This window comes from Paenibacillus sp. F4 (assembly GCF_002894905.1).
Lineage (GTDB): Bacteria > Bacillota > Bacilli > Paenibacillales > Paenibacillaceae > Paenibacillus > Paenibacillus polymyxa_B.
In genome coordinates, this window is sequence record NZ_POVS01000003.1 from 1 (window position 1) to 115343 (window position 115343).

95 protein-coding genes, 1 rRNA gene, 1 pseudogene and 4 riboswitches (1 of these 101 running past the window's edge) are annotated in these 115343 nt (G+C 47.0%); of the genes and pseudogenes, 57 read left to right on the forward strand and 40 right to left on the reverse strand.

Annotated elements, in window-relative coordinates; genetic code table 11:
• Positions 1–160: 160 nt before the first annotated feature.
• Positions 161–277, forward strand: a 5S ribosomal RNA gene (rrf, locus tag C1T21_RS00035).
• 179 nt (positions 278–456) lie between these two features.
• Here the strand turns inward: rrf and C1T21_RS27130 are convergent.
• Entirely contained in the window at positions 457–615 is a 159-nt protein-coding gene (locus C1T21_RS27130) for a hypothetical protein (RefSeq protein WP_180984517.1), read from the reverse strand.
• Positions 616–909: 294 nt separating this feature from the next.
• Here C1T21_RS27130 and C1T21_RS00040 point away from each other — a divergent pair, with 294 nt between their 5' ends.
• The 5 genes from C1T21_RS00040 (at position 910) to C1T21_RS00060 (ending at position 7190) form a co-directional block, all read left to right on the forward strand.
• A complete protein-coding gene (locus C1T21_RS00040) occupies positions 910–2241 on the forward strand; it encodes an extracellular solute-binding protein (protein ID WP_103046699.1) in 1332 nt (443 codons plus the stop codon).
• Between the two features lie 227 nt (positions 2242–2468).
• Complete coding sequence (locus C1T21_RS00045; protein WP_103046700.1) at positions 2469–3359, forward strand: carbohydrate ABC transporter permease; 891 nt, start codon at positions 2469–2471, stop codon at positions 3357–3359.
• 5 nt (positions 3360–3364) lie between these two features.
• A complete protein-coding gene (locus C1T21_RS00050; protein ID WP_013308419.1) occupies positions 3365–4198 on the forward strand; it encodes a carbohydrate ABC transporter permease in 834 nt (277 codons plus the stop codon).
• A gap of 30 nt (positions 4199–4228) precedes the next feature.
• Entirely contained in the window at positions 4229–6025 is a 1797-nt protein-coding gene (locus tag C1T21_RS00055; RefSeq protein WP_103046701.1) for a sensor histidine kinase, read from the forward strand.
• Entirely contained in the window at positions 6006–7190 is a 1185-nt protein-coding gene (locus C1T21_RS00060; RefSeq protein ID WP_025723834.1) for a response regulator, read from the forward strand. Before C1T21_RS00055 ends, C1T21_RS00060 begins: the two co-directional genes overlap by 20 nt.
• Positions 7191–7262: 72 nt before the next feature.
• On the opposite strand, the gene C1T21_RS00065 is transcribed toward C1T21_RS00060, so the two are convergent.
• Positions 7263–8168: a LysR family transcriptional regulator gene (locus C1T21_RS00065; RefSeq protein ID WP_053324464.1), complete on the reverse strand. Its 906-nt coding sequence runs from the start codon at positions 8166–8168 to the stop codon at positions 7263–7265.
• 160 nt (positions 8169–8328) lie between these two features.
• Between C1T21_RS00065 and C1T21_RS00070 the strand changes: the two genes are divergently transcribed.
• The 6 genes from C1T21_RS00070 to C1T21_RS00095 all read left to right on the forward strand — a co-directional run bounded on the left by C1T21_RS00070 (position 8329) and on the right by C1T21_RS00095 (position 15044).
• Entirely contained in the window at positions 8329–8919 is a 591-nt protein-coding gene (locus tag C1T21_RS00070; RefSeq protein ID WP_103046702.1) for a flavin prenyltransferase UbiX, read from the forward strand.
• A gap of 28 nt (positions 8920–8947) precedes the next feature.
• Positions 8948–10366, forward strand: coding sequence for a non-oxidative hydroxyarylic acid decarboxylases subunit C (locus C1T21_RS00075; protein WP_103046703.1), 1419 nt, complete (start codon positions 8948–8950; stop codon positions 10364–10366).
• Between the two features lie 41 nt (positions 10367–10407).
• Complete coding sequence (locus tag C1T21_RS00080; protein WP_103046704.1) at positions 10408–10644, forward strand: non-oxidative hydroxyarylic acid decarboxylases subunit D; 237 nt, start codon at positions 10408–10410, stop codon at positions 10642–10644.
• 59 nt (positions 10645–10703) lie between these two features.
• Positions 10704–11165, forward strand: coding sequence for a pyridoxamine 5'-phosphate oxidase family protein (locus C1T21_RS00085; RefSeq protein ID WP_103046705.1), 462 nt, complete (start codon positions 10704–10706; stop codon positions 11163–11165).
• 166 nt (positions 11166–11331) lie between these two features.
• On the forward strand, positions 11332–12492 hold the full coding sequence (locus C1T21_RS00090) for a serine hydrolase domain-containing protein (protein ID WP_103046706.1): 1161 nt from the start codon (positions 11332–11334) through the stop codon (positions 12490–12492).
• 215 nt (positions 12493–12707) lie between these two features.
• Complete coding sequence (locus C1T21_RS00095; protein WP_103046707.1) at positions 12708–15044, forward strand: Ig-like domain-containing protein; 2337 nt, start codon at positions 12708–12710, stop codon at positions 15042–15044.
• Between the two features lie 71 nt (positions 15045–15115).
• Here the strand turns inward: C1T21_RS00095 and sdaAA are convergent, their stop codons facing one another.
• Positions 15116–16015 carry an L-serine ammonia-lyase, iron-sulfur-dependent, subunit alpha gene (gene sdaAA / locus C1T21_RS00100; RefSeq protein ID WP_103046708.1) on the reverse strand — a complete coding sequence of 300 codons (900 nt, stop codon included), beginning with the start codon at positions 16013–16015 and terminating at the stop codon, positions 15116–15118.
• Positions 16005–16694 carry an L-serine ammonia-lyase, iron-sulfur-dependent subunit beta gene (sdaAB, locus tag C1T21_RS00105; protein WP_103046709.1) on the reverse strand — a complete coding sequence of 230 codons (690 nt, stop codon included), beginning with the start codon at positions 16692–16694 and terminating at the stop codon, positions 16005–16007. The genes sdaAA and sdaAB overlap by 11 nt, the downstream gene beginning before the upstream one ends.
• Before the next feature lie 209 nt (positions 16695–16903).
• Positions 16904–17019, reverse strand: a riboswitch (glycine riboswitch).
• Between the two features lie 337 nt (positions 17020–17356).
• Here sdaAB and C1T21_RS00110 point away from each other — a divergent pair.
• The 8 genes and pseudogenes from C1T21_RS00110 to C1T21_RS00140 all read left to right on the forward strand — a co-directional run bounded on the left by C1T21_RS00110 (position 17357) and on the right by C1T21_RS00140 (position 25992).
• Positions 17357–18946, forward strand: a complete 1590-nt coding sequence (locus tag C1T21_RS00110) for a DUF6359 domain-containing protein (RefSeq protein WP_103046710.1) — start codon at positions 17357–17359, stop codon at positions 18944–18946.
• A 325-nt stretch (positions 18947–19271) separates the two neighbouring features.
• Complete coding sequence (locus tag C1T21_RS00115; protein WP_103046711.1) at positions 19272–20303, forward strand: ABC transporter ATP-binding protein; 1032 nt, start codon at positions 19272–19274, stop codon at positions 20301–20303.
• A complete protein-coding gene (locus tag C1T21_RS00120) occupies positions 20281–21207 on the forward strand; it encodes an ABC transporter ATP-binding protein (RefSeq protein WP_103046712.1) in 927 nt (308 codons plus the stop codon). The genes C1T21_RS00115 and C1T21_RS00120 overlap by 23 nt, the downstream gene beginning before the upstream one ends.
• 12 nt (positions 21208–21219) lie before the next feature.
• On the forward strand, positions 21220–22188 hold the full coding sequence (gene opp4B, locus C1T21_RS00125; RefSeq protein WP_103046713.1) for an oligopeptide ABC transporter permease: 969 nt from the start codon (positions 21220–21222) through the stop codon (positions 22186–22188).
• 28 nt (positions 22189–22216) lie between these two features.
• On the forward strand, positions 22217–23125 hold the full coding sequence (locus C1T21_RS00130) for an ABC transporter permease (RefSeq protein ID WP_103046714.1): 909 nt from the start codon (positions 22217–22219) through the stop codon (positions 23123–23125).
• Between the two features lie 42 nt (positions 23126–23167).
• Positions 23168–24988, forward strand: a complete 1821-nt coding sequence (opp4A, locus tag C1T21_RS00135; protein ID WP_103046715.1) for an oligopeptide ABC transporter substrate-binding protein — start codon at positions 23168–23170, stop codon at positions 24986–24988.
• Between the two features lie 65 nt (positions 24989–25053).
• Positions 25054–25230 (forward strand): annotated as a pseudogene (locus tag C1T21_RS27615) (LysR family transcriptional regulator); the annotation flags it as partial.
• A gap of 6 nt (positions 25231–25236) precedes the next feature.
• Positions 25237–25992 carry a LysR family transcriptional regulator substrate-binding protein gene (locus tag C1T21_RS00140; protein WP_258012320.1) on the forward strand — a complete coding sequence of 252 codons (756 nt, stop codon included), beginning with the start codon at positions 25237–25239 and terminating at the stop codon, positions 25990–25992.
• Between the two features lie 27 nt (positions 25993–26019).
• On the opposite strand, the gene C1T21_RS00145 is transcribed toward C1T21_RS00140, so the two are convergent.
• From C1T21_RS00145 to C1T21_RS00160, 4 genes are all read right to left on the reverse strand, one after another.
• Complete coding sequence (locus C1T21_RS00145) at positions 26020–26670, reverse strand: amino acid ABC transporter permease (RefSeq protein WP_029514671.1); 651 nt, start codon at positions 26668–26670, stop codon at positions 26020–26022.
• A gap of 14 nt (positions 26671–26684) precedes the next feature.
• The gene (locus tag C1T21_RS00150) at positions 26685–27344 is read right to left on the reverse strand and encodes an amino acid ABC transporter permease (RefSeq protein WP_103046716.1); all 660 of its coding nucleotides are present in this window, start codon (positions 27342–27344) and stop codon (positions 26685–26687) included.
• Positions 27345–27415: 71 nt separating this feature from the next.
• Entirely contained in the window at positions 27416–28246 is an 831-nt protein-coding gene (locus C1T21_RS00155; RefSeq protein WP_103046717.1) for a transporter substrate-binding domain-containing protein, read from the reverse strand.
• A 42-nt stretch (positions 28247–28288) separates the two neighbouring features.
• Positions 28289–29026: an amino acid ABC transporter ATP-binding protein gene (locus C1T21_RS00160; protein WP_103046797.1), complete on the reverse strand. Its 738-nt coding sequence runs from the start codon at positions 29024–29026 to the stop codon at positions 28289–28291.
• Positions 29027–29353: 327 nt separating this feature from the next.
• On the opposite strand from C1T21_RS00160, the gene C1T21_RS00165 reads away from it, so the two are divergent.
• Positions 29354–29818, forward strand: coding sequence for a cupin domain-containing protein (locus tag C1T21_RS00165; RefSeq protein WP_103046718.1), 465 nt, complete (start codon positions 29354–29356; stop codon positions 29816–29818).
• 79 nt (positions 29819–29897) lie between these two features.
• On the opposite strand, the gene C1T21_RS00170 is transcribed toward C1T21_RS00165, so the two are convergent.
• The 5 genes from C1T21_RS00170 to C1T21_RS00190 form a co-directional block, all read right to left on the reverse strand.
• Complete coding sequence (locus C1T21_RS00170; protein WP_258012313.1) at positions 29898–30500, reverse strand: GGDEF domain-containing protein; 603 nt, start codon at positions 30498–30500, stop codon at positions 29898–29900.
• Positions 30501–30650: 150 nt separating this feature from the next.
• Positions 30651–31310, reverse strand: a complete 660-nt coding sequence (locus tag C1T21_RS00175; RefSeq protein ID WP_223821995.1) for a class D sortase — start codon at positions 31308–31310, stop codon at positions 30651–30653.
• 113 nt (positions 31311–31423) lie between these two features.
• Positions 31424–34981, reverse strand: a complete 3558-nt coding sequence (locus tag C1T21_RS00180; protein ID WP_103046720.1) for a collagen binding domain-containing protein — start codon at positions 34979–34981, stop codon at positions 31424–31426.
• A gap of 371 nt (positions 34982–35352) precedes the next feature.
• Positions 35353–36168, reverse strand: coding sequence for a transglutaminase-like domain-containing protein (locus C1T21_RS00185; RefSeq protein WP_258012314.1), 816 nt, complete (start codon positions 36166–36168; stop codon positions 35353–35355).
• Positions 36169–36180: 12 nt separating this feature from the next.
• Positions 36181–36261, reverse strand: a riboswitch (cyclic di-GMP riboswitch).
• Positions 36262–36300: 39 nt separating this feature from the next.
• A riboswitch (cyclic di-GMP riboswitch) is annotated at positions 36301–36379 on the reverse strand.
• Between the two features lie 106 nt (positions 36380–36485).
• Positions 36486–37361: an AraC family transcriptional regulator gene (locus C1T21_RS00190; RefSeq protein WP_103046721.1), complete on the reverse strand. Its 876-nt coding sequence runs from the start codon at positions 37359–37361 to the stop codon at positions 36486–36488.
• A gap of 585 nt (positions 37362–37946) precedes the next feature.
• Between C1T21_RS00190 and C1T21_RS00195 the strand changes: the two genes are divergently transcribed.
• Complete coding sequence (locus tag C1T21_RS00195; RefSeq protein WP_103046722.1) at positions 37947–39203, forward strand: DUF445 domain-containing protein; 1257 nt, start codon at positions 37947–37949, stop codon at positions 39201–39203.
• Between the two features lie 147 nt (positions 39204–39350).
• Positions 39351–42422, forward strand: coding sequence for a hybrid sensor histidine kinase/response regulator (locus C1T21_RS00200; protein WP_103046723.1), 3072 nt, complete (start codon positions 39351–39353; stop codon positions 42420–42422).
• A 97-nt stretch (positions 42423–42519) separates the two neighbouring features.
• On the opposite strand, the gene C1T21_RS28270 is transcribed toward C1T21_RS00200, so the two are convergent.
• Both C1T21_RS28270 and C1T21_RS00210 read right to left on the reverse strand, forming a co-directional pair.
• Positions 42520–43671, reverse strand: coding sequence for a response regulator (locus C1T21_RS28270; RefSeq protein ID WP_103046724.1), 1152 nt, complete (start codon positions 43669–43671; stop codon positions 42520–42522).
• A gap of 199 nt (positions 43672–43870) precedes the next feature.
• A complete protein-coding gene (locus C1T21_RS00210) occupies positions 43871–44545 on the reverse strand; it encodes an NAD(P)H-dependent oxidoreductase (RefSeq protein WP_103046725.1) in 675 nt (224 codons plus the stop codon).
• A gap of 189 nt (positions 44546–44734) precedes the next feature.
• Between C1T21_RS00210 and C1T21_RS00215 the strand changes: the two genes are divergently transcribed.
• Positions 44735–45163 (forward strand): winged helix-turn-helix transcriptional regulator, encoded by a 429-nt coding sequence (locus C1T21_RS00215; protein WP_258012315.1) that lies wholly within the window; start codon positions 44735–44737, stop codon positions 45161–45163.
• 52 nt (positions 45164–45215) lie between these two features.
• Here the strand turns inward: C1T21_RS00215 and C1T21_RS00220 are convergent, their stop codons facing one another.
• From C1T21_RS00220 to C1T21_RS00245, 6 genes are all read right to left on the reverse strand, one after another.
• A complete protein-coding gene (locus C1T21_RS00220; protein ID WP_103046726.1) occupies positions 45216–46463 on the reverse strand; it encodes a stalk domain-containing protein in 1248 nt (415 codons plus the stop codon).
• Positions 46464–46702: 239 nt separating this feature from the next.
• A complete protein-coding gene (locus C1T21_RS00225) occupies positions 46703–50194 on the reverse strand; it encodes an S-layer homology domain-containing protein (protein ID WP_103046727.1) in 3492 nt (1163 codons plus the stop codon).
• 439 nt (positions 50195–50633) lie between these two features.
• The gene (locus tag C1T21_RS00230) at positions 50634–51383 is read right to left on the reverse strand and encodes a YcnI family copper-binding membrane protein (RefSeq protein ID WP_103046728.1); all 750 of its coding nucleotides are present in this window, start codon (positions 51381–51383) and stop codon (positions 50634–50636) included.
• Positions 51384–51414: 31 nt separating this feature from the next.
• On the reverse strand, positions 51415–53133 hold the full coding sequence (locus C1T21_RS00235) for a copper resistance CopC/CopD family protein (RefSeq protein ID WP_103046729.1): 1719 nt from the start codon (positions 53131–53133) through the stop codon (positions 51415–51417).
• A 254-nt stretch (positions 53134–53387) separates the two neighbouring features.
• Positions 53388–55238 (reverse strand): bifunctional diguanylate cyclase/phosphohydrolase, encoded by a 1851-nt coding sequence (locus tag C1T21_RS00240; protein WP_103046730.1) that lies wholly within the window; start codon positions 55236–55238, stop codon positions 53388–53390.
• A 282-nt stretch (positions 55239–55520) separates the two neighbouring features.
• Positions 55521–56114 carry a DUF5317 domain-containing protein gene (locus C1T21_RS00245; protein ID WP_103046731.1) on the reverse strand — a complete coding sequence of 198 codons (594 nt, stop codon included), beginning with the start codon at positions 56112–56114 and terminating at the stop codon, positions 55521–55523.
• 201 nt (positions 56115–56315) lie between these two features.
• Between C1T21_RS00245 and C1T21_RS00250 the strand changes: the two genes are divergently transcribed.
• From C1T21_RS00250 to nfsA, 5 genes are all read left to right on the forward strand, one after another.
• On the forward strand, positions 56316–57545 hold the full coding sequence (locus C1T21_RS00250) for a multidrug effflux MFS transporter (RefSeq protein WP_103046732.1): 1230 nt from the start codon (positions 56316–56318) through the stop codon (positions 57543–57545).
• Between the two features lie 116 nt (positions 57546–57661).
• Entirely contained in the window at positions 57662–58012 is a 351-nt protein-coding gene (locus C1T21_RS00255) for a metal-sensitive transcriptional regulator (protein WP_103046733.1), read from the forward strand.
• 55 nt (positions 58013–58067) lie between these two features.
• The gene (locus C1T21_RS00260) at positions 58068–58268 is read left to right on the forward strand and encodes a copper ion binding protein (protein ID WP_013308457.1); all 201 of its coding nucleotides are present in this window, start codon (positions 58068–58070) and stop codon (positions 58266–58268) included.
• Between the two features lie 115 nt (positions 58269–58383).
• On the forward strand, positions 58384–60840 hold the full coding sequence (locus tag C1T21_RS00265) for a heavy metal translocating P-type ATPase (protein WP_103046734.1): 2457 nt from the start codon (positions 58384–58386) through the stop codon (positions 60838–60840).
• Positions 60841–61127: 287 nt separating this feature from the next.
• Positions 61128–61871: an oxygen-insensitive NADPH nitroreductase gene (nfsA, locus tag C1T21_RS00270; RefSeq protein WP_103046735.1), complete on the forward strand. Its 744-nt coding sequence runs from the start codon at positions 61128–61130 to the stop codon at positions 61869–61871.
• Positions 61872–62014: 143 nt separating this feature from the next.
• Here nfsA and C1T21_RS00275 read toward each other — a convergent pair whose 3' ends face one another.
• The 4 genes from C1T21_RS00275 to C1T21_RS00290 are packed head-to-tail and all read right to left on the reverse strand — an operon-like array spanning position 62015 to position 64941.
• Positions 62015–62887: a TatD family hydrolase gene (locus C1T21_RS00275; RefSeq protein ID WP_103046736.1), complete on the reverse strand. Its 873-nt coding sequence runs from the start codon at positions 62885–62887 to the stop codon at positions 62015–62017.
• Positions 62880–63830 carry an ABC transporter ATP-binding protein gene (locus C1T21_RS00280; RefSeq protein WP_103046737.1) on the reverse strand — a complete coding sequence of 317 codons (951 nt, stop codon included), beginning with the start codon at positions 63828–63830 and terminating at the stop codon, positions 62880–62882. Before C1T21_RS00280 ends, C1T21_RS00275 begins: the two co-directional genes overlap by 8 nt.
• A 44-nt stretch (positions 63831–63874) precedes the next feature.
• Positions 63875–64651, reverse strand: coding sequence for an ABC transporter permease (locus tag C1T21_RS00285; protein WP_103046738.1), 777 nt, complete (start codon positions 64649–64651; stop codon positions 63875–63877).
• Positions 64648–64941, reverse strand: coding sequence for an MTH1187 family thiamine-binding protein (locus tag C1T21_RS00290; protein WP_016818835.1), 294 nt, complete (start codon positions 64939–64941; stop codon positions 64648–64650). Before C1T21_RS00290 ends, C1T21_RS00285 begins: the two co-directional genes overlap by 4 nt.
• Before the next feature lie 302 nt (positions 64942–65243).
• Here C1T21_RS00290 and C1T21_RS26975 point away from each other — a divergent pair, with 302 nt between their 5' ends.
• The gene (locus C1T21_RS26975; protein ID WP_146032458.1) at positions 65244–65426 is read left to right on the forward strand and encodes a hypothetical protein; all 183 of its coding nucleotides are present in this window, start codon (positions 65244–65246) and stop codon (positions 65424–65426) included.
• A 7-nt stretch (positions 65427–65433) separates the two neighbouring features.
• Here C1T21_RS26975 and C1T21_RS00295 read toward each other — a convergent pair whose 3' ends face one another.
• A complete protein-coding gene (locus C1T21_RS00295) occupies positions 65434–66477 on the reverse strand; it encodes an ABC transporter substrate-binding protein (protein WP_103046739.1) in 1044 nt (347 codons plus the stop codon).
• A gap of 192 nt (positions 66478–66669) precedes the next feature.
• Positions 66670–66779: riboswitch (TPP riboswitch) on the reverse strand.
• A 270-nt stretch (positions 66780–67049) separates the two neighbouring features.
• Between C1T21_RS00295 and C1T21_RS00300 the strand changes: the two genes are divergently transcribed.
• The 6 genes from C1T21_RS00300 (at position 67050) to C1T21_RS00325 (ending at position 74552) form a co-directional block, all read left to right on the forward strand.
• Positions 67050–67484, forward strand: coding sequence for a pyridoxamine 5'-phosphate oxidase family protein (locus C1T21_RS00300; RefSeq protein WP_061831133.1), 435 nt, complete (start codon positions 67050–67052; stop codon positions 67482–67484).
• Positions 67485–67704: 220 nt separating this feature from the next.
• Positions 67705–69807 (forward strand): bifunctional 2',3'-cyclic-nucleotide 2'-phosphodiesterase/3'-nucleotidase, encoded by a 2103-nt coding sequence (locus tag C1T21_RS00305; protein WP_103046740.1) that lies wholly within the window; start codon positions 67705–67707, stop codon positions 69805–69807.
• Between the two features lie 274 nt (positions 69808–70081).
• A complete protein-coding gene (locus C1T21_RS00310) occupies positions 70082–71143 on the forward strand; it encodes an EAL domain-containing protein (protein ID WP_103046741.1) in 1062 nt (353 codons plus the stop codon).
• Between the two features lie 399 nt (positions 71144–71542).
• Positions 71543–72556 carry a zinc-dependent alcohol dehydrogenase family protein gene (locus tag C1T21_RS00315; protein WP_103046742.1) on the forward strand — a complete coding sequence of 338 codons (1014 nt, stop codon included), beginning with the start codon at positions 71543–71545 and terminating at the stop codon, positions 72554–72556.
• Between the two features lie 31 nt (positions 72557–72587).
• Positions 72588–73745, forward strand: coding sequence for an SMP-30/gluconolactonase/LRE family protein (locus tag C1T21_RS00320; protein WP_103046743.1), 1158 nt, complete (start codon positions 72588–72590; stop codon positions 73743–73745).
• 18 nt (positions 73746–73763) lie between these two features.
• Positions 73764–74552, forward strand: coding sequence for an SDR family oxidoreductase (locus C1T21_RS00325; protein WP_103046744.1), 789 nt, complete (start codon positions 73764–73766; stop codon positions 74550–74552).
• Positions 74553–74859: 307 nt separating this feature from the next.
• Here the strand turns inward: C1T21_RS00325 and C1T21_RS00330 are convergent, their stop codons facing one another.
• Entirely contained in the window at positions 74860–75951 is a 1092-nt protein-coding gene (locus tag C1T21_RS00330) for a hypothetical protein (RefSeq protein ID WP_103046745.1), read from the reverse strand.
• 272 nt (positions 75952–76223) lie between these two features.
• Here C1T21_RS00330 and C1T21_RS00335 point away from each other — a divergent pair, with 272 nt between their 5' ends.
• The gene (locus C1T21_RS00335; RefSeq protein ID WP_103046746.1) at positions 76224–77921 is read left to right on the forward strand and encodes a glycoside hydrolase family 13 protein; all 1698 of its coding nucleotides are present in this window, start codon (positions 76224–76226) and stop codon (positions 77919–77921) included.
• 69 nt (positions 77922–77990) lie between these two features.
• Here C1T21_RS00335 and C1T21_RS00340 read toward each other — a convergent pair whose 3' ends face one another.
• Together C1T21_RS00340 and pdaA are read right to left on the reverse strand one after the other, a co-directional pair.
• A complete protein-coding gene (locus C1T21_RS00340) occupies positions 77991–78758 on the reverse strand; it encodes an HAD-IIB family hydrolase (protein ID WP_103046747.1) in 768 nt (255 codons plus the stop codon).
• Positions 78759–78919: 161 nt separating this feature from the next.
• Positions 78920–79717 carry a delta-lactam-biosynthetic de-N-acetylase gene (pdaA, locus tag C1T21_RS00345; protein WP_103046748.1) on the reverse strand — a complete coding sequence of 266 codons (798 nt, stop codon included), beginning with the start codon at positions 79715–79717 and terminating at the stop codon, positions 78920–78922.
• Positions 79718–79979: 262 nt separating this feature from the next.
• Between pdaA and C1T21_RS00350 the strand changes: the two genes are divergently transcribed.
• On the forward strand, positions 79980–81002 hold the full coding sequence (locus tag C1T21_RS00350) for a methionine ABC transporter ATP-binding protein (RefSeq protein ID WP_103046749.1): 1023 nt from the start codon (positions 79980–79982) through the stop codon (positions 81000–81002).
• Positions 80999–81664, forward strand: a complete 666-nt coding sequence (locus C1T21_RS00355) for a methionine ABC transporter permease (RefSeq protein ID WP_061831143.1) — start codon at positions 80999–81001, stop codon at positions 81662–81664. Before C1T21_RS00350 ends, C1T21_RS00355 begins: the two co-directional genes overlap by 4 nt.
• On the opposite strand, the gene C1T21_RS00360 is transcribed toward C1T21_RS00355, so the two are convergent.
• Together C1T21_RS00360 and C1T21_RS00365 are read right to left on the reverse strand one after the other, a co-directional pair.
• Positions 81661–82035, reverse strand: coding sequence for a MerR family transcriptional regulator (locus C1T21_RS00360; protein WP_103046750.1), 375 nt, complete (start codon positions 82033–82035; stop codon positions 81661–81663). The two genes, C1T21_RS00355 and C1T21_RS00360, sit on opposite strands and share 4 nt — an antisense overlap.
• A 98-nt stretch (positions 82036–82133) precedes the next feature.
• Positions 82134–83114 carry an aldo/keto reductase gene (locus C1T21_RS00365; protein ID WP_025722907.1) on the reverse strand — a complete coding sequence of 327 codons (981 nt, stop codon included), beginning with the start codon at positions 83112–83114 and terminating at the stop codon, positions 82134–82136.
• A gap of 275 nt (positions 83115–83389) precedes the next feature.
• Here C1T21_RS00365 and C1T21_RS00370 point away from each other — a divergent pair, with 275 nt between their 5' ends.
• The 4 genes from C1T21_RS00370 (at position 83390) to C1T21_RS27135 (ending at position 91762) form a co-directional block, all read left to right on the forward strand.
• Entirely contained in the window at positions 83390–86752 is a 3363-nt protein-coding gene (locus tag C1T21_RS00370; protein WP_103046751.1) for an S-layer homology domain-containing protein, read from the forward strand.
• Positions 86753–86914: 162 nt separating this feature from the next.
• A complete protein-coding gene (locus C1T21_RS00375; RefSeq protein WP_103046752.1) occupies positions 86915–90061 on the forward strand; it encodes an ATP-binding protein in 3147 nt (1048 codons plus the stop codon).
• Positions 90062–90217: 156 nt separating this feature from the next.
• The gene (locus C1T21_RS00380; RefSeq protein ID WP_103046753.1) at positions 90218–91369 is read left to right on the forward strand and encodes a response regulator; all 1152 of its coding nucleotides are present in this window, start codon (positions 90218–90220) and stop codon (positions 91367–91369) included.
• Positions 91370–91609: 240 nt separating this feature from the next.
• The gene (locus C1T21_RS27135) at positions 91610–91762 is read left to right on the forward strand and encodes a hypothetical protein (RefSeq protein WP_172828288.1); all 153 of its coding nucleotides are present in this window, start codon (positions 91610–91612) and stop codon (positions 91760–91762) included.
• 140 nt (positions 91763–91902) lie between these two features.
• Here C1T21_RS27135 and C1T21_RS00385 read toward each other — a convergent pair whose 3' ends face one another.
• A complete protein-coding gene (locus C1T21_RS00385; protein ID WP_103046754.1) occupies positions 91903–93657 on the reverse strand; it encodes an alpha-glycosidase in 1755 nt (584 codons plus the stop codon).
• A 151-nt stretch (positions 93658–93808) separates the two neighbouring features.
• Between C1T21_RS00385 and C1T21_RS00390 the strand changes: the two genes are divergently transcribed.
• The 5 genes from C1T21_RS00390 to C1T21_RS00410 are packed head-to-tail and all read left to right on the forward strand — an operon-like array spanning position 93809 to position 98331.
• Positions 93809–94483 (forward strand): response regulator transcription factor, encoded by a 675-nt coding sequence (locus tag C1T21_RS00390; protein WP_103046755.1) that lies wholly within the window; start codon positions 93809–93811, stop codon positions 94481–94483.
• Positions 94483–95913 (forward strand): sensor histidine kinase, encoded by a 1431-nt coding sequence (locus C1T21_RS00395; protein WP_103046756.1) that lies wholly within the window; start codon positions 94483–94485, stop codon positions 95911–95913. The genes C1T21_RS00390 and C1T21_RS00395 overlap by 1 nt, the downstream gene beginning before the upstream one ends.
• Before the next feature lie 59 nt (positions 95914–95972).
• On the forward strand, positions 95973–96890 hold the full coding sequence (locus C1T21_RS00400) for an ABC transporter ATP-binding protein (protein ID WP_103046757.1): 918 nt from the start codon (positions 95973–95975) through the stop codon (positions 96888–96890).
• Positions 96887–97603, forward strand: coding sequence for an ABC transporter permease (locus C1T21_RS00405; protein WP_103046758.1), 717 nt, complete (start codon positions 96887–96889; stop codon positions 97601–97603). The genes C1T21_RS00400 and C1T21_RS00405 overlap by 4 nt, the downstream gene beginning before the upstream one ends.
• Positions 97603–98331, forward strand: a complete 729-nt coding sequence (locus tag C1T21_RS00410) for an ABC transporter permease (protein ID WP_103046759.1) — start codon at positions 97603–97605, stop codon at positions 98329–98331. Before C1T21_RS00405 ends, C1T21_RS00410 begins: the two co-directional genes overlap by 1 nt.
• A 70-nt stretch (positions 98332–98401) precedes the next feature.
• On the opposite strand, the gene C1T21_RS00415 is transcribed toward C1T21_RS00410, so the two are convergent.
• Positions 98402–99358 (reverse strand): L-lactate dehydrogenase, encoded by a 957-nt coding sequence (locus C1T21_RS00415; protein WP_103046760.1) that lies wholly within the window; start codon positions 99356–99358, stop codon positions 98402–98404.
• 534 nt (positions 99359–99892) lie between these two features.
• Here C1T21_RS00415 and C1T21_RS00420 point away from each other — a divergent pair.
• The 3 genes from C1T21_RS00420 (at position 99893) to C1T21_RS27525 (ending at position 101909) form a co-directional block, all read left to right on the forward strand.
• Positions 99893–100714 (forward strand): MerR family transcriptional regulator, encoded by an 822-nt coding sequence (locus C1T21_RS00420; RefSeq protein ID WP_103046761.1) that lies wholly within the window; start codon positions 99893–99895, stop codon positions 100712–100714.
• 144 nt (positions 100715–100858) lie between these two features.
• Complete coding sequence (locus C1T21_RS00425) at positions 100859–101677, forward strand: serine/threonine protein kinase (protein WP_103046762.1); 819 nt, start codon at positions 100859–100861, stop codon at positions 101675–101677.
• 112 nt (positions 101678–101789) lie between these two features.
• Entirely contained in the window at positions 101790–101909 is a 120-nt protein-coding gene (locus C1T21_RS27525) for a hypothetical protein (RefSeq protein WP_013369112.1), read from the forward strand.
• 179 nt (positions 101910–102088) lie between these two features.
• Here C1T21_RS27525 and C1T21_RS00430 read toward each other — a convergent pair whose 3' ends face one another.
• The 4 genes from C1T21_RS00430 to C1T21_RS00445 all read right to left on the reverse strand — a co-directional run bounded on the left by C1T21_RS00430 (position 102089) and on the right by C1T21_RS00445 (position 106145).
• Entirely contained in the window at positions 102089–102274 is a 186-nt protein-coding gene (locus C1T21_RS00430; protein WP_080683015.1) for a hypothetical protein, read from the reverse strand.
• 92 nt (positions 102275–102366) lie between these two features.
• Complete coding sequence (gntK, locus tag C1T21_RS00435; RefSeq protein WP_103046763.1) at positions 102367–103914, reverse strand: gluconokinase; 1548 nt, start codon at positions 103912–103914, stop codon at positions 102367–102369.
• Positions 103915–103955: 41 nt separating this feature from the next.
• Positions 103956–105317, reverse strand: a complete 1362-nt coding sequence (locus tag C1T21_RS00440) for a GntP family permease (protein WP_103046764.1) — start codon at positions 105315–105317, stop codon at positions 103956–103958.
• Between the two features lie 132 nt (positions 105318–105449).
• Positions 105450–106145: a GntR family transcriptional regulator gene (locus tag C1T21_RS00445; protein ID WP_103046765.1), complete on the reverse strand. Its 696-nt coding sequence runs from the start codon at positions 106143–106145 to the stop codon at positions 105450–105452.
• A 193-nt stretch (positions 106146–106338) separates the two neighbouring features.
• On the opposite strand from C1T21_RS00445, the gene map reads away from it, so the two are divergent.
• Positions 106339–107085, forward strand: coding sequence for a type I methionyl aminopeptidase (map, locus tag C1T21_RS00450; protein ID WP_023986734.1), 747 nt, complete (start codon positions 106339–106341; stop codon positions 107083–107085).
• 829 nt (positions 107086–107914) lie between these two features.
• Positions 107915–108877, forward strand: coding sequence for a glycoside hydrolase family 26 protein (locus C1T21_RS00455; RefSeq protein ID WP_103046766.1), 963 nt, complete (start codon positions 107915–107917; stop codon positions 108875–108877).
• A gap of 152 nt (positions 108878–109029) precedes the next feature.
• Here C1T21_RS00455 and C1T21_RS00460 read toward each other — a convergent pair whose 3' ends face one another.
• Together C1T21_RS00460 and C1T21_RS00465 are read right to left on the reverse strand one after the other, a co-directional pair.
• Positions 109030–109527 (reverse strand): CcdC family protein, encoded by a 498-nt coding sequence (locus C1T21_RS00460; RefSeq protein ID WP_103046767.1) that lies wholly within the window; start codon positions 109525–109527, stop codon positions 109030–109032.
• Between the two features lie 165 nt (positions 109528–109692).
• Positions 109693–110169: a disulfide oxidoreductase gene (locus C1T21_RS00465; RefSeq protein ID WP_053324504.1), complete on the reverse strand. Its 477-nt coding sequence runs from the start codon at positions 110167–110169 to the stop codon at positions 109693–109695.
• A 234-nt stretch (positions 110170–110403) separates the two neighbouring features.
• On the opposite strand from C1T21_RS00465, the gene C1T21_RS00470 reads away from it, so the two are divergent.
• Positions 110404–111030, forward strand: coding sequence for a nitroreductase family protein (locus C1T21_RS00470; protein ID WP_103046768.1), 627 nt, complete (start codon positions 110404–110406; stop codon positions 111028–111030).
• A gap of 106 nt (positions 111031–111136) precedes the next feature.
• Here C1T21_RS00470 and mprF read toward each other — a convergent pair whose 3' ends face one another.
• A complete protein-coding gene (gene mprF / locus C1T21_RS00475; RefSeq protein WP_103046769.1) occupies positions 111137–113779 on the reverse strand; it encodes a bifunctional lysylphosphatidylglycerol flippase/synthetase MprF in 2643 nt (880 codons plus the stop codon).
• A 200-nt stretch (positions 113780–113979) separates the two neighbouring features.
• On the opposite strand from mprF, the gene C1T21_RS00480 reads away from it, so the two are divergent.
• The 3 genes from C1T21_RS00480 to C1T21_RS00490 form a co-directional block, all read left to right on the forward strand.
• Entirely contained in the window at positions 113980–114741 is a 762-nt protein-coding gene (locus tag C1T21_RS00480; protein WP_103046770.1) for an AAA family ATPase, read from the forward strand.
• Between the two features lie 72 nt (positions 114742–114813).
• Entirely contained in the window at positions 114814–115086 is a 273-nt protein-coding gene (locus C1T21_RS00485; RefSeq protein WP_258012316.1) for a GyrI-like domain-containing protein, read from the forward strand.
• A gap of 243 nt (positions 115087–115329) precedes the next feature.
• On the forward strand, positions 115330–115343 hold the 5' portion of the coding sequence (locus C1T21_RS00490; protein WP_103046771.1) for an MFS transporter. The gene runs 1189 nt beyond the window's last position; the window shows 14 of its 1203 coding nt (coding positions 1–14); the start codon lies at positions 115330–115332; the stop codon falls past the right edge of the window.

Sequence of the window (115343 nt, forward strand, 5' to 3'; positions counted from 1 at the left end):
CGAGGGCTTATCCTAAGATAAAACGCAAATGAGTTTCGGATCCAGTTTTCAGGGTGTAAGTTTAGTGTTATATAAGCTCGAGTGGCTTATATGAGACAAGCAAACACACAGCATTTGGCGATGCTGATTCCTGAAAAAGAATTTGCACAGCAAATTCATGTTTGGTGGCGATAGCGGAGGGGTTCCACACGTACCCATCCCGAACACGACCGTTAAGCCCTCCAGCGCCGATGGTACTTGGACCGCAGGGTCCTGGGAGAGTAGGACGTCGCCAAGCAAGATAAAAGAGCACAGCCTTAACGGGCTGTGCTCTTTTTCCTATAACCGATTCATTTATCATTCACATGAAAGATCTTTCTCATGGATTCGGTCAAAAGTTGTACGGTATCCTGGTTGTCCTTTGTATAGTGGTGCTTAGTCAGCATTTTTAACTGAGGACAGTATTAACTGGGGAAGTTAATCTATTTCAACCTGTTCTGTCTGAAGGACACTCAAGGCTTGAAGTTTACGGGTAATTTCTTTTTGCCACTTGGTATCTCCGACTTGTACGGCAAGATTGAGAAGATCCAAATAATCATCAATATGCAGGGAGGTTTTACTAAAAGCTTCTTTCACTGCGGTCCTGCCTCCTTTAAAGTCTATGTGTATTTATCATTTAATAATGATAATCATTATCAAACAATGATCTTATTCATATTATGCCTGTGTTCTAGATAAATTGCAAGTTATGATATGAATGAATTTTGAAGCACGCAAATGAGGGCTTGAAAAAACAAACCCTTCTCCTTAAGTTCACGCATTGTTCACGTCTTTTCTATGGAACATAATGAAAAGAACAAGCGGGCAATGAGTGTCCACCAATTAGGAGGGCAAATTGCGCAATGCTTCAACAAGAGGAGGAAAAGGATCATGAGCAAAATAAAAATGAAAGCGTTTGCCGTTGTGGTGGCGAGCGCCTTGGCATTGACGCTGGCAGCTTGTAATAACGGACAAAGCGCAAGTCCGGGAAATTCAGGAGAACCGAGCAGAAGCACCGAAACGAAAGATGTTACGATTACCTTTCAGAACATTAATCCTGATCCGAGCACCCCTTCGTACAAAATGATTAAGCAAATTGTAGGTCAATACGAGCAGGATCATCCTCATGTCAAAATTGAATTGGATTCGCTAAATACAGATCAACAAAAGCTTAAGCTGAAGACACAGGCAGCGGCGAAGGAAGTACCTGATATCACGATTGTAAACCCGGCTGCACAGATGAAGCCATTCGTAGATGCCGGGCTGCTGGCTCCATTAAACGATGTGGCTGATAAAGAGGGGTTAAAAGATACGTTTCAGAATGGACTTCTTAATTACTATAGTTTCGACGATAAGCTCTATGCTTTTCCGGACGGTAACAATATAGAAGTGGTGTTTTACAATAAGGAACTGTTCAAGCAGGCGGGAATCCAGAAGTTGCCGACCACCTTTGACGAGCTGATTACGACGGTCAAAATGCTGAAGGCGAAGGGGATTACTCCGATTGCCATTGGGGAAAAGGATTCATGGACGGGGTCCCTCCTTTTTATGAACATTTTGTTGCGTACGAATGAAGGGCCGAATTTTCTCAATGATGTACTGGACGGCAAAAAGACGTTTAACGACCCGGCTTTTGTGGAAGCGGTGGATGCATTTCAGGAATTGGTGCAGGCAGGAGCTTTCCCGGATGGAGCTACATCTATTGACTACAATGCAGGCGGTAATATTTTTAAAACAGGAAAAGCCGCGATGTATATTATGGGTACATGGGAAACGGGGTCAATTGATGCTTCTTCGGTAGCGGGTAAGGTAGGAGCGTTTCAATTCCCTACAGTGAATGGCAAGGGTGATGTGAATGAGTATGTAATTGCGCCGGGCAGCGCATTTGCGGTATCTGCGAACAGTGAACATTTACAGGAAACGAAGGATTTTCTGCACTATTTTATTAAGGAGATGCCCAAAATTCAGTTTGATCTGAAAAATGCGATTGGCAGCGGTCAGAAAATGAAAGGTGATCTGAAGGAAGCGGGCTACTCCGAGTTAGCGATTAGTCTTAATGAGCTGTTCAAGAATGTAAAAGGGGGCGATCTCGCTTTTGATAATACGATGAATCCGGCTATTGCGCAGGCGCATCTGAGTAGCATTCAAAATCTGTTCGTGCAAAAAGAAGACTCTGCACAAGTTGCCAAGGAACATCAGAACACTTTTGAAGCGAATAAATAAGTGAGGATTTTGCAAAAATCCAATATGCGACTTCCAATGAACAATATATAGATCGAAATGGTCTAGTTCGTCTAGATATTGCGCTTTGGAGCGACTGGAATCGAATTTTGCAAATCCTGAAGTAGCAGGCACTAGGGAGGGGGCAGAATGCTTCTTCCCTGATTCGAAATCATGTAGGTTGTGCATCCTCAGAAGATGTTCAGAATCAACACAAAGGAGATTAGAGCATGAATGTACTGAAGGTGCCAGCACGTACCATTGCCGTTTTCGTGCTACCCTGCCTGTTGTTGTATACCTGTATGGTATTTGTTCCGATTCTGGTGTCGGTGTATTGCGGATTGCTGGATTGGAACGGAATTGCCGAGGCAAAGTTCGTGGGGCTGGCTAATTTTGAGCGGATTTTTACAGCAGATTCAGTGTTCTGGCCGTCCGTGAAACGGACTATGATGTTTGCTGTGTTTTCCATGTTGGAAATTCCGTTCTGTCTGCTGCTGGCGATCTTGCTTAATCGTTATGTGCGTAAGGCCAATACGCTGGTAACGATGTATTTTCTGCCTGTTATTCTGTCGGTGGTCATTATCGGGCAGCTGTGGAAGACGATCTATAATCCAGCCTCGATGGGTGGAATGCTGAACGGTATTTTGCTGGCGATTGGGCTGGAAAGCTGGACACGCTCATGGCTGACGGAACCGCAGATAGCGATGTACGCCCTCTATTTTGTATCGTTGTGGCAGTATTTTGGCTATCATTTGCTTATCCAGTTTACCGGGGTACAAAATATACCGAATGATCTGTACGAAGCAGCCAAAATTGATGGAGCTGAAGGATTCAAAGCAGACCGCTATATTACGCTGCCGCTCATTGTACCTATTTTCAAGATATCAATTGTATTAGCATTTATCGGCTCCCTGCAATCGTTTGATTTGATCTGGGTGATGACGGGTGGAGGACCAGCTCATGCAACGGATACAGTATCTACGTATATGTACAATATGTCCTTTTTATCGATGAAATACGGATATGGCAGCGCATTGGCTTCAATTCTCGTAGTGATTTGCTTGTCATTTACAATTGTGATAAATTTTGTTTCCAAACGAATCGAAAATAAGGTAAGCTAAAGGAGATGGAACTGTTGAATGCCTTGAAAAAAACGGGAGTCTTTTCCTTATTGGCAATCTTAATTGTCACGCAGCTGTATCCACTCTTTTGGCTGCTGACCTATTCGTTGAAGACGAATGAAGAGATATTGAGCTCCAGCTTCTTTGCACTCCCTCAAGTGCCTCAGTGGCACAACTATCAGGAAGCCTATGAATCAGGGAGCTACTTGCGTTATTTAGGAAACAGTGTACTGGTGACCGGGGTTACGATGATCTTCGTCATTTTATTAAGCTCAATGACTGCTTATGCGATTACACGTTTTCGTTGGCGCTTCGGGGCTGTTGTGCTGACTTTGTTTCTGATCGGGATGATGATCCCGATGCAAGCTACACTGCTGCCGCTGATGGTGATGTTTAAAAACGTCCATATTCTGAATACGTATTTCTCACTGATTTTACCCTACATTGCTTTTCAGACACCGATTGCGGTCTTCATCCTATCCGGCTTTATGCGGTCCATTCCCCACGAAATTGAAGAATCCGCTTACATTGACGGAGCAAGCATTTATCGTATTTTCCGCAGTGTAATCTTACCCATCTCGATTCCGCCTATCATGACGGTATGTATTTTAACTTTCATTAACATCTGGAATGAATACATTATGGCTGCCACCTTTATCTCGTCCGAGAAGCTCAAAACTCTCCCTTTCGGCGTATATACGTTCGTCAGCCAGTATTCTGTGAACTACGGTAATATTGGTGCTTTTCTAGTCATGGGTGCCTTACCGGTCATTATTATTTATTTTGTTCTGTCCGAAAATATCACCAAGGGCATGGTTGCGGGAGCGGTTAAAGGATAGGCGGCCGATGCGAAAGGAGCGCACGGAGGTATGCTGCGCCGTTTTCAATCCATTCAATACCGCTTGTTTGTTCTGTTCCTATTGAGCATGTCCGGCATTGTGCTGGCGGTCAGTCTATTATTTTACAACCGTACTACGGTGCAGTTCCATGATAAGGTCAGCGAACTGGCGCGTAAAAATGTATCCCAGACGGCAGGCCTATTCGAATTGCTACTCGGCAGCTATAACAGTCTCTCCAAATCGATCAGCAACAATATGGATTTGGTTCGTCTGTTGACGACGGATAGTAGTGATTTACCTGCTGTCAATTACATCAACGAACGTACGATTACGAATATTCTGGGGGCTATCTATTATTCGCGTGAGGATCTGATTGGCATCCATGTCATCACAGACACAGGCAAGGTATATAACTATGGCAATTATATGAATGTCATTGATACTCATTACGAACATACGGAATGGTATAAGGAAATTCGAAAGTCGGCGGGCAAAATTGCATGGCTGGGCGTGTATCCTCACTCTGTCATTGATCAGGTGGAAACCAGACCTGTGTTTGCGTTTGGACGGCAGCTCTATGATCTGGATGAACACAAGCCGATTGGTATTGTCCTGTTTGAGGCTGAGCCGCGTTCTGTTTTGTCCGCTCTCCACAATTTGCGGCTAGGCACCAATAGTCAGGTATATCTGTTGGGTCATGAAAATCGAATTGTGTCGGCCACTTCCTCTGATCCGCCACCGGATTTGCGAAATCTAGAGCAGCAGGTACCGGAGGAGGATGTTATTGTAAATCGAAGTAATGAAAGAGTTGTAATCGCTTCCAAGTTGCCGTTTGCCGACTGGTCTGTGATTAGTGTGACACCTAGTGAGGATCTGAACGTGGAGCTGGTGCAAAATCAAAGGTACTTATTTATCGTGGCACCTATACTTATTATTGTGTCGGCGTTAATTGCATCTATCGTCTCCAGGGGCATTTCCCTTCCGCTCAAGCGAGTCATTCGGGAAATGAAGCGGGTAGAGACAGGAAATTTCCGTCATACGGTAAACACTAAATCTTATGAAGAAATCAATCAGCTAGCTACCTCTTTTAACCATATGGTAAGACGGATTGCAGAGCTGATTGAGCTGGTACGTATATCATCAGTCAGCGAAAAAAATGCGGAGCTGCACGCGCTACAGACGCAGGTCAATCCACATTTTCTATATAATACGCTGGATATGATCTATTGGATGCTGGACGAAAAGGGACAGGATCAGCTCGGAGAGGTGGTCCTCTCCTTATCCCATATGTTCCGTTACAGCAGCCATTGGGAAGAAGGGGCCGATGTTAGCCTTCGTGAAGAAGTGGAGCAGGTTGGCCACTATCTTACCATTATCCAAGCCCGGCTGGAGGGCAGGTTATCCGTAGACATCAATATTGAAGAACGATGGATGGATATCCGCTTGCCGAAAATGACCTTACAGCCATTGATTGAAAATGCGGTGAAGCACGGACTGGAGCCTCTTCATGCGGATACAGGTGGCAAGCTGCTCGTCAGAGCGGAGGAATATGGCGGTGTATTGAGCCTGCACATCATCGACAACGGTGCAGGGATGGAGTATGAACGATGGGAGGTGATCCAGGTCGCTTTGGCAGAACCCGGCAAACAGGCGGGCAGCGGGCAGGCGGGAGGCATCGGCCTGCAAAACCTAAATTTACGGCTACGGCACATGTTTGGAGAAGAGTACGGCCTACGGATCTCTAGCGTACCTGGGGCCGGAACAACAGTCACTGTAAGTGTGCCTTTGCCACAGAAGGAGGAGAAACATGAATATTCTGATAGCTGACGATGAAAATATGATTCGGCAGGGGATTCGGCGTACCATTGGCCAAGCTCTACCAACCTGCGGCATTCATCTCGCTGCTTCCACCGAGGAGGCAGCAGGCATTCTGGCGGAGCATCCTGTAGATATTGTATTAACTGATATCCTGATGCCCGGTATGGATGGCCTGGAATTCATGCGTATTTCTAAGCGAAAGCATCCTCATCTGCAGTGGGTTGTCATTTCGGCCCATTCCGACTTCCATTATGCACAAAGAGCAGTAAAGCTGGGTGCCAAAGACTACCTGTTAAAGCCGATTGGTAAAAGAAAGCTGCTGGAATGCATTGAAATACTGGCAGCCGAAGCGCTTGTGGCCTCGCAGCAGGCGAACGAGGGTAGGCTTCTCAAATCCAATATGGTTTATTTGCGTGAAGCCGTTTTCCAACGCTATGCCCTTGGACTGGACACGGGCAAGCTGGATATACAGCCTTTTGTCGAAAATTATCCGGAATTCCATCTCTTCATGGTTCGCATGGAACCTGATCACAAGCAGACGCATCTGGAGCATTTTATGATTGAAAATGTACTGTCCGAGCTCATTGAGGCAGGAGGCAGCGGCTTTGTCGTCAGTCTAGACCGCCATAGTCTGCTGGGCATTGCAAGGCTAAGGGATGAGGCAGAGGCCGCACGGCTAGAGACGTTGCTCGAATCCCATCTGAAGCGTTATGTGAAGGTGCCCCTACAAATTACACGTTCGGGTGTTCATCACAATTTTGCCTCCATACCTGAAGAGGTGGCGCGACTAAGACGTACGCCAGAGGAGATTGCAGCCGCAGCAGCGGATACAGGAGAATGTCTCCGCAAAGGCATGCATACGGTAGATGTGGCATTGCAATACATTCGGGCTCACTTTACAGAGGAGCTGTCGCTGGAGAAGGTGGCTTCAATCGTATTTTTGAATCCGGTGTATTTCAGCCAGTTATTCAAGCAAAAGACGGGACAAGGCTACAAGGATTACGTCATTTGCTTGCGTATGGAGGAGGCGAAGCGGCTGCTCAGTGATCCTCATCTGCGGCTGGCTGATATTTCAGAGCGGATCGGTTATCAGGATATGAGGCATTTTACACAGGTATTCCGGCGGAAATGTGGAATGACTCCAACCGAGTATAGACATCAGGGAGTCAAATAAGACGGTATCAACGACCGAATGAAGGAAGTTCTTCAAGCATCAGACTGTTTCAGGAGTAGAGCGGTAGAGCATCTACTCGGGAACAGTCTTTTTCGTGTCTCCAGCTTGTAGCAGTTCAACAAATTTGCGAGCTGCATTGGATAAATAACGATCCTTGCGCCATACGACGGCAGGCTGTGTGAAGGGGAATGGCTCCTTAATGGAGAGTGTGCGAAATCTGTCCCCGTATTCTTGTCCCAAGCCAGCGTCTGGAATAATGGTAATTCCCATGCCTGTGGAAACGAGCGAGAGAATGGTCGATATTTCTGGACAGTCCAGTACGACGTGCGGAATAAGATGGTGTTCCTGAAATTTGCGGATGACGGTTTCGTATAGTCCGTGTCCTTCTGTTCGGCGTCCCAACAAGAGGTCATAGCTGGCAGCTTCCTGTAATGTAATTTCCCCACTGGGATGGCGATCTGCCCATTCACACGGAAGAACCGCAACAAAAGAAACGCCCTCCAGTTCAATCGTATGGTACGATTTATCATCTACCGGAAGCAGCAGCAGGGCCAGATCAACTTTATTTTGGTGCAGCAGTTCTTCCAGATGATGTGTGTCTCCGTGTCCTATTTTAACGTATACCTCTGGAAAATCCTGATGAAAGCGGCTGAGTTGTTCAGTAATCAGAGACATACAGGCGGATGACGTGCCTATGGAAAGTGTGCCGGTTACTTTGTTTTCAAACTCCCCAATTTCTCTACAGGTGTCCTCCATTTCAGCCAATAATCGCTTGGCGCGTGTATACAGTGTATATCCGGCCTCGGTAACCTCCCACTTCTTTCCTTCACGGTAAATCAGCTTTACGCCAAGCTCGTCCTCCATATTTTTGAGTTGTTGACTCAGCGGAGGCTGGGCCATGTTGAGCGTTCTGGCGGCCTTGGTGATTTGCCCTTCCTCCACGATGACGCAAAAGTAATGCAGATGCTTCATGTCCATTGGGATTCCTCCTTATTTCTAAACAACGCTTCAATTTGGATACTTTTAAAGTATGTATTCCATATATTATATATATTTTTCATGTGAAAGGAACAGGCGTATAATTTTTGACAGTATTGCATGGGTGAACATAAAACGATGGGGTGGAAGGAGGGGACATATGAAGAAAATCATTGTAGGAATATCGGGAGCGACAGGATCGATCTTCGGTATACGTATATTGCAACAATTACGAGCGGCTGGAGTCCAAAGCCATCTGGTGCTATCCCCGTGGGCTATTGCGAACATTCCCTATGAGACAGGCTATACGGTGAAGGAAGTGGAGGCAATGGCGGATGCAGTCTACTCGTATAAGGATCAGGCTGCGCGTATTTCCAGCGGCTCCTTCCGGGTAGACGGCATGGTCGTCGCTCCTTGCAGCATGAAGACCCTTGCCTCTATTCGTATAGGTATGGCGGACAACCTGCTTACCCGATCAGCGGATGTGATGCTGAAGGAGCGAAAGAAGCTGCTGCTCATGACCAGGGAAACACCATTAAGTAGTATCCATCTGGAAAATATGCTGGAGCTGTCACGTATGGGTGTGATGATCCTGCCGCCGATGCCTGCCTTTTATAATCATCCTGCAAGTATCGAGGAATTAGTGGATCATATTGTTTTTCGCGCATTGGATCAGTTCGGTATCGTCACAACCGCTGCCAAACGTTGGGATGGAATGAAGCAGACTGACTCCAGACTGCACCAGAATTGAGAAATCGAAAGACGAAGGAGAATGAATGATGGCTTATAAAGACTTTCGCGATTTTCTACACACCTTGGAAAAGGAGAGACAATTACTCACGATCAGCGATGAGGTAAAGCCGGAGCCGGACCTCGCAGCAGCTAACAGAGCATTAAACAATCTTGGAGATAAGACGCCTGCTCTCTTTTTCAACAACATCTATGGATATACGGATGCTCGTATTGCAATGAATGTGATGGGCTCCTGGCCCAATCATGCCCTCATGATGGGAATGCCAAAAAACACGCCGCTCAAGGAGCAGTTTTTTGAATTTGCCAGACGCTATGAACAATTTCCGGTGCCCGTGAAGCGGGAAGAAACCGCTCCTTTTCATGAAGTCGAGATTACAGAGGATATTAATTTGTTTGATATTTTGCCGTTGTTTCGTTTGAATCAGGGGGACGGAGGGTTTTATCTGGATAAAGCAATTCTAGTTTCACGCGATCTGGATGACCCGGACACCTACGGTAAGCAAAATGTCGGCTTGTACCGGATGCAGGTGAAAGGCAAGAACCGTTTGGGCATTCAGCCTGTACCACAGCATGATATTGCGATCCATATCCGTCAGGCTGAGGAGCGCGGCGAAAATCTGAAGGTGGCTATTGCCCTCGGATGTGAGCCTGTTATAACAACGGCTGCTTCTACACCGCTGCTGTACGACCAATCCGAATATGAGATGGCGGGGGCCATTCAGGGTGAGCCTTATCGTGTGGTCAAAGCGAAGGATGCAGATCTGGATCTGCCTTGGGGAGCCGAGGTCATTCTGGAAGGCGAAGTGTTAGCAGGTGAACGTGAGTATGAAGGTCCATTCGGTGAATTCACAGGTCACTATTCCGGCGGCCGCGCAATGCCAGTCATTCAGATTAATCGTGTATATCACCGCAAACAGCCTATCTTTGAGCATTTGTACATAGGGATGCCTTGGACAGAAACGGATTATATGATCGGTGTGAATACAAGTGTACCGTTGTTTCAGCAGCTTAAGGATGCTTTTCCTAATGAAATCGTAGCTGTTAATGCCATGTATACGCATGGTCTGGTCGCTATTATTTCCACGAAAACCCGGTATGGCGGTTTTGCAAAGGCTGTGGGAATGCGTGCGTTAACGACTCCGCATGGATTGGGGTATTGCAAGCTCGTGATTGTGGTGGATGAGGAGGTCGATCCGTTCAATCTGCCGCAGGTCATGTGGGCTTTATCCACCAAGCTTCATCCAAAGCATGATGCTGTCATTGTTCCTGGCTTGTCTATTTTACCGCTTGACCCTGGCTCTGATCCGGCAGGTATGACGCACAAAATGATATTGGATGCGACGACACCTGTAGCACCGGATATTAGAGGACATTACTCGCAGTCGCTCGATTCCCCGCTGGGTGTAGCGGAATGGGAGAAAAAGTTGAGCCAAATGCTTCGCTGAATATTTTTAAAAATAAAGAAAGATTAAAGGAGTGCTGACAGATGCATATTTGTCCCCGTTGTGAGTCCAATCGTTCAGAAGTTGTTTCCCATTCGCCGGTTAAAGGTGCCTGGGAGGTTTTGTTGTGCCCTGTATGCCAGTTCACATGGCGAACCTCAGAACCGGATAGCATTACTGATCCAGCAAAGTATAAATCGGGGTTCAAGGTAAACCCCCAAGATATTCCGAATGCTGCTCATGTTCCTCCTATTCCAGAGCGGATACAGGGTCGTTCGTAAGTAGCCGTAAATTATGGTACTTTGAAGTTATAGGCCAAAAGTAAAGGGGATTATACTTCATGCAGACACCAAGGATCGGTAAGGAACTGTTTACGCTGTTGGACGGTAAGGAGCTGAAGGGCAAGCAGCATGAAGCAATGATGCTGCTGACGGTCACGGAAGATCAGTGGCCGCACATAGCGATGATTAGTGTGGGCGAGGTTGTAGCGCTGGACGAGGGGAATTTGCGTCTGGCACTATGGCCGGGTACGACCACGACGGGCAACATGATCCGTACTGGCAAGGCGACGCTTGCGGTGTTTACTGGGGGGAAGGCGCATTATGTGCGGTTGTCGCTGGAACATCTGCCTGCTTTGCCCGGAGCCAAGCATGTACGTGAGCGATTTGCGGCGCATGTTTTCTCAGCCAGAGAAGATTCGGCCCAATATGCGGATATCTTGACAGGTGTCACGGTTCGTCTCAAGGAACCGGAATCGGTGATCCATCGCTGGAAGGAAACGGTGGCTGAGCTGTTAATGTAAAACCATCCGATTATGACAAATAATCTATGTAATTACCAAGTTTACCGTTAAAATAAATGCGGGGGAATAAGCGCTTACAAGGGATCGGGTTGAGCTTGTTGGAACAGGAGATTAGAGCCGCGAGGGGAAGCTTGTTTCTTTTGAAGGGAAAATAGGAGGGATGAATATGTCTCGTTTTGACAAGGTAGATCAGCTATTGAAACATTTCGTAGCAAATGGGCCGGCAGGTTGCGGTTGTGCCATTGCCCAGAATGGTCGAGTGTTGTATGAAGGGTATCATGGATATGCTGATCTGGAAGCCCGAAAACCAATCACTGAGGATACAGTGTATCGCTTGTTTTCCATGACAAAGGTTGTTGTCTGTGCGGCCGCACTTATGCTGTACGAACGTGGGCAATTTTTGTTGAATGAACCTTTGTATGAATATTTTCCCGAATATCGTAATGCGCATGTATTCAAAACCGCTCCTAACGGATACACCTACGTGGATAAGGCGGAGAAACCCATTTTAATTAAGCATATATTCAATATGAGTGTGGGTCTTCCTTACGCTTCCGAGTCTTCAGAGACAGGACGGGCAATGCAAAAGGTCCTTACAACGTTAAAGGAAAAGCAGGGGAAATATGATCTGCGCACAGAAATTAAAGCGCTTTCTGAGATCCCGCTTTCTTTTGAGCCGGGAACACGCTGGTTATACGGATATGGACATGACCTTGTTGCAGGTCTTATTGAAGTGATTTCAGGTAAACCATTAGGGCAATTCCTAAAGGATGAAATATTTGATCCGCTTGGAATGAACAATACAGGTTACCGTTATCGTGCAGATATTGAATCGCGAATGGCCTCCTTTTATCAACGGACAGACGCCGGAGAGCTAGAGAAAATAGAGGGTTTCTTAGATGAATATCATCAGCCAGATGCTATATATGAAAGTGGAGGCGCAGGTCTATATTCGACAGTTAAGGAGTACCTTACATTTTCACAAATGCTGTCGAATGGAGGTATGGTAGATGGTGTGAGGCTATTAGGGAGAAAAACCATTGATTTAATGCGCACCAATCATCTGAATACAGATCAATTATTGGATTTTACTAATTCTTATCATACAGGTTATGGTTACGGACTGGGCGTGCGCACGTTAATTGATAAAGCGGCTGGGCATGCAAACAGTTCTATTGGAGAATTTGGCTGGACGGGAGCAGCGGGCACTTGGGTTTCTATAGATCCAAGTGAACAATTCTCCGTCGTTTATATGCACCAACTGGCTCCTAATATGGAAGAATACCATCATTTAAGAGTTCGCGCAGCAGCTTATAGCTGTTTGTAAATGCGAGGTTGTGGATCTGTTGAGAAAACTCTTCACTATGGCTCTGAAGCTACACAAATTGTAATGTCTAATCTTTATCAAAAACGATCTAGTTAATAAGGACCAAATTTCCTTCGAAGCCTAAACTATTCTTTTCCATATGACGACATAAAACGTAGGTGTAAGGATTTTGCGAAATCCTTAATTTAAGTTTTGAAATGGGAGGGAATTAGATTTTGAAGAATAGATGGTCCGGTTTTCTGGCGTTGGTCATCCTGATTTCAAGTTTTACATCATATGCAGGGTTTGCATCTGCAGCAGAAGCAGTGCTTTCCAAGATTGTCCTTTCGTCTAACGAGGTAACTTTGCAACAGGGGGATACAGCTGCATTGACGGCTACGGCCGTTTTTAGCGATGGGACAACCTCGAATGTAACCGTAAGCACGGATTGGAAAAGTGACAATACAGCTATTGCTACTGTGTATAATGGTACAGTTTCGGCCAAGGCTGAAGGGGAAGCCACCGTGGTTGCGACCTATAAAGAGAAGGTGCAATCGGTTCAGGTACATGTAACGAAAAAGGTTAAGGCGCTGACATCCAGTGTACAAAGCCTGAACTTGCGTTCAAGCGGTACAGGACAGGTTGATTTGACAGCGACATACAGTGATAATACAACAGCTCAGGTTTCGGGTGATGCTACTTGGACCTCCGATAATCAAAAGGTAGCCACAGTAGTTAACGGATTGGTTACCGCACAGGGAGCAGGTACAGCCAATATTAAGGCCGTATATGGTCAACAGACCGTAACCATTGCTGTGCAGGTAGAGCAGGTTAAACGTCTCGATGTCAGTTCATCAGAGGTTTCTCTTTTGTTGAAGGATACTGAGAAGGTTAAACTATCAGCGACGTTTCCGGATGGATCGGTACAGGACGTGACAGAGTCCGCTGAGTGGAGCTCCAGCAATGCAGCTGTGGCGGATGTACTGAAAGGCACCATTACCGGCTATAGCGCGGGAAAGGCGACAATTACAGGTAAATATGGCACGATGTCTGCTACGATTTCGGTAGATGTCGATCAAACGAATAAGCTGAAAGCCAGCGAATCCAATATTTTTCTGCGTCTGGATGAATCTAAAAAAATACAAGTTTCTGCCGTTTACCCGGATGGGACGGTAACGGATATCACAGATAAAGCTACTTGGACATCAAGCGATGAAAAAATTGCGACTGTGAATAAGGGAACGATTATGGCCATTGGAGCGGGTTCGGCTACGGTGACCGCTAAGTATGGAGATAAGACCGTTTCGATCAAGACAGATGTCGAAACCTCCAGATATCTGGATTTGAGTGAGGACAAGCTGAGCCTGAATGCCAAGGAATCCAAAAAGCTCAAGCTGACCGCAACGTATGTAACAGGTACGGAAGAAGATATCACAAGTAAGGCAGAGTGGAAGTCCAGCAATGAAGATATCGCTTTTGTCAGTGCGGGAGAAGTCACGGGTTATAAAACAGGTGAGGCTACGATCACCGCTTCTTATGGTGGCAAAACAGTTACAGCTACGGTATCCGTAAATGTACCCGGTGATCTGTCTCTGTCCTCCAAAACGGCAACGATTGATATTGATGAGGACTATACTGCAACTTTGACGGCTACTTATGCGGATGGGCGTAAGGAAGATGTAACACAGGATGCAGAATGGGCTTCAAGCGCGGAAGATATTGCCTCTGTGTCCAAAGGAACGATTACGGGTAAATCTGCTGGTAAAGCGGTTATTACAGCGACCTATAATGGCAAAAAACTGACGATTAATGTACAAGTAGGCCTTGTAGACCGTCTGGAAACAGACTCGCGTGTAATTGCGCTTGGTGCTCAGGAAACGAAGCAGCTGAAAGTAACAGGAGTTAAGAGTGGCGGTACAAAAACAGATGTAACCAAGGACGCCACCTGGACAACTAGCAATGTAAAAGTGGTTGAAGTTAGCGAAGGTTTGATCAAAGCGAATGGTAGCGGCAAGGCAACTGTGACTGCTTCATATGGCAAGCAAAACATTACGTTTACGGTAGAAGTGGACGTAGCGCAAAAGATTGAAGCGGATGCAATCGCGCTATCGCTCAAATCTGGAGATCAAAAAACCATTGCGATTGTGGTTAAATCAAGTGATGGTAAAGAAAAGGACGTTACGACCCAAGCTGAATGGAAAACGTCTAATTATAAGGTAGCCACTGTTAAAAAGGGTCAGGTTACCGCGGTCAGCTACGGTAAAGCTAACATTCAAGCGAAGTTTGGCGGGAAGGTAATCAGCGTACCCGTGGATGTTGATACGCTTAAATACCTGCAAACAGACGAAGTTGCTTTGAATTTGAAGGCAGGACAGCTGGCTAAGGTTACGGCTACAGCCACGTATAAGGATGAGTCGGAGAAGGATGTTTCCAAACCGGCTGTCTGGTCCTCGTCCAGAATTGTTGTTGCGACCGTCAAAGACGGTAACATTAAGGCACAGGGCAAGGGCAAAGCTGTAATTACTGTGAAATATGCAGGTAAAATGACGAAGGTACAGGTAACCGTTCAGTAAAACAAAAGAGCAAGCATACGTCCAAGGACGATATGCTTGCTCTTTTGTTTTAGGAGGCTACCGCTTATAAATTATGACTTATCCTTCTTGGTCGGTGTGTTGCGTGTAAGTGATTCGGTCAAACGCTTGCCAGTCGGCGTCTGGGCCAAGCCGCCTTTGGCGGTCTCGCGGTGCTTCGACGGCATCGCACTGCCGACTTCAAGCATCACGTCAATGACTTCGTCAGACGGAATAGCGCTGCGCACACCCGCCAAAGCCATGTCCGCTGCGGCAAGTGCAGTCACGGCTCCCAGCCCGTTGCGCACAATGCACGGAATCTCCACGAGTCCGGCGACGGGGTCGCAAATGAGGCCGAGCGTGTTCTTAAGAGCGAGACCCACGGCGTGAACAGCCTGTTCAGGCGTACCACCGCGCAACTCGACCATAGCACCAGCGGCCATCCCGATAGCTGAGCCAATCTCAGCCTGACAGCCTCCCTCCGCGCCAGAAATGAAGGAGTTGTTGGCGATCACGTAGCCAATGGCTCCAGCGGCGAATAGGCCGTGCACCATATGCTCATCATCCCAGCCGAACCGCTCCTGCGCACTGATGAATACACCAGGGATAACCCCACATGAACCTGCGGTGGGCGTGGCGACAATGCGACCCATGGACGCATTAACCTCCGACACGGAGAGGGCATAAGCCATAGCGAGCGCGGAGGCATCGCCGGAGCAGGTTTCCCCTGCCCGCAGATACTCGGCTAGGCGCTTGCCGTCACCGCCCGTCAATCCACTGCGGGATACGGTGTCTTGCGTCTGACCGCGATGAACGGCTTCCTTCATCACTTCATAATAATCAGACATTTGGCGGAAGATTTCTTCCTCAGGTGTATTCGTCTCTTGTACCTGCTCTTGAATCATCAGGCGGCCAATCGTGGTGGATTCTTCAGCGCATAAAGCGCTGATCTCATGCAGATGGCTAAACCGCATCGGATTCAGCTCCTTTTTTCAAATTAATCATTTTAATTTCGTACATATGAGGCAAGGACCGCAGCTTTGTGATCAATTCAGCCGTAGCAGGACTGTCCGTTTCGATGGCGGTGAGTGCTTCACCATCCCGGCCTTTGCGATCCACGTGCATATAGGCAATGTTAATGTCAGCCGCGCCGAGCGCTGAAGTCACCGCGCCCAATGTACCGGGCTTATCTGAGTGAAGAAGCACCAGCGTAGGCAGCTCCCCGGTCAGGTTGACTCGGAATTCGTTGAGTTGCTGGACATGGATGCTCCCGCCGCCGATGGAGGAGCCCAGCAGTGTGCGCTGATCCTCGCCCTTCCACAGCTCGAAACGGACGGTGTTCGGATGAGGAGCGGGTAGCCCGCTGACGGCGAATTCCACGGTCATCCCGGCTTGCTCTGCCCATTGCTCGGCATCCGGAATTCGGTGATCGTCTGTATCGTAATTGAGCAGCCCTGCGATGAGCGCTAGGTCTGTACCGTGTCCTTTGTACGTGTCGGCAAAGGAGCCGTACAGTGTCATGCGGGCACGGTCAGGCTGCGCCCCGAGCCAGTGCCGGGCAACGCGTGCGAGCCGCACCGCGCCTGCGGTGTGTGAACTGGAAGGTCCGGTCATGGCCGGGCCGATAATGGAAAATACATCTTTGAAACGCATGGTGTGGCCCCCTGTATGTTCTATACCATAGTATATGGTATTGCCGCGTCTTTGCGCGTATAGACGGTTCCTAATGCTGACGTACAATGTGAGCACAAAAAAGGACAGGATAAGGAAGTTTCCCTTATCTCTGTCCTCGTTACCTGAGAGTTTCGTGCGGTGTCCTTACCGCCTTACCCCTTGGGTGGCTTGCGCTCTCTCCAGAGTTGCGTCAGATGACGATACATGGACCTGAGAGATTATCCGCCAGCCGGGTGCTGGCGTCTTGCTCCTTCGGTGCCGCCAGAGTGTAGGCTCTCTGGACAGACTCTCCCGTCATCTTCATTCGCGTATACCGTTCTACATGTCTTTCTTAGGGTAATGTATGCCGTGCTCGGTGTCAATCACAGGGTTCAATTTTTACATAAACGAGGATTTTGCAAAAACCCAATAAGCGACTTCCAATGAACAATATATAGATCGAAATGGCCTAGTTCGTCTAGATATTGCGCTTTGGAGCGACTGGAATCGAATTTTGCAAAATCCTGAAACAGGTGCGTTTCCAATAAAAAAGATTAAAATTTACATAATTATGGATGAAATCAGGAAGGAATTAGAAGATTGGCGGCTAATCTGATAAAGGACAAGTACATTTATGGAAAACATAGGAGGGATATTGACGTATGGTAAAAGGCTTGCGGTTCACAGGTTCACGCTTAAAAGGGATGCTGCATCTAGCAGCAATCGTATCACTGCTGATCGGGATCTTCGTTCCATTCGGTCAGGTCAAGGCAGAGGGAGCATTGACAGTAGCCGAAGCACTTCAGCGCCAAAGCAGTGGAGATACGGTGACGGTGGAAGGTTACATCGTCGGACATGCTACCGGATCGAAAACGGCTAACTTTTCTTCTCCGTTCGCGAATGATTTTAACGTACTGATTGCCGATCAGGCAAATGAACGTAATACGTCTAATCTATTGGATGTACAGCTGACTTCAGCGTACAGAGGGCAATATGGGCTATCAGGCCATCCTGAGCTGATCGGCAGCAAAATTCGTGTGACGGGTACACTCGGCGCCTACAATAATTTTGGCGGAGTAAAAAGCCCAAGCGCTGTTGAACTGGTGAGCGGAAGCGAGCCGGGGGAACCAGGTGAACCTGGCAACCCGGGTCAACCCGGTACTACACTGCCGGATGGAAAAGGCAAAAAGGTGCTGTTCGATAATACGCACGCACAGACCGCTGGTGCAGCAGATTGGGTCATTGAAGGCGCCTTCTCCGACTTTGCCAATGGACTGCGTAATGTAGGCTTTACGGTAGACCAATTGAATCGTCCCATTCCTTTTACTTATGGAGAGCAGGCCATAACATATGACAAGTTGCGCCAATATGATGTGTTCATTATTGGTGAAGCGAATGTTGCCTTTAAGGCATCCGAGCAGGCTGCCCTACTGCAATACGTGAATAACGGGGGAAGCGTATTCTTCATCTCCGATCATTATAATGCGGACCGTAACAAAAACCGTTGGGATTCCTCCGAAGTTATGAATGGCTACCGTCGTGGAGCCTATACTAATCCAGCCAAAGGCATGACGGCAGAAGAAGCTGCATCACCGGCGATGCAAGGATTAACAAGCTCCGATTGGCTGGCGACCAACTTTGGCGTTCGTTTCCGTTATAATGCGCTTGGTGACGTGAATGCTACCGACATTGTAGCCGCAGATCAATCTTTCGGCATTACCAAGGGTGTGCGCTCGATTGCGATGCATGCAGGATCTACGCTGGCTATTATTGATCCTACCAAGGCTAAAGGCATTGCTTATATCCCTTCAGGCACGAAAAAATGGGGGAATGCTGTAGATCAGGGAGTTTATAACGGCGGGGGCCGTGCGGAAGGACCTTATGCCGCTATCTCCAAGGTAGGTCAAGGCAAGGCAGCGTTTATCGGTGATTCTTCCCCTGTAGAAGATGCTACACCGAAATATGTGCGTGAGGAAAATGGACAGTCGAAGAAGACATATGATGGTTTCAAGGAAGTGGATGATTCCACCTTCCTGGTACAAACGGTCCAATGGCTTGCATGGAAGCAGGACTACACGAAATTGTCCGATGTGGCAGGTTTGACTCTGGATCAACCAACGAAGCTTCTGCCATTCGAGGAGCCTGCGGCTTCCACGGAACCGCAGGCTGAGCCTTGGGCTGCTCCGGCAGCAGGCTACAAATGGTACGATCCTAGAACGTTCAAGTCTGGCTCCTATGGAGCGGCTTCGTAATTATCGTCAGGAGCTCAATGTGAGCCGGTGTTAGTTAGTCGTTTGATCCCTGCAGAGGGATCAGGCGACTTTTTTTGTGATGAAAATTAACCTGTGGTTGGTTATTTCATTACATTTTGTGCCAGAAAGGCCGCGCTACTCCTGGATCATTGATTTTTTAAATGATGTTGATAGCATAATCTTAATTGATATATCCATATACTGGTGATAGGATGTATTCAAATTATTCCGACAAAAACGGTATGTAATGTTCATGAGAGGTTTTAAACATCAAACATGGTGAGAATAAGCGGGACAAGACCATGGAGAATGGAGGAAGCGCGCATTGAATACCGAACCCGTGTTGGAAATTAAAGGATTATCCGTCTCTTTTCGCATCAAGGATCAATATCACCCCGCAGTCGACCATCTGGATCTGACGGTCAACCCCAATGAAGTGCTGGCTGTAGTCGGAGAATCTGGCTGTGGCAAAAGCGCGCTGGCGCTTTCTATCCCGCAACTGCATGACATGGAACGCACACGTGTAGAGGGAGAGGTCCTTTTTAAAGGTACGGACCTGAACCGTCTTTCTTCAGGGCAAATGAATAAAATCCGCGGAGCGGGCATTGGCATGATTTTTCAGGACCCGCTGACAGCACTCAACCCGTTGATGAGCATTGGCAAGCAGATTGAGGAAAATCTTGATTATCATACGTCACTATCTACGAAGCAAAAAAGGGAACGTGTGCTGGAGCTGCTGGAAAGCGTAGATATACCGAATCCTGTGCGTGTGTATGAGCAGTATCCGCATGAACTGTCAGGAGGGATGCGGCAGCGTGTGATGATCGCGATTGCCATAGCTTGCCGACCTTCTCTTATTATTGCAGATGAACCAACTACTGCGCTCGATGTAACGATCCAATCGCAAATTCTCGACTTGCTCAAACAGCTTCAACAGGAGACTGAGAGCGGAATTATCCTGATTACGCACGATCTTGGTGTTGTGGCAGAAGTAGCCGACCGCGTGGTGGTCATGTATGCCGGAGAAATCGTGGAGAGCGCTGATGTTTTTGAATTATTCAGGCATCCACAGCATCCGTATACGCGTTCGTTGCTTGCTTCTATGCCGGGATCGCACACCAAGGGGGAATCACTGCATGTCATCGGCGGCATTGTTCCCTCATTACAAGATATCCCCCGCAATAGTTGCCGCTTTGCTCCGCGTATTCCCTGGATTCAGCAGAGAGTGCATGAAGACCATCCCCAATTAAATGAAATTTCCCCTGGACATTGGGTCCGTTGTACATGTTATCAGCATTTTCATTTTGAAGACGAGGCAAAGGGGGAGGCTGCTCATGGCACTACTGGAGTTAAATGATTTGAGGGTCCACTATCCGGTGCGCGGTGGTTTCTTCCAGCGTGTTATCGATCAGGTGAAAGCAGTGGATGGCGTGTCGATCAGCATTGAGGCAGGCCAGACATACGGGCTGGTGGGAGAATCCGGCTGTGGAAAAACGACGACAGGCAGGACGATCATCGGTCTAAATAAGCTGACGAGCGGACGGATTCTGTTTAAGGGAAAGGACCTTGCGGCTCTGAGCCGTAACAACCGTCATCCACTGCGTAGAGATATTCAGATGATTTTTCAGGACCCATACTCTTCGCTCAACCCGCGTAAGCGCGTATTGGATGTGATTGCTGAACCGCTGCGAAATTTTGAAAAGCTGAGCAGTGAGGAAGAACGAAGGAAAGTACAGACGTTGCTGGAAAAGGTCGGCTTGAACGCCGATGCAGCCTACAAATATCCGCATGAATTTTCCGGGGGGCAACGGCAGCGGATCGGGATCGCGCGTGCGCTGACATTAAACCCCAAGCTGATCATTGCAGATGAGCCGGTGTCGGCGCTGGACGTTTCCGTGCAGGCACAAGTGCTTAATTTTATGAAGGATGTGCAGCGGGAGTTTAATTTAACGTATTTGTTCATTAGTCATGACCTAGGTATTATCCGCCATATGTGTGACCAAATCGGTATTATGTACCGGGGACGTCTAGTGGAGCAGGGGAGCGAGCAAGACATTTATGAGCGTCCACAGCATCTGTATACCCAGCGCCTCATTGCAACCATTCCCAATATTGATCCTACAAAACGACTGGAAAATGCCCAAAAAAGGCGAATGCTTTTATCCTCCTACAAAACAGAGCTACCCAAACATCTAGACGCGAGTGGAAAGCCGTTTGCACTAAAATCAGTAAGTCCATCCCATCAAGTCGCGCTACCATAAGGGGGTACAGAAATGTGGAAATTTACACTGCGTCGGCTGCTGGTTATGATCCCTCAACTTTTTGCACTGAGCGTGCTTATATTTTTCCTAGCTAAGGCTATGCCGGGGGATGCCCTGACAGGACTTATTACTTCGACACCCAATCTGAATCCGGCCGCACTGGAAGAACAGCGACAAAGACTGGGACTGAATGACCCGGTGTGGGTGCAGTATGGGAACTGGCTCGTCCAGCTTGCTCACGGGGATCTGGGCAAATCTTATGTACATAAAATTAGCGTTACCGATCTGATTGGCAGCCGTCTGGGGAACACGTTCTTTCTGGGCGTAGTAATTCTGGTTCTGACGTATCTGATCGCCATTCCGCTCGGCGTACTCAGCGGTCGTTATCAGCATAGTCTGCTGGACAAAACCGTCGTGGGCTATACCTATCTCAGCTTTGCGACACCTCTATTTATACTCGCGTTGTTGCTGCTGTACGTATTCGGATTCAGGCTCGGCTGGTTTCCAACCAGCGGCAGTGTGGATGTAGGCGTGGAGCCGGGGACATGGGCATATTACGTGAACAAGTCGTATCATCTCATTTTACCAGCCGTTACAGGCGCATTGCTCAGTACAACGGCTACGATTCAGTATTTGCGCAATGAGGTCATTGACACAAGACTGAAGGATTTTGTGAAAACAGCGCGTTCCAAAGGGGTACCCGAAGGTAAAATTTATTCCCGCCATATTTTCAAAAACTCTCTATTGCCGATTGCTGCCTTTTTGGGCTATGACCTGACGGGAGTAATTGCAGGCAATATTTTTCTTGAATCTATTTTCGGTTATCCGGGGTTGGGCCAATTATTTCTCCAGTCCATCACCCAACGGGATTTTTCAGTCGTGAACGCGCTGGTCATGATCTCTGGCTTCTTGGCGCTATTAGGAACTCTTTTATCTGATGTCATCCTAAGCAAAGTCGATCCCCGCATTCGAATTGAATAGCGAACAAGTCTAGAGAAAGGGAGGGATTATGGTGTCTATACAGGTGGAGGAGGTCTTCACGCCGGAAATCATTCGTAAATCACCATCCAGTTGGTCTGTACTGCGTCGTGAGCTGGTGCGTGACAAAATGTCCTTGGTTTCCATTGGCTTTATAATTCTGTTCTTGATCTTTATATATGCCTCTGTCCTGTTTGTAAATCAGGATGTTGTCACGACGGTGGATTTGGGCGCGATCCGTGAAGCTCCAGGCTCAGTGCATTGGCTGGGGACAGATCGAGCGGGCAGGGATATTTTCGGCCAGCTGGTCATTGGAGCCCGCAATTCCTTCACCATCGGCTTTACGATTACATTGTTATCCGCCGCTATTGGCTTAACGTTAGGTTTGCTGGCTGGTTTTTATGGGGGACTGGTCGATAACATCATCATGCGGATCATTGATTTTATTCTGGTGCTTCCGTTTTTGATGCTGGTTATCGTATTTGTCAGCATTGTACCCAAAAGCGGCATAGGGTCCTTTATTTTCATCATGACCGCCTTTTTATGGATTGGAAAAGCACGTCTGATCCGGGCCAAGGTGTTGTCGGAGCGCGAACTGGATTATGTGCAGGCTTCCAAAACCCTTGGCACACCTAATTGGAAAATCATCTGGTTTGGCGTGCTGCCCAATCTTAGCTCGGTCGTGATCGTCAATCTGACCCTCAGTCTCGCGGGAAATATCGGGATTGAGACCGGGCTTTCTTATCTCGGCTTTGGCTTACCGGAATCTACTCCAAGCTTGGGTACACTGGTGAGTTATGCGAATGACCCGGATGTTTTGCAGAATAGCTGGTGGATGTGGTTGCCAGCCTCACTGCTTATTTTGGTGCTAATGCTGGCGATTAACTTTATTGGCCAGGCGCTCAAACGCGCCACGGATGCCAGACAACGATTGGGTTAACTGAAGTTCAAGGATAAGGACAATGACAAGGAGGGATTTACAATGGTTAAACACTGGAAAAAAGGAATTCTGCCTGTTCTATCTGCAATTTTGGTACTTTCTCTGGCCGCATGCAGCGGTTCGCCTTCCGCTTCAAATGGAGGAAAATCGTCTGACGGTACAGGCGGCTCAGGGTCCGACAGCAAGCAGGTGAATGCGACAGCGCTGGCGAAGGCAATCAAGAACGATAAGGCACCGATTAAGGGTGGCATCATCAATTATGCACTCGTGTCTGATACCCCTTTTGAAGGCATTCTGAATCCTGTATTTTATGATGGCAATCCTGATTTTGAAGTCTTCCAGTTTTTCTACCCTTCTATGTTTTCGATTGACTCCAATCTGAATATTGACAATAAAGGAGCGGCGACGATTTCCTTTTCCCCAGACAATAAGGCGGTGACTGTCAAAATTGATCCCAAACTGAACTGGACGGATGGTAATCCCGTAACAGCGGAGGACTATGCTTTTTCCTATGAAGTAATCGGTCATAAAGACTACGAAGGTCCGCGTTATGATAGCTTTATGACGAATATTGTGGGCATGGAAGATTATCACGCGGGTAAGTCCAAAACCATTTCTGGCATCAAGGTGCTGAATGAGAAAGAGGTTACCATTCATTTCAAGGAACCTAATCCTTCGGTGAAATCGGGACTTTGGTCTACACCACTGGAGAAAAAGGTATTTCAGAATATCCCCGTGAAAGATATGGCCGGATCTGATCCTGTCCGTAAAAATCCGATTGGCTATGGGCCGTTCAAAATTAAATCTATGGTCACAGGTGAATCTGTGGAATTCGTCAAAAATGAAGATTATTTCCACGGTGAGCCCAAGTTAGATGGCCTTCATCTGAAGGTGGTGAACCCGAATGTCATTACCGAGGCGCTGAAAAGTGGAGAAGTCGACTGGGCCAGCTATCCAACCACCCGTTACAATGAGGCCAGCAATCCGAAAAATGTACAGTTTCTCGGTCAGGAGGAATTATCTTATAGCTATGTAGGCTTTAAGATGGGCAAATTCGATCAGGCCAAGAGTCTAAATATCATGGACCCGAACGCCAAGCTGGCGAACAAGTCATTACGTCAGGCCCTTGGCTATGCGCTGAATAATGAGCAGGTCGGCAAGCAGCTCTATCATGGACTTCGGATTCCAGCAACATCCCTGATTCCGCCTGCCTTTAAGGGATATCATGATATGAATGCAAAGGGCATCACGTATGACCCGGACAAGGCGAAAAAGCTGCTGGACGAGGCTGGATATGTGGACACTAATGGAGATGGATACCGTGAGGACCCTAAGGGCAAGGAACTGGTGCTCCATTATGCGGCACTGAGCGGGGATGCGACAGCTGAATCGCTGGCAAAGTTTTATTTGCAAAACTGGAAGGATGTCGGACTTCATGTCGAGCTGGTGGACGGTCGTCTGCTTGAGTTCAATTCTTTCTATGATCGTGTGCAGAAGGATGATCCCGGTATTGATATTTTTGGCGGCGCGTGGGGAACAGGTTCAGATGTGAACCCTAGTGGGCTGTATGGACGCGGAGCCAGCTTTAACTATTCGCGTTTTACGAGTGAAGAGAATGATAAGCTGTTGCAGGAAGGGGTGTCTGTGAAAGCCTTTGACGACAATTATCGTAAAGATATATACAATCAGTGGCAGGCGTATATGAGCGAGGAGGCGCCCATCGTACCGACGTTATTCCGTTACTCGTTGGAGGCAGTGAATAATCGGGTAGCCAATTACGATATTACCCGTGGCAAGGAGTATGATGCAGACACGTTTGCGAATATTACGTTGACTGCGGAAAAAGCAGAAGTAGCCCAATAATCTCAAAAAAGCGCAATAACCTGAAGAAGAAGCGCGAACCGGATGGATCCGATTTTGCGCTTCTTTTGACCTTTTATTGCAATCATTCTGGGGAATCTCGAAGGGAGAGAGGGAAGACGGAAATACGTCAGCTTCAATACTTCATTGCCGTATGCGAGGAACTGCACTTTACGAAAGCTTCGGAAAAGATCGGAATCTCCCAACCCACGCTTAGCTTGCAAATTAAGGCGTTGGAAGAGGAATTGGGCATGACGCTTTTTGACCGTGCAGGCAAGAAGATTAAAATGACAGATGCCGGGAAATTGTTGCTGCAACACAGTGCACATGCGCTCAAGGATTTACAGCAAGCGAAGGCTTCCATTGAGGAGTTGCGCACCGAGCAACGCGGGAGTTTACGGATTGGTATCGCATTACCAGAGCTGGAGGAACCATTGCAAGAAATGCTTATCCATTTTCATCAGTCATTTCTTAAAGTCAGCCTGCACATCCATCCATCATGTGATGTAACAGAACAACTGCTGGATAACCGAGTGGATGTTGGCATTACACTGCATTCGGGTACGGATGAAAGGCTTGTCCAGCTTCCTCTTCGTACGGAGAACTACTGTCTTGTTGTTCCCGTAGAGCATGTGTTTTCCAACCGTTCTTCCATTACGCTGGACGAATTGAGGCATGTACCCTGGGCGATGCAGCCAGAGTGTCATCCCGGCAGGAAACTGATCGAGAAGTGCTTCCGTGATCGCGGGTATCCCTTTGCAACCGTCTTGGAGACAAATTCCATACCTTCAATCCTGCGCTGGGTGCAGGAGGGACTTGCCGTAACCCTACAGACGGAGTCCCTTGCGGCAGAATTGGATCGCTCACAATTTTGCACTGTACCTATTTTGTGCGGCGTGCTCCAGGGTCAGCTAGAGTTGATTTATCAGTCTGGCCGTTATCAGGGAGAAGCGTTGAAGCGATTGATTGAAAAGATACAAGCTGTACTAACAGTGCGTTCCAACTAGTGGCAACCCTGATGAGTATCAGGAGCTTTAATGTGTACGAACTTCCAGCCTACGTGCAATCAGTGACATACTGTAATTGACAGCAAAGTACAGGAAAGCTGCGAACAGCAGGGCTGGAATGACAAAGGATTGATTTTGCCCACCGACAATCTGAATGTTATGCGTCAGCTCCGGCAAACTGATAATGACAGCCAGTGAGGTATCCTTGAATAGGGAAATGAACTGGCTGACAATCGGGGGCACCATGCGACGAAGCGCTTGGGGCAGAATGATATGCCATAAGGTTTGAGAGTAGCTTAGACCGGAGGAACGTGCGGCTTCCACCTGTCCTTTATGGACCGAATTCAGGCCACTGCGCACAATCTCGGCAATCATGGCTCCCTCGAAGATCGACAGGCCTGTAATGGCTGCCCACTTGAGGGAAATCGACAATCCGATGGATGGTAAAACCATACCGATGAAGAAAATAATGAGCAATAATGGAAGATTGCGAATGAGATCAATGATAAAGGCTGCAACCTGTGAAATGACAGGTAAGCGGGTATAGCGCAGGATGCCGAATAAGATACCGAGAGCGAAGCTGAACACGATAGAGTAAATAGCAACCTCCAGCGTGAGCAGGAAGCCCTCCAGTATAAAACGCACATTAGGCCACACAAACAATCCACCGAAATCCATACGGGCTTCCCTCCTTAGGATGTTTTGGACAGACGCCGTTCCATGTATAGTACAAGAAAGCTAAGCGGAACCGTCAAGATAAGATACAACAGCGCCGTGATGGCGTAGACTGTGATGGGCAGAAAGGTATCCGAGTTAATGAGGTCCGAGTAATACATTAGATCCAGTCCAGCCACAATAGCCAGCACGGAAGAGTTTTTGACCAGATTGATGAATTGGTTGCCGATCGCAGGCAGTACGACTTTGATCGCTTGCGGTAAAATAATGCTGATCATCGCCTGGTTGTAACTCAAGCCGGAGGACCTTGCCGCTTCAAATTGCCCCTTGGGAACAGCTTGAATGCCGGCACGTATGGCTTCCGCAATAAAGGAGGCTGTGTACACGGTCAATCCAAGCGTTCCAGATACGAATCCGTCCAAAGGGATGCCCAGAGTGGGAAGCCCGAGATAAAAAAACAACACGACGATCAGCAAGGGGATATTGCGGATGACCTCTACATAGACGGTACCGATCCAGTTTAGCCATTTAAAAGGCGCAATTCGGAGGATGGCAATAATAGCCCCCAGAATAAAGCTTCCGATCAAGGCAATGACACTAGCTTGAACGGTATGTAGCAAGCCTTCTCTGAAACGGTCGCTATGATCGAAAAGTACGTTGATATCAAAAGTAAGCATCTGCGAATTTACCTCCTTATCCAGACCTAAGAAAGGAAGGAGCTCGCAATCGCGGCTCCTTCACAAGAATACTATTCGGGTTTAACCCCAAGCCATTGCTCGTGGAGCTTATCGTATTCACCGTTGCTTTTCAGTTCCTTGATCGTATCATTAATGGCTTGCAGCAGTTCAGGCTGTCCCTTCTTCACTGCAATGCCGTAAGGTTCCTCTGTGAAGTTCCCGCCTACAAGAATATAATTCGGATCTTGCTTCTGCATGCCGAGCAGAATAGAGTTATCGGTAGTTAACGCTTCTCCTTTACCTGCTTTGAGGGCGTTGAAAGCATCCTGATAGTTTTCGAATTCCAATATCGTTGCTTCAGGAGCTTTTTCACGGATATTTTTGGCGGAAGTAGAGCCTTTCACGGCGAGCACTTTGGTATTCGGGGTCAGGGACTCCAGCCCGGTGATGGGGCTCCCCTTTTTCACGAGTAGAGATTGCCCGGCGTTAAAATAGACGTCGCTGAAATCGACCTGCTTTTTACGTTCATCCGAAATGGTCATCGTGGCGATAATGGCGTCGATGTCCCCGTTTTGCAATAAGGTGATTCGTGTTTTGGACGTGACTTCTTTTAGTTCAAGCTTGGTTTCATCGCCAAAAATATGTTTGGCTACAGCCTTGGCGATGTCGATATCAAAGCCTTCTACTTTTCCACTAGCCGGGTCTTTCAGTCCGAACAGCTTGGTATCGTATTTCACACCAACGACCAGTTTGCCACGCTGTTTGATCGCTTCCAGCCCGTTGGCTGCTGCCGGCTCATTCCCCGACGTTGCCGCTCCTTCTTTGCCTCCACAGCCTGCCAAAACAAGCAGACAGGATAAAGCTACCAGCACCAAAGTACTCCATTGAAATCTTTTTCTCATCAGAACATTCCCCTTTCGATTTACGCTACATTGGTAGTCTGTTTAATGATGAATCAGACGGCTCAGGAACAGGCGAGCCCGTTCTTCAGCCGGATTCTGAAAAAATTCGGCAGGTTGGCTGTCTTCCAAAATCTGTCCTTTATCCATAAAAATCACGCGGTCCGCCACTTCACGTGCAAAGCCCATTTCATGAGTGACAATGACCATTGTGATGCCCTGATGGGCGAGCGAGCGCATAACATCCAGTACCTCTCCGATCGTTTCGGGATCAAGAGCTGAAGTAGGCTCGTCAAACAACATAATTTTTGGATTCATCGCGAGCCCGCGGGCGATCGCGACCCGCTGCTGCTGTCCACCGGACAATTGGGCGGGGTAGCTCTGGGCCTTTTCTTCGATTCCGACGCGCTTTAGATAGGTGATGGCTGTTTGAGTAGCTTCTTCTTTCGAGATGCCCAGTACCTTCATAGGTGCCAGTACAATGTTTTCAATCACCTTTTTGTGGGGATATAGATTGAAATGTTGGAACACCATCCCGATGTTGCGGCGGAAGGCATTAATATCAATCTTTTTGTCATGTACAGGGATCTCGTTAACAATCAGCTCCCCATCCGATATCGTTTCCAGACGATTGATGCAGCGAAGCAGGGTGCTTTTACCCGACCCGGAGGGACCGATGATGACGACGACCTCGCCCTCCTTAATCTGAAGATTAATGTCTTTGAGTACATGGAAGTGACCGTAATGCTTGTTGACATTGCGAAACTGGATCAGAGAGCTCACCCCTTTTAGGCTTGGATACATAGCTTAGTAGACGGATTGACATGATCAAGCTCTATTAGAATTTAAAAATTTCTCTCATGATACTATAAGCTTACAATAAAAAACAAGATATTATGTTATAAAACTTTACGTGAAATGTATTTTTTATATGTTTTTTACTATTCAATTGTTATTTATATGAGAAGAATAAGTAATTATCCGCAATTTTATGTTATTAAATTTGACATAAAATATTAATCCTCGACATGCCAAGGGAGAAACGTGACAAAAGCAACGCTATGTTTTACAGTAGGGAAGAAGGAATTTAGGGTAAAGGAAGGTTAGACAATGACGAAAGCTATTTCACCGCTAGTCACGGCATTGGGCATGGAGCCCCATCCAGAAGGCGGCTGGTACAAAGAGATGTGGAAGGCCAATTTTCAAATTCCGAAGCCTGTACTGCCGGATGTGTATTCCGGTCCGCGTTTTGCAGCTTCGTCGACGTACTTCTTGCTGCATCCGGGCGAGTTCTCCGAGTGGCATGTGGTCCATTCTGATGAGCTGTGGCTATATCATAGCGGAAGCCCTGTAGAGTTGAAATTGGGTGGAAGCGGAGAAGAGCCAGGCGAAGAAACTGTCATCATCGTCGGTGCAGATGTGGAGGCAGGACAGCATCCACAAGCACTCGTTCCAGGAGCAGTATGGCAAACGGCACGTCCGCTTGGGGATGAGCCTGTGCTGGTAACCTGTGTAGTTGCACCAGGATTCCACTTTGATGACTTCAAGCTGATTGCAAAGGGTAAGGTGGAGTAGGAAATTTTATCGGCGGGTATAATCTTGGATGAACAGGACTTACCCGCCTGATTTGATGTTACGGGTATCTTTGTTGGTATTAGAAAGTTGCCATTTGTTGTATATTTTGGACCTTTGTTTTTTTTCGAAAACCAGCCGCAAACTTTTTAACTCGTGCAGTACCATATGATCTGACGTTTGGCCTCTGTTTGATCTTCTGGTATACAGCATAGCAGTTTCTCCCCATTCCTTTCGCTTGGTACATGGCAATATCGGCCTCTTTCAGTAAAGAAGGCAGAGACTTCTTCGGAGAAGGATGCATGCTAATACCAATGCTTCCTGTAACCTGAAGGTTGATTCCCTGGATGTTATAAGGAGCGCTGATTTTTTGCAGCAACAGTTCTGCCAGAACTGTGACCTGATCGGCATCATAATCCTTCATAATGAGTAGAAATTCATCACCACCGATTCGAAAAGCTTTCTGATTGGAGTTTGTCACCTGAAGTAAATGATCGCTTACCCGTCTGAGTAGCTTATCGCCAATTTGATGTCCATATGTGTCATTAATGACTTTGAATCCATCCAAATCAAGATACATAATAGCAAAGCCCTCCCTGCTGCTGCTTTGTTTCCAAAATAGCTCAAGTGCATTCCGATTGAACAGACCCGTTACAGGGTCCTGATAGGCAAGTTTCCGCAGCAAATTTCTTTCCATCATCACAGAATGTAAAAAAATTAACATATATATCCACGGCGCCAAAGTTAGGCCTATTAGAAGTAAGGCTGTTAAAGATATACTCAATGGGGTCACCACCAATATAGTTTATAGGTTATTCCGCTTCCATTAGCGGCACTAGGTCAGTTGTCTGGCATGAACAATGAGTCGATGTGTCGGGTTTACAAGAGGATCGCAGGTAATTAATGTGAGGAGCTTTTGTTTCTTGATGCTTTTTAAAACGGAGACATTTGAAGGAGTGACGACTGAAATGTTGTAGACCTCGTATACGTATTTTTCACCCCGAGTGTGAATTAGAATCTGATCTCCGATTTTCACCTCATTAAGTCGATTAAATAAACGTCCAGTTGTTCGTGATCGATGAGCGGCTATGGCAGCATTCCCCACCTGGCCGAGTGTCGCAGTTTCCGACATATGCACGGCTGCATATCTCATATGCTTTTGGGTCGCACCTTCGAGTACAGGAAGTTTCAGCCCGATACGATCAATCTGGATTGTAGCGATTGGGGCTTGCTCTGGAGCCGACGAAGGGGGTGTGGTTTCAGACAATTGTGACCTATCCGTTGCTGCGGTATTTGTTAGCCAATTGGACAAATCAGTATAGCCTTTAATCATTTCAGGAGTCAGTGTCGATGTATCAGATGTATCTGTATTTGATAATGATTCAGCTTCTTGTAATAGCTCTTTTTGCTTTTGATTTTCCATCCATTCATTAGCGGTAGGAAATAACATGATGATGATTCCTAACATGATGCTCATGTACGCCAGCTTACGCAATTGAAAAGCCTCCCTAATACAGTACAGTAATCCATAGATGGGACATGTAAAATAATTCCCCTTCTCGCTAGTGATGAGCTGAGAAGGGGGAGTTTTTGATTATAAAATGTTATTTATTTTTTATGCGTTCGTCTATAACCCAGATAGGCCCCCAGAAGAATTAAGAACATGCCACTTAAATAGAAGGGAGCAGGACTGTTTTCACCTGTCTTTGGCAATGTATCCACCTTGGGTGTATGGCCTGGGTCACTTGGATCTTCTGGTTCTTCTGCCGGGAGGCGGATTACACCTTTAGGTACTGGATCTTCTTCAATCTTCACGGGTGGAGAAGGCTCCTGGTGAGGATTGGCTTCTGGTGTCTCTGGTTGCACCCCCGGTTCAGGGGAAGGCTGAGCTTCTGGTTCTACAGGCGGCTGTTCAACAACCGGAACGCCCAACGGAACATCCTCATCTTCGATGATTTGCGGCACCTCGGTTGTTACGGGTGTAACAGGCGCCACCGGAGGTTCAGTTATTTCAGGATCCTTATCACGTTTTTTACCTGAGCCCGGATCTGTAGGTGTACCTGGGCCCGGATCAACAGGAGTGTCCTTTTTGTTAGTGATTACGATTTGTTTAATGCCTGAATGTTGTTTGATGGTTGCATCTATTTTGATTTCTGTTTTTGGTGTTGTTATTTTGTACCCTTCAGGAGCTGTAAGTTCTTCCAGAATGTAATCATCATAACTCAATGAAGAGAATACGATTTTCCCGTCCGAATTGGTAGTTTGGACAAGAGGAGCTCTTTTCTGATCCTTGTCATAGAGTGCAAAACGCGCCCCGGACAGTACCTTATTATGATCGTCCTCATCAACCTTGGTAATCTCCAGACTTCCCGTAACTCCTCCTCCTGATCCTGAACCAGAGGAAGTGCGCACAATAATTTCTTTACTTGTTTCCCTGATTTCGGTGGTCAAACGGTCACCCTCGAAATTAACCTTATTGCTGACTTTTGCCTTATCTTCAGCTTGAATAAAGGATTGATATTCCAAAATATAGCCTGATGATATAGCCTTCGTAAAGGCAAGCTCAAAAGATTGCTGACCTTGAACAGACGTTGTTATTTTTAGCTTATAATCCTGCTCCTTGACTAACTCAGTATCCTTGGCAGCTTCTCCGTGGGCAGATACTTTGGTGGAGTATAGATGGAAAGAATCCTCAAGCAGAGTTTGATTATTGCTGGGCGTATCCACGATTTTCGCGTTGGAGACATAGGATTGCCCTTCATTGATATGGATGTTCCAATCGATTTTATTTCCATTCTGAGCACCGGATTTCGTCACGTATTCTCCACCGTAGGGCACAGTCACTTTGGCTGCCCATTCCGAATCTGCATTTTTTCCATCCAAAAGCTGAGCGTTATTGTTAATCTCTTTATCAATAAGCTCTCCTTCCAGTGTCGTTTGGAAAGTGATCCAGTAAGGAGAGTTGATGGACTGGTTAAACTGGACGCTCAGTTCGTTGTTGTTAGCAGCGGAAGGTAAAACAAGAGTATATTGGCTCGAAGGCACTTCGGCCCCCTTTTGTACGCCATTCCACCATCCGAGCAAGGTCATATCGTACACTTTAACGGAACCTGGCACCAGTTTTTGGCCTTGTAATAATGCATCCTTTATTTCAGCATGATTCAGAGTTTTGCGGTTATAGTTGGCCTTAATGTCCCATGTAATTTGCTTGGAACTGGCATTGTAGCTACCTGACTTAGCCCCATTTTGCTGGGTCATATTGTCCGGCCATAATCGAGCCTCGGCCTCCGCGGTTTGTGTTGTTCCATTGTATAACCAAGTGATAGAGGCTTTGTTCCAAAAGTCCGGTTTGGTTTTGTCGATTTTCCATTCGTTGTTAAATGTAGTTGTATAGCTGATTGTATACGTGTCTTGAATCTTTTTATGAAAACGTATAGTGAACCCTTTTTTATAATCCTGCGTAAGAGGGACCAGTTCGTAGTCTGTCGGCGATGTTAGTGTTGTTTTTCCGTCCGCGCTTTGGATCTTCAATGTGTTTGGCAATAACGCCAGACCGCCATTCGGAAAGGCATCGTCGATAACAACTTGGTCCATTGTATACTTATCTACATTAATGGAAATGATCCAAGGAATCGTTTTGGTGTTATAGTTCGGTTCCTTATAGCCCTTGGTGATAATTACACTTTTCAGTTCTATGGTCGTTTCTTTTGTTACTCCGTCCGATGTTACACTGTTCGTTATTTTACCATTTTTGAGTACACGATCTATAGCCTTCGTTTGATAACGAATGGTATATGGCGCATCAATATCCGTATTGAAAAGTAGATTGAAACCGTTGGTACCGTTGTCGTCCATAACTGGAGTCACCATGTATTCCGATGCAGGAAGCTCCTCTTGCGTATCCCCTTTATACACTTTAACTGAGCCTGTGACGAATTGTTGGCTGTTATTAAAGCGATCATTCAATATTGCTTTTGCTGCGGGGATTTTTTTATTGGCAAAATTATATTTGATTGCCCATGAAATCGTTTGTGTGACCGGATCGTATTGCTCCACTTTTTTGCTTAGAAAATCCCCACGTTTAATGGTAACTGTAGCTGATGCTGAGGCATCCTTCACATTATCTCCTGAAAAAGTGGCCGTGTTGGAGAAACGGGTGTCCTCACTTATGATGTTCGTGGAGTATTGAATTCGGTATGCGCTGTTAATACTCTCGTCGTTAAAGCGGATTCTAAAGCCCGTCCCGACCGGATTAGCTTCAACTGTATACTTATCTGCACTAACAGAGTCCCGTAGCACGGTGGTTCCGTCCACATTGATTTGCAAATGATATACCTGGATGGAGTCTTTGATTAGTTCCAATCCTTGGGGAGTTGGGTCGGTTACTACGGCGTGTTTTATAGGTTCCAATTGTTTATTTACGTCAACTGTCCAATCAATCTGATTTTTCCCATCATACTTTCCTTGCTTTTCCATAGTAGGACCGGCTGCAGGCTTAATATTTACGATAGCGGTTTGCTCACCGCCTTTGATTGGAATCGCAATAATGACTTCTGTACTGCCTTTTTCTATTTGTGTGCTAAACTCAGTTTGGATCTCCAGCTTACCGCTGACATTAGAGTGGCTTTCCACGTAATCATTAAAAGTCATAATCACTTTACCTTGGCGGTCTACGGTAAAATGGCCAACTTCTCCGTCCGTACTCGTCAAAGGAGATGTGATGTCTGTGTAAATTTCGAATTGCTCAGGTAATTGAAAGGTAAAGGTGTCTCCAGCTTTATACGTATGGTTCGGCAGCTCCCATTCATAGCCTAAATGGATGGCGGAGCCGATATCAATACGACTATCAGGATTATACACTGCATCAATAACACTTCCGGTAGAATCTAATAGAGTTAGCTTGGTTAAAATACTTTCCTGGGTTGTCTTCGTCTCAGAAGTTGAGCCGGCATTTGCCTCAGTGGCTGGAGCCGGTAAAGCAGGCGGGATGTTAACCGACTCTGAAGGCTGTGGATATACATCGTTAGTGACACTCTGAACCGGATCGGTTCCCGTGCTCACTGGCAGAGCGGAGTCGGGATTTTGTGCATAGACTTGTGTTGAACTAAAAAAGCATTGCAAAAGGAGCAATAATGCAACAATTGCTATATTCCATTTTTTTCTCATATGGTAAACAAATCTCCTATTCCTAAAATACTTTTATTCAGCGGCTAATGGGTTATTCCTTCGAGGTCGAGATGGTTGTATTTATATATTCATCATTCATTCATATGATGCTAAGTTAGCCGCATTGAGCTTTATCATAATTTATGAAAATCTACATAAGTGATGAATCTCTCCTCCTTTTGTCCCGATATATAGGATAATGTATTAGACCTTAATGTCTTTCTGGATTAGAATACATGTCACATCTCAACAATTTCTCAACAAGGATAGAAAAAGAGCCTTGATCATGTGATCAAGGCTCTACAAAGAATGAGGTTTTACTTCTTCGCTTTTTATTTTTTAAAATAATAATATTAATAAAAACATTGATATTAATACTGCTTTGTTTTAATGTATTTGGAGGAATCTTTGATCATTTCGAATTTTTGTTTACCCTTATACAGTGCTGCATCTACTGTAGTGTCTACGACGACCCACTGATTGTCGATGTAAACCTCATTCCAGGCATGGTAGGTGTCTACGTAGGAAGATTTGCCCATAACCAGTTTGGTTGGTACATCTACACTTCGTAACATAGCAGCCATCAGTGAAGCATAACCATAGCAAATATCTTTTTGCGAGCTTAACGTACGATCAATTTGCGGCAGATAGTCAGTCGTTAAGGCGAAGGCCTGGTTGGAGTCATACTTGATATGACTAATGACGTAGTCATGAATTTTTTGAAGCTTCTCGAGATCCGTTGTTGCACCTTTGGTTAATTCACGGGCTTTTTGAATCGCTTGATTAGTACCGCTCCAGTCAATATTTTGAACGGAATTGAGATATACCGCTTTGCTATCATTTAGCTTTAACTCGATCGTATCTTGTCCGATCACTTTATATTGATTACCACTAAGCTGTTCCAGAATACTAATGCTATAGTTCCCATTACCCATCTGGAGAGGAAATACTTCCTCGGATTTTCCGGGTGTCAGATTATAAGAGTATTTTTGCGCATCTTTGGTAACCAAAATCTTGGTTTTAACGTTAGGTTTAACAGGGTAACGCACACTGACTGTTCCATGATTTACATTGTTTTGATCCAACCATGCAACACTATCACTATCAGCAGCGTAAATTGTCGAATTTAAGAGTGTTGTGGACAGCATGAAAAGTAGGAGAAGTGCGGAAAATATCATTTTCCCCATAAAAAACTTCCTTTCGGTGGCCAGGCTGCCATCATAATAGAAGGCCCTATAGCTTTGCGTCCCTGCCTTTCGACAGGTTTGCCATTTCGTATAAAGTTTTCCGGTAAAAAAGCACGACAAAAAGCCACTTCAACCGGTAGCTGGCTGCCATCATACAGAAGGCCCTGTAGCTTTGCGTCCTTGCCTTTCGACAAGTTTGCCATTTATCCTGAATAGCTTATATTCTTATTCTATCAGTTAGGTACTCTATTAGGCAAGTTTAAATCACAAATTTCCCTATTTATCGACAAACCAAACTTGCAGATTATACATAAGGCCTATTTCATTCGATTTCCCCATTTTTTGCGATAGGAATGAGGGGTTTCTCCAATGTGCTCTTTGAACAGATTGATAAAATGACTTGTGTTGGGAATGCCCACATATTGTGCGATGTCCACAATAGCTACATCACTAGTTTTAAGCCAGCCTTGAGCAGCGGTGATACGAACATTGATAAGATACTCAATAGGGGAAAAGCCAATCTGTTTTTTAAAGTTTTTAGCCAGGTTGAACTTGTTCAGTTCGAACATGTCTGCTAGCGAATCCAGCGTAATCCGTTCACAATAGGATTGATCCAGATATTGCTTTACCTTGCGCACCTCTGCGGTTCCATCTGAATTCGCGTTGGGATTGGTGTAGGGGTGCTGTAAAATAATCGTTAACAAGTCAACGATTAGCCTGGATGAGAGCAGTTCAGAGGATATGCTTCTTTCTGGCTGTACCTTTAATAAGGTGCGCAGCTTGTCCGATACTACACTTGAATCCTTTAGTGAAATTACAGGCTTATTGTGTTTATCGAATTGTTCGTAGAAATGGTCAATAAGATTGCCATATAGATTCACACTAATAAACTCCCATGTCTTCTGACAGGAAGTTTTGTACTGTACATATTCTTCGCAATTAATAAAAAGCATATCATGAGGTCTCAATATATAATCCTTGTCCCGGTAGTGCAATTCCCCTCTCCCGGACAGGGTAAAAAGGAGCAAAAAAGAGGTGAGCTTTTGCCGTTCCATTTCATAAGCATCTGTTTTGAAATAGCCTATCTCCTGTATATAAAAGAGGGATTTCTTAGCGAAAGCAGAGGGTGTACATATAATTGCAACTGGATCTTCGCTCCAGACACACTGGGCATTTTTTTGGTTTGTTGTCATATCCAATTCCTTTACAAAAGAACAATTTTAGTAAGACAATTGTAGTTTGTTTAACGAATATCCTTTTAAAACAGGAGTTCCCATTTACAAAGGTTATTTTATCACATTAAAGTATATTCATGTAGCGATTAGAACTATACAATATATAACAAATATAACCAGCAAACAGCTATGTGAAAAGGACGGGATTCTTCCAGGATTTAATCCGTTAACTTGGTGATTTGAAGGAAGAAAATGTAAATGGCTGGTCTCTATTTAATGAATATATCATAGTCTTGCAATTCCACTTTTTGAGGCACATATCCTTTCGGTTTCATGAAAAATGGGACTATATTTCGACAAAATGATTCAAAGGGCTCACTTTGTTAGAAAATAGTAGTAGCTTTAATGTTGTGATTTTGTTCACGAACATGAATGGATAAGTGTGGCTATGTGAACTCAATTTATGTTAATGTGCAAATTCTAAATATCATGCAATTTGTTGACAATAGAGTATAGTGACCTTTGGTATCTGTACAGGCAATGATATGATGGTACTACAGATGTAATGAAACAAATTCTACAGTCAGTTTGGAGGATTACAGGATGGGAAAAACGAAAAACACGAAAACCGCAGCAGCTTGGTCACTTGTTATGATGGGAGCGGGCTTTGCTGCTACGTTACCTTTTCAACAATTTGGCTGGGCCCGTCTTTTGGCTGGATCTTTTGAAGCTGGACTTGTTGGAGGATTGGCAGATTGGTTTGCCGTAACCGCGTTATTCCGTCATCCGCTGGGCATTCCGATTCCACACACAGCGCTTCTCCCCAAAAATCGGGGAAAGCTGACCGATGCCTTGGTTAACACGGTCGAAAACAATTTACTTCATAAAGAAAGTATTGCATCTAAAATTGCCGATATTCGGCTGGCCGAGCTGGTGCTGAAAAGCGTGGAAAAAGGAATACGCACGCCCGAAGCGGTCACTTTCATAGATGTCCTTGCCAAGCGACTTGTCCGCTCGCTTCCGCTGGCGGAGCTGGCCCCGGTGATCGCGACCGGGATTAAGAGGCAGGCGACTGAATTCGATATGGGGCCATTGCTAGAGGCACTCGCCCGGCAAGCTGGTGAGCGGAAGTATGACCAACGGGCGTTGGATTATGCACTGGAGCAGACGGAGTCCTGGCTGCTGCGGTCAGACACCGGGGGTATACTTGGCACCCTGGGGATGCAGGCTGTTAGCGGCTTGCAGGTCAGCGGGCTCATGCAGTTTGCCCTGAACGCCTTCCTTGGCTATTTGAATGAGGAGCGTATGGGCGAGATGATTCGTCACTTTTTGCTGGACCGCGTAGCAGAGCTTCAATATGAAGGACATCCGCGTCGTCAGGCCGTCCTGGATGGTATCAACACACAGCTGATCAATCTGGCAGCCAAAGATACGGTCAGGGAGGGGCTGAATCACTGGAAAAACACCTTTATTGATTCTTGGGAAGGTGATGCAGCTATATCAGGGAAGCTCGAAGAGCTGCGCCGTCATCTGCTGGATTATATGGAGGACGCCAGTTATGTAACGACATACATTGTACCTTTACTGGATCAAATGCTGTCTGATTTATGGAGAAATACGGAGCTGCTGGACAAGATCAATTTGTGGATCGTAGCAGGTATTACCGGAGTAGTGGAAGCAAACCACAGCCAAATTGGTAATCTGGTCCGTGAAAATGTGAATAAAATGGATGATGCTTCACTGATTGCTTTAATGGAGGACAAGCTGGGACAGGATTTACAATGGATACGGATTAACGGTGCGCTTACAGGCTTTCTGATTGGAATTGTGCTTACCGGGGTTCGTATGTTGCTTGAATAGCACGGACAATCTGTGCAGAGGAACGAAGAGTGAAAATTGTGTAGATAAAGGTTGTGAAACTATGAGGATTGGTTACCATCCAATGCTGCTGGTTCAAATGAGAGCCCGGCAGAGTTGTGTTGATGTATGGTACCGGATGACAAGTGGATGAGTAAGCGGAGATTTTTTTTAATTACGCTGTCATTCCTGATCGTAATTATCGGCCTGCGTTTGCTGTGGTTTGATTATTACCACAATCAGGATTATCCCCGGGCCAAGGCGGGAATCCTAGATCTGAGGGGCCTGAATTTGCAGGAGATAAAGACCCTACCATTAAATGGTGAGTGGGAGTTTTATCCTGGAACTTTATCTTCTCCTGCCGAACTGAAATCCTTATTTATGCAGAAGCAGCGCCAGACCATTCAGGTACCAGGATTATGGAGTGAGTCCGTATCTCCTGTGGATCATAAGGCATATGGGGTTGGAACCTATCGGCTGCTTATTTTGAGTGACAAACAGGAAGACACTTTATACGGACTTCGGATCGGGAGAATTAGTACGGCATCCAACATATTTGTCAACGGCCGTTTAGTAAGTCATAGTGGCCAGGTCTCTAGCAAGGTCGAACAGCATACAGGATCAACCGTTCCGTTCTCTGCTATGTTTGATACGAACAGGCAGGCCATGGAGATTGTCATCCAGGTATCCAATTTTGATTTTTCCGCCAGCGGAGGAATTGTGAAGCCAATCATTTTCGGAAGCGCGGAGGCTGTGAATAGCCGAACCAACTTCGCGATCTCGATGCAAATTATGGTTTGTATTATTTTGCTGCTTCACGGGTTGTATGTAGTCGTTATATTTTTTATGAATCCAAAAAAGAAGGCGCTTCTGTATTTTGCGGGAATTGTAGTCTGCACGGTATTATCCATCCTGACAGACGATGACAAGCTTTTAATAGACTGGTTCCCCATCAGTTTGAGTCTTTCGTTAAAAATAACCATACTTTCCTATATAGGAATAGGTATGTGTGTACTGAAGCTGGTGCAGTCTCTGTTGGTTCGATCCCGCATCATTCAGATTGTTTTTATAGGCCACTGTTGTTTTGCGGTTACGGTTTTATTTGCATCTACATCCAACCTTTACGCATTTTTGTTGGCTCTTATCGCATTTTCAGGCATTACCCTATGTGTTACGGTTCCAACATTTACCTTTCTTAGAACATTCAGAGGGCAAAAAGAGGCTATTTTTCTGTTGCTGGCATCCCTTAGCATTGCTTCCAGCATACTGTGGGGCGTGTTCAAAACGAATGACCTCCCCTATTACCCTTGGGATATAGTGCTGGCGTTTGTGGCGTTTGCATCCTATTGGTTCAAACGGTTTTTTAATACGAATGCCGAGCTGAGAAGGCTGTCGGACAGATTGCAGCGCGCTGATCAGGTGAAAAATGAATTTTTGGCCAACACCTCTCATGAGCTGCGAAATCCTCTGCATGGGATGATCAATATAGCACAGACCGTGCTGGAGAATCAGGGCGGCGTCCTGGATGAACCCAACAGGAGAAACATGCAATTGCTCGTTACGGTCGGTCGCCGTATGTCCTTATTATTGAATGATTTGCTGGATGTTACACGTCTGCGTGAAAAGGATATTCTTCTGGAAAAAAGAAGCTTGAAGCCCCAGGCTGTAGCCTCGGGTGTGTTGGATATGCTCCAATTCATGACAGATGGTAAGCCTCTAAACATGGTGGTCAACATCCCTGCTGATTTTCCAAATGTATTAGCGGATGAAAACCGAGTAATCCAAATCCTGTTCAATCTCCTTCACAATGCGGTTAAACATACTGCTGAGGGGACCATTTCCGTTCACGCACACATCCAAGGTGAAATGGCCAGTATTCAGGTTCGCGACACTGGCGTTGGGATGGATGAGGATACGCAAAAGCGAATATTTCGTCCATATGAACAAGGAAATTCTCATTTGACGGTTATTGGGGATGGGCTTGGACTAGGGTTGAGCATCAGCAAGCAATTGGTGGAGCTTCATGGGGGATCTCTGAGTGTAAGCTCTAAACTTGGTCAAGGCTCAACCTTTTCTTTCACACTACCGCTCGATCCCTCACCTATCCCAGACGAATCACGAGATAGCGAGCAGGTGTGTATGGATGAAGAAGCAGGTACTGCTTTTATAGCTGTCCAGAATGAAGCTGTGATGCAGGTTGCGGCAGGCTCTGCACGGTCTGCCATACTCGCAGTAGATGATGATCCGGTTAATTTAAGGGTGTTAGAGGGCATTCTCGCTTCGGAATCGGAGCCTTACGACCTTGTCACTGTAACCAGTGCCCAGGATGCCCTGCATAGGCTGGATCACCGGGAATGGGATTTAATTATAGCTGATGTCATGATGCCCCAAATGTCGGGTTATGAGTTAACTCGGCGTGTGAGGGAATACTTTAGCATTTCCGAGCTGCCTGTGTTGCTGTTGACGGCACGTAGTCAGCAGGAGGACTTATATACGGGATTTCTTGCTGGGGCCAACGATTATATTATGAAGCCTGTAGATTCCATGGAATTGAAATCCAGGGTCCGTGCTTTGACTGATGTTAAAAAGTCCGCAAGGGAACGGCTTTGGATGGAGGCGGCATGGTTACAGGCGCAGATCAGACCCCACTTTTTGTTTAATACCTTGAATACTATTGCATCCCTAAGTCATGTGGATCACACCAGAATGGTGAATCTTATTGAAGAGTTCGGTAAATATTTAAAATCAAGCTTCAATCCTCAAAATCTTGATAGAGTCGTATCACTGGACTATGAGCTTGCTCTCCTAAAATCCTATCTTTATATAGAGAAGGAGCGTTTTGGGAGTAGACTAGATATTGTATGGGAAGTAGACGAACAGGTATCCTTACTACTGCCGCCGTTATCCATTCAGCCACTTGCGGAAAATGCGATCAGGCATGGTATCATGAATCGGATAAATGGAGGAACATTGTGTATTCGAATTCAGCAGCAGGAGGATGGCACAGAAATAGCCATTATGGATGATGGTGTGGGCATGAGTCAGGAGGAGCTGGATCGTCTGCTGGATCCTCAACAAGAACAGTATAGCGGTATTGGATTACGGAATACGGACCGACGTCTGAAGCAAGTATTCGGTAAGGGGCTGTATATTAGTAGTCATTCCAATCAGGGTACAACGGTGAGCTTCCATGTTCCCCGGGCACAAAGGCAAGAAACTTAATATCTCTGTCCCGTAGGACCTCTATACAGAACGAGGCGCAGCAAGTGCCGGTTCTGATGGGGTTCTACGGGTCCGGAGAATGACTCTGGCCGTGAGACTAGGCATGTGCCATTTGCCACTCTATAAACCAATTCGTAATTTGTTCATTGGGCTTCTCATGAAGTTCTTCCCATAAGACGGATGATAACAAATTATACCACTTGTTAACTGAGCTATTTTTGTTCATATCAGCATAGATTTTCATTAATCCCCAGTAGGCTTCCTCAGCTTGGGGGTGACGACTACAGATGCCCTCATAAATAGAGACCGCCTCTTCTGGCTGGGCGTTCCCTCTATACCACTCTGCCATTTTTAATGCTGTGGATAACCACATTTTATGCAGTCTTTGGCGTTCACTTTCAACCCACCAAAAATCATATTCCTGTAAATAGTCCCCTTTGTAAAGCTCCATCATTTTTACATAATAGGGGATAGATTCCCTGTTCATCTGTGGAGCCGATGCCAAGAGGGACTCCCATCTTTCTGTATCTAACAGGACGTTTTGCGTATGCAAAATATAACCACCATTAGTGTTGGAAATATCTAAAAAGGAATGATATGGCGCTATCGTTTTTCTAATGTAATAAGCCGCAGTATATAAAAGAGAGTAGGCTTTATCTTCTTCATATTCCGGCCATAGTAATTCAATCAAGACTGATTTGCGAACCCATTGGTCATGATTTTGGAGCAGGTACAAAAACAACTCCTGAGTCTTTTTGGTCCTCCATTTAAGAACAGTGGACTGCTGATCCGGCAATGTGAAGACGATATGTTGAAAAACCTGTAAATGAAGAAGGGAAGGCTGATCCTCAGGGATGGAGGTAGCTTGATCGTCAAGCTTTAGAATGCGATTCATGGTTTTGATGAGACGTTCTGTCGTGACCGGTTTGAGCAGATAATCCAGCGCATTAAGCTCGAAGGCCTGGATAGCGTACTTATCGTAAGCCGTAACAAATACAATGTGAATATGGGGTTTGTGCTCCAAAATTTGATTTGCTAATTCAATTCCACTGATCTCGGGAAGTCTTACATCCAAAAAGGCTATGTCTATATTATCAAGTAGAATATAGTCCTTAGCCACGAACGGATTCGTAAAAGCTCCTGCAATATGTATGCCTTGTAACTTGCCAAGCAGACGCTTCATATAATCCAAAGCTAACTCTTCATCATCGACAATAACAATCCTTGTCAATTTCTTTGATTTTTCCACGTGTGCTTTACTCCTTTTTAGGCAGATACATCTTATTATATAGGATAACTTGGCTGCGGCTATAAGCAAAAAGTTGTAGAAGCAAAAAATTAAAATAAAAAGGCGGGCTGCGATGGACCATCGTTAAGATGGATGATCGCAAGCCCGCCTGTTAGAATGTACTAAACTTAAAGCTTGAATAACAGTATTGGACGTATATTTACAGAACCCAACGTGTGATCTTTTCCAGCGGTTGTCTGGATTTTTCCCGCTTGGGTTCATGAGCGCGATAACCGAAGGCAGCAATGACTGAAATATCGAGCAGCCCGTTCTCCAGCAGTCCTTCTTCCTCCAAAATGGCATGCACCTGATCGTAGTTAAAGCCCTCAATTGGACAGGAATCAATACCGATCTGAGCCGCCGCTGTCATCATATTGCCTAAGGCAATGTAGGTTTGCTTGGAAGCCCAGTCAAATAACGTACGTTCGTTTTCCAGTAAGCGTTGATTTTCACCCTGGAAAATCTTATAGCGGCCTGTCAGTGAGGCAAAGTCCTCCTCAGACATACCTTTAACCTCTTTATACATATACTCTACGTAAGGAGAATCATAACGAACATCCTTGCGCGCCAAAATCAGGACGACGTGGCTAGCCGCAGGAATCTGCTTTTGACCGCCGCTGGAAACTGCAGCCAGCTTTTCTCTCAATGCCTGATTTTGTACAACTACAAACTGCCATGGTTCAAAACCAACGGAGCTTGGAGAAAGTCGCCCGGTTTCGAGAATGAACTGAAAATCCTCTTCTGGTATGATGCGATTGGGATCGAATTCTTTCGTGGCGTGCCTGAACAGAAAGGCGTCCAGAATTTCTTGTTTTTTAGCTGATGTATTAGACATAAAATGTACTCCTTTTGATATGGGTTTAGTTGGTACTCTATGGGTTTTCTGCTACTATAATGAGAGCTGATATCGAATATATAGTTATCATATATAAAGTTTTTGCAGGGAACAAGTACGCACATATTTGTTCCTTGTCATACGTCTGGGGCTATTGGTTTACACATTCTACAGAAAGAAGGGGTATACATGGCACAGGAGATGGAACATGCAGTTAGCGTTAATTTTGGATGTCCGGTAGCGAAAACCGTCGGGGTTATAGGCGGCAAATGGAAGGGAGTCATCTTGTATCATTTGACCACAGGACCGCGGCGCTATAACGAAATTCGACGGACCTTGCCTAATATTACACAGCGGATGCTAACCTTGCAGTTGCGTGAATTGGAGAAAGATGGAATTGTGCACCGTGAAATTTATAATGAGAACCCACCGCGTGTGGAATACTCGCTTACACCGTTGGGAGATACGTTAAGGCCGTTGCTGGATTTTATGAGAGACTGGGGGATCTTCTATGGAGAACAGGGTTGCGAGCCCGTGACGACAACTTCCAAATTAGGCAGCACTTTTGTTAAAGGGCATGAAGAAAGCCCGCCAAATGATTTCATGGAAGACGCATAAGAAATCATTAGCGGACAGAATAAGGTCTGGGTTATTTAGATAAAATGTACACTTATTTAAACTCGATGGCTTCGTTCATCTGCGCCCAGGCCGTTTCTCCAATGATGCCCAAGCGCCAGATAGCGATTCCTTTGAGGTCATAACGTTTGGCTAAACCGATCTTGGCGTTAACGGTGCTGTCTTTTTCGCTACCCATCGAAATCCCCAAAATGAGCTTGTCCCGCGAGGTTTCCTTCAAGGCCAGTTGTATGGCTTCATCCACTTTATCCAAAGGCTCAGGCGTAGCCTTTTGTCCGTAATCATAGGCCATGATGATCAGATCGTCCGCCAGATTGCCCAGCGTTTTGTAGTCATAGCCAGAGTAAGAGCTGTTCAATGGATGCAGAACGACGGTGAGCTTGAGCCCGGCCTGATGCGCTTTGGCCGATAGCTTTTGAATAAAGGCGTTGTAGTCTGAACGCGCTTTGGCTTTATCGCCGCTCCAGCCCAATCCTTCCAGGTCTAGCGTAATGCCTTTAAATTGTTTGTCGGTGGCGGTGCTGACGATTTGAGAAATGGTTTGTTCTTGAAGCTGCGCATTTTCCAAAACCTTGGTCAACTCGTGATTGCCATCTCCGGAATAGACCATCAGGTAAGGGGAAGTCCCCTGGCTGTCTGCCTCTTGTACAATGGACTCCGGCGTTACGGTTCCAGCGGCTTGAGGCCATTTGTATTCCTTGCCGTTTGTCGTAAATTGTCCGTTCGTATCAATTCGACTCCAGCCGAAGGCAACTGCGTTAAAATCCGGTATTTTGGATTTTTGGTCAAAGGAAGACAGCGCATAGAAGCCTACTGTATACATAGCTTCACGTGGCGATGTAATGGAGACTGTCCGTGTTCCCTGGTTCCAGTTCACCGTGGCTCCAAACTGCTGCCCGAAAAAGCCCAACGGAATCATCGTGCTGCCGTGCACGGTTTGCGGTGCGGCTGTTAGTTGAACCGTTTGTCCGTCTACTGTGGCATTGCGGCTACCCATTTTTAGAACCACCCGCTTGGTTGCAGTGCCCTGTGCTTTGGTAGCGATGATGCTTTGGCTAGCTTGATCCCATTTCACTGTAATGCCGAGAGCCTCAGAAATAGCGCGAAAGGGAACCATGGTCGTGCCGTTCATCATGGCAGGTTGTACGGGGAATGGTAACGGATATCCGTCCAGCATAATGCTGACCTTGCCAGCCTCGGCTTGTGCCAAGGGACTATAGACGCCCGCTGCGGTACTCAGAAAAATAGCACTAGATAACAGAGCCTTATTTACGATTTTCATCCTATGATCTCCTATGCTCAATAGATTGCAAAGCTATTATGCTAGAATCGTGAGGTTGCTACCATTTTACCAAAAAAATGATAGATAGGTGAATGTGAAATGAATAGGATGAGATGAACCCGAGTATATCTTAGCGTGGTATTACGTTTTGTTTCCAACCATGATAAAGACTCTTACGGAATAAAAAACAACCATTGACGGCTATTAGGCCATCAATGGTTGTTGGAGTGTCTTTCTTGCTACTTGTCGATCAGATTGGTCGTCTTGAGCATTCTGGCAATCAGCGCCGTCACTTCCGCACGCGTCATCGTGGCTTGTGGGCTAAGCTTAGCACCGTTGCCTTGGATGATGCCTGCTTCAATTAATTGTGCCACATCCGCTTTGGCCCAGTTCGATACGCTTGCCCCATCTCCATACTGGGACAGTGCAGAAGTATCCTGACCAGCCGCAGCTTCGGATTGGATTAGGCGGTACGCGCGGGCAATCATCGAGAAGCCCTGCTCTCTCGTGATTTGCTTGTCGCTATAGAAATTGCCGTCTTCATAACCGCGAACGATATCAAATTCATTCGCAATGGTGACCGCTTTTTCATACCAGGCGGACGCCGATACATCGGGGAAATATGGTTGCGGTGCATCCGGACGCATCAGGCCCAGACCCGTGACCACGATCTCCGCGAACTCGGAGCGTGTTACACTGCGATCTGGCGAAAACGTGTTATTTCCGTTTCCTTTCAGATCCAGTCTTGCCGCGATATTATTGACATCCTCTCTGCCCCAGTGCGTTTTCACATCATCAAAATCCTGCGGATTCCAGATGACCGAGTAAGTGCCGTTGCTGCGCAGATCGTTGATTTGTGCAAAATAACGGTTGTTGATCTTGGTCACTACGGTTGGCATGTGATATACGCTGCCATCCGGGTTCACGATGACACCTGTTGTAATCCGGTTCGGATCGATGCCTTCCGGCAGAGCGATATACTTCACTGCATATCCGTTCAACTGGTCGGATCTCATTGTCTGTCCGGCACGACTAAACGTCAGATCCAGATCAACTGGATCCACCAGCAGCTCATAACCAGTCGCGGCGGCCTTGCTCTTCGCGGAGGTGATAACGCCTTCCGCAGAACGTTTAATGTCGATACGAACTCCAATATCGCTCAGCGCCGCATTGCCCAATTTATCAGCCACGGAAGACAAGTTCATTTTCCCAGCAGGTACTGGATAGATCGCCAGCAGGTTACTGACTTCCAGGCTTGCTCCTTTGTCACTCAATTGCTTAAGGTTGTCTGCTGTTAAACCGTCTACCGTCATATCGCCTTCGTTCGGCGAGTGAATTGCCAGCTTTTGAGCTGTACCTTGCGATGCGGCATCGGTCAGCTTGTCCGGGTTACCCTTAACCGATGTTACGGTACGACCGCCTGTAGTCGATACAGTACCGGTTGCGAACGGATTGTCATTGCCGTTCAAGGTCACGTCGAGGGCACTCTTTGGCGTTTCTGGGGTTACCGTTGGAGTCGTGCTTCCGCCGCCACCGCCACCGCCGCCGCTTCCACTGCCACTGCCACTGCTGTCTTTGTCGTCATCGTCATCATCATTTCCGCTGTTATTTCCACCTTTAAATGCTCTGAAGACGGTCAGCGTATACAAGGTTTCCCTGCCGTTAGCCGTTACTTTAACAACAATCGTGTTTGTACCTTCATTCAATGGCAAACTATCACTTGCTGTTCCGTTAGCTGCATCCGTCCACGAGCCATTGTTGAGTGAAATTTCAACCTTGGCGTTCGGATCCAAACCGACAAGTGAATCCAGTGTTGGTGTAAGATACACGCTGTACGTTGCAGTAGAAGCGGTGTAGTTATACGTAGTTCCGTTAAAAGCTGGAGACAACCCGATCGATGTTCCATCCGAGCCCTTTAACTCAAGGCTGCTGAGCTGTGACGACTCGTCCACTACCGAGTCTACAACAATAGTCTTGGAAGCCTTGGACACTTTTTCACCCTTCACTGCTGTTACATCGACAGTATATGTTCCGTCCGGTAATTCCGTTGACGGGATAAAGCTCCAGTTTCCATTGCTGTCTATTTCCACTTCTCTGGTCTCAATCACATGGCCGTTCTCATCCTTCAATTCCACCAAAATTTTCGTTTCCGGCTCGGTTACGCCCGTAAACGCGGGCTTGGACTCGGTAACCGTTGAATCGCTTGGCTCATTAATGCTCAACGCAGGCCCTGAAGCAGATACCGTCAAATCTTTTTCTTTCGTCGCCTTCTTGCCGTCTTTGACGGCAGTAACCTCAACTGTGTAGCCGCCATCCTCAAGGTCTACACTCGGTGTAAACGACCAATTGCCGTTTTCATCCACAGTGGCAATGCCACCTGCGTTTGGAACCTCGTTGCCTTTTGCATCTTTAATGACTACTGAAACCTCTGAACGAACCTCGACGACCCCTTTAACCTCCGGTTTACGGATTTTCACGGTGTCCCCGCTCGGTTCGGTGATTTTCAAGCTATCAGAAAATGGATTTACTAGTTCTTTTCTGGCGGTTTCCAGAGCTCTCCGTGCTTCATCTACTACCAATTGAGAGACATTCGGATTCTCAAATACTACTTTCGCAGCATCCAGCTTCTCCTTGTACCCTGCCCAGCTTTCCGAAGTATAGTCTGTCTCTATTAAGCTATCAAACAGATCTATCTCATTCTGCAGCGCACGTTTGTCTATGACGGTCAACCCCAAGCTTACAACCGAGACTCCTGTTGGAGTGCCCGCCTGCGCCTTGGGCGTTACTTCAAAGAACAGATACTTACCGCTATCCGCATTGGTGATCGTATAGGTCAAGCCTGTTGCTCCAGTAATCGGCGTCTTGTCACTGCCGTCGCTTTGGCTGCCGCTATACCATTGATATACCGACCCGGTTACGTTTTCTAAATCACCTTCGGCATCCGAGTAGGTGTAGCTTCCCGTTACCGTTTGTCCTGCCTGTGCAGTACCGGTGATGCTAACATCCGTTGCAACAGGCGGAGTCCCGGCCGTACCAAAGAAAACATCATCCATAAAATTTCCAGTGTTGGCAGCGCCTGTAGCAGAAGATACGGCTGTGAAAGCGAAGCGGGTCGTCGTTTGACCTTCAGGCACGATATAGTAACCTGTATAGTAGCCCCACTCCGTGTTTCCGTCAGACATCGTAAACGAATTCGAATATGGGCTGTTGAGTGTCGAAGTTCCTGTACTGTTTGTTGTCTTCGTATAGGTAATATTGGTGCCGCTGATTTCTGATACGGATAAAGTAGTTTTCCCCGACGGTTGTGTGAAAGTTGCGGGAGCTCCCATCTGCAGCTTCATCACATCTGTTCCTCGATTCCCTCTGTGGGATAGATGCCAGACCAGCACTTGACCAGGCGTTGTCTCGACATCCTGATACAAGGTAGAATCATAATAGGCATTCAACTCTGCATGTTGCTGCCCGTTATATGCGGATACTCCACCGTTAGAATGTGACCATATTTCAATATTGTGGTCTGGCGCGGATGTTTTCCATGCTATAGATGGATTAGAATCTTTAACTATGTACCAATTGGTACTGGAATAAGCCGGCTCTTCAAAACTGCCATTTGCAAGCAGATTGACATTCGCACTCTCAGCGTGAGATGCGGGGGTAAAGGAAAACGCCTGCACGGCAATCAAGATCGACATCGGCAAAGATAATTTGTTCTTTTGATTACTCCAATTCATAGCTACTACGATCTCCTCTCTTTTCCGATCACTCGGATTCGCTGCTTATAGCTCGTCCATATCACTCTGTCAACGAATACGGCAAGAGCGATGTCACTACTTTTGTCCTGTTTAATCTCAATTTTCTAAAACGATTCCAGACTGCTTCGATACGTGTTATCCATCTAAACGATAACGATGTTTTATTCTGTTCCTATTGTTGTCCCTCCCCGTCGTAATCTGATACAAAAGTACTAATTTCTACACCTTGCGAACATGCCTGATCGTAACAAATGAATCTCTACAAAATCTCTACAAAAATGCAGAACAGGCTTTATCAGCATATCTCGTTACAGTCACGTCGAATGTATTTCAACCATATTGTAAGATCAAAAAACAACCATTGACGGCCTCAAGCCGTCAATGGTTGTTGGAAAACAGTAATCAGAACAATTTTAGATTACTTGCGGCGCTTGAGTGCAATACCAACAGCTGCGGCACCAAGAACGACTGCAATGATCGAGAGGACGAGAGCTGTCGTTTGTGCAGCAGAACTGGCTGGAACAGAAGCGGCAGGTGCAGCTTCTACAGCATTGTTCGAAGCAGGTGCGGGGCTGCTGCTATCTTTAGTCGTATCTGTGCTCGCGTGACCTGCTGCCGTACCCGCCGAATCGTGTCCGCTGTCTGCGGCAGGGGCAGGAGTTGCGGATGTGGCATCCGCCGTGATTTCGGTAATGGAATGTGGATTATTACTTCCTTCGTCACCTGTCCATTCCACGATACTTCCGTCACTGTAATACTGGAAGGCGTCCCAGGCTGCTGCGGTATTCTGGTCTGCATTTTGCGCTACAAAGCTGAAACGCTGATACTGACCCGCTTGAATGCCGTCTTTTTCAGTCGTCCAGGTCACGGTGGTTACTTTGCCAGAGCTGTCTTTTTCGGTGGCTACCTTCCAGTCTGGTACAGGCTCGTATTGTTTGAAAACGACCTCTTTCGGAATTTTCAAGGCGACTTTGGTGGTTGGAATGTTTTTTTCCACGGGTACTTTCAATGTGTACGTTTCCCACGCATTAGGTTGTGAAACAGAAGGCTTGACTGTCACATGTGCACTGGCCATACCTGCAAAAAGTAAGGCACCCGCCGCAATTAGACCCACAGAGGTCGCAAACCTGGAAAATCTAGATTTTGCTGTTTGAATCGTTGTATTCATATTCAATTCGCTCCTTTTAAACATAAAATAATTATTTTTTACCGCCTACATGCAGGGTGAATTCAGCATCAACCGCATCGAGTGATGCCGTCAGAGCATGTACTTTTACCGCCCATGTTCCTTCGGAGGTCATCAATTCCTGACTGCGGAATGGCTGTTGCTGCTTCACGGGCAGGACAAACTCCTGTTGATCTTGGTCAGGGTCTGCTGGAGTAAGCGTTAATGTAACCTGCTGGATTCCTGAAACGGCAGCACCCTTGCTATCCTGAACGGATACCTTAAATTCATTGCTGCCCACAGCATTAGGGCTGACTGCAAGTGTAACGTTATATTCGCCCGTAGTGCGAGTCTCCTCAAACGGTACAGCAGGTGCCTGGCCGGGTGACAGGTGAGTGAGCACCGCGGTCAACAGCATCACGAGCAGGCCGACGGACACCTCGGCACGCAATCCCCGGGCGGCTTGCTTGCTGGGCGCCGCTTGCCGTGCGCTGCGGAACTGGCTGGCCGCGAAGGCCAGCATGACTAGCAGCAGCGCTGCCTTGCCGAGCAGAACGAGTCCATAGGACGTGTTCAGCAGCATGGAGGGAGCCGGAATGTACAGCACGGCTCCATATATACCGGTGGCAAGTAGCGCTGCCACCATAGCAATGCCCCAGCCGGCAAAGCGGCGCAGGGCGGCTTGCCGCAGAGTTGCCCGCTCGGATACGGGCAACTCCGCTCCGGCAACAGGCAGGCACACGACCATGACGGCAAGTGAGCCGATCCAAAAAGCTGCTGCTGCGAGATGGACAAAGTCCGCCGCAATGGCCGGAGCTGGGTGGGTAGCCGCTGCCGGATGACCGACAAAGGCTTTGGACAGCATGAGGCATAGCGTTAGGAGAGCTGAGCTGTAGCCCCAAAGACGGCGCTGGCGATCCGAAATGCTGTAATCCAGCGCGTAAATCAGCGTTACGCTTAGGAGCAGCACGAGAATCATCTGGATAAACCAAATTTGCCCGGCTCCAGTAAATTGGAGAGCTTCTCCCAGAATCGGGAGTGAGAAGCCCTCCCTGATGGAAACCCCGGCATCCCATGAAGCCTGAAGGGGCAGGCTGATCAGAATGGCGGCAGACGTTATGCCGTAGCCGCTCCATAGCAACTTAGTCCAGCGGGGCAATGTGTCAAAGGGCCGCTGATTTTGCTGATGCTGTTCACTTCGATTCTTGTCTTGGCTTATGCTTGGTAAGATGAACAGCCGGAAACAAATCGCTCCAAAAAGCAGCGATAGTCCTATGTAAAGAAACCAACGGACAGCGATTAAGTCGATTCGTGATGTCCCTGAGCCTTCAGATACGGCAGCTTGATGGGTAGGCGCATTGGAACCGCTGCCTACTTGAAATGGAATAACTCCATTAACCGGATGTCCGTCTGCGGATAAAGCTCTCCAATTGACGGAGTAAATTCCATTTTTCACCCCTGGAATCAATTGGATTTCCATGGTGGCTTTGTGATTCGGGTCAAGCTGTGCTTTTCCTGTGTCGACCCGCTTGCCTGTTTCATCGGTCACTTTGATCGACATGAAGGCAGATTGCAAATCTTCATTGAAGGTGATGGTCACCTGAGAAGGCGACTTGTCCAAAACCTGATTTTCGGTCGGACTGGATTCAATGACAAATGCATGAGCCCACGAAGAGTGAGGAAACAGGATCAGAAGGGGGAGACACAGCAATAAAAGACAAGCCACACGGGCTGGTCTGGACAGGTACAACATGCCTGTGAAGTCACCTTCTCTCGATTACTTGAAGCGAGGATATCCCCATTTGTAACATTTTATACGGACAAACCCATTCCTATCTTAATCATAGTGCATATAGCGTGAATAGATGAAGTGAATTATGACATTTATATGAAATTTGAAATAATAAGCATTATACAAAATGCCAATCATATGAAAACCCCTAGCGTGGTTGAATTCAGGACGATTTCAACCACGCTAGGGGCAAAGAGGAAGAGCCAATGAAGGAATTAGTGCCCTGTTTCCATGAAATCCGTGAAAGCAGGTTGCTTATGTTGAATATAATGGATAAAAGTAGCCGTTAGTTTGGGATCGAATTGGCTACCCGAGCAAGCACGTAGTTCTTCAATGGCCTCCTCGAACGTTTTGGTGGGTTGATAGGGGCGCTCGGTTGTCATCGCATCAAAAGAGTCGATGATCGTCAGCATCCGACATAAACGTGGAATTTGCTCGCCCTTAAAGCCAAACGGATAACCTCCTCCGTCATAACGTTCATGATGTAGCTCCACAAAAGGAACCAAATCTATGAATCGTTCGTTGGCTTCGACAATTCGTTTGCCCCACATGACATGCGCTTGCACCATCTGCCATTCCTCACCAGACAGCTTCTCTTTTTTATTGAGAATATTCCAGGGAATCTCCAGTTTACCAATGTCATGAATGAGGGCACCTAGTATGAAACGCCGCTTATCCTCTGGTCCGAGTTGAAGCACATCGCTCATGTCTGCTGCATATCTGAATACCCGTTTGGAATGCTTGAAAGTGTTAATATCCTTGTACAAGAACAAATTAAGCTGCTGCTCAAGATCCCGAATATCCTGCCCCAGATCGACCTCGCGCTCCACTTCATTTAAACTTCCGTGCGTATGAACGATGTTTTTTCCCTGTTTCTTGGCGTAGTACAGGGCTTTATCCGCCAGATCAACCAGTTGTGATTTGTCGTAGATGTCAATGCGGCTTTGTGCAATGCCTGCGGAGAAGGACAGACAGCCGTGTGGAAAAATTTCAACACCCTCATAACGAGAATCATTTAATCTTTTTCGAATAGCATTGACTGTTTCATATGCTTGTTCAGCGGTATGACCGGGCATCAGCAGGGTGAATTCTTCTCCACCATAGCGGGATACGGTGATGTGGGTGCCGGAGGTTTCCTTTTTAAGAAACTCACCGAGAAATCCCAGTAGCTGATCGCCTTTGAGATGACCGAAATGATCATTGTATTTTTTGAAATCATCTATATCAATCAGCGCCAGACTGAGAGGAGTATTCTCGGATCTGGATATATTTAATTCAGCTTCAAGTGTATTTTCAAAGTAGCTGTGATTGTATAGCCCTGTTCTGCGATCCATGTTCGCTTTTTCTTCGATTTCCCGATACAGCGTGAACATTTGCTTGAATGCGTGAGACAGGAGCATGCTTAGCCCAAGGAACAGCAAAAGTCCTAAAATGCCGTTGTTATAAATCAGTGTAGTCAATACCAAAGACAGAATGAGTGTACATAAGTATACGAGCAGGGATTCAGCCAAAAAAGCCTGTTTAAGCTCATTGAAGGACCCTTTGTATGCGATATAAAAGTAGATACCCAGTGTAATTGTGTTCACCGCAAAGTAGCAGATCAACGCCAGCAGGTAGGAAACAAAATGATCTTGGTTTAAAGCTCCCTGCGTTCCGCCGCTTAGTTCAAATACTGCTGAAGACAGGAAAATGGACAGTGCGTAAATGGAAAAATTGACGGTATGTTTCCACCAGGACAACTCTGTGTGCCGGAACATAGCGATGATTACATTTAACAGCAAAATCAGGATGGCAATTTCGGTGCCATGCACAAAAATACAAGCCAGATACACGGAGGAATCCATGGACTGCTTGTTACTGGCCGGTGGTAGCTGGAATGTAAAATGCTCCAGAATCAGAACGGCTCCCAGTAGGGAATAGATCGTGACCCACTCTGTTGTCGTATAGTGCAAAAAGGACCATTGGTTCGTATACAAGAGGACGATCACGCCTACCATACATATGGAAAACACGTATATTCCCGTCGCGGTAACCCGTTCTTGCAGCTTTTTTATTATACTCATCATTTCTTCTCCTGCCTTGTCGTATCTTGATGTCAAAGCTACCAGGGGTGAATGGGATAATTTACAATTTTGTAATCGAAAATTTCACATGAAAAAACAGGCCGGAATCCAGCCTGTTTTGTTGAGCCTGTGCTTCCTTTTTTTCTTATCGGTGACTAGCCCCCGATTTTGTAACCGGAAGTCAAAGCAATTATGACAGAAGCCACGATAATAGCATTGATAATCACACGGGAGTATTTCAAGTTTTTCATAGGGTTCCCTCCCTTCCTTGGAATAAGGTGTGCACTAGGCGTGGCGGGGATTGGTTTCTTGCTGCTTATCCTTAGTTCTCTTCACGACCATAATGCTTTGGATAAACAGGAACATCCCGAAGTTCATGACAACATCTCCAATACTAATTACCTGCGTGCGGGGATAGGGTTTGGAGAGAGGAATAATGTCACCAAGCAATGATAGACGCGTGCTCGCATCCATCATGTAATGTTTCGAGATGACACTTCCGGATTTAAGCATATCTGTATAATAGGGACCCAGCACCTCCGAAGCGCTCAACGAGACCGGCATCCTGCCGCCATTCACCGCCATAACGATAAAATTCATCAATACGCCGATTATAATAAGCTTGAATCCCTTATGATGTCTGTTCAACCAGAGAAATATCAATCCAACCACGTAGACTCCCATAAATAGATACCCGTTAATGGCTGCCAGCCAAGCCCACTTTTCCTGGGCATAAAAAATAATGAATTGTACCAGCAGCAGCACAGGGAACATCCAGCCGGCTATAAGGCGAATTTGACTGAAACGGATCAGACCTTGCCGCCAGCCTCCTCTGAACAGACCTACAATGAGACCCAGTAGCACTCCATCATAGACCATTATCATTCTCCAGATTCCACAAATTTTTGTTTTGGTTACCGTATAATTCGACCTGAAATTGGTAAATTCCTGCCTGATATATAGCAGTTTTGAAAAAAAAATGCGGATTAGCGTGTAATTATTCGAAGCCAGACGAAATGAGTGATATCATGGTGTATTGAAGTAATTATTTATATTTTTGTGAAAAGGATGATTATTATTATGAACCGGTTATCCAATACTGTTATGGTTGCCGCAGATATGACCAAATCGCGAATATTATGGATCGCCTTTGTCCTGGGTGCATTAAGTGCTTTCGGGCCGTTGTCCATAGATATGTATTTGCCGTCGCTGCCTACATTAGCCGACAATTTACATACGACCACTTCACTGGCGCAGCTGAGTTTAACCGCCTGTCTGTTGGGACTGGCCGTTGGCCAGATCGTTGCTGGTCCGCTTAGCGACGTAAGGGGTCGCAGAGGACCGCTGGTGATCTCGCTCATTCTGTACGCTGCTGCTTCGCTGTTATGCGTGTTTGCGCCGAATATCGGTATGCTCATTGCGCTTCGCTTTATTCAAGGGCTTACGGGGTCGGCGGGGATCGTGATTTCCAGAGCTGTAGCCCGTGATCTTTACTCGGGCAAAGAGTTGACACGCTTTTTCTCACTGCTCATGCTGGTAAACGGCGTGGCCCCCATTGCTGCACCAGTTCTGGGCGGTGTCATTTTAAACTTTGTTTCCTGGCGTGGCGTATTCATGGTGCTTTGTGTAGTCGGCGTGGCTATGCTGATTGCCGTCGTATTGGGTTTGCCAGAAACGTTGCCAACTAACCGCCGCTCGTCCGGTGGCTTGAAGCAGACGCTAGGAACACTCGGTCATCTGTTTGCCGATCGACGCTTTATGGGCTATGCCCTCTCACAGGCGCTGATTACAGGAGCGATGTTCGCGTATATCGCTGGCTCACCATTCGTGCTTCAGGATATTTTCGGGGTTTCCCCTCAGACGTATAGCATCATTTTTGCAGTGAATGGTTTGGGGATTGTACTGTTTTCGCAGTTGACGGGTAGACTCGTGGGTCGCTTCAGCGAACGACAGTTACTCTTGTCGGGTCTGGTAATTGCGGCTGTAGCCGGAATCAGCTTGCTTACTGTAGCCTTTACCGGAGGTCAATTGTTTGCTGTTTTAGTTCCTCTGTTTTTTGTCGTTTCCTGTGTAGGGATTGTAAGTACAACGACGACTTCATTGGCAATGCAGAGTCAGCAGCGCTCCGCGGGCAGTGCGTCCGCCATGCTTGGTTTGTTGCCTCTATTGCTTGGTTCCATCGCTTCACCGCTAGTAGGCTTGGGGAGTGGAACAACCCCCGTACCGATGGCGGTCGTTATAGCTATAGCCGAGGTTGGTGCGCTATTAAGCTTTGTCGTATTTGCTAAGGAAGCACGCTCAAAAGTTTAAAGTAGGGCGAAAAAGTGACATTTTTCTGGAATGTTGACATACCCCATGGGGGTATATTATGATAGGGGTATAACAAATGCATAAATGCATATATACACCACACAGGAGGCTGATGTATGGCTGAGGAGCAACCTGTTTCCCACACTGAAATCCATGAGAATCACTGTGGAACAGACGGGGAAAAGACAGTTAGAAAAAGTCATCATTCGGCAGAGTTCAAGAACAGCCTTGTATCCCGGTTGAACCGTATTGAAGGTCAGGTTCGCGGAATTAAGGGCTTGATTGAGAAGGATACCTACTGTGACGATGTACTGAACCAGATTGCGGCTGTCCAGTCCGCACTGAATGGTGTCGGTAAGCTGCTGCTGGAAGGGCATATGAAAAGCTGTGTCATTGAGCGCATGCAGGCAGGAGAGCAGGAAGTGATTGACGAGCTGCTGGTTACGGTCAAAAAGCTAATCCGTTAAGAGTAGTATTCATACACATTATGGGTACGGAAGTATCCCTGAGGAGGAAAAGAAAATGGCACAAGTTACATTGAACGTAGAAGGCATGAGCTGCAATCATTGCGTGAAGGCAGTAGAAGGAGCTTTGGAGAAAGTTGGCGCTACCGGCAAGGTCAGCCTCGAAACGAAACAAGTGAATGTAGAATATGACGAGTCCAAGCTGAACGTTGAAGCTCTGAAAACAGCCATTGAAGACCAAGGCTATGATGTTGTTTAAGCTGAAGATGTTTTATGTGTGAAAAGATTTGTTTCGAAGGAGAAGCTTCCATATTAGAAGCTTTTTCTTTTTGGATATGATATACCCCGTGGGGGTATAGGAGGAGGGTTATACCATGGAAAACCGTGCGACCGACGGTGGCAAGCAGACAACGCTTCACATTACAGGGATGTCCTGTGCCGCCTGCGCAAGCCGTATTGAGAAAGGTTTAAATCGAATAGATGGTGTGGCACAGGCTAATGTGAATTTGGCTTTGGAGCAGGCGTCGATATCCTATGATCCCAAGCAGGTGGAGATCCCTGAGTTTCGCGATAAAATTGCTTCTCTTGGGTTTGGAACTGTAAGTGAAGAAGCCAATCTGAATGTAACGGGCATGACTTGCGCGGCCTGTGCAACCCGGATTGAAAAGGGATTGAATCGGATGCCGGGTGTAACAGGTGCCACGGTAAATTTGGCGATGGAAACAGCTCATGTGGAATATGCCGCGGGGAGTATTGCGGTTGGTGATCTGGTGAGCAAGATTGAACAGCTAGGCTACGGAGCGATCCCGCAGAGCGCTGAGGACAATATCGCGGATGTGCGCAGTAAGGATATCCATCGTAAAAAATGGAAGTGGATTGTGTCCGCAGTGCTGTCGTTTCCGTTGTTGTGGGCGATGGTGGCTCACTTTTCCTTTACGTCATGGATTTATGTGCCGGAACTGTTCTTGAATCCATGGTTCCAACTAGTGCTGACAACGCCAATTCAGTTCGTCATTGGTTGGCAGTTTTATGTGGGCGCGTACAAAGCGCTTCGTAATGGCAGCTCGAATATGGATGTGTTAGTTGCACTGGGTACGTCTGCGGCTTATTTTTACAGCTTGTACCTTACGCTGCGTCCGTCTGATGTCATGGAGGGGATGGCGGGCATGCCTGTCATGACCATGCCAGAGCTGTATTACGAGACAAGCGCAGTGCTAATTACGCTTATTTTGGTTGGTAAATGGTTCGAAGCGGTAGCCAAAGGGCGTTCGTCCGAGGCGATCAAGAGCCTGATGAGTCTACAGGCGACGACGGCACGCGTAGTGCGTGATGGACAAGAGCTTGATATACCGATCGAACAGGTACGTGTGAAGGATATCTTTATTGTACGACCCGGCGAGAAAATTCCTGTCGATGGTGTGGTTGTGGACGGACGTTCGGCAGTGGACGAATCCATGTTAAGTGGAGAGAGTCTTCCGGTTGAAAAAGAAGCGGGTTCCGCTGTTACAGGGGCGACGCTCAATAAAAATGGGGTATTACGTATTCAGGCCGAGCGTGTGGGTGGTGATACAGCGTTGTCCCGTATTATTAAGGTCGTGGAAGATGCGCAAAACTCCAAGGCCCCGATTCAGCGGATTGCGGATCAGATTTCCGGTATTTTTGTCCCCATTGTTGTTGCTATTGCTGTGTTAGCCTTTATTGTCTGGTTTTTCCTTGTGACGCCGACTGATTTTGCAGGCTCACTGGAGAAAATGATTGCAGTTCTCGTCATTGCTTGTCCTTGTGCGCTCGGATTGGCTACTCCAACGTCCATTATGGCAGGCTCGGGACGTGCCGCTGAATACGGTATTTTGTTCAAGGGCGGCGAGCATTTGGAGATGACCCGATCAGTAAACGCAGTGGTGTTGGATAAAACAGGTACAGTTACGAATGGCAAGCCAGAGCTGACAGATGTTATGGTTGGTGCAAGCGGCTTGGCTGAAAACGATTTGCTGCGGTTGCTCGGTGCAGCAGAAAAAAGCTCGGAGCACCCGCTGGCGGAAGCCATTGTAAAGGGGATTGCAGATCGAGGAATTGAGCTGGTAGGACCGACAGATTTTGAAAATATTCCGGGTTATGGTGTGAAGGCGCATGTGGAAGGTAAGCAGGTATTGGCGGGTACACGCCGATTGATGAGCAGGGAAGGCATCGCGATAGATGACTCAGCTGAGCAGCATATGAATGAGCTGGAAAGCGCAGGGAAAACCGCGATGCTTGTTGCTGTGGACGGTTCCTATGCCGGACTGGTGGCCGTGGCGGACACGATTAAAGAAACGTCACGGGAGGCCGTTGCCCGTCTGCGGGCGATGAACATTGAAGTCATCATGATTACAGGTGACAATGAACGGACTGCGCGGGCTGTTGCCGCCGAGGCTGGAATTGAACGAGTGCTGGCGGAGGTGCTGCCTGAAGGAAAGGCTGAAGAAGTGAAACGGCTTCAGGAGCAGGGCATGATCGTAGCTATGGTTGGGGACGGTATTAACGATGCGCCTGCGCTGGCTACTGCTAATATTGGGATGGCGATGGGCACGGGAACGGATGTGGCCATGGAGGCGGCGGATATTACCCTCATGCGCGGCAACCTGAACAGCATTCCTGATGCGATCGAAATGAGCCGCCGGACCATGACAAACATACGGCAAAATCTGTTTTGGGCGCTCGGTTATAACGTGATCGGTATTCCGATTGCCGCATTGGGCTTCCTTGCTCCATGGTTGGCGGGAGCAGCCATGGCATTTAGCTCTGTTTCGGTTGTGCTGAATGCACTGCGTCTCCAACGGGTGAAGCTGTAAATGGATGTATTAGCAGGATAGCGTGCTGTCGGACTGCTGTTTCGAGATAAAGTTATTATCAGAGTATAGAGCAAGTACGCACAATTGGTTTTCTGCGTGCTTGCTTTTTGTTGTGTTTGTTTTTTTTAACCATACTGTTAACTTTCATCACGTCAGGTTGCTTATCATTCGCGAAAGTTTCATAATATTTGTAGGAGTGCCATGCAAGCATGCAAGAACTTCTTCGTATACTCACAGCTTGAAGTAGATAAAGAGCTTATATTATGGATTAGGAGAGTGAAGCAGTCATGAATGATACGATTTCCTTGTTGATGAATCACCGGTCTGTGCGAAAATTCAAGTCAGACGCCGTTACCGACGAGCAGCTCGCAGCTATTGTGGCAGCTGGCCAAATGGCATCCTCGTCCAGCAATGTGCAGGCATATACCGTTATTGCCGTTACCGAGCCTTCTTTAAAAACAAAACTGGCCGAGTTGGCAGGAGGGCAGGCTTACGTTGAGCAATGCCCCGCGTTTCTGGTATGGTGTGCAGACCTGTATCGTTTGAAGCAGGTAACGCTCCACCATCAGCCAGGTCAGCCTTCCTATGAAGGGTCCGTCGAAAATTATACGGTTGCGACCATTGATGCCGCGTTAGCTGCACAAAATGCAGCGGTAGCCGCTGAATCACTGGGCCTGGGCATCGTCTACATTGGCGGCATTCGTACTAAAATAGCAGAGGTGTCTGAGTTGTTAGGGTTGCCAGAACTGGTGTATCCAGTGTTCGGTATGTGTATTGGTGTACCGGATCAGGAAACGGGCTTGCGTCCACGTCTTCCGCTGTCCGGTGTTTTGCATATGAACGGCTACGACAAAAATCAGACGATGAAAGCTGTAGAGGCATACGATCATACATCAGCCGAATATTTAAAGGAACGTACGGGCGGTCAACGCTCTACGCCATGGTCTGAGCAAATGGCCGCAAGATTGACCGAGCCAGCACGTTTGCAGTTGAAGCCATTTTTGGAACAGAAGGGTTTCTTGAAGCAATAAAAGCTGAGTAGCCACAAAAAAACCTGCAAAATACAAGAATCTCCTTTTTACGTAGGATGGAGTCCCACGTAAATAAGGAGGTTCTTTGCTTTGGTTACAAGTTGTGGTTGTAAACCTTTCAGTAAATAGCTGATATGCTTTTATCAATCAGATAGTGAGTAGAAGCGTCTCGTATTTTCATAAAATAATTGACGTACGGCAGATTCATCTTGATTTGTCAGCCTGCTATACGCGCGAATGACGTCGGCAGTCATCCGTGGATGTGTCTCTTGTCCAGTAAAAGGTCCCTCGAACGGCCAGGGGCCGTCTGTCTCTGCCATGATCTGATCAGACGGATACTGTCTTGCCAAACTGCGGATCTCTTCTTCGTACAGGAGATCCGGGGTGAAGGAGACATAATAGCCGTTCCGGGCCATTCGTTCGGTCGTGGCGGCAGAGCCTTTAAACCAGTGAAAATGCGCCTGCGTGACGCTGTGACGTTCCAGAAGGTCACAGGCGATGTCTGCGTCCTCATAAACGGCGTGCAGGACAATGGGCTTGTTATGCTTGCTTGCAAACTGGATAAAACGCTCCAGCAGCGCTATGTAGGGAGCGAGGTCAAAAGGTGAACCGCTCTGTGAGGCTTCCAGCCGATTGTAATAGGGCAAGCCGACTTCACCCACGGCGACCATCTGCTGTACATGTTTGTCCATCCAGTCAAATAAGAGGTCAAGCTCAGCTTGTGGTGGGAGAGCCTGTTCGGGATGAAAGCCAAAGGCTGGTCGTACCAGCCCGGGGTAACGCTCGGCTAACCGTAGATTGGCTCGGATGGAGTCCAGATGCATCGACACGGCTATCACGGCTTGGACGCTGCTGTCGGCAAGTGAAGCGAGCAATAACTCCTGTTGTTCGGGCGGGTAGCTGTCTACATGAATGTGCGCGTCGATCAATGGAGCGGGTTCAATTGCGGTCAAATCCAAGCCTGGCTTTGTTTGGCTGTTCCATTTCAATGCACATCGAACTTTTACGTCACTCATGTCGATTCAATCCATCTTCCGGGATATTATTGTGGACGCTCTGAGCATTGTCCATGTCGCCGTCCAGTTTGTACTTTTCCTCGCGCATCCAGCTGGTCATGGTCCGCTTCCATTCAATAAAGAGCGGATCGAGGGTGATTTCTTCCCTACGCGGGCGGGGAAAAGGGACATCTACGACATGCACCACCGAAGCAGGTCGCGCTGACAGCACATAGATGCGGTCGGAGAGTAGCAACGCTTCTTCAATGCTGTGGGTAATAAACAGCACAGAGCGGCGGTTCTTTTCCCACATCCGTAATAACCATTGCTGCATGTCTGCACGTGTCAGCGCATCGAGTGCGCTGAACGGCTCATCCAGCAGCATTAATTCCTGCGGGCTGAGTAGTGCGCGAAGAAAGGCTGCGCGCTGTTGCATTCCACCAGACAGCGTATGTGGGTACGCCTTGGCGAATTTGCCTAGTCCAACCTGCTCGAGCCATTGCAAGGCTTCTTTACGACGCTCACGTTCACTGGCGTACTGAGGGGGTACTGCTGTATTTTTACATGGAGCATTTTCCTGCCCAAGCAGTACGTTGTCCAGCGTGGTACGCCACGGGAAAAGGGCGGGCTGCTGCGGCATATAGCTGATATGCCCACGCTCACCAGTCATGTCCCGTCCGTGCATACGGATACGTCCCTGCTGGGGTTTGAGTAGCCCGCCGATGATGTGAAACAGCGTGCTTTTGCCACTGCCTGACGGACCGATGAGGGAAACGAATTCTCCTGGCTTGACTGTGAGGGATACATCCTGCAGTACGGGCAGTAAGCTTCGCTTTTCGCGGAAGGCGAGGCTGATCTCGTCCAATTCCAAAGCAGGAGGAGCAGTTGAAGGACTCTGCTGTTCCCCGGCTCGTAGTTCATTAGCCACGTTGTGTGATGATAAGTCAATCGGATGCAGACTCATACGCGCCACGTCCTTTCTTTGCTGTATTTAATTCAAGGAGGAAGCTACTCTCGATCGGGTTTCCAGCGAACCAACCATTTCTCCAGTAGTAAAATAACCACAAACATGAGTAAGCTGAGTGCAACAATAATGCCGATGGCAGCAAAAATGAGGTCCGTGCGATAGGCCGATTTTTGCAGCAGCATATAATATCCAATTCCTTCACTAGCTCCGATCCATTCGGCAATGATCGCGCCCATCACACTATAGGTAGCAGCAATTTTAACGCCAGAAAAGACTTGCGGCAGGGAATGTGGCAGCTCCAGCTTCATAAAAATAGCCATGCGGCTTGCACCCGACATCCGCATATAGTTCATCATCGTACGGTCTGTTCGAGTCAGCCCGTCCATGGCCGCTACAGCCACGGGAAAAAAGCATACTAAAGTAATAACCATGAGCTTGGGCAGCACACCAAAACCAAACCACACCATGAGCAACGGACCCAGGGCGATGATCGGAATGTTTTGGCTAAGGATAAGCAGCGGATACAGAGCTGACTTGAGAAAAGGGATAGTATGAAGAACGATGGCGATCAACAGTCCCGTTGCTGTCCCTATAGCGAATCCCGCAAGTGTCAGACGAATTGTAGCCCATGTATGGGCACCAAGCAGCGCCGTCTGGGCCATGCCCTCTTGTACGATGAGGGATGGAGCAGGCAATAGCCAGGATTCAACATGCAAATAGGAAACTGCCCCCTGCCAGGCCGCTAAAAAGAAGAGGACCGCCACAAGGGGCGGCCATACGCTTTTCCACCAGGATGCGTTCTTGCCTTTCGGATTCATGGGCGATATTTCTCAGTCAGCTTGTTCATGCTGATGCCCTGTGGGTTATGTGCGATTTTGATCTGTGAAATGACGCTGGGACTACCCGCTTCCGTCAAAGCCTCGTGCATTTCTTTAACCACTTTCAGCAACTCGTCGAGCTCGCCCTCCATGGTCGTATCCAATGGATTCACCTGATGTTTGACGCCGGAGCGCTGAATGACCTCAATCGCCTTATCTACATACGGGTAAGAGTCCTCGTTATTAGGAGTTTTAGGGATTACTTGAATACTGAGCAGTGTGTTAGCCATGGAAATTCACCTGTCCTTTATTGTGGAGTTGTTTTGAGAAAATAGGGTGGTTTAAGGCGGGGAGACCGCTTCGCGTTTCATTTGATCTTACGATCGCTGTTGCCGTGGGATTCTTTGAATGAATTTCAAAGGTAAGAATCCCACGGCAAAGGCGAACGCTGCGCTTCTCCAGATTCAAATGAACCGCTCCGCTGCCAACCGCCTTAAAAGCACCTTATTTTTAAAGCTAGGTTGTACGGTATTTTTACACACAAGCGCATCTGTTTTTGCGCTTTAGATAACTATGACTAAAGAATAACCAAGTGGAACGAGAACGAAGTGGGCGGAATGGTGCTGTACAAGTGTTAGCGTTCGCCTTTGTACCCAGATTTCAACCTCTGGATATTCATAAAAGAAATCTGGGTACAACAGCGATGGGAAGCACCATCCGACTGCGTAGTGGCGCTTCGTTCACTTCTCTAGTTCAGTCTTATTTAACGTTTTAACAAATGATCAGCGCTTGGGCAAGAAGTCGTTTGTGAAGGCTTTATCTACTTCCAAAGGCTTGCTGAGCAGCTTGCGTTCGTACATCCAGTCCGAATAGTTTTGCCATACCTCCGCTTTTTGCACGCCCCATTGCGCGGCATCGTCCTGATAACGTGGGCTTAGCCATTTTTGGCTGGCGAGCACCAGTTTTTTATCCAGTTCCGGTACAGCTTTGCTTAAAATGTCCGCGGCTTCTTCCGGATGGGCGATAGTGTATTCATAGCCTTGTGCGGTAGCATCCATGAACGCTTTGACCAGCTCGGGATCATTTTTTATCGTCTGTTCATTGCTCACAATTACAGGTGTATAGTAATCGAGGCTTTTGGAATAATCTTTTACATACAGCATATCCAATGGCTCACCTCGAAGCTGGGCCTCGATTCCAGTCCATGCGTAGAAAATCCAGGCAAAGTCGATATCCCGCTTCACGGCTGTAAAATAGTCTGCATTGCCCATGTTGACGATCTTCACTTTGCTCACATCGCCTTTGTCTGAATCCATGATGGATTTCATGACCGCTTCTTCTACGGGAGAGCCCCAACCGCCGTATTTTTTACCTTCAAAATCTTTTGGGCTCTTAATTCCACGATCTACCGGGGCTGCGAAGCCTGAGGTATTATGCTGAATCACCGCAGCGATGGATACAAGCGGCACGCCTTGCGTACGAGCCTGTGTGACGCCTTCTTGATAGCTGATACCAAAAGGTGCAGCATTAGAGGCAACCATTTGATCAGCTCCGCCTGAACCAGGTTGAATAATTTGGACATTCAAACCCGCCTTTTCGTAAAATCCTTTGTCCTTGGCAACATAGAGTCCCGTATGATTCGTATTGGGTGTCCAGTCGAGCACGACTTTAACATCTTTGAGCTCCTTTGCCGGAGTAGACGTTTCAGTGTCGGTAGCGGGAGCCGCTTTTTGGGATGTGGAGGGACTTCCACCGCAAGCGGTCAGGGTCAGGGCCATGAGCCACAGACTGATCAGTCCCAGGCTTAACATTTTCATGCGCTTCATCGTTGTGTTCTCTCCTTTAATTACCCGTTATCCGTCCAATCAGACAGCTTAAGTTCCCCATTTTCATAAAAATAACATCTGCCGGACGCGATCTTTCCAACAACTTAATCTTCAACAAAAAAAGCGCCCCGAGGTTCCGGGACGCTTGCGCTTGTATATACCAAAGTAAGGGATGGTCCTATGTAAGAAAGGCACATCTTGCTTAAGCATTCCTACGCTGGCATTACCCAGATCAGGTTGTAAGGGTCAGTGTCTTGGGACACACTCTCAGCCGGCCGATTCCAGCACCCCTGGCATTGTATGGTTTAATGGGTTCATTTATTCGGGTTTACTACGACGATTATATGCCTTGAATGCGGGTCTGTCCAGCATGGAGGAAGAGATGACGGTTCATTTGCCGAACGACAGGGTACACTTTTACTGTGAGCTTTGATCTGAAAATGAGCATGAATCAATCCGATTCGATCGGGTCATGTTATTTTCAGAACAGCTGCGTAGGTATATTCAGATGGGCTGGTGCCCAATGGCATGGCCGTAGAGGATTCTAATTCGTGAAAAGGAGTTGTTGTACTGTGGGTAAAACGGAAACATTGGATCGTAGCCAACTAGAACAAGCCATTGTGAAGGCTTTGGATAACAACAAATTTTGCTCGTTAGGTACGGTAGAGGGTGGCAAACCGAAAGTACGCTATATGGCCCTTTTTAACGATGGAATGAACATTCATCTGGCGACAGATCGCAAAACGCATAAAGTGGATGAGCTAAAGGACAATCCGAATGCTTATCTGCTGCTGGGTTATGAAGTTGGCGGTACGAAGGAAGTCGTAGAAGTGGAGGCTACTGTCCAGATTACAGCTGATGAGGGGCTGCGCAAACAAGTGTGGAACGATTCCTTGAAGGAATGGTTTTCTGGACCGGATGATCCCGATTATGTCATTCTGGACGTGAATCCGACTCGCATTGAGTATGTGGGTCAGCAAACTGAGCGTCAAGTGTGGAATAAATAATGAGAATATAAATGGATAAACCAGTGAATCTCCGAGTTTTTTAGGAGGTTTGCTGGTTTTTTATTTTTGAGAAAATTAATTATTTTTTCATAAATAATTTAAGTAAATGACTACTCTTTTGTCTGGCGTTGGATTAAAATAGAAATGGTGGGTTCAAGGCTTACATATATGTGCAAAAGTATGTATATGAGTCATACACCTTAATGAGGAGGGGTATATTTTGTTATTTCGTAAAAATTGGTTTAAAGGGTTTACAGCAGCCGTTGTAGCTTGTAGCATGCTGGTGTTTTCGGCCGCTCCATCCTGGGCAGCTAGCGATTCTCGCGATAGCGCTACGGTGAATTTGCGGATCATGGAAACAACGGATATTCATGCGTCGCTGATGAACTATGATTACTATTCAGACAAAGAAACCAACGAATATGGCTTGATTAGCACAGCTGGTTTGATCCAACAGGCGCGCAGTGAAACAAGAAACAGCATGCTGTTCGATAACGGTGATTTGTTACAGGGCAATCCATTAGGCGATTATATGGCCAGAAACAAAACCTATGAAAAAGAAGGCGGTGTCCATCCAGTCTACAAGATGATGAACTTGATGGGCTATGATGCGGCGACAGTGGGTAACCACGAATTCAACTATGGTCTCGATTTTCTGGAAAAATCGCTCAAGGGAGCCGATTTCCCTTACGTAAATGCGAATGTTTATGTTGATAAGGGGGGGCAAGCTACTAAAAATTATTTTACCCCTTATCGAATTCTTGATAAAACAGTAACGGATGAGAAAGGTGAAGAGCATGCGCTCAGAGTGGGTGTAATCGGTCTGGTAACACCTCAAATTATGCAGTGGGATGAAGCCAATTTGAAGGATAAAGTCGTTACGAAGGATATTGTGGAAACGGCGAAAAAGTTTATTCCTCAAATGAAAACGGAAGGTGCCGACATTATTGTCGTGCTTGCGCATACAGGTTATGAGGACGTGCCACAAACGCCAATGATGGAGAATGCCGTTAAATATTTGAGCCAGGTGGACGGAATTAACGCTATTCTGTTTGGGCATGCTCATAAATCTTTCCCTGGCCCTGATTTTAAAGATAAGAAGGGTGTAGATCTGGATAAGGGAACCATTAATGGCGTACCGGCCGTGGAAGCTTCTTCATGGGGCAAGGATCTGGGGATTATTGATCTGAGCCTGGAAAAGAAAAACCGTGAGTGGAACGTAATCAACTCTCAGTCTCAAGTGCGTCCGGTTGTGAGTACTACAAACCAGGCTGTGCAGTTTACTCCTGACTACAAACTGACAGATTCGATCAAGGAAGAGCATCAAGGAACGCTGGATTATGTTCGCCAACCTGTTGGAACAACGACTGCACCGATTACCAGCTATTTTGCATTAGTGCAGGACGACCCTTCCATTCAAATTGTGACGAATGCACAGAAATGGTATGTTCAAAACCATCTTAAAGGAACTGAATACGAAAATCACCCCGTATTGTCGGCAGGCGCTCCATTCAAGGCCGGCGGTCGAAATGGAGCCGAGTATTACACCAATATTCCTGAAGGTACGGTAGCGATTAAAAACGTGTCCGACCTGTATGTGTACCCGAACACGGTTCATGCTGTAGAAGTTACCGGTGCTGAAATTCAGGAATGGCTGGAGTGGTCTGCAGGTCAGTTCAACCGCATTGATCCAAAGCAAACTGAGGAGCAATCGCTGATCAACAAAGATTTCCCAACCTATAATTTTGATGTCATTGACGGTGTGAATTACCAGATTGATGTAACTCAGCCTGCACGATATGATGCCAAGGGAACTATTATTGATTCTTCAGCTCATCGTATCAAGGATCTGCAATACAATGGGAAGGCTATTGATCCTGCGCAGAAATTTATCGTAGCCACCAATAACTATCGTGCTTCCTCATCCAAACTGGCCAACCCAGATGGCAAACGAATTGTGATGGCAGCACCGGATGAAAGTCGCCAGGTCATTATTGACTACATCCGTACGAACGGAACGATTAATCCATCGGCGGATGGCAATTGGTCTATTGCTCCTTTTGGTCAGGCAAAGGTTACTTTCGAGTCCTCTCCTGATGCCAAAGACGTGCTGGCAGGAAATCAACAAATTTCATACTTGAGCAGCGCGGCAGACGGCTTTGCCAAATACAGCTTAAAAGCTGGCGCTAAGCCTAGTGCAGCAACGACTCCTGTAAAGGAAGCTGTGGCTCCCGCGAAAGCAACAGCAAAGCCAGCTGTTAAAACGACCAAACCCGCGACTGTTAAACCAGCTAAAACAACGAAGCCAAAGGCGTCCAAATAACTTCGAACTTTAGTTTTCAATCAATATCAGAATGAAGCAGCAAGTCTCTTTAACCAAGAGATTTGCTGCTTTTTTTGATGCAAAAATAACAGCCCCGAATTTATCATGATTGCAAAAAGTTTTCTGATTTTTGTCGAATATATACTTAAGTCCTAAGTTATCATTAAGAATAAGCTAGTATTTTGTAAAAACACGTAGTTATATAGTACTTTTGTTCTAGTTATTTGTGATATAATGGTGAAAAAACCGGAAAATTGTTCCGAGGAGGACCATTATGACATGCAGCAATTGCAGCATCATATTACCTATTAAGGATCAAGGATTGCTCAGAATTAGGCATTCCAGGGTGTCGCTTACTCCAGCATTAGATGGTTTGGGTATGCTATCGGAACAAATGAAGCAGGAACATGGGCGTGAGGACAGCATAGAGTTTCGCTATGACAGCCGTTCAGAGCTGGAACAGCTCGTTAACGGACTGGCTCGTCTGCCGCAGGAATACTTGAACCATATGCAAGTTGTGGTGACCGGCCTGCATCATGTCGAAGGATATGAGGAGTGGCTTTTATTTAGTCAATTGCAAGCCAGACTGCAACATCCGGATATCGTGAGTATCATTAAGGATCAAAGTTTTTCCAGCCATATGCAGCCTATTGTTGACCATAAGCTGGATATTATCGGGTTTGAATTTTTACTGCGTCCGTCACATGCAGAGAGACCTTTTCAGCCTTTCCGACTGTTCGAAATCGCCCGTGAAGCTGGTTTGCATGCTCATCTGGATCGCTCGGCTCGTATTTCCGCTATTGAAAAAAGTGCAACATGCCTTCCAGCGGGGATTAAACGTTTTATTAACTTTCTCCCTTCCACCATTTATAATCCGGCTTATTGCTTGAATCACACCTTTGAGACGATTGATCGGTTATCCATGAATACGAAGGATTTTGTATTTGAGGTCGTAGAAACGGAAGAGATAGACGACCTTAATTTTTTGCATCATATCTTTGATCAATATCGCAATCGAGGAGTTTCGGTAGCCCTGGACGATGTGGGGGCAGGTTATTCTACGACAGAGCTTATGAATTGCCTTCAGCCGGATTATGTTAAAATTGACCGCAGTATAATTGACGGCTGTTATAGTAACAGTGATCAGAAGCGGCAAATTACAGGGATTGTAGAATCGGCTTTTCGTTTTGGAGGCCAAGTGTTGGCTGAAGGCGTAGAGCAGATGGAGGATTTTGAATTTTGCCGTGAAGCAGGTGTATCACTGGCTCAGGGTTATTTGTTTGGCAAGCCGGAGCCCGGTCCGCCCTCCAATTTTATGCTTAGAAGCGTAATATAGTCAGGAACAAATTTAAGTAGACGTAGTTTATAAAAATTGGAGCTTAAATAAGGCTGTGGCATAAGCAAATTCCAATTCTAATGGACAGTGCTTTTATCACCATTAATGTAAAAAAACGCGAGTTGCAGAGGTTATTTCACCCCTGCAACTCGCGTTTTTTTGGTCATGCTTGCCCACCTGAGCAAGTTCTGGACAATTGAAGCCACCCAGTCTCCAATTTTACTTGGTAAGGAACGTTAAAAGCCCAGAAGCAGTTTACGGCCGTTTTATTTTTAAAGTAAAGATTGACGTCTTGAAGACAATTGGATACAGTGTATTGTATAAGAAACAGTGTTTCTTTCATGATACATCGTATCCATACTAGGTAAAAAGTTTAACATTACAGGGAGGACAACCAAAATGAAAGCAGTGCAACTGAAAAACGGTTTTGGCTTTGAAGAGTTAACCTTGACGGAACTTGACATACCGGTGCCGGGACGGCTGGAAGTTCTGATCCGCATAAGGGCAGCGTCCCTGAATTACCGGGATTTGGTAATTATTAACGGAGTAATGCCGATCGGCATTCAATTTCCCTTCATTCCGTTATCCGATGGAGCGGGTGAAATTGTAGCTGTGGGCGAAGGGGTGACAAAATTTCAGGTTGGACAAAGGGTAGCGGCAAATTTACAACAGAAATTCATTGGCGGGAGCACGAGAGCGGAGGTCTTAAAGGACAGCCTGGGAGGCCCGCTCAGTGGAGTGGCGGCTGAATATATCGTTCTGCACGAAGAAGGGGTCGTCGCCATTCCGGATCACCTTTCTTGGGAGGAGGCTTCCACCTTGCCGATTGCGGCATTAACCGCATGGAGCATGCTGATGGAATCCGGCGGGCTGCGAGCGGGGGATACGGTGCTCTTGCAAGGAACAGGCGGTGTTTCCATCTTTGGGCTTCAATTCTCTCTGATGGCGGGAGCAAGGGTAATTATCACATCGAGCAGCAATGACAAGCTCGAACGAGCAAAGGATCTCGGCGCATGGCAGACAATCAACTATTCGGAAGTTCCCGAGTGGGATAAGGTGGCTCTGGAGCTGACAGGCGGCGGAGTTGACCATGTCCTGGATGTAGGGGGAGCGGCAACAATGGCGCAATCCATCAATGCACTTCGTACCGGAGGGACTGTGAGCATGGTCGGATTCTTATCGGGCTTGACTATTCCTGAGTTCGATGTCACCAGCATTTTGCAGAAGGCTGCGACGATTCGCGGCAGCCAAGTCGGTAACCGGGAACATTTCGAAAACATGAATCGTGCCATTTCCCACCATCGTTTACATCCTGTCATTGACCGAGTATTCCCGCTCAGCCGAATCGGCGAAGCCTTCGCACTTTTGGCTGAAGGAAAACAGTATTTCGGTAAAATCGTCGTTCAATTATAAATATTATTCACATCACATAGGAGGCACTCTAATGCCCAGTAAACCTGATTTATCTGTCAAAGATTCTCAAGGAAGAAAGAATAAGAAACCGCGTAAATGGGTACGCAGAACCGGTTTATCGCTGCTGGCGGTAATCCTTCTGGGAGTGGCTATTTTTATGCTCATCCCTTCCCCTGTGCAGCCTGCAAAATGGCTTGCACCTTCGGCTCCCTCTTTTGAACAAGCGGGTCCATGGCAACAAAACAACAAACTCAGCTCCGCAGAGCTTGTTACAGATGCCCCTAAGTTTCCGGAATTTATCACCTTTGACAAGGAAGGGAATTTATATACGGGAGACTCCGACGGGGAAATTTATAAGGTTGCCTTTGATACTAAGGGCAATCCGCAAAAGGCCCAGCTATATGCAGATACCAAAGGAACGCCCAATGGACTTATGTTTGACGTAAGTGGAAATCTGATCGTTACGGATGTTAAGAAGGGGCTACTGTCGGTAGATCCTTCCGGAAACGTGACGGTGTTGGCCAATCAAGTGGACGGCACACCGATCTATTTGGCCAACGAGCTGGATATTGCCAAAGATGGTACCATTTATTTTTCTGACACCTCCAATTATGGCAGTGTAGTCTTTAAAGAAATCGCCGAGAACAAGCCACATGGACGTTTGCTGAAATATGATCCGGCGACCAAGCAGACGACAGTTCTGTTGGAAGGCCTTTATTTTGCGAACGGGGTTGCCTTGTCTGCGGACGAAGATTTTGTGCTTGTGGCAGAGTCGTATCACTACCAATTGACCCGATACTGGCTCAAAGGGCCGAAGAAGGGGACTTCGGATATTTTTGTGGATAATCTCGCCGGTTTTCCGGATAACATTACGCGTGATGATCAAGGCCATTTCTGGGTCGGTCTCTTCACGACACGTATTCCCTTTGTAGATCAGATGCATGGAAGCCCGTGGCTGGCTGGAATGATGGCCAAATTGCCTCAATCGCTGCTCAGCGGTGCAAGCGCACCTGTGAAGCATGGGCTTGCTGTGGAGCTTAATCCGCAGGGTAAACTCATCGGAAGCTGGCATGATCCTGAAGGCTCGCTTTATGGGGTAACCACGGCTGTAAACCATGACGGATATTTATATATAGGTACAGCTCCTGGAGGCAGTCAGGGTGTTCATCGCGTGCTTCTAACCAAATAAGCTTGGGGAGGGTTTAACATGATATTGGATGAGTTGAATTTATCCTGGAAAGCGAAAGAAAGCCTGGCCGGGAAAGTAGCTTTGGTAACAGGTGCAAGCAGCGGCATTGGGGCATCGATTGCAAAAAAACTGGCAAAGCGAGGCGCGTATGTAGCTGTATTGGCACGCCGTCAGGAGCGATTGGATGAATTGGTTCGCGACTTGCACCAAGAGGAATTGTACGAGGTCATGGCAATACCTGCCGATATCCAAAAAGCTGAAGACGTACAGCAGGCGGTCCACGCCATTCTTGAACGCTGGGGACGGCTTGACATTATCGTTGCCAATGCCGGCTTCGGGTATCGAAGCCCACTGGCAGAAGTGGAACTGGAAAGGTGGGAGGAGCTTTACAAGACGAATGTGCACGGTCTTGTCCTGACACTGAAGTACGGACTTCAGCCAATGAGGGAACAGGCCAAGGGGGATGTTGTCATTGTCTCCTCTATTGCAGCGAAGGAAGTGGTTGCCGGAGGAGGACTATACAGCGCTACCAAGTACGGCGTTAGTGCCATAGCCTCTGCATTGCGTTTGGAGACCAGTACGCAAGGAATTCGTGTAACTGCAATTCATCCCGGGGCGGTGGCGACGGAATTTTCGCAGGTGGCCGGATATCCCGAGCAGGAAATTCGGGCGTTTGCTTCGAGCGTTTTGCCGCTGCATCCCGATGATGTTGCAGAAGCTGCCCTTTATGCACTAGAGCAGCCGGAGCATGTCAATATTCCAGAGTTGACCATTATGCCTTCGAGGCAGGTCCAGCGGTTCAAATAGAGCAATATTTATTCTGACACAAGCCGGATAACCGGGTATGGTCATCGACGATGCCGGGTATGGCGGCGAAGGGGACTACGTGCCTTCGCTTGACCATAACCTGCTCAAATGGGTGAGCATGAACTAAAAAGCGCGAGCTACAGGGGGGAATAACCCTTGCGCTCGCGCTTTTTTATACTAATGACGAAGCGTGACTGTCCAATAAAATTTAAAACCAGCTTTGGGACAGCTCCATTTACTATAGAGCAGACCATATCCTGTGAAAATTTTGGCTCCACGTTCGCTTATCCAGTCATCGTGAGCATAGCTATAGTGTAATGACGTACAGACCTAGCGGCGTAGTTGCACTGCCGGCGACCATGAAGCTCAGATCATAGCTGGATCTGCCGGGAGGGACGCTGATATCAGCCAATCGGCATACCTTGGTATTATCTCGTAGCAGAGGAATACCATATACACGATCATCTACGCGTACAGACCCGGCGAACGCGCCCCCACGTGGATTGGCGTAGATTCGTACGATACGTACCTCGTCACTGTCATTAATGATGGGAATGGTCGCGTTGTATATGGTTCCGAATTGTCCGCGATTATCTAGCGCAGGCCCCAGCTCGCTGCGTGCCCCGGTAAATAGCAGATCGGCAGGAGTCTCGCCGTTCAGCTTTTTGGTGGCACACGCCCGATAGTTGGCGCTCTGCCCCACCACGTACTCTGGCATCCGCGCATTCGTTTCGGAAAAGGACCACACTCCTCGTGGATGCGCCTGTGGTGGAGGTACGGGAGGAAGCGCATCCATATGAATCTGGCGCAGATTGGTCTGCGTATCCTTGCTGATCACGGTGCGAATCACATAATCCAGCGTACCGTGGCCTTCAGCAAATTCTACTGTGAGGTCATAGATGAATCCGGCCAGCGATCCTTCGGGCAGCTCAAATTCCTCCAGCAGAGCGGTGCTTTTGCCGAATTTATGACGGTCTGCTGGCTTCAGACGTTCCATCGTACCCGCCAAACAGCTTTTGGCAATAGACTGCCCGACATCTATAATCCAGTTGCCGTCTTCAGGCACAATCTTAAGGGCACGTTCAATATGTCGTACTTCTAGTTTAGCGGCGCTTCTGTTCTCTACGGTGATGCCCAGTTTAACAGCGTTGCCGATTTTGTTATAATGCCAGCCGAAAATGCGATGTTTGACTGTTCGCGTTGTGGTGCGAACCACGTCATGCCACAGGGTGGCTTGCTTGGTAGGTACCGTCACGTGGGTAAGCGTCTCCGGGTTATCGCTAAGCATCAGGCGGCGTGTTCCCCCCTCAGTGGCTGACTCCACGTCCACATGGATATTGGGCGGGATCACAGCAGTTTCCACAATCAGATCCTTTGGCTCCTTGGGTCGATGGTTCATGTCAATTCCTCCTTTTATTCAAAAGTGGCACCGCTTTGAGTACATGTATATGGGCCGTTCATAAATATAGGTAACGCCAGGTCCACTTTTACAACCTGTTTTGCAAAATATTTTTTTAAAATAAATCTCCGTAGGTTATAGAGGCTCTACTATTGCGTCGAAGCAAGCTTACAAGACTCTTGTTCCCCCACACCAACGATTCGCAGACAGGTATTGCGTGTATGTTAAGAGCATAAGCTATTGGATGTACAGAGAAGCTACAGGAGGGAAACATGCCTAGAAAAATATGGTGGAAGGAAGCCGTTGTATATCAGATTTACCCGATCAGTTTTCAGGATTCTGACGGAGACGGTAAAGGGGACTTACGAGGTATTTTGTCCAGGCTGGATTATTTGTGTGAGCTGGGTATTGATGTAATCTGGATTTGTCCGGTATATAAATCGCCCAATCACGATAACGGATATGATATTAGTGATTATTATGCCATTATGGATGAGTTTGGAACAATGGAGGATTTTGACGAACTGCTTCACCAGGCGCATGAACGAGGCATCAAAATCATGATGGATTTGGTATTAAACCATACATCGGATGAGCATCCGTGGTTTACGGAGTCACGCTCGTCCAAGGATAATCCGAAGCGGGACTACTACATATGGCGAACAGGCAAAAATGGCGGATATCCGAACAACTGGGAATCGTATTTTTCCGGTTCAGTGTGGAAATATGACAAGCTTACAGACGAATATTACATGCATCTGTATTCCGAGCATCAGCCAGATCTGAACTGGGAAAATGAAGAGATGGTGGGCGAGCTCTACCGCATGGTGGAATGGTGGCTGAAAAAGGGAGTTGATGGCTTCCGTTTTGACGCCATTGCCCATATTGTCAAAGCCGAAGGGCTGCCGGATGCCGATAATCCTGACAAACGAACCTTGGTACGTGCCTATCAGCTTTTTTCCAATCTAGAACAGGTACATGTGCTTCTACGGATGCTGAATGAAAAATTACTGGAGCGTTATCCCTTAATGACAGTTGGCGAAACGTCTGGTTTAGGACCGGAACAGGCGCTTGATTATGTGGGGGACCAGCGGCATGAGCTGAATATGGTTTTCCAGTTTGAACACATGTTTATTGATGCCCAAGGGCTAGGGACAGAAAAATGGAAATCCAAGCCGTGGACACTGGTGGAGCTGAAAAAAATAATGAGCAGCTGGCAGACAGTGCTTCATGAGGAAGGATGGAATGCCAATTATCTGAACAATCATGATCAGCCGCGGGCCCTCTCGCGATTTGCGAATGATGGACAATATCGTGTGGAGTCGGCCAAAATGCTGGCAACCTTCACGCATATGCTAGAGGGTACGCCTTATATTTATCAGGGTGAGGAAATTGGGATGACGAATATTGCATTCCCGTCCATTGATGATTATCGGGATGTGGAAACGTTGAATTATTATGAGCAACAACGGAAGATCGGTGAGTCCGAGGAACAGATTATGGCAGAGATCTGGCGGAAAAGTCGGGATAATGCGCGTACTCCTATGCAATGGAATGCTGGACCTTCAGCCGGATTTACCGATGGAGAGCCGTGGATGAAGATTAACGATAACTATACACACATTAATGCAGAGGCAGAAAGAAATAATCCGGACTCGATTTTCCACTATTATCGCAAGTTGATTGCTCTGCGCAAACAACATGAGGTCATAGTCTATGGCGAATACAAGCTGCTGTTGCCGCTGGATACGGAGCTGTATGTATTCACTCGTATGTTGGGAGAAGAGCGTCTGCTGGTCATTTTGAATTTCTTTGACCGTGATCCGGTGTACCACTGGCCCGAGGAGGACTTTCCTGTCGCTAAGGCGGAGCTGCTGCTGTCCAACTACAAGCTGGTTCAAGGGGAACAACTGCATGCCTTGAAGTTGCGCCCTTATGAAGCCAGGGTGTATAAGCTAACCATGCAATAGGCGTTGCTATCTTTAGAATGGTAAAAGGAAGGGAAGGTTCATAGAGACCTTCCCTTTCTTGGCGTTTGGCTAAATGGTAACTGTTTCAGCCAACTCACGTATTTTGGCGATAATCTGGTCTTCTTGATTTTCCCCCTCATTAGGGATCGATTCAGTCGCGAAGGCAGCCAGTTCAGCATGGTGATGAATCATGACGGCATGGTGTGCCTCCCTGAACATCGGAATATCATTCGCATCATTGCCGAAGGCGATAAATTGACAGGGCTGCACACCAAGCTTCTGAAGCGCGTTCCATTTATGGATATTTTGCGGGCTGATGTCCAGCACTTGTTCATTACGGTGTTGATGGATGACTACGCCGAGCGGCGAAAGCTTGGCGGCCAGCTCATCCATATCGTCAGCAGTTAAAATGAGCATTTTTACGATGGATTTCAGGGAAGCCAAAGGTAGCTTTTGCGCCAACTTGCTGATATCCACATTGTTGAGTATAGGATGATCATCTGCACCCGTATATGCATAATCCCACTCGCTGTCAATCAGGTAGGTGGTTTGGTGTTCCTCCAGTAGTGCGAGCAGGGCATTTTTCACATCCGGTAAAAAGGATTCCACGTGAGTTATACTGCCTTGTTGGAAGATCATAGAGCCGTTGCCACCAATCAGAGCATAGGTGTGAAAGCGTTTAGGAAGTACGGGTAACATGTCGCGAATCGGCCGTGCCGAGGCAAAAATGACTTCATGTCCCGCTTGGGACAATTGTTCCAGACAGCTTGCAATCTTATCCGATACACACTGCCCCTTGAAGCAAATCGTTCCATCCAGATCAAATACAAAATGCATGATGTACCTCCAAAAAATAGTGCTTTCCAATTCATTTCTTACAGTCATTATATCCATTACCTTCCTTGGTCGTAAACTAAAAAGCCCGATTCACACTGGCTACCATGGGCAGGTGTGGATCGGGCTCATTATGATATGGACTCATTAAATTCAATTACTATTTAGTGATAATGTTTCACCTTAAGGTCGTCTAGACTTTTAAACTCATACCCTTGCTTGCGGGCCTCGTCGATGATAGAACCAAGCGCCTCGGCATTATCCTTGGATACGGAATGGAGCAGAATGACCGCACCAGGGTGGAGCTGACGAATGACTTGACGATAGGCATAGTCCGTTCCTTGCTGAATATTTGTGTCCCAGTCCTTGTAAGCTACAGACCAGAATACGCTCGTATATCCGGCTTCTCGACAGGAAGCCAATGCTTTTTCACTAAAAATGCCGCGAGGCGGCCGGACGTATTTCATTTCTTTTTGCCCGGTTAGCTCCGCCGATGCATTTCGTACCCGATCCAGCTCAGACCGTATCTCTGCCGAAGAAATGGTGCTCATATCAGGATGGCTCCATGAATGGTTTCCGATAATATGACCCTCACTTGCCATGCGTCGCATCAAAACAGGCTGGTCTTTTACAAAATGCCCCGTCACAAAAAAGGCGGCTGGAACCTTTTTGGCCTTCAATACATCCAGTACTTTGGGAGTATACCCATTCTCATAGCCGTTGTCGAAAGTGAGAAATAATTCTTTTTTAGTCGTATCCCCCAGAAAGATGCCACCTTGCCTTTCGATTAGTTGCATAAAGCCTTCTTGTGCGATGGAAGGTAGCTCCCCCCCCTTACTTTTTTTAAACCCAAAATGATAAGGCTGTCCGTCAACAGTCTGAGTAGCCCATGCGGGTTCCGCCGTAACTGCCAACATCCCCATAACTGCAACGCATAGCCACAAGGTAAATATTCGCTTCATCTATGTTCCTCCGCTTCCGTCCCGTTCGGGTAAGGTGTGTATGCTTCGGCATATTTCATACCATCTGCAATATCATGCTGATTTATGCAAGGACATGAACTAACCAGACTCAAAACACATATTGACATGAATATTAAATCGAAGTAGTATACTTTATAAAACTTACTAGAATACTCGGATTTAATTCGATCGTTCATGCCAAAGAAAAGCAATTAGCTCAGAACATCTTACATACTTGTGAGAACGGAAGGAGTTAGGACTCATGATTGAACTTAGGAATGTATCCAAAACCTATGTGAGAAAAGGTCTAAGTATTGAAGCGTTAAAAAATATAAATATCAAAGTGGATAAAGGAGATATTTTCGGATTTATTGGATTCAGTGGCGCAGGGAAAAGTACGCTGATCCGTTTGGTCAATCGTCTGGAGAAAGTAACCAGCGGAGAGGTTCTTGTTGAGGGGGAACAGTTAAATACCTACTCGACCTCTGGGCTGCGGAAGGTAAGGAAGAAGATCGGAATGATTTTTCAGCATTTTAATCTGCTGGAATCGAAAACAGTGTTCGACAACATTGCAATTCCGTTGGTGCTGCTTAAGCGCAACAAACGGGAAATAGAGGGGCGTGTAAAAGAGCTCTTGGCGTTCATAGGATTGTCGGACAAAGCGAATAGCTACCCCAGCGAGCTTTCCGGCGGACAAAAGCAGCGTGTCGGAATTGCACGGGCGCTTGCGAGCAACCCATCCATTTTGCTCTGTGATGAGGCAACCTCGGCACTTGATCCGCAGACCACACAGTCAATTCTCGACTTGCTTCGCAAAATCAATAAGGAATACAAGATCACCATTTTGATCATCACCCATGAGATGTCGGTGATTCAGCGGATTTGCAATAAGGTAGCCGTAATGGAAAAGGGGGAAATCATCGAGCAGGGTAATGTCCTGGAGGTATTCGGGCAACCGCAGCACCCGACGACGCAGAGCTTTGTACGCACGGTCATTCACGATACGGTACCCGAAAGTGTGCTGCAAACGTTCGAACAGCAAGAATCACAGCGAATATACAAGCTGGAATTTATAGGGCAGGTTGCTTCTGATCCGGTGGTTCATGAATTGATTCGGCAGCATGATATCCACGTGAACATTTTGTTTGCCAACATGACGGAGATTCAAGAAACGACAATTGGCTATATGACACTCCAACTGCGCGGTGGACAGCATGCCGTTCAGCAGGCTGTTGATTTTCTCAAGAGCAAAGGAGTTCATATTCAGGAGGTAGAGAGTCTATGATGATTACAGGAACCACGATCACCTGGGATCAACTGTGGGAAGCTTTGTATGAATCCGTGCTCATGGTCAGCATATCATTATTCATTGGCGCCCTGATCGGTATCCCTATCGGTATTTTACTCGTCATCACCCGTCCGGGCGGAATTCTGGAGAACAAATGGCTGCACAATATTTTGAATCCAATCATTAACATTGTTCGTTCCTTACCGTTTATTATCTTGCTGATTGCGATCATTCCATTAACCCGTCTGATTGTGAATACATCCATTGGTACCAGTGCGGCAATTGTCCCCTTGATTATATATATTGCGCCATATATCGGAAGGTTGGTCGAAAACTCGCTGTTGGAGGTAAATCCGGGGATACTGGAGGCAGCAGATGCGATGGGGGCGACGCCGTTCCAGGTCATTCGATACTTTTTGCTTCCTGAGGCATTCAGTTCTTTAATTTTGTCGTTAACGACAGCAGCCATTGGTCTGATTGGTGCTACTGCTATGGCTGGTGCGGTCGGCGGAGGCGGAATTGGTGATCTGGCGATCGCATATGGCTATCAACGTTTTGATACGCTGGTTATGCTGATTACCGTCATCATTCTAGTCTTGTTTGTTCAAGGTGTTCAGTCCTTGGGAAACCTATTGTCCCGTAAAGCACGCAGGGGTTAAATTAGACGTTTTTCTTTTTCACCTATTGTCTGTTCATAGCTTGTAATTTTATAATCCATGCGTTCCAACACATTTTCCATATCTTTCATTTTTGCAATGAGCTGCTTACGCTGCTCCATTAGGAGTTCTTTTCTAGCATTTATCGTTTCATCACCTTGCTGGAATAACCTAACATACTCAATCAAAATTTCAATGGGAAGTCCTACGCCTCGCATACATTTAATATATTCAACCCATCTGCAATCTTCTTCCGTGTAATCCCTGATGCCACTTTTATTACGGTTCACACGCGGAATAAGTCCGATGCGTTCATAATAGCGGAGTGTATCCTGAGATAGTTCAAATTTTTTGCTTACTTCTGCGATCAACATGCAGACTTCACCTCCTGATTCTGATCAAGAAACGCCCTATGTAAATGGATAGGGCGTTCTTGTCGTTTCTTATTTCGAAACTGTCATTTCATCCATATTTACTGAGCGCCAACTACCGGATGAGGAACATACGGCTCTTCCAGCAATGCGATTTCTTCAGGTGTTAACGTAATCGAAAGAGCAGCTACTGCATCTTCAAGATGAGACGTTTTCGTAGCACCGATAATCGGAGCTGTTACCGGTTCTTTCTGTAGCAACCAGGCAAGTGCGATTTGAACGCGGGGAACTCCACGTTTTTCTGCGATTGCCGCAACCTGCTCCACGATCAATCGATCGGTATCTGCAGTCGCATCGTATTTAGATTTCGCAACTTGATCGGTTTCGGAACGATGTGTTGTTTCCTGCGCATCACGCGTCAACCTTCCACCTGCAAGCGGGCTGTATGGAATCACACCGATTTTTTCTTCCTTACAAAGCGGCAGCATCTCTCTCTCCTCTTCCCGATATAAGAGATTTAAATGATTCTGCATTGATACAAATCGGGTCCATCCATTCTTTTCAGCGACATGTAACGCCTTCAGAAACTGCCATGCGTACATGGCAGAAGCACCAATATATCTTGCCTTCCCGGCCTTCACAACATCATGTAATGCTTCCATCGTCTCTTCAATAGGGGTATTGTAATCCCAGCGATGGATTTGGTACAGATCCACATAATCTGTCCCCAGTCGCTTAAGGCTCTTATCTATTTCACTCATGATAGCCTTTCGGGAAAGTCCCGCACCATTCGGGCCTTGATGCATACGGAAATGAACCTTGGTCGCGAGGACAATTTCATCTCGATTCGCATAATCCTTTAAAGCCCGTCCAACAATTTCTTCGCTAGTTCCATCTGAATATACATTCGCGGTATCAAAAAAATTAATACCTAGCTCCAGGGCATTTTTTATAATGGGACGACTGCGCTCTTCATCTAGTATCCATGGGTGAATCCACCGTTCTGCAACCCCAAAGCCCATACACCCAAGACAGAGCCGGGATACATCCAAGCCGGTATTTCCAAGTTTCACATAGTCCATTTGATTATACCTCGCTTTCCTAGATATTGTTTTCTTCAAATGTAGTCTACTCCAGCTACTTACACCGGATATTATTACATTTGGAGTTCACTCCAAGTCAAGCGATTTTGTTGCGTGATGCCTTCATATAGGTCTAATTGTTCAGAATTGGTTCAGTGGGACTTCGTATAATTCTCTTAGCATAGTTCCTTGGTTGCATAATCCGTAGAACTAAACATGACTAAAGACTTTGATAAAACAGGTTATATGCCAATAAATATTGTCTAGGAGTGGAAATGTTGAAACTTGTAAATCGAAATAAATGGATTGCATCTGCGATGGTATTGGGTATTGCTTCAGGTTCAATCATATCTCTGCCTTGGGTGGGCGGCGTCCAGACTGCTTTTGCAGCGACAGCAGATACGCAAAGCGAAACTGGATTTGTAGCACAAGCTCGCACCTTGGGTTTGTTGACAGGCGGTAAGCAGGGCGATTTTATGGCACAAAAGAATTTGACCCGCGCAGAAGCGGCTAAAATTTTGTGCAGTCTGTTCCAGTTGGAAGTTAACAATCAGCCGCAAACTTCTTTTATGGATGTATCGTCCGATGCATGGGGCGCTCCCTATATTGAGGCTGTACGTGCAGCCGGGTATATGACAGGCAACGGGGAACTGTTCCGTCCGGGGGATGCCATTACCAAGGAAGAACTGATCGTATCGTTAGTACGTGCAATGGACTTACAGGATGCCAGCACAGCGAATGCACAGCAAAATGCAGTTCAGGTTGCCCGCTCTTATGGTCTGTTATCAGAGGATGCTTCTGCAACGGATTTGAAAAATCCATTGAACCGGGAGAGTGGTGCAGAAGTATTCGTCAGCCTGCTGGATCATCCGGTAGGAGAAGTGAAATCAGAGGGCAATACCGTTCGAATCGGAAATATCCCGTACCAGTTGGAAGGATCTTTGCAAGGTTTGTTTGGTGAAAATAACAAAGCTGTATTAAAAGGGGCAAAATTCGACCTTAACCGTAATTTGCGTACACTGACAGGTGTAAATAAGCTGGAAATTAACGCAGACGGCGGCGTTTTTGACGGTAAGGGTGTATCTTTTGAAGGACGCCTGATCGTCAATGGTTCGGTAACCTTGAAGAACATGTCCTCCACAGGCGTATTGGAAATCAAAGGCTCAGGGACTCAGCCTGTATCGGCCATTTTGGAAAATACGGCATGGTCCGGTGTGGAGCTGGGCTCTAAGGATGCAAAGCTGACAGCAACCGGGACGACGAAGATCGACAACCTGACGCTGAAAAATGATGCATCGATCGTGACCGAGGGAAATGCCGCGATTAGCCGCGTTTCGTTGCAACAGGGACTGGGCAAGCTGTTGGTTAGCGGTAGTATTGGTTTGCTGGATGCATCACAATATGTGGGCGTTCCTTTTATTACACTTGCCAAGGGAGCTACAATCAACCAGCTTAACCTGCCGGAACAAAAACAGCCGCAGGATGTTATCATTAACTATGATGCGATGAAAGAAGCTGTTAGTCTCGTGAATGGCACGACGAACTCGTCCTCTGCTGGATCGGTTGTCACGGAAACAGAGAGCAAAGATAAGAAAAAACACAACAGTGACATTGTCAACGTAGACCGCAGTCAGCTGGAGGCAGAAGTCCATGCAGCCAAAGAACTGCTGGATCGTGCAGGTGAGGGTGGACCGGATCAGGCACTTTACACGGCCGCAGCGAAGGAAAGCCTGTCCATAGCAATCAATCAAGCTATGCTGGTACTGAACAATACAGCAGCTACACAGGCAGAAGTAGATCAAGCGCTCAGCACATTGAAACAGGATGTTTCTGTGTACACAGCTTCAGTCACAGAACCGGTGATTGGAACACAGGAATTAGTTAGACTGATTCAGGTAGCTTCGACTACCCTTGAACAAAACCGAATAGTTGGCGACGAATTCCCGCCTCTTTGGGATGAATCACTAAGTCAAGCTATTCAATTTGGCAACAATGTGTTGGAAGGGAATGCGCCTCAAAATATTGTGGATCGGGAAGTAAAAAGCTTGCGTCGAGTAATTGAAGTCTACAATGCATCAGTAAAACTCAGAGATGCCTATCTGCATTTTCTCGATGTAACGGATCGTGTGGAGAATTTGAAAACAGACAAAGCGCGTTACAAGTCCTTAGTGAGAGAAGGATTAAATGTATATGTGAACCCATTAACTACAACGGAGCAGTTGGACGAATGGACACAAAAAATAGAAGGTACCACAGAAGCATTCATGGCACTGCAAGCAGCGGACTTCTCAGTACTTAAAAATACTTTACAAGAAGCGGAGGTTATCTACGATCAGAATGGCTCTCAAAATGCCGAACTGGCCAACCTCATTCAGGAATATACAGAGAAGATGCATACGGCTATGACGCAGCAGGACGTATTGACCTTGAACATGGAGCTGAGTCAAAGACTTGCGGAATTCACTGCGCCAGTACCTGCTACAACTCGGGAAAAACTGCAACAGCTGGTTCAAGACATTCATCTAAAACTGCTGTCTAACCCTGTTGCTCGTAATTACTTGAATACGGAAATACTGTCTTTAGAGCAACAAACAGGACAAGCCAACTTTGCACTCATTATGCCGTTTACTCCTGAGGAGCAATTGGTGATCTCTTATAATCAATTAAGTCAGGCTAAAGGGACCTATATTGAAAAATATAACGAGAAAAGATTACAATTGAGGAACGAAATCATTGAAATGCAGACATCAATCAATGAAATTTTGATGCACAATTCAGGCGCATTAAACGCTGAAGCCCAACAAGCCTTGTCTTCTGCATCAGAGCATGCATCCATCTTCTTGGGGTTGCCCAACTTTGAATTGCAAGACGTTGTTCCTGTATACGAGGAGTTGCAACAGGTACAGAGCCAATATGCTGCACCAGTAGCAGTGGATACCACGTTGTTGAATATCAACATAAATTTAGCTATTAATGAAGTTCAGACGTTCGGACGTCATTATACCGATCAAGATAACGAAGAACTTCAAGGACAAATTAATCAGGCAAGCCTTGTGCTTAATAATTCGGATAGTACACAGCTGCAGGTAGACCAGGCTAACACAGATTTGATTACAGCACTTTCGAACTACCAATCCAAATGGATCGTAACTGATCTTGATATCAATGAGCTGAAGGCAATTGCGAACAATCTGCTCACAGCAAATGGTACAGATCCTACAACGGTCTACTTTCACAGAGTAGTGGATGCATACAATCGTCTGGACCAGTATTATCCTATGCCGGAAATCAAGAAAAATTATATGAATCTGGAAGATGCGATTCAGGAGTATAAAGATTTTGTAGCCAGCCAGCAACAAAGCAGCGGAACAGGAAGCAGTGACAGCAACGGTCGAGAAACACCACCAAGCGACAACAGCGGAACAGGAAGCGGCGACAGCAGTGGAGGAGCAACACCACCAAGCGACAACAGCGGAACAGGAAGCGGCGACAGCAGCGGTGGAACAACACCACCAAGCGACAACAGCGGAACAGGAAGCGGCGATAGCAACGGTGGAGCAACGCCACCGAGCGATAACAGCGGAGACGATTCAGGCTCGATTCCTGGCGGTAGTATTGATGACGTTATGATTCCTTAATAAGGGAAATGCAGGAAGTACAAGGGTGTATAGAAGGGGACGATTCCGCACAGATTTTTGTCTGCGGCGGGCGTCCCTTTTTGCATGGGCAGTGCTTCTAATACAGCTGGTTAGAATAACCGATACTAAAAGATAGACGATATTGAAAAGAGCGGAGGATTTATGAAAAAACAGGGGGTTTTATTTTTTATTATACTTCTGCTTGCGGTTGCGTTGCCGGTGTATCCGTTAGTGTCGGGTGTTTTATCCGGAAACAGTCATTGGAAAGCTCACAACGGTGTTATTGATTTGCGTAATTGGGACCCTGAAAAGGAAGGCCCTGTACAGCTGGGAGGGGAGTGGGAATTTTACCCCAATCAGCTTGTGCAACCTTCATCCTTTCATGAAATGCAACAAGATAAGGATTGGGAAAATCATCAGAGTTTTTCAGAGTTGAGCCTGGAAACGAGTACTTCTGCCAAGATTGTGGATGTGCCTGGTAGATGGAATCAGTGGATGCCTAAGGGACAGGCGACTGGATATGGAACCTATCATATCCGTGTGCTGTTGCCTGAAAAAGCGGAAAATCTGTACGGCATCTATATGCAAAACATTCGCAGCGCCAGTCAAGTATGGATTGACGGAGAAAACGTGAGAGCAAGTGGTATTCCCTCTGTTTCTGCCGACAAGGGCAAGCAGGGCAATGTTCCCTATGTTGGATTTGCAGCGATAGATGGACATTCGGCTGATATTACCGTGCATGTGGCTAATTATAGCTACTCCTCCGGTGGAATCATTTATCCACTGTTATTTGGGGATTACGAGAGTATTACGCATAGCCGGGAAATTGCAATGGCAGAGGACACCGTACTGATAGCAGGATTTTTTATTCCTACCGTATTTTTTATCATGCTATACCTTTTACGTAAAAAGGAGAAGGCATTGCTTTACTTAGGATGTTTTTGTATCGCGGCTTTATTTTATATTCTGACACATGGAGAAAAGCTGCTGGTTTGGGGAATACCGGACTTACCTTATGAATGGATACTGAAAATACAGTCGTTCTCTTCAACGCTGTTCTACTATTTTCTGATCCGCTATGTTCATCTTTCGACGCAGATTGTTATGAATCGGATCGCGCTGCGCCTCTATCATATTACAACCGCACTGATGCTGGGTATGGGGCTATTGTTGCCTACACTGATACTCTCATCCTTTGAAGCGTTTATTCTTCTTTTTGGTGTAGTCAGTGTGGGATATGTATTACTGATCTTGATTCGTGGGCTTCTTCAACGGACGGATGACGCTGCACTGCTAGTCATTAGTATTATGAGCATTCTTATGATTGTAGTGACTAGTTTTGTGTATATTCTGGGCTGGGGAGACGTGCGTGGGGTGACAGCCTATGAAATGCTCATATTCGTATTGGCTCAAACGCTCCTGCTGGCCAAACGTTTTGTACATTCGTTTATGGAGGTTGAGAACCTGTCAAGACGGTTGCTAACACTGGATGGGTTAAAAGACGAATTTCTGGCGAACACGTCACATGAACTGCGCACTCCTCTGCATGGAATTATTAATATCGCTCAATCCATGCTAGACCGCTACGGGACACAATTCAATGAGCCGCAAAAGCACAATTTGGCCTTGATTGCGAATGTAGGACGGAGACTTTCTTATTTAATTAACGATATTCTGGATTTTTCTAATTTAAAAAATGGAAGATTAGCCTTAAATCGTCGGCCTGTCAATGTACAGGCAGCTGTGAATTCCGTGCTGGAGGTATTGGGTCATACGGTGGGTAAGAAAAAGCTTCAATTCGTCAAAGAATGGCCCAATTCGTTGCCCAAGGTGGATGCGGATGAGGATCGGCTGAGTCAGATTCTGTACAATTTATTGGGTAATGCGGTGAAATTTACGGAGGAAGGCGAAATTGTAATCTCTGCCAAAGCGGGGAATCGTGAAATGGAAATCAGTGTGAAGGATACCGGGTCCGGTATTGCCCAGGAGCATCTTTCGCATATATTTGAACCTTTTAACCGAGGGGCGAATGCTGAAGATGAAGGATACAGTGGAACAGGGCTTGGATTAGGCATAGTCCGTCGTCTGGTGGAGCTGCATGGTGGTCATATCCGGGTAGAATCTAGATTGGGCAAGGGTTCGACCTTTTATTTTACACTGCCCTTAGCGCAGACCGGAACGTTGGCACATGAAGCTCAAAAAGATGTTTCGTCTGCGGTTATATTGCAGCCTGGTGTGACGTCGGGTCAGAATGTGATTCCGCATGAAGAAGATGCACTGGAGCAAGTTCAGACTGTTCCTTACAAAGTGCTGGCTGTAGATGATGATGAGGTTAATCTTCGGGTGCTGGAGGAGCTATTATATACCACAGGTTGTAGCGTGGTGGCTGTGGATCATGCCGAGGAGGCACTTCACATGCTGAATGGCAATTCCCGATTTGACCTAGTCATTACGGATTGGATGATGCCGGAAATGTCCGGTATTGAGCTGTGCCGACGGATACGGGAACGGTATTCCCTGTCCGAGCTACCGGTATTGCTGCTGACGGCACGCGACCTGCCCGGTGATATCCGCGCAGGTTTTATGGCGGGAGCGAATGATTTTCTACGTAAGCCTGTTGATGCTGAGGAATTAAAGGCGCGTGTGCGCACGCTGTTGAACATGCGTCATTCGGCAGAAGAAGCGGTGCGTTCGGAAATGGCCTTTTTACAGGCACAAATCAAGCCGCATTTTCTGTACAATGCCTTGAATGTTATTGTGTCGACTGTAGCCGTAGATCCGGACAAAGCAGCGGAGCTGCTCATGGAGCTGAGTCAGTATTTGCGGGGCAGTTTTGATTTTCAGAACAGGGAGAATACGGTGCCGTTATCCAAGGAGTTGGAATTGGTAGAATCGTATGTGGCACTGGAAAAAGCGCGATTTGAAGAACGTTTGCAGGTGACCGTAGAGGTAGGAAGGAACATCCGGTCGCTCATCCCGCCATTAAGCATTCAGCCCATCGTGGAAAATGCGATACGGCATGGTGTGATGCAACGGGCAACAGGTGGAACCGTGCGAGTGGTTGTGCAGGAGGATGGAACCGATTTTGTGGTCAGCGTGACCGATGACGGCGTAGGGATTCCGTCCGAGCGACTGGAACAGCTGCTGTCGGAGGATCATGTATCTTCCAGCGTGGGACTGCGTAATATCCATCGCCGTCTTATCCATATGTATGGAGAAGGATTGCGGATTGAAAGTAATCCTATGCAAGGGACGACGGTAAGCTTCCGTGTGCCGGAAACGATTTCGCCCCGGAATACCGATGAATAAAAAAAGTACAGTACATTTGTCGGAAAAGCTAATGTCACGCCCGCGACGATACGATATATAAAATATAAGAAATTAAAATTCGTAAGGATAAAGCAGATAGCATGTAGATAGAGCATCATGATGGATGGTTGCAGCAGGAAGGGAGCACGGACACAAATGAAGGCGATTTTGATTGATGATGAGAGGTCGGCATTAACCTACTTGGAACGGTTGCTGGAGGCGGACGGACGGTTAACGGTAATGGGCAAATATACGTCTGCACAAGCGGGGCTGGATCATCTGGCGTCAGAACGTGCGGATATTGTTTTTATAGATATCGGAATGCCAGAGATGAACGGTCTGGAGGCCGCCGAGTGGATTCAACAGCTGGATTCCCATATTCATATCGTCTTTGTGACCGCGTACTCGGAATATGCTATTGAAGCGTTCGAGCTGCAAGCACTGGATTACTTGTTAAAGCCCGTTCATGCCCGGCGGCTATCCAAAACGTTAGATCGGATTGTAGCCACGCTGGCTGATCCCCGTTCTTCCAGCTTGGGAGTTGTAGCAGAGCAATCCCCCAAGGTGCGTTGTTTTCAAAAACTTGAAATTTTGGAGGATGGACAGGAAGCCGTAGGAGCGAAACCATTCAAATGGCGCACATTAAAGTCACAGGAGCTATTTTCCTTCTTATTACAACATGAAGGGGAATGGGTGAGCAAAGAACAATTGCTGGATGCGCTGTGGCCTGAATATCATTTGGACAAGGCTGTTGTTCACCTGCACACGTCCATTTACCAAATCCGCAAGGCGTTGAAAGAACGGATGCAAGATACGAAGCTGGAATACAATCTGGATCGCTACCGCTTGAACCGCAATGGCTGGATTACAGATGTGGAGCTATTCGAGCGAGGAATATCCGAATGGGCTGCATCCGGTAGCGGCGGTAAGCCGCGTATTGAGAGTCTGTTGGCACTATACCGTGGCAATTATCTGGAGGAGCACGATTACCCGTGGGCGTATGCAAAAAGGGAGAAGCTGCGCAGTATGTATCTGGCGTGTGCTTCTGAGCTGGCGAGAGAAGAGCTTCGCTCAGGTCGTACTCGGCAGTCTGTTCAGCGCTTGCTCAACCTACAGCAACGGGAGCCGTACTCAGACGATATCTGCGGTCTGCTGCTGACCGCCTATGCCCAACTGGGCGATTATACCGCTGCGCAAAAGCATTATGAAAGCTTCGTCCGTATACTGGAAGATGAGTTGGGTATTGAGCCGCAGCAGGTGACGCACCAGTTGTACGTGCAATTGAAAACACAGACGCTACCTGCGTAAACGGCTGTACTGGCTCAGATAACGCTCAAAAAACGCTTCAAGGGTATATCCTCTTGGAGCTTTTTTTTATAGATGGAAATTTCGTTTTTTTGTGTGAATCATCGAGCCTCTTTACTCTAAGTTTGATATTCGCCGATACTTATTTTCTACAGTGGCATATTCATATAGCATATCTCTTCACGGTTGAGTCGTAATTGAGAGGTTTAAGGAACTCACGTATATATTTAAGGAGGTATTGCATTGGGGAGAACGAGACGAACTGGCTTTAAGAATAAAAGAATTTCGGTGAACGTCAGACAATCTTCTTCAGCTCAGACAGGACAAGGCGGTAACCCTATTTCGATCAATGCTTCGGATGTTGGGGTAGTAAGAACAGATGTTAAAAACAAATAATCGACAATAGAAGCGCATATTCAACGTAAAAAGACCACCGGGAACAAGTTAACTATCTTGTTCCTGGTGGTTTCGCTTTTTTGCCGTTATTCGGAAGGTACTTTCATCAGCATCCGCCTATGGAGGCTTATGCCTTTCTTCTACTGAGCAGACGCTGCCTTCAGTACAGCGTATCCGTAGGGTGGAAGCTTGGCATGCAACCCCTTCGCTCCTTTGGAACACTGGCTTTCGCCAAAGGCTAATTGCCATTCCTGCTCAGGAATATCCAGTTCAAAAACGTGATCCTCATCGGAACGGTTGAGCAGCACGAGCAGCACTTCTTCCTCGCTGCGGCGCTCGTAGGCAAGTGAAGTGCCCTCTGGCTGTGCCTCCAAAAAAGTGATGCTTCCCTGATCACGGAGGACCGGGTGCCCCTTACGAAGCGCAATCAGCTCGCGGTAAAAGTCGAACAACTCGCGGTCCTGTTTGTCGGTGTCCCACTCCATACACTTGCGGCAGCCTGGATCGGCATCTCCATCCAGTCCGATCTCATCGCCGTAATAGATGCAGGGTGCGCCCATGTACGTGAACTGGAACAGGGCTGCCAGTCGCATCAGCCGCTTGTCATCCCCGCATAGTGTCAGCAGGCGCGGTGTGTCGTGGCTATCCAGCAGATTGAAGGCAACCTCGGATGCTTGCTGCGGATAGCGGGCCAGCTGTCGTCCGATGGCGAAGGCAAAGCTTTGGGCATCGGTCACTTTTTTGACGAAAAAATCATTTACCGCGTAGGTGAACGGATAATTCATCGTTGCATCGAATTGGTCCCCCTGAAGCCATTCAGATGATTCATTCCACATTTCACCCAAAATGTACGCATCTGGATTGGCCTGCTTGACCGTAGTACGGAATTCCCGCCAAAAGGCGTGATCCACCTCGTCTGCCACATCCAACCGCCAACCATCGATGCCGATTTCTTCGATCCAATGTTTTGCTACATCCAGCAGGTACTTTTTCACCTCAGGATGTTCGGTGTTCAGCTTGGGCATCATCGGTTCCAGCCCGAATGTATCGTACGTCGGTGTGCCATCCACCACTTCCAAGGGAAAGCTATGTACATGGAACCAGTCCTTGTAAGGCGAGGCTTCGCCTTTTTCCTGCACGTCAACGAACGGTTTAAACGTACGTCCTGAATGGTTGAACACCGCATCAAGCAGCACCCGAATTCCTCGGTCGTGGCAGGCATCGACCAGTTTTTTTAATGTCTTTTTGTCCCCGAAATGCGGGTCCACCTCCATATAATCCTCTGTATCATATTTATGATTGGTCGTTGCCTTGAAGACAGGAGTCATATATATGGCGTTAATCCCTAGCTCGTTCAGGTGGTCCAGGTGATCCAGTATCCCCTGTAGATCGCCACCGAAAAAATTGTCTCTTTGTGGCGTTCCGCCCCATGTCTCTGCACCTTCTGGGCTGATGGAGGGGTCACCGTTCGCAAAACGTTCCGGGAAAATCTGATAAAATACAGCATCCTTCACCCATGCAGGTGGCTTCAGAATATCAATCGGGTTCAAAAACGGATATTGGAACAGTTTATCTGCATTTTGGGGTTCCTGGGTAGTAAAGTCGTCCTCGTTCATCCAAATACGTTCCTCACCGTCTTCTAGCAAAAATCCATATTTCAGCCGACGGTGAGTAGGTTTTACGCTGCATTCGTAATAATCAAACCTGCCATCGGTAGCGAATTTGGACATCGGGACAAGCTGTCGGGTGCGGTCCCAATCGTATTTATCTCCGGTGAGAGCATGAACGGTATTCAGGTCATTTTTCTTCGCACGTAGCCGTAGAAATATCGTTTCATCATTATAACCAAAAGCCCAATTGCGTTTCGGGTGATGGTATATCGCTTCCAGCAGCATCGGGTAGTCCTCCTTTTTTCACGAGCATTCAAATTTGAAAATGTGAAGCGTATGTCGTATAAGGTAGTTATTAACCTTTTTAAGTGGGTCATGTACCATAAATGCTATAATGCCCATTACATAAAAGAAAAACGATAAGTAGGTGTCTATTATGAAAACAAATGTGCTATACATCGAAGATGACCAGGATATTGGTGCTTGGACGTATCAGTATTTGGAAGAGCGGAATTACGCTGTAACCTGGCTTCGCAGCGGGGATGGGGCTGTGGAAGCAGCCCGTACGTGCCAACTCGTGATTTTGGATGTGATGTTACCCGGTCTGGATGGATTCACCATGGGGAAGCGGCTCAAGAAAGAGTACCCGGAGCTTCCCATTCTCATGTTGTCTGCCCGTACATCCATTGATGATAAGCTGCAAGGACTGGATTTCGCCGACGATTATGTAACCAAACCCTTTCATCCGGACGAGCTCATAGCACGTATAGAGATTTTGCTGCGCCGATCGGGAACCGTGCCCGAAGAATCTTTACAACTGGGGCATCTCTCTGTGTTTTCTCCTGATAACCGTATTGTGAACCGTGATACCGGGGAGGAAATTACACTGACAGGCAAGCAATATCACATTTTTGCTTATTTGCTGCGGCATTTAGGCCAAATTATGACAAAAGAGCAAATGTATGAAGCGGTGTGGGGAGATCCATATATCGACGGAGACAAAACTTTAATGGTCCATATCCGACACCTTCGCGAAAAGCTGGAGATCGATCCTGCGGCACCCCGCATCATTGAGACGATCCGTGGTGTGGGATATCGGGTGAAAGCATAATGAGCAGGACGCGTAAGGATTGGAGGAGGCTACACCCCAGCTCTAGACCGGGTCAGGGAGGTCGGTTTCGCAGTTCACTGTTGTTCCGTTATCTGGTCATTATTGTGGTTGCTATGATGCTGTTGCCCATTGTGTTGCCTGCTACAGCCTTGATATATAGCGTGTTATTGAATTGGGGGGCGGAGCTCAAGCCTAAAAACGCTTACTATCCCTCTGCTTCTCATACCGAAAATAGCTGGCATCGCGAAGCTGTAGCTTTGAAGGGGGCCACACCAGAGCAAATCTCAGCCCATCTGCGCAAAATACAACAAGATATGTTCCCTAACTCACAAATATTTTGGGTGGATACCGCAGGTAAAACAAGGTTGGAGTTACCGACACAACCTAACATGCCAAAACAATGGAACGCTGCGCAGGCTATAGCTTTTATGAAGCAAGCAAGCTATGAGGGGCCGTTTACGGTAGTAGCCTTTATTGGCGGGGGCAAGAATGATGTGAATCAGGGCTATATGGTGTTAAAAGTGCCCCGTTCGTTCTTTGAACAGCCACCTACAGATAGTAGCATGTTCATGTACTATCTCTTTTTTATCGTATTGGTTCTGGGCGCTTTTATATTCGTATCTCTTCTGTTTTTTGGAGGCATTCGGCGTAGACTGTTGCAGCTTCAGGCCGCCATGTCGCAGCGAGGAGAGGATGGCTTGCCTATTCTTGTTACCACTGGACGCCCGGATGAAATCGGCAAGCTGGAAGAAGCATTTAATCAAATGGTCGAGCAGTTGGCAGAGAGTCGGGGACGTGAGCGTCAGGAGGAAGAGCTGCGGAAGAGACTGGTCGCGGATCTGTCACACGATATTCGGACGCCGCTTACGGTCGTGCGTAGCCATCTGTATACACTAGATGGTGAAAATCTGAGCAGTAGAGGGAAGCAGTCGATTACACTGATGGAAAACAAGCTAAAAGACCTTGGGAGTCTGATCGACAATCTGCTCACCTATAATCTGCTAGCTAGTGGAAAATACACTATGAATAACACACCGCGTGATATCCTGCGGTTAGTGCGGGAGTGTGTAGCCAGCTGGTATCCGGTGTGGGAAAAGGAGGGCTTTGAAGTGGATATCGACCTGCCCGAACATAGTATGGTGTGGAATGTCGATGAGCAAGGCTTCCGCCGTCTGCTGGACAATCTTTTTCAAAATGTAGTTCGCCATGCTGCCTCAGGCCGATATATCGGTGTTCAAGTACAGAAAGATAATGGGACAGAGGCATTGGTTATCGTAGATAAAGGGCCCGGTATGGAGCAACAGTCCAGTGAAAAAGGCGCAGGGATTGGTTTGGCGATTACAGAACTGCTGGCTCGCGAAATGAATTTGGAGAGGGAGATTATCAGTTCATCAGCCGGGACCCGAATCCGTTTTTTAAACAAAACTTAAACTCAGAGTTCCCTTGGCTTTAAACTTGGCACGTTACGATAGGTGTCGAGGTGAGGAACTTGAACGAATACATTATTGAAACGAACAGTCTCAGCAAAATATACAAAGGCCGCGCGGCGGTTAATCAGCTGGACCTGAAAATAGCTCGAGGAGATATTTACGGATTTCTTGGTCCAAATGGAGCGGGGAAAACGACAACGATCCGTATGCTGCTTGGACTTATTCGCCCAACTCGAGGAACGATCCGTATATTCGGCAAAGATATTCGCAGACATAAGCTCGATATTTTGCGTAAAGTCGGCTCGTTGGTGGAGTATCCTTCGTATTATGGTCATTTGAACGCAATTGAAAATCTGGAGGCCATTCGCCGTATTTTGAATGTACCCAAGCAAAACATTGCGGAAGTGTTAGAGGTCGTCCGACTGACCAAGCATGCCAAACGTCCAGTCAAAGGCTACTCGCTGGGCATGAAGCAGAGACTGGGTATTGCAGCAGCCCTGCTTGGGAATCCCGAAGTGCTCATTTTGGATGAGCCTACGAATGGTTTGGACCCGGAGGGTATTCAGGAAATGCGCACATTGATTCAGGCGATGCCCAAGCAACGGGGGATCACCGTACTGGTATCCAGCCATCTGTTGAGCGAGGTAGAGCATATGGCGAATACCGTGGGTATTATCCGTGAAGGAGAGCTGGTCTTTCAAAACACGATTCATAATCTCCGTCAGGAATCCGCAGGCGGGATTCGGATCGTAGTGTCGGAACCTGAAGCAGCCCAGTTGATTGCGCGTGAGCAGGGCTACCATTCAGTGAAGGACGGATCGGCGCTGGATTTCGAGAACATGAATGATGCGGCTGTTGCGCTGCTGGTCAGAAGATTGGTCGAAAATACGCATGCCGTATACCGTGTGGAGGAACGCCGCAAATCGCTGGAGGATATGTTCATGCAGGTAGTGGGCAAAGGAGGGGCTTCCTTATGATGCTGCGAGCGCTCACGGCGGATCTGCTCAAAGCACGCAGAAAGGGAATCTGGTTCTTGGTGTTCCTCGGTCCCCTAGGGCTGGTAGCGATGCAGGGACTGAACTTTGGACTCCGCTATGACTATCTGATTCCGCGATACAAGGGACGTTTATGGGAAGGCTTGATGGATAACATCGCTATTTTTGTCCCCCTTGCGCTGGTGTTAGGAGCCACGATGGTCGCTTCCATGCTGGCGAATGTGGAACATTCGTCTAACTCCTGGAAGCAGCTGCTGGCTTTGCCTATTTCCAAATTTAGTGTTTATATGGCGAAGCTGACGCTGGCGATCGGGATGCTGTGCGTGTCCTGTCTACTCCTAACGGTAGGGACGTGGGTGTTGGGAATGATTCTTGGCTTTGGGGGAGAGCCCGCACCCGTAGGGGAACTGCTGCGACTCGGGTTTTGGCCCTTGGGCGGCACGCTACCTATGCTCGTATTATTGTTGTGGTTAACGGTCACGTTCCATAATCAGGCGCTGCCTGTAACACTGGGCATTACGTTAGGTGTTGGCAGCTTGTTTGCTTCACAGCTGTCCGAATGGTTTCCGCTGGCTTGGCCGCAATTTGCATGGGTTGCGCCTCAAGCATGGATGTTTGCGTCCGTCGGGTGCGGAACGGGTATACTTCTCAGCCTGCTGACAGCGGCTCATTTTAGCCGAAAGGATGTGGCGTAATGTTCGGAGGATACGTACGGCTGCTTTCTGTCGAACGGTTGAAAATGGCCAAATCGCCCGTCTGGCTGCTTGCGCTCGTCAGCCCGGCGATTGCCGTCTTGATTGGCTTGCTGGCGAATCCGGGAGGGAACTGGCTGTTGCTGTTGACTGCCATGCTTACATTACATGCCATGTTGTTCATGCCGATGCTGACCGCCGTATTTGGATCTCTAGTCTGCCGATTCGAGCATGGGGGCGGCGGTTGGAAGCAACTCATGTCATTGCCATTGTCCCGCACCAGTCTGTATGCGGCCAAGTTGACCATCATTATGGCCTTGGTCGGATTGACTCAGCTACTGTTCGGAGGAGCGCTGCTGGGTGTCGGAGCTGTGCAGGACATGAACGGACCAATCCCTTGGGCCGTGATCGCTCAAAGTTTGCTCGCAGGCTGGGTAGCCTGCCTGCCGCTGGCTGCGTTGCAGTTGATGGTGTCCTTCTTGTGGTCCAGCTTTGCCGCACCGCTTGCGTTGAATTTCGTCTTCACCGTGCCGAATATTCTGGTCGCCAATTCTCAAACCTACGGTCCGTACTATCCATGGACACAGCCTTTATTGGCGATGATGCCGAGTGGACGGGACAACTTCGGGGCGTTCATGGTGCCAACTGACACACTGTTGACGGTTATAATAGGTAGCTTTGTCGTATTTACGTTGGCGGGACTGACAGTATTTCGTTATAAAGAGATATAGGGCGAAATACGGGGACTGCAAAAACTCCTTATCCTCAATGAGGGTAAGGAGTTTTTACTGTGCTATTGGTTTACACTAAGCCTGAAATGGCACGGATATTATTGCTGATAAGGTGGCAAGAGGCGTCGAACTTCGCTTGTTCTTCCGGACTTAGCTCCAGCTCGATGACCTCTTGAATTCCTCTGCTGCCGATAATCGCCGGAACGCCCGTGCAGACATCGGTGTGCCCGTACTCGCCGTCCAATACAGCAGAGATCGCTATAATTTTACCATCATCATTTAAAATGGAACGAGTAATGTACGCCAGCGCATTGGCAATACCAAAATAAGTGGCGCCTTTGCGGGTGAAGATCTCCCAGCCTGCATCCCTGGTTTTACGGGCAATGTCGTCCAGATCGACGTGGCTGAATCGTTCCTTATGCTGACGCAAAATGTGCAAGAGCGGCTTACCACCAATCGTAACGTGTGACCAAGCGACGAATTGGGATTCGCCATGCTCCCCAAGAGCATACCCTTGTACGCTACGTGGATCTATGGAAAATACTTCAGAAAGCAACGTCTTGAGTCGGGATGAGTCAATGGAGGTGCCTGTACCGATCACCTTGTTGCGCGGTAGACCGGATATACTTTGTACCATATACGTTACAATGTCGACAGGATTAGCGGCAATGACGAATATACCGTCGAAGCCACCCTCCATAATCGCGGTTACAATCTCTCTGGTAATAAGCACTGCGTCGTCCAGCACAGATAGGCGATCTTGACCCGGTTTAGGGTTGGCTCCAGCCGTTATAATCACAACGTCCATATCCGTGCAGTCTGCATACGTGCCTGCACGCACCTTGGTACGTGTGGACGTAAAATCCATACAATGAGACAGATCCAGTGCATGGGCCAAAGCCCGATCATACGTGCGGTCAATCATCATGATCTCATCACAAATGGACTGATTAACCATTGAGTAGGCACAGCTCGAACCGACCATTCCCGCGCCGACAATAGCTACTTTCCTTGCCTTCCCCTTCATCTATGTTGCCTCCTCGTTCCAGCGAACGTTAATATGCTACAAATTATGCCTGAAATACATTTTACGTTACATAACATAACATATTGCTGATCTTTTGAAAATATCCATTTTTTTGTCTCCATTCCGGGAAATTAAAAATGACTGTGAATAGAGGTGTTTTTTAGGATTAATTATAGAATGAACGTGAATTATCAATACTTTTACTGGAAGATAGGAGAGCATGTTTCAATTTATATTTAAGGTGAATTCTGTGCAAATTATAACATGAACTATATTGATGGAAGGAAAAGTGCCATGAAAATAATGAAAGTATGACATTTATGTGACGTTCTTTAAAGAGTTTCAAGGACATACAGAACGGAAGTATTCTCTGCAATGTCGTTTCTTGTATATCTACAAATATTCCGTTATGACAAAGGTTCTTAGCAGTCTGCAATATTAGAACATTTTTGCCAAAGGGTTTCCAATGGATTTCGCGAATTCTACATATACAAGCTTATTTCTTTCCATACCATCCGGGGAGGTAATGATTAAATGGAAGAAAGCAAATCGACGACGGAAGCAGCAAAACAGTTGGGGATCGGGGCGAGTACCCTTCGTAAATATGCAGCGGCGCTGGAGGAGCAGGGGTATGTGTTTCAGCGTTCCGCTAATCAATCGAGGATGTTCAGTGCTGAGGATGTTGAGTGCTTGAAGGTGATGCGGAGGGCGTTGCGTGAGCAGCATATGACGATGGAGCAGGCGGTTCAGGTGGTGCTTGAGAGAGTGACCGCTCCCTTTCAAATGGAGGATGAAGAATTCCGCTTGCCACCCATCTCGGATGCTGAGTCACTGACCGCAACCTGGGAAGAAATAATGGCGGCGGCTGAGGGCAGGGATGAGACGGTCATGCAGGCGCAAGCAGCTGCTACGGTTGAACTGACAGAGTTACAGGATGAAATGAATGCTCAGGAACCGTCAGAGGAACCTATGCAGCTACAGTTGCAGGAAGAGTTCCAGACTTTGGAACCAACCATTGAATGTAGATTGGAACAAGCACCTGTATCCGTGCAAACGCAGGAGTCCGTAGAGCCGCAAGAACTGGCGCAGATGCAGGACATGGTGCAAACCGCATTGTTGGAAATGCGGAGCCGTTTGGAAGAGCTGGAAGCAGAGCACAGCCGTTTGGTGGAAAAGAATATCAGCCTGTCTAACCAACTGGAGGATCAAAAACGCTGGATGAAAGAAAAGGTTGACGAGGAACGAGATCGGCAGCTAATCACTAATTTGCGTACCTACCAGGGCAGGCAACGCAAATCGCGCGGTTCGTTGTTGTCCTGGCTTGGTCTGACACCGCGCAGACGCAGAGAGGCATAACCAGCATCTTTTCTGATAAAGACCATCAGACCTTCCCGGTTCTGATGGTCTTTTATCGTGGATGGTATAATAACGGAATACAAGAATACGAGAACAAGCCGCATAAGGAACGTTGCTGCGGCATGTAGAGGAAAGGATATAAGTATGTTTGCTTGGTTGCGGAACGCATATGAATCATGGATGGATTATCCGAAACAGCCTGGCGATTTACTGAGCGGACGTTATGATGTTCGTTCGCTTTTAGGCATGGGGAGCTATGGTCTGACCTATCTCTGTCTGGATCGGCGCAGCGGACAAGAGGTGGCGGTAAAATTGCCCAGACCGAGCAAACGGGCGAAGGCAGTTCAGCTATTGCAGCGCGAGGCTCATATTATGCGACAGATGGAACACCCCTATATTCCGAAGCTGCTCGAAATTGTCGAACATTCGGGAATATATGTGGTCATGGAATACATCTCTGGTATGACGCTGGAGGAGCTTATATTTGAACAGGAGCGTTCCTTTACAGAACAGGAATGCATTGTCTACATTTTGGAGTTAATGGAGCGAGTTCTGCATGTGCATGAACGGGGCTATATCCATCGGGATATCCGCATTCCCAATGTGATTCACCGTGAGGGGAAGCCTTACCTGATCGATTTTGGTCTTGCTCTGGCGGTAGGAGAGCGACAGGAGGATGTATTTACCGAATCCATGCTGGAAAAGCGCGCACCCGAGCGACAAGATGTCGCCGTCTACAGCGATTTGTACGATGTCGGACATTTAATGCTTTTTATGCTGTATAGCAGTTACGAGCCTCAGCCGGATCAACCGCCGGCAAGCTGGCAGGAAGAATTGAAGCTGAGTTCACCTGTGCGTCATATGCTGGAGCGCCTTTTTCAGATTCGGCCACGGTATGAGAATAGCCGACAGTTTATGCAAGAGCTGGAGGAAGCTTTGCTGCTGCTTGAGGTTAACCCATAACGTCCCTAAAAATAAACAGGCATTCGCCGCAAAAATGGGGGAATGCCCCCCTTACGCATTTGACCAGGTCTACATACAATGATCCTGTAAATGAGCGAAGGGAGTGTTGTAAATGAGTCATATGTGTGGAGTAGGCGGTATGGGTTGCGGCGTAGGAGCATGGACCTCTGTAGGAGCGATTCTGGTTCTGTTTATTTTGCTGGTGATCATCTCTAAAACCCTGTTTCTGTAATTTCGGTCTTGGCCGATTTCCTGTAAAATGCACAGATGTTGCCTTGCATAACGAAGGGCGCACAACAATAAAGCGAAGGCCCTTGAGATAAGAAGGGTCTTCGCTTTATAGGGTTTGAAGGAGCCTGTGGCATGCTTCTTGTGTTACGCTCTATTCCGTCGCTACTTCTTGTTGTTTGGCTAAGAACTGGAGTAATGACGGCGTTTATCCTTGTAATAGTGGTGTCCATTGTGACTATTCTTGTAACCGTCTGAAGAAGAATGGCGTTTACGTTCACGTTCATAATAACGGTCTGAGCTGCTGTATCGCCGCTTATGAGAATGAGAGGTGGAATGTAGCAGGCGGTGCAGTAATTTTTTGAGCATCGTCTAATCCTCCTTCTTACCCTGCCCAACTGACATAGACAGGTTTTTATAAAACGGTAATACGCAGCAGTGTTAGAACAGGTTCCACTAATTTAGGATTGTAGGGACTTGGCCTGAAATTCTGCAATATCCTTGAACTCTTCTTCGAATTTACGTGAAATGCGGATATAAATCGGTAGTAAATCGCGATAAATATCCACGTGTTCTGCTACAGGTTTGTGCTGGTGAGTGGTACCGATCATACCGGACACAGCATCCAGCGAATCAATCCGTCCCAGTGCGTACAAGCCCAGTATAGCTGCGCCCAGACATGAGCTTTCCAGACTCTCAGGAATAATGACTTCCTGATCGAAAATATCCGCCATAAGCTGTCTCCATAGCTCCGAGCGTGCAAATCCACCAGTGGCGTGAATGACTGACGGTCTGTCGATGACTTCTTCCATGGCGAGCATGACGGTATACAAATTGAACAGCACACCCTCCAGAGCGGCGCGAATCATATGCTCTTTTTTGTGACGCAGGGATAGACCGAAGAAGGAGCCGCGAGCATTCGGGTCCCACAGGGGCGCACGTTCACCGGATAAGTACGGAAGAAAGAGCAGACCGTCGGAGCCAGGACGTACCTGTTCCGCAATTTGGGTCAGCACATGATATGGATCAAGTCCCAGTCGCTTGGCCGTTTCCACCTCGGAGGCTGCAAATTCATCCCGGATCCAGCGGAAGACTATACCTCCGTTGTTCACTGGGCCGCCGATGACCCACAGCTTTTCGGTCAAGGCGTAACAGAAAAAGCGCCCTTTGGCATCCGTGAGCGGCTTATCAACTACGGTACGGATGGCTCCGCTGGTGCCGATGGTAACCGCGACAACTCCAGGTTTGATCGCATTCACACCGAGGTTAGACAAGACACCGTCGCTGGCCCCGATCACAAAAGGAGTCGTCTTCAGTAGACCCATGTCATGCGCATAGGTCTCATCCAGCCCTTTGAGCACATGAGTTGTCGGCACCAGCTCGGATAGTTGCTCCTTCGTCACACCTGCAATGTGCAGTGCTTCCTCGTCCCAGTCCAGCTGCTGCAAATTCATAAGTCCGGTTGCAGAGGCAATCGAGTGGTCCACGACATATTGGTGGAATAACCGGGCAAAGACGTACTCCTTAATGGAAATGAATTTGTACGTCTGGGCCGCAACATCCGGTAAATCCCGCGTAATCCACATCAGTTTCGTTAGCGGTGACATGGGATGAATGGGCGTTCCGGTGCGTAAGTAAATATCGTGTCCGTTGTATTCATGTTTGAGCGCTTCGGCCCATTTGGCGCTACGGTTATCTGCCCAAGTGATGGAGGCGGTCAGCGGTTTGCCGTTCTTATCCACCGCCAGTACGCTGTGCATGGCCGAACTGAAGGAGACGAACAGCACATGCTCGGCTGACACTCCGCTTTGTTTCATGACCTCTTGCACCGTCGTTACAACAGCTTTGAAAATATCTTCCGGGTCCTGTTCTGCCGCATCCGGCTCAGGTGTATGGAGCGGATAGCCCACATGGTGCTGGGCGGCAATATTTCCATTTTCTTCAAAAAGCACCGCTTTGGTACTGGTCGTACCGATATCAACGCCGATCATATATCGGGTGTCTGTCATATTCAATCTCCCCTTCACTTACCGTTATTAGCTCATTATCGTTAAATTAACACACTCAGCAGCATAATCAAACCGAAAGCGACCAGGGAGAGGATGGTTTCCATAACGGTCCATGATTTTAGAGTCTGCGGAACCGTCATATTGAAAAATTCTTTAATCATCCAAAAACCGGCGTCATTCACATGAGACAAGATCAGCGACCCTGCTCCTGTAGCAAGGACGACCAGTTCGACATTCGCGCCGGGTGTAAGTGCCAGTACAGGTGCGACAATACCGGAGCCTGTCGTCATCGCGACTGTCGCTGATCCAGTGGCTACACGAATGAGCGCAGCGACCAGAAAAGCAAATACAATCACATTCATATGGGCTCCTGTAGCGACCGCTGCAATGGCCTGACCTACACCGCTGTCGATCAATACCGTTTTAAATGCACCGCCGCTCCCGATAATTAAAATAATAGAGGCTGTTGGTGCCAGACATTCACTGGTAAAACGGGACAAATCCTCTTTCTTTAGACCACGTGCATAGCCTAGCGAGAAAAAAGAAAACACGGCCGCAATCAGCAATGCCATAACCTCGTCACCAATGAATTTGAAAAATACAGTGAGCGGATGTGTATTGGCCGGGTCTACGATTTCAGCGACTGATCCGCTAAGCATTAGAATAACAGGTAATAAAATGGTGAACAGAGTAATCCAAAAAGGAGGCAGCGACCGTCCCGTCGTATTTCTGAACTGCTCGTCCAGCCTCTCGGAAGGTCTGACTATGATTCTTTTGCCAATCCAAGCGCCGAAGACCGGGCCCGCAATAATGGCGGATGGAATGCCCACGATGAGTGCATATCCTATCGTGCGTCCAATATTGGCGTTAAAGGCTTCAATCGCGATCATCGGAGCCGGGTGGGGTGGCAAAAGGCCGTGTACCGTCGATAGTCCTGCCAGCATCGGAATACCGATTTTCAGCAGAGACATATTCATTTTACGGGCAACCGTGAACAGAATGGGAATTAATAAAATAATACCAACCTCAAAAAATACGGGAATACCCACGATAAAGCCTACGATCATCATCGCCCAATGAACGCGTTTTTCACCAAAACGATCCATCAGTGTGGTCGCGATGCGTTCGGCACCGCCGGATTCTGCCATCATTTTACCGAGCATGGTGCCTAAACCGATCACGATGGCGATGGAGCCGAGCGTACTGCCGAGCCCCTTGGTGATGGAGGCAGTAACTTCATGTCCCGGCATCCCGTTAACCAGTCCGAGAAATACCGACGAAAGCAGCAGTGAAACGAAGGGATTCCATTTGAATTTGGCAATCAGCAAAATCAAAAGAGCGACGGTAACTAGCGCCCATATGAGCAGGGACGCGTTATGGCTCAAGCCGAGTAATGTGTTCATGAAGTAATGCCTCCTTATTCATATATGTGTGGCTAAATGTATACTTGTCGACAACTTTAATGTAAAAGAGAACCGCGCCAGCAAGAAACGCATGAAGCGCGGTACATCGGCTCTTTGTCACGCATATTGCGGCTAGGACGATGTCTTTCTGTAGGGAGACAGAACGCTATCGTTAACCGCGTTGCGGGTATCTCGGTAATGATCCTCAATAAATCCCGATAACTCCTGAACATTCCCTTGACTTAAAGCGTTTGCAAAGGTTCGATGTTTGTGAATCGTGACTTGTGATTCTTCGATGTTAGACGCAAATCGTTGTTCTGTCGCAGCTAACATGACCGTCAGGATTAGCTGTCTCATACCGTTCCAGGTATGAAGAATACGGGTATGGCCTGCTTCCAGTACCAGAGCCTCATGAAAATTAAAATCCTGAAGAGAAAATTCAACGACATCCCTGTACTTGAGAGCGACTTCCATTTTGTCAATCATCTGATTCAAAACAGTCACCAATGTGGCATTATCACTATGTACATACCTTTGTACAACAAAATGCTCAATCAGCATTCGCACATCGAATAGCTCCTCCATATCACTGGGTGTCATGCCAACGACAACCGCCCCCATGCGCTCCAAACGGATCAGTCCTTCGCCCGAGAGTGCCTTCAAGGCTTCACGCACCGGAGAACGACTGGTACCAAAATCGGCAGCAATCTGATTCTCAGATAGAACAGTGCCTGGCGTCTGAATACCCCGTATAATCTGAAGCCGAAGTTCACAAGCAATCCTTTCCCCAAGCGATGCGCCCTGTAACCAGGTTGTTGGATATTTCATAGGATACTCCTATCTTGGAAATAATTTTGCATACTGGTATACAAGTTATGGAATATTATATACCCCGTTTAAGATCCTTGTAAACGGTGTCAGTTGACATCGGTTCCATTTCGCTGCTTTTAGCGTTACAATAGAAGCAGAAAAAAGAAGCAGTGAAAAGTGGAACGAACACGGAAAAGAAGGAGACCGTTTAATGATTATCATTAAAACCAAAGAACAAATTGAAAATATGAAAAAAGCTGGAGACATTTTGGCTGCTTGCCACCGGGAAATTGCCAAAATGATCAAGCCAGGCATTACGACACTGGAAATTGACGCCTTTGCGGAATCCTTTATGAAGAAGCATGGCGCAACACCGGAGCAAAAGGGCTATAACGGCTACCAGTTTGCAACTTGTGGCTCACCTAACGATGTGATTTGCCACGGCTTTCCGAATAAGACACCGTTGAAGGACGGAGACATCGTGACGATCGACATGGTTGTGAACCTGAATGGCTGGCTTGCAGATTCCGCTTGGTCGTATGCGGTGGGTAATGTGTCTGAGCAGGCGCAAAAGCTGCTGGATGTTACCAAGGAATCGCTGTATAAAGGGATTGAGCAAGCCGTTATCGGTAACCGGATCGGAGATATTTCCCATGCGATACAAACCTACGCGGAAGCGGAAGGCTTCTCGGTCGTACGCGAATTCATTGGGCATGGCATAGGGGAAGAAATGCATGAGCAACCGCAAGTTCCTCATTATGGACCTCCACACCGTGGACCACGCTTAAAAGAGGGTATGGTCATTACAATTGAGCCGATGCTCAACACAGGCACATACCGCAGTAAAATTGATGCGGACGGATGGACCGCACGCACGTTGGACGGCGGCTTGTCTGCTCAATACGAGCATACGCTGGCCATTACAGCAGATGGTCCGATCATTTTGACCCAGCAATAAAAGCAGGCACCCCTCGGTAGCATACAGACTACCGTGGTGAATGGGCTAGACATATTACAGAAAAGGGGCTGTCTAGGGGACAGTCCCTTTTGCTACGTGCATTCTATAAAAGTCTAGTACATGCGTGGAATAATAGTTCACCTCTAAAAAACCGAATTTGGCCCAAAGGCCGAATATCGGTTTTTTTCGTTTCATGAGTGCCACGCCGACATTTTAAAGAAAATATACGCCATGCCTTCAGAGGGACCAGCTTAGTTCTGATAGACGCTAGTGATCCGCGGTTGCTAACTATTCTGCACGTGTGCTTATTTTCTAGGCTATCGATAACGGGATACGTTAAGTGTGTGATTATGAATCTTCTATATAGTACTAAAATAACAATAATTTGAATCCAAATTCATAAGAATGAAATGGAAAAAATCCCTTTATTACACACTTAGTCCCTACTACACTTTTCAGAAATTGTTTGTTCATTGTTATATGAATTATTTTTTTGATCTAATAGAACTATTTCAACTTTTTTCCATAATGTCGATGTAATTTAGGGTCACAAATCACAATTGTTTTAGTTGAACTATATATCAAAAAAAAGGAGGCGGTGTACTAGAAAAAAGACTCATTACGGAACTCAGAACTAAGTAAAAACGGAGGTTATGTTATGGACAAAAAGAATGATAAAAGTTGCTGGATGAAGTGATTGACCATAAGCCACCGGAAGATTGGGGAAATAAGGGAGTCTAGGCTCTTGATAACTTCTTGTTTCCCGCATCACACACCTTAGTCTTGCGATTAAAAACAGCAAGATATAAACATCAGGAGGATAACCATTATGAATTCATTCAAGAAAACGAAGGGCTTGATCAGCGCCCTGACCGGGGCTGCATTATTATTCTCGCTACCGATGACGGCAGGCGCGGAGAGCAATATCAACTATACTGGCATGTTCCTGGGCTATGACGGAAGTGTAAACACCAGTCCTGTCTGGACCTACAACCCTGACATCGTCTCCTATGATCTGCTGAACTGGAACCAGGGGGGAACCGATGCAGCCTCCATTACCTCCAATAGCGCCTCCGCTATCCAAGACTTGGGGAAAATCGTCACTGTTTCCACCCACATGCCCAATCCCCAAGGTGGAAATGTAAACGCCCCGATGTCTGATTCCGATTTCGAGATCTTGGCCAATACAGACATTTCATCTATCAATTCGTCGAGCCCCGCATGGCTGCAAAATTATAAGGCCCAGGTTGACAATGTCGTGACCGGCCTGCAAAAGTTTAACTCATCCCCCGTTTACTACAGACCCTTCCATGAAATGAACGGAGGCTGGTTCTGGTGGGGAGACAAGAACACGACGGACTATAAGAACCTGTACATCAATCTGTACAATTACATCGTGACGACCAATGGCATGTCCAACGTCAATTTTGTCTATGCTCCTAATAAAGGAGCCAACGCGGCTGCTTATTACCCCGGCTCCAGCTATGTCACCTGGATTGGCATCGACGCCTACAGCGACGATCCGTCCAATGACAATGAAATCAAGATGGCTTACAATGACATCAAAGGACTTGGCAAAACTTATGGCTTCTGCGAAATTGGACCAGCCGTGGGTGGCGACCATGTGGATCGCAACAATAATCAGCTCAAGGAATTCGATTATTCGCTTTGGAACAAGGCCCTGAACGAAATCTACACTGGAGCAAGCTTCTTTATCACCTGGGACGGCGCTTATGCTCCGCAGAACAACACAAACGGCAGCGCGCTGTTTACAAAGGAGAGCTCCCAGTAAGTGTCTGGCGCCCGGCGTTCGGGCAAGGCGTCAATGTAGCCTCCGATAGACAAAAAGATCGAAAAGACCAAAAAGACACGGCTCCTGTTGGGAGAACGTGTCTTTTTGGTCTATACAGCAACATGCGAGCATGCATGTTAAAAAAACGTTTGTCAGATGCGAACTTCCGTCTCGTTCGGAACGAACTGACGATATTGGAAATACATACGAAGCCGCCAGTGTAACAAGGTCCCGAAGGCTAGGATGAAAAATAGCCCTGCTGTCTGCGGAATGGTGATGTAATGCTGAATAAATTCATGCAGCAGCAATCGGACGATCAGTAGGCTGATCAGGATAAAAAAGAAGGTACGTGAGCGTTGGACGAAAACCAGCCCTTCTTGCAATTCAAATTTGGTGCTGCGGATCAACGGGTAAGAAAAAATAAACCAGCCGACCAGAAAAGCGCCCAGCGCCCAAAGCCAGGGAACCCGTACTTCTGGCACCACAAACATCATAAAACCGGTGCTCATGCCGAGCGGAGGAATGATGATTTTTTTGGCATTAATCGGGCGATGACCTGTCTTCATACGGATGAAAATAGCCGAAATAGCGATTACGATCATACCGAAGGTTGCGCCATATTGCAGCAATGGGGTGCTAATATGAAACATGGACTGGCCCCCTCTATAAGGAATATAAGCGTTATTGGACAGACTGCAAACCTTTTACATTATACCACATATGCAATGGATATATTTAGTTACAGTCTTTCCTCTGGCAAGCGGATTATACGCCTCTTGGTGGTAACGGGTCCTATAATTAGGTCTCTTTCATACTTATGCGAGTTCCTTTGCTTGTACCTCTCCTTGAGCTGATTTTTTCTCCTGACGCATGATATAACCCATGGCTGCAATAATAAGGATAAAGGCGATCAGTGCGAGAAAAGGAATGGTGATAAAATCGAACCAGTTCAGGTAATCCTGTTCACAGGATACTCTGCCGCAAGAAGTTGAAGTTTGCGCAGCTGCTTTGGCGGCTGCATGGATGCGCTGAATGATAAAATGATAGGCTGAAATCGCGCCTCCAATGATAGCCAACGGCATGACATAACGGCGTATCCCCGAATCCCCTCGAAAATAGGCAATTCCGAGCAGAAGGGTCAGGGGATACATCAGAATGCGCTGAAACCAGCACAGCTTACAAGGCTCATATCCCAAAATCTCGCTGAGATACAGACTGCCCAATGTGGCCACACAAGCTACAACCCAGGCGGCAAACAAAGCAATATCCGTTTTTTTAAACGATCCAATCATAGTAACGCTCCTTTTTTTATTCAAATGAGAACAAAATGACTCACCCGTGTCTTGTCCCATCGGCAGGCATCTGCCGATATGTATGTCTTAATCCGTATTGTACTGTATTTTGAGTGCAGGGTCATACTTAAACATATTGACATCATTCACTATCATTTTTATAATTGCAGTAGTTTGGGAAGTTAATGAGGATTCAAGTTAGATATATATTAAGAAATTAGGAGTGTGCCTAGAATGTCGAGCAGTCCAAAAAATGAAACCCTATCTACTATTAGTGAAAGACACGCGGTAAAGAGCTATGTTAAGGATTTTAAATTGCCAGAGGAAGATCTGGAGGCCATTTTGACTGCGGCGGTAGAAGCTCCTTCCGCTTGGAACCTTCAACATTGGAAATTCCTTGTCATCGAAAGCGAAGCGGACAAACAAAAATTGCTACCTATCGCCTACAATCAGGGTCAAGTAGCGGAAAGTTCCGTTACGATTGCCGTATTGGGTGATTTGGAAGCGAACCGCAACACCGTCATTTATGATCAAGCGGTAGAAGCAGGCGCACTGCCAGCGGAAATCCGTGATGCATTGGTAGGTCAAATCAACGGCGCGTACCAAAACCCGCAAGTAGCTCGCGATGCCGCCATCCTGAACTCTGCTTTTGCAGCACAAAACATTATGCTGGCTGCTAAATCTCTGGGCTACGACACTTGCGCAATGGGCGGTTTCATTCCAGCACAATTGATCGAGCAATTCAATATTCCAGCACGTTACCTGCCAACCCTGCTTATTAGCGTAGGTAAGGCACAAGTGCCAGCACGTCCATCAGGACGTTTTCCACTTTCTGAAGTTGTTGTAAAAGGCAGCTTCTAAGAAGATTTGTGAATGTAAAAGGGTGTTCCTTCAACCGTTCGTGGTTGGGGAACACCCTTTTTTACGTCGTGTTAGGCTATTAAAGTTTCTGTTGTCAGCCCTTTGTTTAGTCCGATCGTTTGGACACAAGATAAACCAGCTCCAGCGTCAGGATCGGTAGAAAGACAGAAGCCGGATAGGCCAGATAGCGCGGCTCCCATTGGGGCTTGAACTTATCCTTAAAGCGTCGAAGCCCCTGAAAACCGTAAAAATGTCCCCCGTATTGGAAAACAAGTCGAGCCAGCTTTTCCTCGCGCAATGCCTTTTCGCTTTGTCCTACCTGGGACAGCGGTGCCATTCCCAGATTAAATGTCGTATATCCACTCTCCTTGGCCCACTCAATGACCCGTGTGAATAAATAATCCATCGTGCCATTTGGCGTATCAGGCAAGTGGCGCATCAGGTCAATGGAGACCGTCCGTCCATGATCGTAGGCAGGCGCCATCGTAGCGAAAGCGATGACCTTCCCTTCAGAGTCCTTTAGCAATGCAATCGGAGCCAACTGAAGATAGGGTTCTTTGAACCAGCCGAGTGAATATCCCTTCTCCTTGCGCCCGTCCAGCCAAATATTCGAAACATGCCGCATCTCCTCAATCAGTGAAGCCTCTAAAGGTGGTTGGATGATTTCGAATGAGTAGCCATCGCGGTCAAAGCGGTTTTTGGCGCTACGTAGCGCTTGATTGCTTTTGCCCGTCAGTGTGAAGGACTCCAGCGGCACCAGTGCTTCCTCGCCCAGTTTGAAAAAGCGATAGCCGTTCTCGTGATAGATGGACAAATACTCCGGCGAGGCCTGATAAAATACTGCCGTTAACGCATACCGATCTGCGAACCGCTGAAATTCCTGAATGGCTTCACTCACACGTTCTTTTGGACCGAGTGGGTCACCTAATACAATCAGTTTGTCCCGGCTGCGCGCATAGGGAATGACCACCTGTTCATTCTTGGTCCAATACAGATATTTATCGCCCAGAAAAAGCATATGAGAAACGAGATTACCACCCTGCCGTTCCAAAAATTCTTTTAGCTTATCCAGCTCCTGCTCGTCGGGTAGATTGGCGATGCTACGCTGAGGTCGAAGAAAGAAATATACCGTTAGGAATACCCATGCCAAAATCAGACTAAACACGGCGGTAACTCCGTAATCGCTGCGGTTCATAAAAAAGTCCAGATGGACCTTGGCATGCAAATGGCGCATAAAAGGAGTGTTGGAGCCAGCCCCAATGATAAAGTAAGCCCCGGTTACGAGTAGAGATAATCCACCCCATATTAAAATGTTGTGCCGATTCAGCGGTGCACTGACCCGATAAAACCGCGAACGCGAGATCCATAGCATTAACGCCACAAACAGTAGGAATAAGGCTTCTTCAAAATCTAGACCTTTAGTGAAGGTGAAAATAGCTCCTGTCAGCAGCAGTATCAATGTCAGCCGCAATGCTCTGCGAATACGCAGAGAGATTCCGTGGGACAGGACGACAAGCATAATCCCGATGATGACCGAGATTTCATGCGACAAGCGCATGACGGGCAGGCTGAGCAAATGCTCAGCAAAACGTAGCCGATATAACAGACCGGGCGTAGCTGCCGACAAAAGAAGCACCACGCCGGAGATGAGTACCAGCTTACCAAGCGCCCATACCCCTAGATCGGCCAAAAACCGGAATTGACCAGGCCAGCCCCATACCTTCTGCCAGGCATTAAGGGAGTAATCCCAGCCCGTCTCAGCTAGCTGATTCAGGCGCTCGTTACGTGGAATCATTTCCAGCGCGGCTAATACCAAGCCGATGAGCCACGGGATGATGTAATAAAAGACGCGAAAGACCAGCAGCACAGCCAGTGCCCGATCTGAGTTGGCTCCCGCCATTTGCAGCCCGAGCAGGGCAATGATGTCGAATGCCCCGACCCCTCCGGGTGCAAGACTGATCAACCCGGCAATCGCGGCTATCACATAAATGCCGAACACAGCATGGATCGGAAGTTCATGGAGCAAGTGCGAGCCGATCCATGCAAAGGTAAGGCCAGCCAGCAGCCATTCCAGCAGGGAAGCACTAATGGAAGCGGAGATAGTGGACCAGGAAAGCTGTCCTTCTCCCTTGTTGAACCATGTGGAGTACCGTTTGGAGCGCTGCATGATCAGAAATAGCGGCAGGTACAATGCCATTCCCCACAGTGCCCAATGAAGCCAAGGATGAGCATCCAGCACAGGCTGTACCGGATACAGATGGACAATGGCCCCCCAAGCCAGCAAAGATAGTCCGGTAATGACGACCGGCGAAAGAAATACGACGGCAGAGGTGATGACACCTAACGGCACACCGCTTTTTTTATATAGTACGGTGCGAAGTCCCGCCCCTGTAAAGCCTGCAAAACCAAAGACATTATTGAAGGTATTGGAGATCCAGGCGTAGCGAAATGTCGTCCCAGGCTTGACCTGAAGCTTGAAATGATGCCTAATTACGTAATCGTAGGCGCTCATAGCCGCCACTGCAGCCAGTGAGAACAAGCCAATTTCGATGAGAAACGTGGCATCCATTCGCCGCAGCTCATGAAACATACGCGCCAGATTAAAGTCATTTAGTTCTCGTCCTGCCTCCCATATAATAAAAGCCAGTACAGCCAACGGTAGCAAAATACGTGTCAATCGCTGCCTGTAGATGGTCATCAAGAACTGTACGATTTTAAAGGATTGGATCGGTTTGTGATTTGACTTCATAGATTCACCTGCTTGAAAAAGAATGAGATATACACTTAGAATTCATGCCCAATGAACATTACTATACATTATACCTACAATAATCGCTTGAATAACAACAGAAGGGTTACGAAATGGGATTTCAGATTGATTGCTGTAAATAAATCCAATATAATGATGGAAAACCTAGTGAATTGCTTGGCAATGGAGCTGAACTGGACATGAGTATATGGGACCGCAATCTTTTCATACGTCGCCTGGAGCTGATATGGCCTCCAGATGCTGACGAGAGCCAATATCCGTTTAACTTAAAAGCCCTGCACCAATGGAACGAACTGAAATTCCATCCTTCCGTCACCTATATTATTGGAGAAAATGGCGTAGGTAAATCGACGCTTATGGAAGCAATCGCGGTCGCGTGGGGATTTAATCCAGAGGGCGGTACTAAAAATTTCAATTTTTCTACACAAGCCACACATTCCTCGCTGCATGAGTATGTCCGGCTGGTGAGAGGGATAGATAAGCCGCGGGATGGCTTCTTTTTCCGAGCCGAGAGCTACTATAACGTGGCGACTCATATTGACGAGCTGGATCGCGAAGGAAGAGGTCGCCCCATTCGAGACTCCTACGGGGGAAAATCGCTGCATGAGCAGTCGCATGGCGAGTCTTTTTTTGCAGCATTTGTGCATCGCTTTGGCGGGCAGGGATTGTATATTTTGGATGAACCGGAGGCTGCACTATCGCCTTTGCGCCAGATGGGCATGCTTGCACGTATTCACGAACTCGTACAGCAGGGCTCACAATTTATCATTTCTACGCATTCCCCGATTTTGATGGCTTATCCAGATTCCATCTTGTATCATCTGACACATGAAGGGATCGAAATCCGGACGCTGGAGGAAACTGATCATTTTATCATCACGAAACAATTTCTGAATAACAAGGAAAAGATGATACAGGAGCTATTCGAAGATCCACAATAAAGTTCGTAGGGACCAGAGTAGCATCCGCTTGATGAGGAGGAAACAGGATGAGTTGCTCAGGAGAAAGGAAGCATGGCGGTCAAGGTGGGCGTTAAAGTGTCCTCTTGGAACGAAATACCGGATAGCCTTGAACGCATTGAGATACCTGAAGGGGAATATGCGGTCACCCGTTTTCAGGGAGATCGTGAACGACTGAACACCATTTATGATGACCTGTTTACTTGGATGGAGTGTAATGGTTACGAGCGTAATACTACGGAGGGGGCATATTGGATCGAGTCGAATCGGCTTAAGCCCGTGAATCCTTTTGATATTCCATCCGCAGAAATTCAGCAATTTGATTAATGATATTGCAATTGCTATTGTACAAAATAAAGGGTTATGAATCGTTATGAGAGGGACAACGTCGTCTATTCAGGTTGTTCCTTTTTGCCGTTCTGCCAAAGGAAAGATTCAGGGTTATCGGAAGTATTTTATGATTGTTATTTGTCTCACACTCTATTAATATAATGGAGAGTTTTGCTGGAATGGTTGCAAAATAAGATTTTCGTATACGAAATAAAGAATTTGAGGAGGACAAAACGCTACATGTCAGATTCACA

Coding starts and splice junctions, on each gene's coding strand:
- C1T21_RS00040 (WP_103046699.1), top strand. CDS start 910: ATGAGCAAAATAAAAATGAAAGCGTTTGCCGTTGTGGTGGCGAGCGCC.
- C1T21_RS00045 (WP_103046700.1), top strand. CDS start 2,469: ATGAATGTACTGAAGGTGCCAGCACGTACCATTGCCGTTTTCGTGCTA.
- C1T21_RS00050 (WP_013308419.1), top strand. CDS start 3,365: ATGGAACTGTTGAATGCCTTGAAAAAAACGGGAGTCTTTTCCTTATTG.
- C1T21_RS00055 (WP_103046701.1), top strand. CDS start 4,229: ATGCTGCGCCGTTTTCAATCCATTCAATACCGCTTGTTTGTTCTGTTC.
- C1T21_RS00060 (WP_025723834.1), top strand. CDS start 6,006: ATGAATATTCTGATAGCTGACGATGAAAATATGATTCGGCAGGGGATT.
- C1T21_RS00065 (WP_053324464.1), bottom strand. CDS start 8,168: ATGGACATGAAGCATCTGCATTACTTTTGCGTCATCGTGGAGGAAGGG.
- C1T21_RS00070 (WP_103046702.1), top strand. CDS start 8,329: ATGAAGAAAATCATTGTAGGAATATCGGGAGCGACAGGATCGATCTTC.
- C1T21_RS00075 (WP_103046703.1), top strand. CDS start 8,948: ATGGCTTATAAAGACTTTCGCGATTTTCTACACACCTTGGAAAAGGAG.
- C1T21_RS00080 (WP_103046704.1), top strand. CDS start 10,408: ATGCATATTTGTCCCCGTTGTGAGTCCAATCGTTCAGAAGTTGTTTCC.
- C1T21_RS00085 (WP_103046705.1), top strand. CDS start 10,704: ATGCAGACACCAAGGATCGGTAAGGAACTGTTTACGCTGTTGGACGGT.
- C1T21_RS00090 (WP_103046706.1), top strand. CDS start 11,332: ATGTCTCGTTTTGACAAGGTAGATCAGCTATTGAAACATTTCGTAGCA.
- sdaAA (WP_103046708.1), bottom strand. CDS start 16,015: ATGCGGTTTAGCCATCTGCATGAGATCAGCGCTTTATGCGCTGAAGAA.
- sdaAB (WP_103046709.1), bottom strand. CDS start 16,694: ATGCGTTTCAAAGATGTATTTTCCATTATCGGCCCGGCCATGACCGGA.
- C1T21_RS00110 (WP_103046710.1), top strand. CDS start 17,357: ATGGTAAAAGGCTTGCGGTTCACAGGTTCACGCTTAAAAGGGATGCTG.
- C1T21_RS00120 (WP_103046712.1), top strand. CDS start 20,281: ATGGCACTACTGGAGTTAAATGATTTGAGGGTCCACTATCCGGTGCGC.
- opp4B (WP_103046713.1), top strand. CDS start 21,220: ATGTGGAAATTTACACTGCGTCGGCTGCTGGTTATGATCCCTCAACTT.
- C1T21_RS00130 (WP_103046714.1), top strand. CDS start 22,217: ATGGTGTCTATACAGGTGGAGGAGGTCTTCACGCCGGAAATCATTCGT.
- opp4A (WP_103046715.1), top strand. CDS start 23,168: ATGGTTAAACACTGGAAAAAAGGAATTCTGCCTGTTCTATCTGCAATT.
- C1T21_RS00140 (WP_258012320.1), top strand. CDS start 25,237: ATGACGCTTTTTGACCGTGCAGGCAAGAAGATTAAAATGACAGATGCC.
- C1T21_RS00145 (WP_029514671.1), bottom strand. CDS start 26,670: ATGGATTTCGGTGGATTGTTTGTGTGGCCTAATGTGCGTTTTATACTG.
- C1T21_RS00150 (WP_103046716.1), bottom strand. CDS start 27,344: ATGCTTACTTTTGATATCAACGTACTTTTCGATCATAGCGACCGTTTC.
- C1T21_RS00155 (WP_103046717.1), bottom strand. CDS start 28,246: ATGAGAAAAAGATTTCAATGGAGTACTTTGGTGCTGGTAGCTTTATCC.
- C1T21_RS00165 (WP_103046718.1), top strand. CDS start 29,354: ATGACGAAAGCTATTTCACCGCTAGTCACGGCATTGGGCATGGAGCCC.
- C1T21_RS00180 (WP_103046720.1), bottom strand. CDS start 34,981: ATGAGAAAAAAATGGAATATAGCAATTGTTGCATTATTGCTCCTTTTG.
- C1T21_RS00185 (WP_258012314.1), bottom strand. CDS start 36,168: ATGGGGAAAATGATATTTTCCGCACTTCTCCTACTTTTCATGCTGTCC.
- C1T21_RS00190 (WP_103046721.1), bottom strand. CDS start 37,361: ATGACAACAAACCAAAAAAATGCCCAGTGTGTCTGGAGCGAAGATCCA.
- C1T21_RS00195 (WP_103046722.1), top strand. CDS start 37,947: ATGGGAAAAACGAAAAACACGAAAACCGCAGCAGCTTGGTCACTTGTT.
- C1T21_RS00200 (WP_103046723.1), top strand. CDS start 39,351: ATGAGTAAGCGGAGATTTTTTTTAATTACGCTGTCATTCCTGATCGTA.
- C1T21_RS00210 (WP_103046725.1), bottom strand. CDS start 44,545: ATGTCTAATACATCAGCTAAAAAACAAGAAATTCTGGACGCCTTTCTG.
- C1T21_RS00215 (WP_258012315.1), top strand. CDS start 44,735: ATGGCACAGGAGATGGAACATGCAGTTAGCGTTAATTTTGGATGTCCG.
- C1T21_RS00220 (WP_103046726.1), bottom strand. CDS start 46,463: ATGAAAATCGTAAATAAGGCTCTGTTATCTAGTGCTATTTTTCTGAGT.
- C1T21_RS00225 (WP_103046727.1), bottom strand. CDS start 50,194: ATGAATTGGAGTAATCAAAAGAACAAATTATCTTTGCCGATGTCGATC.
- C1T21_RS00230 (WP_103046728.1), bottom strand. CDS start 51,383: ATGAATACAACGATTCAAACAGCAAAATCTAGATTTTCCAGGTTTGCG.
- C1T21_RS00235 (WP_103046729.1), bottom strand. CDS start 53,133: ATGTTGTACCTGTCCAGACCAGCCCGTGTGGCTTGTCTTTTATTGCTG.
- C1T21_RS00240 (WP_103046730.1), bottom strand. CDS start 55,238: ATGATGAGTATAATAAAAAAGCTGCAAGAACGGGTTACCGCGACGGGA.
- C1T21_RS00245 (WP_103046731.1), bottom strand. CDS start 56,114: ATGGTCTATGATGGAGTGCTACTGGGTCTCATTGTAGGTCTGTTCAGA.
- C1T21_RS00250 (WP_103046732.1), top strand. CDS start 56,316: ATGAACCGGTTATCCAATACTGTTATGGTTGCCGCAGATATGACCAAA.
- C1T21_RS00255 (WP_103046733.1), top strand. CDS start 57,662: ATGGCTGAGGAGCAACCTGTTTCCCACACTGAAATCCATGAGAATCAC.
- C1T21_RS00260 (WP_013308457.1), top strand. CDS start 58,068: ATGGCACAAGTTACATTGAACGTAGAAGGCATGAGCTGCAATCATTGC.
- C1T21_RS00265 (WP_103046734.1), top strand. CDS start 58,384: ATGGAAAACCGTGCGACCGACGGTGGCAAGCAGACAACGCTTCACATT.
- nfsA (WP_103046735.1), top strand. CDS start 61,128: ATGAATGATACGATTTCCTTGTTGATGAATCACCGGTCTGTGCGAAAA.
- C1T21_RS00275 (WP_103046736.1), bottom strand. CDS start 62,887: ATGAGTGACGTAAAAGTTCGATGTGCATTGAAATGGAACAGCCAAACA.
- C1T21_RS00280 (WP_103046737.1), bottom strand. CDS start 63,830: ATGAGTCTGCATCCGATTGACTTATCATCACACAACGTGGCTAATGAA.
- C1T21_RS00285 (WP_103046738.1), bottom strand. CDS start 64,651: ATGAATCCGAAAGGCAAGAACGCATCCTGGTGGAAAAGCGTATGGCCG.
- C1T21_RS00290 (WP_016818835.1), bottom strand. CDS start 64,941: ATGGCTAACACACTGCTCAGTATTCAAGTAATCCCTAAAACTCCTAAT.
- C1T21_RS00295 (WP_103046739.1), bottom strand. CDS start 66,477: ATGAAGCGCATGAAAATGTTAAGCCTGGGACTGATCAGTCTGTGGCTC.
- C1T21_RS00310 (WP_103046741.1), top strand. CDS start 70,082: ATGACATGCAGCAATTGCAGCATCATATTACCTATTAAGGATCAAGGA.
- C1T21_RS00315 (WP_103046742.1), top strand. CDS start 71,543: ATGAAAGCAGTGCAACTGAAAAACGGTTTTGGCTTTGAAGAGTTAACC.
- C1T21_RS00320 (WP_103046743.1), top strand. CDS start 72,588: ATGCCCAGTAAACCTGATTTATCTGTCAAAGATTCTCAAGGAAGAAAG.
- C1T21_RS00325 (WP_103046744.1), top strand. CDS start 73,764: ATGATATTGGATGAGTTGAATTTATCCTGGAAAGCGAAAGAAAGCCTG.
- C1T21_RS00330 (WP_103046745.1), bottom strand. CDS start 75,951: ATGAACCATCGACCCAAGGAGCCAAAGGATCTGATTGTGGAAACTGCT.
- C1T21_RS00335 (WP_103046746.1), top strand. CDS start 76,224: ATGCCTAGAAAAATATGGTGGAAGGAAGCCGTTGTATATCAGATTTAC.
- C1T21_RS00340 (WP_103046747.1), bottom strand. CDS start 78,758: ATGCATTTTGTATTTGATCTGGATGGAACGATTTGCTTCAAGGGGCAG.
- pdaA (WP_103046748.1), bottom strand. CDS start 79,717: ATGAAGCGAATATTTACCTTGTGGCTATGCGTTGCAGTTATGGGGATG.
- C1T21_RS00350 (WP_103046749.1), top strand. CDS start 79,980: ATGATTGAACTTAGGAATGTATCCAAAACCTATGTGAGAAAAGGTCTA.
- C1T21_RS00355 (WP_061831143.1), top strand. CDS start 80,999: ATGATGATTACAGGAACCACGATCACCTGGGATCAACTGTGGGAAGCT.
- C1T21_RS00360 (WP_103046750.1), bottom strand. CDS start 82,035: ATGTTGATCGCAGAAGTAAGCAAAAAATTTGAACTATCTCAGGATACA.
- C1T21_RS00365 (WP_025722907.1), bottom strand. CDS start 83,114: ATGGACTATGTGAAACTTGGAAATACCGGCTTGGATGTATCCCGGCTC.
- C1T21_RS00370 (WP_103046751.1), top strand. CDS start 83,390: ATGTTGAAACTTGTAAATCGAAATAAATGGATTGCATCTGCGATGGTA.
- C1T21_RS00375 (WP_103046752.1), top strand. CDS start 86,915: ATGAAAAAACAGGGGGTTTTATTTTTTATTATACTTCTGCTTGCGGTT.
- C1T21_RS00380 (WP_103046753.1), top strand. CDS start 90,218: ATGAAGGCGATTTTGATTGATGATGAGAGGTCGGCATTAACCTACTTG.
- C1T21_RS00385 (WP_103046754.1), bottom strand. CDS start 93,657: ATGCTGCTGGAAGCGATATACCATCACCCGAAACGCAATTGGGCTTTT.
- C1T21_RS00390 (WP_103046755.1), top strand. CDS start 93,809: ATGAAAACAAATGTGCTATACATCGAAGATGACCAGGATATTGGTGCT.
- C1T21_RS00395 (WP_103046756.1), top strand. CDS start 94,483: ATGAGCAGGACGCGTAAGGATTGGAGGAGGCTACACCCCAGCTCTAGA.
- C1T21_RS00405 (WP_103046758.1), top strand. CDS start 96,887: ATGATGCTGCGAGCGCTCACGGCGGATCTGCTCAAAGCACGCAGAAAG.
- C1T21_RS00410 (WP_103046759.1), top strand. CDS start 97,603: ATGTTCGGAGGATACGTACGGCTGCTTTCTGTCGAACGGTTGAAAATG.
- C1T21_RS00415 (WP_103046760.1), bottom strand. CDS start 99,358: ATGAAGGGGAAGGCAAGGAAAGTAGCTATTGTCGGCGCGGGAATGGTC.
- C1T21_RS00420 (WP_103046761.1), top strand. CDS start 99,893: ATGGAAGAAAGCAAATCGACGACGGAAGCAGCAAAACAGTTGGGGATC.
- C1T21_RS00425 (WP_103046762.1), top strand. CDS start 100,859: ATGTTTGCTTGGTTGCGGAACGCATATGAATCATGGATGGATTATCCG.
- C1T21_RS27525 (WP_013369112.1), top strand. CDS start 101,790: ATGAGTCATATGTGTGGAGTAGGCGGTATGGGTTGCGGCGTAGGAGCA.
- C1T21_RS00430 (WP_080683015.1), bottom strand. CDS start 102,274: ATGCTCAAAAAATTACTGCACCGCCTGCTACATTCCACCTCTCATTCT.
- gntK (WP_103046763.1), bottom strand. CDS start 103,914: ATGACAGACACCCGATATATGATCGGCGTTGATATCGGTACGACCAGT.
- C1T21_RS00440 (WP_103046764.1), bottom strand. CDS start 105,317: ATGAACACATTACTCGGCTTGAGCCATAACGCGTCCCTGCTCATATGG.
- C1T21_RS00445 (WP_103046765.1), bottom strand. CDS start 106,145: ATGAAATATCCAACAACCTGGTTACAGGGCGCATCGCTTGGGGAAAGG.
- map (WP_023986734.1), top strand. CDS start 106,339: ATGATTATCATTAAAACCAAAGAACAAATTGAAAATATGAAAAAAGCT.
- C1T21_RS00455 (WP_103046766.1), top strand. CDS start 107,915: ATGAATTCATTCAAGAAAACGAAGGGCTTGATCAGCGCCCTGACCGGG.
- C1T21_RS00460 (WP_103046767.1), bottom strand. CDS start 109,527: ATGTTTCATATTAGCACCCCATTGCTGCAATATGGCGCAACCTTCGGT.
- C1T21_RS00465 (WP_053324504.1), bottom strand. CDS start 110,169: ATGATTGGATCGTTTAAAAAAACGGATATTGCTTTGTTTGCCGCCTGG.
- C1T21_RS00470 (WP_103046768.1), top strand. CDS start 110,404: ATGTCGAGCAGTCCAAAAAATGAAACCCTATCTACTATTAGTGAAAGA.
- mprF (WP_103046769.1), bottom strand. CDS start 113,779: ATGAAGTCAAATCACAAACCGATCCAATCCTTTAAAATCGTACAGTTC.
- C1T21_RS00480 (WP_103046770.1), top strand. CDS start 113,980: ATGAGTATATGGGACCGCAATCTTTTCATACGTCGCCTGGAGCTGATA.
- C1T21_RS00485 (WP_258012316.1), top strand. CDS start 114,814: ATGGCGGTCAAGGTGGGCGTTAAAGTGTCCTCTTGGAACGAAATACCG.